This window comes from Salicibibacter cibi, from assembly GCF_016495865.1.
In the GTDB taxonomy this organism is placed as follows: Bacteria; Bacillota; Bacilli; order Bacillales; family Marinococcaceae; genus Salicibibacter; species Salicibibacter cibi.
In genome coordinates this window covers 1035099-1150441 of record NZ_CP054706.1, presented here as the reverse complement: position 1 = coordinate 1150441, position 115343 = coordinate 1035099, and the positions used below count along the sequence as shown (strand labels likewise).

The window sequence follows — 115343 nt, the reverse complement described above, 5'->3', positions numbered from 1 at the left end:
ACGTTGCAGAAAGAAGCTTTGACTTTTGACAAACCGACTGTAGAAGACGGAAGCAAAATGTGGGAACTTGCCAAAAAACTTGGTCTGGATCTTAATTCTTCGTATAAGTATTTAATGATGAGCGAATACTTTTCCGAAACTTGTGTAGTCGTCAAGGAAGAAGGAGAACTAGTTGGCTTTATTACTGCGTTCATCCTACCTGAAAAAGACAACACCGTATTTGTGTGGCAAGTGGGTGTAGACGGCTCACAACGCGGAAAAGGATTGGCTTCGCGCATGCTTGATGAATTGCTTGAGCGCAATGCGTGCCAAGAAATCAAATACCTTGAAGCAACAGTCACCCCGTCGAACGACGCTTCGCAAAAACTGTTCCGGCGACTCGCCCGTACGAACGAAACCGCCTGTCATGTGTCGGAATGTTTCTCCGAAGATTTGTTCCCGGGGGATAACCACGAAGCAGAGCTCTCGTTTAAAATCGGCCCAATCTTTCGGTAGGCACGAAACACCGCAAGACCATGCGAGCGCATTTAATGACGAAGGGAGACGTTACGTCCATGACTTCAAACGCAATGCAAGCTTTTGAAGAAAAAGAATCAGTGGTGCGAAGCTACAGCCGTAGCTTCCCCACTGTTTTTCACAAAGCAAAAGGCTATCAATTATGGGACGAAGCCAACAACGAATTTATTGATTTTTTCTCCGGGGCAGGCGCCCTGAATTATGGTCATAATGATGATCGCATGAAGGAAAAACTGATCGAGTATATCCAAGAAGATGGCATTACCCATTCTTTGGATATGGCTTCCAAGGCAAGGCGGGAATTCCTGGAGACGTTCCATTCCATCATTTTGGAACCTCGCAATATGGACTATAAAGTAATGTTCCCCGGGCCGACCGGAACAAACAGTGTTGAAAGCGCCCTTAAACTTGCCCGGAAAGCAAAGGGCCGCACGAATATTGTCAGCTTTACAAATGGATTCCACGGAATGACACTCGGTTCTCTCGCCGTCACTTCCAATGAATTTAAAAGGGCAGGCGCCGGTGTTCCGCTCGGAAATGCGCTTACCATGCCATATGACAAGTTCGTTCACGAATCAGTCGAAACACAAATGAAGCATATCCGTAGCTTTCTTGACCGAGCTGGGAGCGGCGTAGACAAACCTGCCGCCATCATATTGGAAACCGTGCAAGGGGAAGGCGGCTTAAACGCCGCCAGCAATGAATGGTTGCAGGAAATTGAACGTTTGTGCCGTGACATTGACGCCCTCCTGATCGTCGATGACATTCAGGCAGGCGTTGGACGTGCGGGATCATTCTTTAGCTTCGAGCCTTCCGGGATTAATCCGGATATTATCTGCCAGTCCAAATCGATTGGCGGTTATGGAATGCCTATGGCGATCACGCTTATCCGCCCTGAACTGGATCTTTGGGCACCGGGCGAACACAATGGAACATTCCGCGGGAACAATCCGGCGTTTGTGACTGCCACAGCCGCGTTAGAATACTGGAAAGACCCTTCTTTCGAAAAAGAAATTGCTAGGAAATCAGATAAAATTACTGCATTTCTGCAAAAGATGATCGAAAAATACCCTGAAATGAAAGGGACTTTGCGCGGTCGCGGATTCATACAGGGCATTCGTTCGGAAGTGCCGGACCTTGCAAACAAAGTATCCTGGCACTCCTATAAAAATGGTTTAATCATGGAAACCGCAGGGCCAAATGATGAAGTCTTTAAACTATTCCCGCCACTCATTATCGACGACGAAGGCTTGGAAGAAGGTTTGCGCCGTCTGGAGCTTGGCATTAGCGATGCGCTTAAACAATAAGAACATTTGATACAGCGAGGGTCAAAAGTCGTTTGGCCCTCATTCCCACAACCAGTGACAACACGGAGGAAATCAATCATGAAAATCGTTAAACTTGAAGATATTAAAGGATCCGATCAAGAAGTAGACGCCGGCAACTGGACAAGCCGCCGCCTGCTTATGAAGGATGACAAAATGGGATACTCGGTAAATGACACGATCATTCGCGCCGGCACGGAAACTCATATTTGGTATCAAAACCACCTTGAAGCGGTCTACTGTATTGAAGGAGAAGCGGAAGTAGAAACGTTAAAGGATAATAAAACGTATAAAATTACCCCCGGCACCTTGTATGCCCTCGATGAACATGACGAACATCTATTGCGCGGAATTACGGATGCACGCATGGTTTGTGTGTTTAACCCTCCATTAAGCGGCCGTGAGATCCATGATGAAAACGGCGTATATCCCGCTGATTTAGATTAAAATAAGCCCCTTGGAATTTCTCATCCAAGGGGCTTTGCTTATTCATCCTCCGGCTCAAGCGCCGGTTTCTCCCAATAATCTACGGCTAGTTCGTCTAATTCTTCACTGTCCATGCGGTTCCCCTCAATGTTTTGCAGATTTTCTTGGTTAACCGTCATGTCCAAGATCGTATCGAATTCACCGGGACCCGTCTCGGGCTCAACATAAATATCCCAAACTAAATGAATCTGCTCCACCTCATCTATTTGGGACAAACGTTGCAAAATTTGAGCGGAAAGATTTATGGTTGATGTACGGATAAGATCCGTTGTAATGTTATCCTCTGTGATCAGTTCAGCTTCCAACACTGCACGTTGATCGGTATCGCCCTCATTAAAGCTAACACTTTGGATAACATCATGATTGTCAGATGTTACTTGACCAAGCTCGGATGTAATGTGCCAACCTGCCTCTTCCTCCACTGTCTCCACATCATCCGGAACGGCATAAGACTCATCAGCTTCAATCTTATTTGTTGATGAATCCGTAAAAAGTAAAAAAATTCCCAGCGTAACGATGGCCGCTGAAAATGAACCGGTGAACAATTTTATTTGTTTATATTCGTTTTGTTTACGCCGCGGCCAAGTAACGAACATGAGAAAAGCAGCGAAAACTGTACTAACACCGGCAATGATAAAAACAGTAAGTGCTACAAGCGCCAAAGTTTTTGCCCCCTGTGTGAATCGAATCATTTCTTTCAGTATACAGGACAGAAAAGCATTAACAAACCTTAAATTATGAACGTTTCATGTCACTTTTCTGCAAGCCGGGTTTTTAAGGCTATACACATCCATCCTTTGGCGATGTTTGCAGATGCGTCCTTGTTTTTCCATTCCGAGAGCACGGGCAATTTTTATAGATGGAATGTTTTGCGGATGAATGATGGATGTCAATTCATCAATGGCCAATTGTTCAAAAGCGAAATTTCTGCACGCGTAAGCAGCTTCTTTCCCGTATCCATTTCCCCACGCCGTCCTTGCTAACAGATATCCGAAGCCCATATGGATTTGCCCTTTGATTTTTTGTGGTCGAAAACCGCACTGCCCCACAAATTCACCGTTTCCCCGTTTTTCCGCAACCCAAAATCCAACGCCGAAACTTCTATAGTCACGGTACGATTGTTCCATCCATTCTCCCGTTTCCCTATTCGTTTTCGTAACGTCTGCAAACCGCATCACGTCGGGATCGGAAAACAGTTCTTCCAAAGATTCCCGATCCTTTTCCGTTATTTCCCGAAAATGCAAACGGTCACTGCTAAACATGCCAGTTCACCTCTACGTTAATGTTATACACCATTTTAACACTCTGTAGACAGCAAGGATACATATCCCGAAACATTAAGCTTACCCAAAGAAGAACCGAAAAATTGGTCGTGGCTACAAAAGAAACGGTCGCATTTGATGACGTTTATTGATCAAGAAGTGGGAAACGCCTGCCGGTTAAATGGTCCAAAGATTGAAATTGATAGCCTTCTGCTTTCAGCTCGTCGATAACATCACCAAGCGCAGCCGCGTTATCTTTCGATACCGAATGAAGCAACAAAACCGCCCCCGGATGAACACGATCCATAATCCTATCATAAGCATAAGTTTTGCCTTTTTGGGCGTCCGGATCCCAATCGACATAAGCGAATGACCAAAAAATATGCTGATACCCTTCTTCTTTTGCAATTTTCATCGTTCTTTCATTAAATGTACCGCGAGGAGGGCGCAAATAATTCATCTTCTTCCCCGTCAACGTTTTAAAAGCTTTCTCCACCTTTGCTAGTTCGGAGATTACTTCTTCATCATTTAAATCAGGAAAACTCGGGTGATTCCAGGAATGATTGCCGACAATATGCCCTTCATCATCCATTCTTTTGATTAAATCCACTTCGCGTTCGAAGTAATAACCTGTGACAAAAAATGCAGCCGGTACGCCCTTTTCTTTTAATACATCCAAAATAACGTCTGTGCAACCATTTTCATATCCACTGTCAAACGTAAGATAAATATTTTTTGTATCCGTATCGCCAATAAAATAACCATCATAGCGATCGAGCAGCTCGATGTAATGAGGTTCTGTCGTGGGCGGTTGATTGTTTTTCGCCGGTTTGAAATTCCAATCGTAAACGTTTTCGCCAAATCCTGTATCGCTTGCGGCCATAAATAAAAGCATCGCCATCGCAAGGATCACCCAGCGATTTTTGCTCACTCCTCTTCCCATTTTCATTCGCCTCCCTTTTCTTCTACCGCCTTTTTTTGTATGATCAAAATTAGTATCCATCAAAAAGGAGTTTATTATGACCAGCAAAGCAAAAGAGACGATTTCACCAACCAATGATCCATGGGAAGCGTATGAAGATTACGCCAGGTTTGGAACACATACGCTCACAAACGTTGAATTCACAACAACCACCCTTTGCAATATGAGATGTGAACATTGTGCCGTCGGTTCCATGCTAAGCCGCCGGGATCCTACAGATGGCCTGCCTGTCGACTTGCTTATGAAACGTTTGGATGAGATTGAGCACCTCCGTACATTGAGCATCACGGGCGGAGAACCGATGCTTTCAAAAAAATCCGTGGAACAGTACGTCGTGCCGCTGCTTCGATATGCTTATGCGCGCGGGGTGAGCACACAAATCAACTCGAATTTAACATTACCGTTAAGCCAATATGAAGCTATTCTCCCATACATCGACGTTCTACATATCACGCATAATTATGGAAACTTTGAGGATTTTGCTGCCATCGGCTTCGCTCATATGGAAAAACCCCCAACCATGGAAAAAAGGCAGCTTTTTTTTGATCGCATGATTGAAAATGCCAAAGTACTAACGGCGCAAGGCATTATGGTATCGGCAGAAACGATGCTAAATAAACGAACCTTGCCCCATCTTGAAGCAATCCACGATCAAATTACTGCGATGGGATGCCAACGACATGAAGTGCATCCCATGTACCCAACTGATTTTGCCGGCGACATGGAAATCGCAACGCTGCCGGAAATCAGAAGCGGCATTCATCGTTTGCTTGACCATCGGAACAACGGGACCTGGATGCTTTTCGGTACGCTTCCCTTTTATGCCTGTAACGGAGATGAAAACGATCTGCAGCTATTAAAGCGACTGTACGGAAGTGAAAATGTCACCGTAAGAAATGACCCAGACGGGCGTAACCGTTTAAATGTAAATGTGTTCAACGGCAACATTAGTGTCACCGATTTTGGTGATGAACCGGCGCTGGGCAACATCCAAAACGCTCCATTGCCTGCCGCCTTTTCCAAGTGGAAGGCGTCTTCACTGGCACAATCTCTGCATTGCCATTGCCCTTCTGTTCAATGTCTCGGTCCGAATGCGCTCGTTAAAAACGCTTATTATAAAGACACTGACTTTCAAGCAAGATCGAGCAACCTATAAACCTTGCGAAAGTTTTAGCCGTTGCGATACGTTAGCGTGACGTGATTTTTCACGGGAATCCAGCCATCAACGGCTTGTTTTTCGATATTTTGTACCTCTAGGAACCGTTTATTGCCTTTCATTTTCACGTATACTTCTCCGTAGGTCACCGTCCCCTTTTCATGGGCAGCCGGCACGTATCCGTGCAATACACCAAGTTTTTTCCCTTCCACTTGGTAATTCGGCCCGACCTCTGTACCTTGGCCGATCGTGGAGCTAAAAGATAGAGGCAAAGACGTTTTTTCTGCGGCTTTCATTCTCATTAAATTTTTTACCCCTTCAAGTTGGGGCACATCGCTGTTCAACTCGCCTTTGGCTTCCTTGTTTTGCGTTTGTTTGTATTGAAGAGTGACGACTGTGTCACCGCCACGATTATCTTGTTCATTGGTATTAATGTTTTCGTATTCCCAGTTCATTTCCGTATCGTCGGAATCATAATTCAGCGCCCATTTCCCTAAATAAATGGAAGCATTGACGCCAAAGGGTATTTTTGAGTCCTTGATGGCCGATTCATTTAACATAGCTACAAGCTCGGGATTATCGATGTTTTCTTCTGATGTTTCCTGCAAGTCTTTCGTTAAATCCGAAGGTTCAAGCTCGGGCAACTCACGGCTCGTGTTGCTGTATGTGTTTTCTCTGGCAATGTCATACACATGGTCCGGTTTCGAGAATGAATCGTTTTCTTCCTCATCGGCTTGAACGGTTTCCGGCATGATGATCGATGTGCTTAAAAGCAACATCGACGCTATGAATACAAAACTTCTCATGCATAAGCCTCCCTGATTATTTTCGTTTATCCCGGTGGCAAGCGCCCCGATTGGTTCAACTAACCATCAGAGGGGAAAAACGCTCCCTCTGATGGAAGTTTCACTTTATTATGATCTGCGGAAGGCGGGATTATCCATTTCGAGACGAAAAGAAAAAACAGTGCCTCTGAATGAAGCACTGTCTCTCGCTAAGGATTCAATGTTAATGACTCCGTGACGGTGATCGCCGGTTCTACCGATTGAACGATGGTGCAATTCTTTTTTGCGATGTCCAAAAGCTTTTCCATGAGTTCTTCTTTTACGCCTTCTGCTTCTATCGTGTAATGAAGATGCACCGTCTTTACTTCATGCGGTTCTTCATCATTTCTCGTTACATCGGCGTGAATGCGAATGTCCCCGATCTCCAGGCGTCGCTTTCGCATTATTTTACGGAGCACACTTCCGCTGCAACCGGCGATCGCTGATACGAGGAGTTGATATGGGCGAAACCCGTGTTCATCTTCCCCGGAAATCAGCAACTCGCCAAACGGGGCTTGTGTACGAAACGCTTCTTCATTTTCAATTTGGAATTCCATAACTTGCTCCCTCCCTTTTGCATATCTATTGTAACGAAGGAAACAAAAATTTGCAGTGATACGCACTTGGAGCCGAACCAGGTTTATGGCGTATGATCTTCCCGCATTTCCCGATAATGTTCAAACGTATCCTCATCATCCGTGACAATAAGCTCTTTATCCCCTATTTCGTTTTGTAGTCGTGCTTCAATATCCGCGATCGTTTGATCGACGTCGTCCCCCTTGGTTTGGATACCGACGATCACACGTGTATCATCAACGACGACATAACTTTCCTCGATGTCATCCATCGCGTTAACTTCTTGTTCCATGCTCTCCAAACGGTTTTCGCTCTCCTGGTCCGGATTTTCCCTTTCATATCGCTGGGCTCGTTCTTCTTCAGCTTCCCGCTCTTCCTCCGTAAACGTGTCCTTATCCGTTACATCTTGCGGATTGTTAAAGTAAAATGATCCGCGACCATCGGTCTTATTACGCGACCCCTGACGTTCATCCCTCGTGACTCGATCTTCAACGGTAAAATCATCAGGATCGTGGGATTGATCGTTCAATTGACCTATATTTGTCGGTTCATTTTGCTCTCCTCCGGGGTTAGTGGTGTTTTCAGCATTATCATCTGTGTTACCACAGCCAACTAAAGCGGACAAAATGATGGCGGAGCAAAGTGCCAGTGTTATTTTTTTCATGTGTAGATCCCCCCTTTTATTAGGCTTGTACTTTTCATGCCAATGGTCCCGGATTTTCATAATACTGTTTTATGCCTTCAGCTGCTCGATAGGAAAGTGCGCCTACTGTCGGCGTCGGATTATTCCCGCTGTTATGGGCAAACGCGGAAGCGCCCACGACGAAGAGATTTTCACAATCCCACATTTGTAAATAATTGTTAACCGCAGAAGTCTCAGGGTCCGCACCCATGATCACGCCTCCGGTATTATGGGTCGATTGATAAGGCCTGATGTTATAATCACCAATATCCGGGTTAGCGATAATGTCGCCCGCGCCCATTTCCTGCATAATCTCTTGCATACGCTCTGTTTGATGAGCGGCAAGGTTTCGGTCTTGTTCCGTAAAATTGTAAGTCATCCGTAATAGCGGGTCCCCAAGACTATCTGTATACGTTGGATCCAGATCGAGATAGTTATTAATGTGAGGCATACTAGCGCCTTCCGCTCCAATGGATAGCGTCCGGAACAAATAATGGGCATTGGCCTCTTTAAATTCACTGCCCCATTGTTTCGTTCCCGGCGGGACCGGATTCGTATTAATCGGACGAAGCCCCGATTGCACAAGCCGAATCGCGCCTCCGTGAAGAAAATCAAGATCGCTATGATCAAAATTGTCCCCGTTATAATCATCCACATGCCCCGTTAAAGCGCCCGCGCCTGCATACATATTAAACTGCTTATCAAAGAATCCTTGTACGGATGTCTGAATTTGATAGCAATAGTTTTTACCAATCACGCCAGTACGGGTATCCGGGTCATAAGGAGTTCCAATATCCGATTGTAATAAAAGCCGGCTATTATTCATCACATAAGTCGTGAGAATAACCATATCTGCAGGCTGGAAAAATTCTTCACCGGTTCGTGTGTCAATGAAATAAACACCATCGGTCCGTTCCCCGTCATAAGAGACACTCCGTACGTTGGCATGGGTGCGAAGTTCAAAATTCCCGGTTTCTTTTGCCGTCGGAATCACTGTGATAATGGGATCTGATTTCGCTTGATAGTCGCACCCGAAACGTTCACAAAAAGAACAGTATTGGCACTGTTGAATCGTTTGCCCATCCGGATTCGTGTAGGCTTCGGTCAAATTGGCAGAAGGTCCTTGATAAGGATGCAAACCTAATTCACTTGACGCATCTTTAAACAATCGAATCGCCGGTGTTTCAACCATCGGCGGTGTCGGATATTCTGTGGAACGAGGCGCTGACATTTCATTATCCTCGCCTGACGTGCCGATCGTTTCATCAAACTGTGCAAAGTGTTCTTCCATTTCTTCATAACTAATTCCCCAATCTTGAAGGGACATATCTTCAGGAATTTTATCTTCGCCGTAACGATCAATGGTTTGTGAACGAATCTCGAAATCATAAGGAAAAAAGCGTGGACACATCCCATTCCAATGCACGCCGGCACCACCAAGTCCTGTCCCTAACAAAAATGATCCAAGTTGTCTCATCGGCAAGGCCCGCATATCACGATCATTTCGGAATGTTAACGTTTCTTTCGATAAATCTTGCATCAGGTCATAACGAACCGCATACTTTAGTTCATCCTTTTGCATGATGAAATCATCAATCGTACGTTCAGCGCCTCGTTCCAAGCCAATAACCTCGATGCCGGCTTTCGTTAATTCAGACGCAATGATGCCGCCCGCCCAGCCAACGCCGATTACTGCTGCTTCTTTTCTAGGTAACTCTGTTGCCATAATCGCCCTCCTCATTATTGTCCGCAAATCAATCGTGATGATCATATAAACTGATCGGATCTATTTCCTCAAATTCTCCGTCAATGGCATCTGTGTAGGCCATCTGGGGGCCCGGGTATTGAATCTGGCGCCATCCTTCCATATTAAGATTCCCGCCATAAACAGGATCGGAATAGGCACCTTCAATGGTGGCTGTCCGTAACATGGCAAAAAACTCATCGGATGCAATGCCGGTCATATCAATATCGCCATCCTCAAATGCTTCTAAAATGTCATCTTGGTCGTCCGCTTCCAGATCAAAGAAGGACTCATTGAATTGATTTTCAGCTATGTCCTGGATCGAACGAACCCCATGAAGAAAAGCGTCTCTGCGCAATAAAGCCGATTGCGGCCCTTGGGTAGGAGCGCCTTCAAAAAAAGGACCCTGCATATATTCACGTGAATTGAATCCATATTCTCCTGCTAGCTGTTTGTCTATATAATAGGGGACACCCAAACTGATAGCGCCCGGGCCTGTATCATCATCGGGAAAAATTCTCTCGACTGCCGCGCTCAACACATCAAAGTCCTCTTGTCGTTTGAAAAACATCCGTGCTTGTGTACGCTGCTCTGGCGATTCGTTTTCTGTGCCTTCATCCGTATTCGTTTGATCACTGGTTGTACCGACAAAATTTTGCGTGAAAACTCCGCCAAGGAGCCCCCCACCGACAGCACCGCCTACAACATAACCGCTATTTTTAAGAAACTGTCGCCGAGATAAGCCTTTTGTTTGTTGTTCTTCGTTTTCATCTGCCATTTGTTCCCCTCCTTTATTTATGATTGTTTGAAAAGGAATTCTTTCTTCTTTTTCCCAAAAGGGGGGATTGATATACGATTGAATCCGACTTCCTTTAATATTTTCCGTTATACACTTGAAATAAGAAAATCCGCCGGCTTCTTTGTAGCCGACGGTCACGCCCGTTGTGTGCTTGGGCAAACGTATACAGAGATCGAACCAATAAAAGTGTCCAATCCGAGGGAGACACGTCTCCTTTCCATGGATCCATGTCATTAAGACGATTTTTTTGACGTTGTCGTTTTCTTTTTTCCTGTTGTCGTTTTCTTTTTCGTGCGGTCGACTGATGCTTGCAACGCATCCATTAGATCTGTCACATTATCCGGCTTTCCTTCTTTCTCGGGAGTGACGACACTTTCGCCATTTTGTTTTGATTCAAGAAGGGCGAGTAGATTTTTCCGATATTCATCTTCATATTTTTCAGGTTCAAAGCTGGCGGTTAATTGATCGATTAACAAAACTGCCGTATCGAGTTCCTTTTTATCAATATTTTCACTCGAGGGCACATTTGGCACATCGGCGCTTGCGCGAATTTCATCGGGATAATGCAATGTCTCCATAAGCAACGCCTCGTCGCGGATTCGCAAAACAGCCAACTGCTCTTTGGAACGAATCATAATCTTGGCAATCCCTACTTTGCGAGTATCGGAAAGGGCCTTTCGTAAAAGGGCGTACGCCTTCGACCCTCCCTCATCGGGCCCCAAATAATAGCTGCTATTAAAATACACGGGATCGATTTCATCGATATGGATGAAATCGAGAATTTCCACTGCTTTTTCTGTATTTGCTTCTTTTAACTCTTTCAATTCTTTCTCTTCGACAATGACGAATCGGCCGTCATTCATTTCATGCCCTTTGACGATATCCTCCTTTTCCACCGTTTCCTCACAAACCGGGCAAACCTTTTCGTATTTGATCGGCGTATGACATTTCTGATGAAGATTCCGGAACGAAACCGCTTTATTTTCGGTCGCCGCATGTAATTTGACAGGGATAGAGACAAGCCCGAATTGAATGCTTCCTTTCCAAATGGTGTGCAACAGCCTTCCCTCCCTTTTTCGTTTAGTTTAGGGATGTGAAACGGCTGCCATACGTTGTAAAATATGGTTTTTTACATAAAGAAAACAATGTGTAGAAAACTACTGGCGGAGGTGTTCGTGTGTCATTCATGTTAGCAGTCAGTCGGAAGCAACTTCCCGAAGGAGAACAATGGCATTATGAATTAAAATACGACGGCTATCGCGCGCAGCTAATTTGGGACGGGTCGACATGCATCTTGTTCAGCCGTAATCATAATCGTTTGGAAAAACAATTTCCCGAAATCATAGACACTTGCCATCGGTATTTTCCGAAAAAAACCGTGCATCTCGACGGTGAAATCGTACTTTTTCAAAACCCGGGACTTGCCGATTTTCATGCCCTGAAACGTCGGCATCGCCTTCGTTCACAAACTTCCATTCATGCCGCAAGCCGCAAACGTCCGGCGTGCTTTCTCGCCTTTGATGTCCTCGTAGCCGAGGATCGGGAATTGAAAAATGAATCCTACATAAAGAGAAAAAAAGAACTGGAAAGCACGTTCGTGGATTTTGGCCTGCCTACTAATCCAACGCCGCATGATACACGCCGCATACAATCTATCCCTATGTATGAGCATGCTGAAATTATTCAATATCAAGCCAATCTATATCGTAGCGAGGGGATTGTTGCCAAAACAAACCAGCATATTTACACCGGGGAACGCTCGGAATCCTGGTTAAAAATAAAAACCCCTTATGTGCTTTCTTGTTTCATTCTTTCTTACACACCCGCTAATGGATATTTTGAAGTTGGGGTTTATAAAAATGGAGAGGCTGTCACCCTTGGTCAGTGTGCCCATGGACTTTCAAAAATGGAAAAAGAAACGCTTGTCACCATCATAAAACATAACGGCAGATGGAATGCAGAAGCACGCAAGCATGAAATCGATCCGTCCATCGTTGTGACACTCGCGTTTACGACCTACAGCAATGATTTTCGGGAAGCCCAGTTCCAGTCATTTGAACTCAACACCCCTGCAAGCAGATGTACATGGGAAACGTGGGAAAATGCCGGGCTGAAATGGCCAAAGCGGGTAGCGCTCACCCACCCTGATAAAGCCTTGTGGGAAGCACCCAAGATTTTCAAGCGCGATTTTCTTGCCTATACACGAACGGTCGCACCTTTTTGCCTACCCCATCTCGCCAAACGGTTACTAACTGTCGTTCGTTACCCGCATGGTAGGTTTGGCGAAGCTTTTTTCCAAAAACAATGCCCGGATTACGCCCCTTCCTATGTAGATACCGAAACCTTTGAAGATACCGATTATATTGTTGCCAATCATGTCGATACCTTGCTGTGGCTTGCCAATCAACTGGCCATCGAATGGCACATTCCATTTTCACTGTCTTCGAACCGTTATGTCGAGGAGATCGTCCTTGATCTTGACCCGCCGGATGCGGGAGCTTTTTCATTGGCGATCGATGGTGCAAATGTTTTGAAAGAACTCTTCGACCGGCTAGGATTAACTAGCTTTGTAAAATTCTCCGGTAATAAAGGATTACAAGTGTATATCCCCCTTATCAAAAACCGATACACATACGAAGAAACGCATCCGTTTACGGAAGCGATCGGTGCCTATTGCCTGCAACAAAGACCTGATTTATTTACTCGGGAACGTTTCAAAAAAAACCGTGGGAGAAAATTGTATATTGATATTCCCCAATACGCATTTGGCAAAACCATTATTGCGCCTTATTCCCTCAGGGGAAACGGGGAAGCGCTCGTTGCCTGTCCTCTTTTCTGGGAAGAAGTGTCTTCTAACCTTGACCGTACAGTATTCACCCTCCACGGTGTGCAACAACGGCTAGAGGATCAAGGTTGCCCTTTCCTCCCCTATATGAAGACGCAAAATCAGCTCCCTGATTTCGATCGCCGTTGATTTTATGGTAGGATATGGAGTATACTTGTTTATTCCACCAGGAGCTGTTCACCATGTATGAGACAGAAGTTCAAGATACAAAAAGTGTGAGTAAATGGGGCGTGCTTATCGCTGCATTACTCGGCGGTTTTATGGTCATTTTAAACAATAGCCTTATGAATGTTGCCCTTCCGTATTTTATGGATCTTTTTCAAATTACTGCTGTGGAAGGGCAGTGGATTGTTACCGCGTTTGCGTTGGGAATGGCAATCGTAATGCCTCTTACCAGTTACTTAAGTAAACGCTTCGGACCTAAAAAAATCTTTTTACTCGGTACGCTTATTTTTTTCGCCGGTTCTTTAGCCGGCCCTTTTTCTTGGAATTTTACGAGCATTATTGCCTTTCGATTGCTTCAAGGGTTCGGAGGCGGGTTGATTATGCCGCTTACGATGATGCTCATCTTCAAGCACTTTCCGAAAAATGAACGCGGCTTTGCGTTGGGCATTTGGGGGATAGCCGCCATGGTCGCTCCGACCATCGGCCCAACCCTTGGCGGTGTACTTTTAGAGTTTTTTTCCTGGGAAATGCTGTTTTATATTAATGTTCCCACCGCGTTTATCGCTGCAGGCGCTGCCTTGTACTTTCTTCAAAAGGATGCAGAGCCAACGATGCTTAGGTTTGATTGGCGCGGATTTCTATTCATTAGTTTCGGCCTCGTCACCACCATGATCGGCATCGACCTCTTGCAGTCCTATTCTGGGGAGCTGTGGGTGTATGGTCTTATTATTGCCGGCGTGACTGGGCTCGTACTATTTATTTGGCAAGAACTTACAAGCGATGAACCACTTTTGAATATACGCATTTTAAAAAATGCAGTCTTTAGCGGAAGCTTACTTGTCATTAATTTCAGCGTAATGGCTATGTTTTCCGTTTTGTTGTTTGTCCCTATCCTTATTCAGGACATTTATGGCTATTCGCCTCTGTACGCCGGCTTCGTTCTCTTTCCGCAAGCGATATCCATGGGTATTGCCATGACGATCGGAGGACGGGTACTCGATAAAAAAGGACCTTACATCGTCATTATGACCGGTGTTGTAGTGACAACAATTGCCACATTTGCCATCGGGTTCTCCATCGGGCAAGTTGGAATCGTTATGCTGATCGTTTTCTTGGTTATCCAGGGGATCGGAAACGGATTGATTAATACGCCCGCGTCCACCGCAGGGTTGAATGCTCTAAAAGAAGCGCATGTTCCTGCCGGATCGGCATTCAACAACGTTTCTCGGCAATTAATGAAAGTCATCTGCATCGTCTTTTTATCAATCTTTTTTGAATATCGGAGGGGGATGCATGTAACCCAAAACGAATGGATAGTTGCCGGCGAGCAAGCCGTCCGGGATTCCTATTTGCTTGTCGCCTCCCTACTGGTGGCTTCCATTATTCTCGTCTTTTACCTAAGAAAACGGTGGTGAATCAACCCACATGTCGCTTTCATGGCGACCCTGGCCCGTGATTACATGAAAAAAAAAACTGAAGGCGTAGTCGGCATTGGCTACGCCTAAACAGTTCTTCTATCATTTACGCTCGCAAGCCGTCCGCTACATGTTCGCCGAGCTCACGGGAAGCAAGGGAAAGATACTCAATCACCTTGACCTGTAAGTCCCGATGTACTCCTGTCAGCGCGGTGACAAGATTTGAGATAAGTTGAGATTTTCCGGTTTGTGATAACGATTGATAGAATTCTCCTGCTTGTGAAAAATCATCTTGCTTTGCGATATCCGAACGCACGAGTTCCCCTTCTACATATCTGCCTTCCCCACTTGTCTGTAAATCGGCTGGGCGCCAATGCTTTTGCGCATTCACCGGCACCTTGCGGAATCGTGGACCGATACGATAACGCTGAGAATCCCAATATATATTCGCCCGCCCTTGCAATATCTTATCATCGGACAATTCCGCTCCGTCTAATAAATTCGATGGTGAGAAAGCAATCTTTTCCACTTGCTCCATATAATTGTCAGGATTGCGATTGAGCACCATCTTCCCGACAGGATGGAAGGGAAACATTTCTTCATCCCACACTTTGGTGTCATCAAGGGGATCAAAAGGAAGTTGTTCTTCATCCCTTGGATCCATTATTTGCACGTACAGCCCGTATTCTACCGGTTCCCCGCTCGCGATCGTCCGGAAGAGATCTTCGCCGGCGTAATCGGGATTGATCGCTGCAAGTTTCTCTGCCTCCTGGCTTGTAATATATTCTACACCATCAAAAGGAATCCAGGTGTATTTAATGTAATGGCGCTTTCCTTCCGAATTCCGCCACACGTACGTACTGACGCTGTGACCGGGGATTCGCCGAAAGCTTTTGACCGTGCCGTGGTCTGAAAAGAGACGGACGATAAAATGAGTGGATTCCGGCGTGCTGGCGACAAACCTCCAAAGCAAGTTCGGGTCCATTAGGTTATTCCGGGGTGATGGCGATAACGCTGCGATACTTTCTGGAAAACGCATAGGATCGCGCAACAAAAAGACGGGGATATGGTTGCAAATAAGGTCGAAAATCCCATCGTCGGTATAGAACTTCGTGGAAAATCCACGAATGTTTCGTGATGTATCCGGTGTGCCTTTATTGCTCGCCCCGAGCGAAAAACGGACCGCGACAGGAACTGTTTGACCAGCCTGCTGAAGAAAGGGGAGTTTTGTGTATTCGCTCATGCTATTTAACGTTTCGAAATACCCGAAGGCACCAAATCCTTTCACATGTAAAGGTCGCTCCACTATCTTCTCGTGAATGAATGTTTCCAGTTTTTCGTGCAAAATGTTATCTTGCTCCAGTATTGGACCGTTCTTGCCAACCGTTTGTGAATAAGATGGAGCAGGATGATGCGATTGCTTATGTTGACGAACGGAATGGTTGTTTCCTGTTGCTGCCGCTGTTTTGCGAACAGGAATGCGCCTTTCTTGTTGAGGATCTTGCTTGTTATCGCCCATTATTTCCTCCTTGTGAAAAATTGGTCACGTCATATTGTTATGAATGCTGCTTGTCTCAATATGCAGCATTGGCAAAGATAATGGGGCGGATTGAAAAAATAGGTGCTAAAGGTTGAAAATGCAGTCAAGATCATGCATGAGCGTCGAAAAAAGGGAGAGGAAAAAACGGAACAACTGGATTGTACAAATCGCTCAAGAATCTAACGATGGCCGTTTTTACAAGCCTCCACAAAGAAAACAGAACAAACAGTCCCGTCATTTGCCTTAATATCCTAAAAAATGCCATAATATGAAGCATTAACCTTGCTGACAGGAGATGCACTATGGGTAAAAAGATCGTAAAGCGTATGATTCAATCGACGTGGGAATACAGGCTATTTGATATCGCCGCGCAGATGGCCTACTATTTCCTATTGGCATTGTTCCCACTGCTCATCGTTCTTCTTAGCATCTTGCACATTTTGCCGGTTGGCGTCCATGATGTTCTTGTGCTCATTCACCCTTATGTACCGGAAAACTTATTATCGTTCATCGCCGTAAATTTAAGCGATGTATTGGATGTTCAACGAACAGAGACGCTTTCCATTAGCTCGTTTGTCACCGTTTGGATGACGCTAATGGGCTCCTTTGCCGTTATTCGCGCGGTTAACAGCGCTTACCAATTCCCCGACCCATCCTTGTCGCGAATGATCATCGTCGGGTTCGTGCTCGTCTTTACGTTACTGACAGCAGTCATTGTTTCGTTGTTGTTTCCTGTCTTTGGAGAACCCATTGGCCGGTTTATTTTTACCGTTCTCGGACTGGAAGAAGCGATGCATATCTTCTGGTCGTTTATCCGTTGGGGGATTAGTTTTTTTGTTGTCGGAATCGTGTTACTCATCCTTTATATTATCGTACCGAGCCAACGTATGAGCTGGCGTGACACGTGGCCGGGGGCATTATTTGCTACTGTTGGATGGCAGGCAGCTTCGTTTGGTTTCTCCCATTTTAATCAATGGAATGATTACACCCTTATCTACGGGGGATTGGGTACGATCATCGGTCTAATGATCTGGTTTTTTCTAACCGCCTTTATGATTCTGCTCGGCGCACAGCTAAATGCCGTTATAATGGAGATGCACCGTAATGGCGACTGTTAAGTCCAAGATTAAAAAAGCCCCCAATGCACCGATCACGGATTGTTGAGGACTGCTTTGTTTTAGCGAATATCTACGCCATACACTGCGTTGACGATTTCATGGGCAGGTTTAGATCCCAAGTTTTTCGCAACTTTTCCTTTTATATACGAATCACTTATGTGTTGCGTGAGCTCAGACACTGATTCTTTGCTCCCGACAAAATAAGCGCCATTCACCCCTCTGTTTTTCAGCTCTTTTGTTAACACAGGTGCGAGGTTTTTATACCAGCGATGTTTGTTTTCTTCAAAACGGCGTTGAAAATCATCGATGTTTGTATCTGCCGCTGATGGTGGCGATGATTGGTCATCATAATCCACCCAATCTTCTTTTTCCAAATCCCAACTGAACTTTTTCTCATCGCGAACTTCCCCAAGCGAGGTATCAATAAGCGTAACATCCCGTTGTTGCGTGACGATGATCCCTGTGGCCGGATACTTTTCTTGCAATTCTTCCAACTGGGCCGTGTCTGCTTCCGTGTCCCAATGGAATGAGCTTTCAACGGGAACTTGTAGTGTTTTTGCCGTCCAAATATCCCCATCTGCGGAAGCGATGAGAACGAGACTTTTTTGCATGTTTTTTTGCTGGTCATAAATATAAGCATTCGCTTCACGCAAAAGATTTTTTAAAGCTTTTTTGCCTTTCTTTTCCCCGCTTTTTTCTGCGTACTCTTCCAGACGTTTGATTCCGTTCTTAAGCCGAATCTTCCATTCATCGTGTTCACTTAAATCAGTATTTAAGTAAATCGTCAAAATACCAAGCTCGTCTTTTTTCCTTTTGATCTTATTCAATTCTTGGTCTAAAGCCACTGTTTCGTCCTCCCCTATTCGTCTTACTGTTTGTATTTCCACTGTGAAGGGGAGTTAAACCTGGCATTTCCAGGATTTTAATTTTCGTTCTGCGGAAGCTGTGTCGGACCGGGTTGTGCGGTCTGATTTTTATCCCGATGGTTTTGAAGCTCTCTGCCTGCCTCTTTAGCAATACCAAGGACATCTGTTACGGTATTTTTTAAATGCGACGAATGCTTGGTAATTTGTTCAACGTCCTCGCCCGCTACTTGTAAGCGTTCGTTGACTTTTTCCGTCGTTCCCTTCACCAAATCGCTGATCTCTTCACGATTGTCTTTGACAAATGCACCCGCATCCGTTACAAATTGCTTGCCTTCCTTCACACAGGAGACCGTTTTATTTCTGGCATTTTTATTGAATAACAAAAACCCCACCAGCGCGGAGACACTTCCCACGGTAATATAAGTAGCCCATCTTGTTTCTTTTCTAGCCAATATCATCCCTCCAAAACACATTAGATGCTCTTAAGTATAGTTTACCACAAATCCTGCTATATTATCTTTCCACGAACATCCAAAATGAAGCAAAATAGTATGAATTCTTCTTTAAATTGTAACATTTTATCAATGCATTCATGGCTCACATACGTTACAATGAATATAAAGAAAATGTGCATTCTTCGACAAATAAACAGAATTTTTGAATGGCATTTTCTTTAATATAAAAAAGGAGAGAGAGAAAAAGCATATGCGCAGACCATTTCGTACGTCATTTTCAGAGTTAGTTGATCAAAATAAACAAGATCTTGAGCAGGATTCGGACATGCTCGAATCTATTGAAAGACGCGTGGAAGACAAGCAACTTCGCCGTCTTAAGAAAAGAAGCAATCAGAAAAAGGCGCTTTCCTAAAGCGCCTTTTTTTAATATAGGGACTGCTGAATAACGGAAAAAGACTGGCAAATAAGCATTTTCCGTTGGTTTTGTCAAAGCTGAATGCAAGGAAATCCATCCTATAAAATTTCAAAGAACTACTAACCGCCAATGCTTCGATGAATCAAATGATAGACCATGGGACGGATCGGTTCTCCTTCATTAAGCAATTGATGCTTCCCCTCTTCAATTAAAGCAATCGTGGCATTCGGAAATTTTTCTTCAAAAAAACGCAAATTATGTTCCCAAGCTACTGTTTGGTCATCTGTCCCTGTATAATATCAACGTCCATCGAATGAGGCGCAAGTTTACGAAAGCGCTTTTCCCATTCAAACATTGCGCGTACCCAGGCGAGTGGAATATGCCCGGATTGCAGAGGGTCTGAACGTTGTTTCTCCACATAGGTCGGATCCGAGGAGTTGTGGTGGTAGCGCCTCGGAATTTCTTCTACAAACATATTGGCGGCGTAATACCCGAGTTTCGCAGGTTGCCACCCACGGGAGCGTGCCAACGGGGCAACGAGGATTAATTTGCGCCATTGCAAGTTACGCTCTGATAAGATGTAATGGGCAGCCACCCCTGCGCCCGTGCTATGGCCGATGATGACGCGTGGGTGGATGTCCGCTTCTCTCAGCTTTTCCAGTGCTTTTCCCAAGGTTTCCCCGTATTCCCGAAAATTATCTACACGATGCCGTTCTCCGCCGGATAGGCCATGCCCCTGAAAATCAACCGCCGATACGCTGTTTCCCTGCTCGGTTAATGAACGGATAAATGGGGCGAGCATCCCGACGTGTTCCATAAACCCATGCAAGAGTAAAATTTCTTCCTTAGGCTGGGGAGGCGTGAAGCGTTGCATAAAAACAAAATCACCATCAACGCTCATCGGAAAACGGCTATAATGGATGGTAGTGGGTAACCCATAATAACGAAAATAATGATGCAAACACTTCACCTCCCAGGAGGGCAGAAAACCCGCCCTTCTCTCTACATTTACTCAAAGTGTTTTTTATATTCCTCGTACCCTTCTTTTTCCAAATCACGCACCGGAATAAACTTTAACGCTGCCGAATTAATGCAATAACGAAGGCCATTTTCCCCGGGACCATCAGGGAACACATGCCCCAAATGGGAGTCAGCCCCTTGGCTGCGCACCTCTGTCCTTCGCATACCTAAACTCGTATCCGATTTTTCCTTCACACCCTTGTCATCCAACGGATTCATAAAACTAGGCCAGCCGCAGTTCGATTCAAATTTTTCTTTGGACGTAAACAAAGGTTCACCGGAAACAATATCCACATACAGGCCTTCCTCAAAATGATTCCAATATTCATTTTCAAACGGGCGTTCCGTAGCGTCATTTTGCGTCACTTCATATTGCAGAGGTGTCAATCGTTCTTTTATATCTTTTTTATCGCTCATTTAATCTTCCCTCCAATACGTTTTTATAAATGATTCCCTTCCGGAACCTTTTTTATAGAGCTGGTAATGAAACGGATTTTTTAAATGGTAATCCTGATGGTATTGTTCTGCATCATAAAAAGGGGCAGCCGGTCGGATCGGGGTAACGATCGGAGCACTGAAAGGACCGTTTTCATCGAACTCTCGGCGTGATTCCTCCGCTAACTGTTTTTGGTCCTCATCATGATAAAAGATAGCTGTTTCATATGACTCACCGCGATCATTAAATTGCCCACCGGCATCTGTGGGATCGATGTTCTGCCAAAAGATCTTCAACAGCCGCTGATAGCTTATCTTCTCTGGCTGGTACGTTAATTGAATAGCCTCCACGTGGCCGGTTTGATTCGAACAGACTTCTTCATAAGTGGGATTTTCGGTGCGGCCGCCCGTGTACCCCGATTTCACCTGCAGCACGCCGTCTTCAGCTTGAAAAGGCCCGACCATACACCAGAAACATCCCCCGGCAAAGGTCGCCAACTTTTGTGAATCATCCATATAATATCATCCCCTGTCTCTTTATTGAGAAAAAATCCGCCTCATGGTAAGGCGGAACAGCATATTAATTAGTGACATTCGGTTTAGGTTTACATCACATCATTTACTATACCACGTCTTTTTAATGAATAAACATTGATCAGCGACAAACATCCATCCTTTATTTTCTTTCGTAATCTGCTTTGATCTCTCCCCATGCTTTCGTCTCCCATTTCATTATGGGGACGCGAATCGCATGCGTGTGCAACCATTTTTCTGCCCAATCGATAGCGTCCCATATTTCCTCAGTCGTTTCATCCCGCGGGAGCGTCGGTTTTGCTTTCTTTTTTTCCACCCACGTAATTGCCGTCTGTGAATCGGAATAAATCGGCCGTTCTATCTTCTGTTTTTCTTGCCAAGCCAATGCATGTACGATTGCGAGAAATTCTCCCATGTTATTCGTACCCTTGGAAAAAGGTTTTCGTTCAAACAAGATACTTCCATCTTTTGTACACACTCCCCGGTACTCCACTGGTCCCGGATTCCCATGCGTGCCGACATCGACGGAAATGCTCTCTTTTATGTACGTTTCCTGTTTTCCCGAATATTCACTCGAGTTGTTTGTTCCTGTATGATAGGCACGTTCTGCCTCTTCTTTACTTGTAAAAGATTTAAAGCGGGCGCCTTTATAACCGTTCACTTGCTCCTGGCATTCGGCCCATGACTGATAAATGCCGGGGTTCCGCCCCTTCCAGACGACATAATATTTCTTTTTTGCCATCTTGCCCCCCCTATGGATTTGGCTTTTCAGTCGTCAGTATATAAGAAAACTTTGCTTTTGCCAAGCCGGCAAAAACCTTAGTTGCACTAAAAAAAGAGCCCGTGTAAAAATCACAGGCTCTCGTTTATGGATGGGTTACATCTCTTCATCGTCACCCATGTCGTCCATTTCTTCACCGCCGTCGTCCATGTCATCATCCATGCCGTCGTCGCCTTCACCATTGCATGCTGCTAACATTCCAACCGCGAAAATACTGGATAATGCTCCATACAACAATTTCTTACTCATTTGTTGGTCCTCCTTTTATGTTTAATCGCCAGTTTCTCTATGTCTGGCTTCTAGTTAAGGATATTCCACATGGATAAGCAATTAAAACACGAAATATGTTTTTTACAAATTATCACACATTTATACGACAGTATGAAATAAAAAGAGAGCCCTTTACATAAAGGCTCTCCATAATTGAACTCTCCTCAGGTCCGGTTAGGCACCTTCTTCCATGTCATCTTCCATATCCATATCCATATCATCATCCATGTCATCGTCCATATCATCCATGTCCCCATTGTCATCGTCTGGTCCGCCATCTTCCATTTCTCCGCCATTGTCTTCGCCGCCATTTCCGCCGTCATCCGGTTGGTCTCCGCCATTACAAGCAGCCAACATTCCAACGGTAAAAATTCCGGATAATACGCCATACAATAATTTCTTATTCATTATCATTTCCTCCTTGGATAAAGTGAAACAATTGATTTGCTTGGTTAAAATTCTTCCACTCATTTTTGCGTCTTATTCGGAGTCGATCATTTTCACATACTTTTTCATGATCCTTGTCACACAAAAAGAAGCCCGAGCAGTTCTCGCGGCTTCCCAATCACGTTTCTTCGTTTTGTTTTTTTGAGGAAAAAATTCGGTCCAACCCTATATAAATGGAGAAAAGCAACAATGAAACAAACGTAAATCCCAAATAAAACCGAACCACCCAATTTCGCCCAACTTCAAGCATCTCATTCGCAAATATTCCTGCGCCAACGGCCATAAGAATAAGGATAAATGCAATCGAGCATTCTAATTTACGGCTTTGAATCAAGGTGATGATTTCTTTCATGACAACTCTCCTCCTTCATCTCGACTTTTTTTTAGTATATCACAGAAATTCACTTTACAAACCGTTAACGTGCAATCTTATTATGGATTTTATGAAGGATCAGCAGATCACTCGCGACTTCAGTCATGAGATGAATATTGATCGATCTTATCATGCATAAGTGCAAGTGCAACTAAGGCTTTTGCTATCTGGGCAAAAACCAAGTTTTCTAAAATTTAGGTTTCCGAACACACCTTCGAAGTGGTATGATAGTATTAAGAATACGATCATCGAGGAGGTGCAAAATCCTTATCAAAGAGCGATAAAGCTTGATATCCCAAGGGTGAGACCCTTGTTAATCAACTATATTTATTTTAGTACGAGGAGGGAACGCGAATGATCTTTGTAGATAATGGGAACATAACAGATCCGAGTATAAATCTTGCCATCGAGGAGTATATTCTCACGAATTTTAAAGAGGCCAATATGTATCTGCTTTTTTATGTGAATAAACCTTCGATTATCATTGGCAAAAACCAAAACACCATCGAAGAAATCAATACAGACTACGTGGAAGAAAACAATTTGCACGTTGTTCGGCGCCTATCGGGCGGCGGCGCTGTCTATCATGATATGGGCAATTTGAATTTTAGTTTCATCAGTGAAGATGACGGGAACAGCTTCAGTGACTTTCGAACATTTACGGCGCCTGTCGTCACTGCTTTGCAACAAATGGGCGTCCCGGCTGAACTTAGCGGAAGAAACGATCTACAGGCGAACGGATATAAAATTTCAGGCAATGCACAATTTGCTTCCCGAGGGCGCATGTTTAGCCACGGGACACTGATGTTAGATTCAGAACTGGAAAATGTTGTATCAGCGTTAAACGTCAGTGATGAAAAAATTCGCTCGAAAGGGATTAAATCCATTCGCAGCCGAGTAGCAAACATCAACGACTTCCTCGAAAACAAAATTTCGATGGATACGTTTAAAGAAACGCTCTTGCATCATCTTTTTGAAGGAGACAACGCCTTTGAGCGTTACACCTTGACCGACGAAGACTGGAAACATATTATGGAGATTTCGGAAAACCGATATCGGAACTGGAATTGGAACTACGGAAAGTCCCCCAACTATGACGTGAAAAAATCGAAAAAATTTGCTGCCGGTATGGTGGATGTTCGCTTTAAGGTGCAAAAAGGCATGATCACCGATACATCCATTTATGGAGATTTCTTTGGTACAGGCGATGTCAAAGACATTGAAGCGCGCTTGAACGGAACGAAATATGAGCCACAGGCCATCGCCGATACGCTTGAAGATGTTGACACGCAAACATACTTTGGACCAATTGCAAAAGAAGACATTCTTGCTTTATTGTATTAATCACCGACAAAACCAGGAGGTTGTATGATGAGAGACTATGTATACGGAAATACACCTTGCTTTTTAGACGCTACTTGGGCGGTTGATAAAAATAACCGCGGTGCCGATGTCCTTGTTTACGGTGTCCCTTGGGAAGGAGGGGTCACGTGGGGAGACTATACAGGTGTAGAACTTGGCCCAAAATCAATGCGACTCGCCTCCGCCCGTTACAGCGGCTACCTTCCCGAGCTTGATCATATCAATGTTTTTGAGCATTTACAATTGGCCGATATGGGTGATGTGGATGTCGTGCCGGCCGAAATTGACAAAACGATGCAACGGATCATCGCTTTTTCCGGAGATATATGGGAAAGCAAAAAATTTCCGGTCGCCCTCGGCGGAGATCACAGTATCACGTACCCGATCATTCAGGCATGGAGGGATACAAATCCGGATAAAAAAATAGGCATCATCCATATGGATGCCCACTACGACAACATGCCGCATTTTAACGGCGACAAATATGCCCGTAACACGCCATTTGCCCGTCTGTATGAATTAGATGGCGTACGCAATGAAAGCCTTTTACACGTTGGCATCCACGGTCCGCGCAACAAACCGGAAAGCGGACGCTACGCACGCGATGCCGGCGCTAAGACGCTCACGATTAATGATATCCGTGCAGGCGGAGATTTGCGTGCCCTCGCGAATGATATTTATAAACAGGCAAGCGCAGGAACGGACGCCGTTTACTTATCGATATGCAGCGATGTGCTCGATCACGCATTTAACCCGGGAGGACCGGTGGATGCCAACGGTTTAAGCTCCTATGAATTATTGACGATGATCCATGAATTTGCGAAATTAGGATTATGCGGAATGGATTTTGTAGAAGTGTATCCGCAACAAGATGCAACCGATTTTTCTTCCCACCTGGCTTCGACCGTGATCCTTTATGTGCTTGCCGGTCATGCACACAGACAGTCATAATAACACCGCTCGAGAGGGAGCCTCTCATCCCTCCCGGCTCGGGGTTATCATACATACGAAGCATCATTTTCACCAGCTGCAATGAATTAAGATACTTTTGTTCCTACCTTGTTTTGGAAAGGGCGAACAGGAATGACAAAAAAACAGGCCTGGATTATAGGGCGAGCGGTTATCATGACCGGCAGTATTATCCTACTCTTTTGGCTAGCAGCCTATTTATTTACACTTACGTATCCGTTCATTATTGCCGCGATCATCGCTTGGATGCTCTCGCCACTGCTTAAATATTTAAAAATAAAACTTAATTTCCCCTCCAGTCTTGCGTCCTTCGTATCATTACTCGTCGGCATATCCTTATTGGGGGGATCATCACCGGGATTACGTTTCTTCTTATTTACAGTTTCCGCCAATTCGCTGAACAATTGCCGACATGGATTGAACAGGGTGCCGAGCAGTTACAGCAAATATTTAACGAAACCATTTTACCTGCCTGGACAGAAATGAGCGGTTTTTTTGATAATTTAGATGCGACTCAACAAGAAACAATGCAGCAGGGGATCACTCAACTTGGCAATCAGCTCGGCAACATATTGGGCAATGTCGGTCAGGGTATTGTCGATGGCCTGGGCAATGTTTTCACAGCGATTCCTACTTTTTTGCTTGTCATCCTTTTTGTCCTGCTGGCTATCTATTTCATGGGCAAAGATGCCGGCGCAATTAAACTGGGAATACAACGGAGAATCCCGGCATTCATACAAGCAAAGTTCGTGTTGTTCATGCAACAAATACGTGTGCGTGTGTTTGGGTTTATACGGGCACAACTGATTTTAATGTTTATCACGTCCATTATTGTTTTGATAGGCTTAGTAATATTAGGGACGGAAAACCCGTTAACGCTTGCCATTATTATCGGGGTTGCCGAGATCCTTCCTTACTTGGGGACCGGAACAATTTTAATTCCGTGGGCAGTTTACAGTTTTATTACGGGAGAAATTTTTATGGGCATCGCTTTGTCGATTCTTTACATTGTCGTTGTCATTGTCCGACAAAGCATTGAACCGAAAGTGCTGTCCGTCAGCATGAATTTAAATGCGCTCAGTGTGTTGTTTTCCCTGTTTATCGGGTTACAGCTTTTCGGCCTCATCGGTCTGTTTATCGGTCCCGCGTTGCTTGTCGTTATTACCATACTAAATGATATAGGGGTTGTCGCGGACATCGAAGGTTTTATTTACAACGGATTTAAAGAAGAATGACTTTCGGGATTCTTCAGCAAATATCCGTAAAATGTGTGTTTATTACAAAGCCTGTAGCAGTGACAACCCCTATTACAGGCGGTTTGCAGTTTGTTTAAATCCCCTGTAATTCCCTTGCCTCCTCTTTCAAAGCTTGCTAGGATGCTGCTAGTGGTTGGCCACGGCACAACCAGAAATTCTACCAAGAGGAGGAGTTTGCTACATGTGGAAAACGCAAACCCCTAAATGGGTAAAAAATTACGGTTTGTCTACGATGGTTGCCGGATTTGTTTTCCTGGCTTTGCCGATTGCCACCGATGCCAGTGATTTTGGGGACGAAATGTTAACAGAAGGAATAGAAGATACCCACGTCGAAGAGCTTCAAAACTTACTTATAGAGGAAGACCAATTAGAAGAATCTTCAGCAGACGGTGTTTACAATAATGCAACTACCGAAGCGGTCAAATCTTTTCAAGAAGAAAATGACTTGCTTGCCGATGGTCTTGCCGGCCCACAAACCCTCGGTGCATTGAAAGTGCTTGAAGAGGGCGATGAAAGTGCACTCGTAGAGAATCTGCAAGAAACATTGGAAGAATCCGGCCATTATAACGGAAATACAGACGGTGATTTTGATGAAGAAACACACGAAGCCGTTAAAAACTTCCAGGAATCTGCCGGCATTTCTGTAGACGGCCTTGCAGGTCCAAAAACATTCGGAGCTCTTTATTATGAAACAGAAGCTATAGAGGAAGAACTTGAGCCTGAGTCTGAACTTGAAACAGGAACAGAAGAAGAAATAGAAGAACCGCAGGAAGAAAGTAGCGAAGAAGGAACGGCGGAAGAAACAACAGAGGAAACGACGGAAGCGGAAAACGAAGAAACAAGTACTGAAACAACGGAAGAAACAACATCCACCGACAACGAATCTTCTTCCGAAAACCCTGAAGGAACAACGTATCAAATGGAAGCAACAGCCTACACTGCAGAATGTAACGGTTGCTCCGGCATCACGGCAACCGGCAAGGATCTTCGTAACGATCGAAACGCAAACGTCGTAGCTGTTGACCCTAATGTTATACCTCTCGGCTCCACCGTCCATGTCGAAGGCTATGGCGAAGCCATTGCGGCGGATACCGGCGGTGCGATCAATGGGGAAAAAATTGACCTCCATGTTCCTACTCAAGAAGAAGCTACGAGCTTCGGCCGACAGAACGTGGAAGTAACGGTTCTGGATTAAATACGCTGATTCCCCCTACAAATAAGCAGGGGGTGCTATATAGGGACTGCTGAATAATGGAAAAAGACTTGCACATAAGCATTTTCCATTGTTTTTGTCAAAGCTAGTGCAGAGTGGTTGAATTAACCACTCACACCAGTTATGCCATTCTAAACACGTCATAGCGCGGTTTAACTATTTTCCAGAAATCCCGCCTTCGTTGATTCATCTTTTTAAAGATGGACCCATCCCTGCGTCCCCCAAATTGAAGTTTTTTCTCTTTTCAAGGACGATGGACCTTCACTGCGTCCCCCAAATTGAAGTTTTTTCTCTTTTCAGGGACGATGGACCTTCACTGCGTCCCCCAAATTGAGAATTTTTCTCTTTTCAAGGACGATGGACCTTCACTGCGTCCCCCAAATTGAGAATTTTTCTCTTTTCAAGGACGATGGACCTTCACTGCGTCCCCCAAATTGAGAATTTTTCTCTTTTCAGGGACGATGGACCTTCACTGCGTCCCCCAAATTGAGAATTTTTCTCTTTTCAAGGACGATGGACCTTCACTGCGTCCCCCAAATTGAGAATTTTTCTCTTTTCAAGGACGATGGACCTTCACTGCGTCCCCCAAATTGAGAATTTTTCTCTTTTCAAGGACGATGGACCTTCACTGCGTCCCCCAAATTGAGAATTTTTCTCTTTTCAAGGACGATGGGCTTCCCTTCGCACATTATTAGAGAATCATTCCAATAGGGTGCGGTAGCACTTCTATTGTTTTCATTGGAAAAATATTCCTTTTATTTGTCCATCTAAAGCGTCCTTGACGAGGGTGATTCCTTCGTTCAGCCGTTCTGCACTAGATCAAGGAAATCAACTCCTATAAATAGGGACTGTTGAATAACGGAAAAAGACTGGCACATAAGTATTTTCCGTTGGTGTTGGCAAAACTGGATGCAAGGAAATCCATCCTATAAGCAAAAAACCCTTGTACTTCTGGCAACGTACGAAGGGATGGTGCTGCAATGGCGAGACTCCAGCGGAAAAACGGACGCGTCAAGACCCCGCAGCGCCGGTTTTGCGCGAGGAGGCTTGACCGTTCGTCCGCGGAAAGCGAAGCCATGGAAGCGGCATCCCGGCTTCAGCTGATAACTGCAAGTTGTTCAGCAATCCCTAAATAAAAAAAACTTGCACTTCTGGCAACGTACGGAGGGATGACGCCGCAATGGCGAAGATATCAAAAACGGAGGAAAAACACGGAGACTCCTGTGGGAAAGCGCAGAGGGAAGACCCCGCAGAAAAAAGCAATTTTTCTTTTTTCGAGGAGACTGAACTTGGTGCCTACGGAAAGCGTCGTGTTTTTCTGTAGCGCTGATCAAGCGTCATCCATACCATGGCTTGTCAACCATAGATTTTAGTGTTGATCCTTTCAGGAAGCTTGGCTTTTCCGTCCAACTTTTATGGCAAAAAGCCTTTCCCGCAAATATTTTCTGACAATTTTCGCACCTGTTATGCTCACAGTTATTAATTCGACAAATAATGTCGATATAGTGATATTATCATAGATTTTTGTCATCTGATGGCTGCTCTTGTCCAATTGCCTCCTTTGTATCCTTTGTTATACGATACTGCCAAGGAGGTGCAAACAATGAAAAAAACAATCTTTGCATCGGCACTAATCGGAATGGTCGTGATCGGGAGCTTGAGTCTCGGCTCTTTGACAGGGTTTGAAAGTTATGGCATGCCTTTCTTACATTTTCCTTTTTTGCATTAAACACGCTAGAGCAAAGGGGCGAACCCTTTGCTCATTTCAATTTTTCAATGATTACTTTGCCTAATCTCTTTTTCGGCTATTTCTGCAAGATGTTCTTTTTTTGCCACTTCAAATATACTGATGGCTTGTTCAAAATGACGTTTCCAGACCTTAATATTTAATTTCCGTTCGCAATAGCCTTTTTGGAAAAGTAATTCTCCCAAAGAATACATCATTTCTTCACGCACGCAGATTTGTATCCCTCGATCACTTGCCTTTATCGATTCTTTGTATCGTTCTTCTTTTGCAAGGATATTAGAAAGGTTAAATAACATTCTTACTTTGATATAAGGCTTTAACTTTGGAATAAACACACTTGCATCCAAGGCTTTTAATAGGGTCTCATGTGCTTCTTTCCGCCCTCCTTCCGAATACTGAATAATCGCTAAACTATTCATTATTTCAATTTCTCGTTCAGTATAAATTTTACTTCCGCGATAAGTGAGCGCTAAACTTTCATTTATATACTCGAGCGCTTTGTCGTAATTCCCATGTAAATGATAAACACAAATGCCTAAATGCCATAATCGAAACTGCTGCAAATAGACATCTTTAAAAAATATCTCATTCTCATGGCTTTGCAATGTTTCCAATACATCCGAGTATTCACGATCGCGTATTTTCTGCCGAATCTCATTTTTAAGCTCTTCTATGTAGTCAACACGCTCGTGTTCTCCCATCTGAAAAAAATAATTGACGTCGATATCCAGTTTTTTGGCAATTTCATACAAAGTAGAGGATAGCGGAATAATGTCTCCTTTTTCGATTTTGCTGATTTGAGCTTGTGTACAAATATCTTCCGCAAGTTGCTTTTGCGTTAAACCCTTCATCTCCCGATAATAGCGAACATTAAAACCTATCGTATCGTACTGCATAGTCTCCTCCTTTTCTCTTATCCTTTAAATACCCGAGAAACGCTTGATTTTAATCCTGAGAGGTTCAAAGTACTGCGTTTTTTCATATCTAAAAATCCCGCACCACTTCCGTTCATGGTACGGGATCCGCATATTTGCTTTTCACCGTTTGATGCGAATTTCCCCTATGAAACTTCAATCGCTTTTTCGGAACGATAGGCGTCAATCAAAAGCAAAATCGCGGTGATTGTGTGCATCATCCATCCCAAGAACGGAATAAACCCCACTGCGGATGTGACAATCCCGAGAATGCTGCCATGTTTGTTTCTTCCTTCATTAATACTGATGATTAATGTAATGATGTGCAAAATCAGCATTACAACTAGCGGAGACCAATTCATGGAAAAGATGAGGGGACCGCCTATGACCGGTAGCGCCCAAAATGCTTCAAGCCCTCCTGTGATCCATTTCATAAATGAAGATCGATTCATAATTGCTAACACCTCTATATATTGGCATTCGTTTACTAACAGATCATTAATACTAAATATACACGATATAACTAAAAATTTCATTAATGAGGAACTGAAAACGAAAATAGTTGCTTCATCTTTCATCCTGCCCCCTTTTCTCAATTTTTATCAAAGAGCATCAGTATCCCTCTACTCACATATTATTTCAAAAATGTTGAATTTTCATGTTTTGTTGGTAACGAAACGTGGAATACAAAAGTAAAACCAAATTCGGTAAAAGAAAGAGGGATTTCATGGCACTTGATCTTATTGCAATTATTGGAACCGCTGCAATAATGGTAGGCGCTAGTTTTGTCATGACAGTGGTCTTCTACCGCCTTTCTTCCAACAAAGACACCTAATCACACTGCAAAGCCGTATCATTTGAAGATACGGCTTTCCTGTGCGTGTATTTTCTCCTCGAGTATAAGTTTAAAATGTTGCACTACACTTCTTGCACGTTGGTTTTTCCATAGCTATGATCATCATTGAGCAATCCGAGAGCATCCAAAAAATGTTGTTGGAAGGTGCCAATCCCGTATGTCTTCGAGCATGCGAATGCGTCTTCAGCGGCGAGGCCATATTGGGCAAGCGCATCGGTTGCAGTTCGTACAGTATCTTCGTTGTTTTCCTTTGAGACGATATAGGCCGATACAATAGCTCCCAGCAAACATCCCGTACCAACGACACGCGAAAGCCAAGCGTGTCCGTTTTTTATGAGAAAGGTACGTTCCCCGTCACTTACAGCATCTACTTCACCGGTAACACAAACCACTGTCTCCAACACGTTAGCTGCCTCTTTTGCCAAGGTTTCCGGGAGCATGTCGCTTTTTCCTTCCACGCCATGCATATCCGCCTGCATGCCAATGAGCGCAGCAATTTCCCCGCCGTTTCCGCGAATGGCATCGACCTTTACTTCATCAAAAATTTCCCTGACAACGCGGGTGCGGTAAGATGTTGCTCCGACCGCCACAGGATCTAAAACAACCGGCGTTTGATGCTCATTCGCGGCCCGTCCGGCGATCCGCATGGCCTCATGTTGATATGGGGTCAATGTTCCCGTATTTAACAATAGTCCATCAGCCGTTTGCGCCATCTCCGCTACTTCTTCATGGTTTGCCGTCATAACAGGCGCAGCTCCAACCGCCAACAAGCCGTTTGCCGTGAAATTCGTCACGACGTCATTCGTGATGCAATGAATAAGGGGATTTTTTCTTCTTACACGATCGATCACAAGTCTTCACCCTTTCTATGCGCCGGCTTTCCACCAAGTTTTTATGGCGAAAGCCTTCGCCGATCTTATCTACCGAAAAAAATCGATTCAGCACTCCCTGTGCTGAATCGATTCCCGATTAACTGCCCTCATTAAACCTTCCCAAAAATGATTGCAAGCGTTCACTCTGAGGATTTTCAAGGACATCCCCGGGAGGACCTGCTTCGGCTATTTTTCCATTATCCAGAAAGAGAACGCGATCGGCCACATCCCGGGCAAATTCCATTTCATGTGTAATGATCATCATCGTTGTATCCCCTTCGGCAGCAATGTTTTTGAGTACCTCGAGGACCTCTCCCACAAGCTCGGGGTCAAGTGCGGCAGTAACTTCGTCGAATAGCATCACTTTTGGTTGCATGACGAGAGAACGGGCGATCGCTACACGTTGTTGCTGACCTCCCGACAATTGCGAAGGGTAATTATCAACTTTATCGCCAAGCCCAACTTTATCCAGCATTTCTTTGGCTCTTTTTTTCGCTTCGTCTTTGCTGATTCCAAGCACATGGACAGGCGCTTCCATACAATTGCGCATAATTGACATATGCGGAAACAGATTATATTGTTGAAAGACCATCCCGATCTTTCCCCTGACTTTCCGCAAATGTTTTTCATCCGCGGGGACAAGTTCGCCGTTTACTTCTTTATGCCAAAGCATTTCCCCATCGACTTCGATCGTTCCCTCCGTCGGCTCTTCCAAAGTCATCAACATGCGAATAATCGTTGTTTTTCCCGAGCCGGAAGGACCGATCAAAGCAACTTTTTCCCCTTGTTGGACATCGAGATTCAAATCGTTCAATACGACGGTATCTCCAAACGCTTTTTTGACATCTTTATAGCGGACAATCGTTTGGTCATTCCCTTCTCCCGATGCCTGTTTCGTTTCTTCCGCCATTTTTTCTGTCATGTTTTCACACCCTTTTCAGAACTTCCGGGCAGCTGACCCGATCGTTTTTCCAAATATCGAATGAATAACGCGGATGGATAACTAAGCACAAGGAATAGGACTCCGACAATCGTGACCGGTTCCAGAAAACGGTACGTTTCCGAGCCAATCATCTGTGCCACCGCCAACATTTCCAATACATAAATACCGGACAGCAACGGCGTTTCTTTAAACAGTACAATCAAGTAATTTCCCAACATGGGAATGACCGGCGGTATCGCTTGCGGCAAGATGACTTTTTGCCACGTATGCGCCGTTGAAAAATTCAATGCCTTACTGGCCTCCCATTGACTGGCAGGAACAGACTCGATACCGGAACGATACACTTCCGACACATACGTAGCGTAATGCACGCCAAGCACAATTGCCCCTGTCAAAAACGGACTCATATCAAAGGCAAAATAAACGAAGAATAACTGTACAAGTGGCGGAGTCATACGGATAAATTCGATCACACCCGCCACAAAGAGAGCTAACGGCTTGAAGCTTGATCTTCTAAGCAACGTGAGCACAAGACCAAGTGTCAGGGAAATAAAATAAGCGGCAACAGTAGCCCCGATCGTAACGCCAATGGCGCTCAAGATATCCGGGAATATTTCAAATGCAAACTCCCAATCCCATGTCATGCCGTGCTCACCCCTTTAGACGCCTGTTTTTCCAACCATCTCGTCAATAAGACAAGGGGAAGCGCGATTACAAAATAAGTCAACAATAAATACGTATAAATCTCAACTTGGCTGCTAAGCGCCGTATTCGCTCCTCGAAGAATGTCCGCCCGATATGTCATATCGGCAAGCGAAATAAAGTACACGAGCGAGGTCCCTTTTAATAATTCAATGGAATTATTCCCGATCCCCGGCAACATGATGCGAAACGCCTGCGGTAAAATAACAAGACGCATTCGTTGAAACTTTGACATGTTGAGGGAAATTGCAGCCTCTGTTTGCCCTTTCGGAACGGATAAAACGGCACCGCGAACGACTTCGGACGCATATGCGCCGTAGTTAAATCCGAGCGCGAGTCCGCCGGCCAAAAATGTGGATATCGTAAATGGGGCCAACGACGGAAATACGAACGCAAAGAAAAACATCTGCACAAGCAAGGATGTCCCGCGAAATAACTCGACAAAGATGGTAGCGACCACTCGTACAATCGCAAGTTTGGACGTCCTTGCAAGGCCGGCCACAATCGCGATGGAATAAGCCAATGCAGCACCGAACAAAAATGCTTGTACGGTCGTGGACAATCCTTCTAATATGAAAGGTAAAAATTCTCCAATATTCGTAAACACAAGCACCTCTCCCAAGAGCTGACGTTCTCTTTAATGGAAAAAAGCACGGTGGGCGATTGTTGACACCGTGCTTCTTTTATCCTTGTTTCTATCCTTCACACCGTTCTTCGGTTGTCATTTCATCCGTGACAACATCTTCCTCAGTGAAGCCGAACTCTTCAATAATTTCAGCGATTTCACCGGAATCTTTTAACTCTTGAAGGCTTTCGTTATAGGCTGCACGCAGTTCTTCATCATCGTCACGGAAAACAGCGGCACCATATGCAACCTGCTCTTCTCCATCAATAACCGGTTCCGTAAAATCTTCCGGTTGTTCGATCGCATCTGTATCCGCATTTTCCATCGCTGAATTCATCGTCGCACCCGTCATCACCGTCGCATCAACATCGCCGGTTTCAAGAGCAGCAATGTTCCCGGGAATGTCATCGGCATACTGAATATTATCTTCATCAATGCCAAGGTCTTCAAACATTTCAACCTGGTTCGCCCCCGACATGATCGATACGGTCGCATCTTCCTCTACGATATCTTCATAGCTGTGCAAATCCAGTGGGTTTCCGGCTTCAACAGCCATTCCCTCGCCATAGCTGTATTCTATATCTCCAAAGCTTGCATTTTCGCAACGATCCGGTTGTATATCCATTCCTGCGGTAACAACGTCATAGTTTCCGGCATTCAAACTCGGAATAAGGTTCCCGAATTCCGTAACCGTCGCTTCTACATCATCGATGCCCATATTTTGAAAAACGGCTCTTGCGATTTCCGTGCTTGCACCGGTGGCCGTTTCACCATCCAAATAACCGTAGGGCTCTTCATTGGCAACCCCTACCTGCACAACACCATCTTCCTCAAGATCTTCTACCGTCGTTTCGCCACCGCCGCATGCTGCTATGAGCGCTCCAACCCCTGTCAATGCAAAAATAAGACCCCTTTTTTTCATTTGTCAATTCTCCCCCTCTTAGTAATTTTGGTAATAATGAATGTTTGTCTGATATGTACTACAGATTTTATCTATACTCTGTAGCTTTTTACCATCATACCATATATAACATTTGGTTCAAATTTCCCGTTAAATTAAAATTTTTCTTATAAAAGCTTCATATGCGCTACAATCTCGTTATAATAGATTACATGACTATATCTTATTCTACGGCGATTTTCTTAATCTATGCTTATGATTTTGGGAATATTTCATTGTCAATCGTTTTTATGGTCCTCTGGTTTTATCTTCATCACCCGCTTCCATTCTTTTATGGCGCGTATATACATTCACGTTCACAACGATTAACGCGATCGGAAATAAAGCTGTGAATGGGAATGAGTCCGGTTCAGCATCAATGATAGCAAAATGCTCGAAGACCCCTGTCAAGATAAGGATTCCCCCGACGACCCGCAAACTGATTCGAAAGCTCAAACGATAGGATGCAAACGTTTTTGGAGCCAGGCTTCGCTCGACGTCCAATAAGCCTCGGAAAAAGGGAAAAAACCGTTCAACCACAGCCCTTTCCCCACGCCCTTCGATCATCGCCCAAAAGATAAAGAGCACGCCGAGTGCCGGAACTACGATTGTAAAAGGGAGATAGATAAACAAATACATATACACAAAAAAAACGAGACTAAAAAGGACGCTGACAAGAACATGATCGATCTTTTTTTTACGTCGGTACGATTGTATTAATTCCATGCACTCACCTCTTGCTGTAGCACTTCTCACATCCCGCCCCTCACCTTCTCACCTCTCATATACCGTATCCATTCTTCCCGCAATAAACTGTATTGTACGAGGTCATGATAGTGGTCATAGAGCCATTCCCCATCACGAACGACTCCTTCAAAACGGAAGCCGAGCCTTTTTGGGACCGCCTGGCTTTCATAATTCGTCACTCCACATTGGATTTGCACACGGTTTAATTGATAATCGTTAAATACGATCGCCAATACCGCTTGTGCAGCTTTTGTCATAATGCCTTGTCCTGTATACGCCTCGGAAAGCCAATAACCCAGTGATGTCTTTCGGTTCATCCAATCGATATCATGTAAACCGATAACGCCGACAAGCACGCCGTCTTTCTTAATCCCCGCCTGAAACCCCCTGCCATCCGCATATTGTTGGAGCCACGCATGAATAACAGGTTGATAATCCGACACAGTCTTCATGGCATCGACCCACGGCAACCATCGCCTAAGATGGCCACGTGACGCGTGAACCGTAGAATATAATTCCTGTGTATGTTGAACCTCAATAAGATGTAAGTACAGGTTTTCGCCCAAAGTTACTTTAAACATGATAACTCCTCTCCCAAAACCAAAGCGGGAATGGAAACAACGATTTTTAGAAAACTTGGCCTTTCGCCAAGCTTTTATGGTGAAAGCCTTCGTCCAACTTATGCAGGTAGAAAGCTGATTTATACGTTCTTACCTGCTAAAAAAAGCGATCCCGTGATTGATGTATGCACGGAATCGCTATTCCTATGATTCTCTATTGACGTACAACGTTAGCCGCTTGCGGGCCACGATCGCCTTCAACAATTTCAAATTCTACCGTTTCACCGTCATCCAACGTTTTGAACCCTTCAGCCTGGATCGCGGAAAAATGAACGAATACGTCATCTCCATCCTCCCGTTCGATAAACCCAAACCCTTTTTCTGCGTTAAACCATTTTACTGTGCCTTTCATCTCGTACAAAGGCCTCCTTAAACTAAAATTCTGAAGTGATTATACGATAAACCCTGTTGGATCTTTTGATCGAGCAGAGGCCTGTGGTTCACAGGTCGTTTATCACTTTCACATTAATACGGTAACACGTTTAAGTACCTATTGCAACAGCTCATACAAGTAATCACCGAATTTTTTTAACCTTATAACATTATAAAAATAATGTTTTATCAAAACAAGGAGCTATGGGGGCAGCAACAAAACGTTACAGCCTTTGCAAAGCGAGTTGACCACCAATCTGTTCGTTTACTATCTTTTACCAATGTTCCCCTACAACACTCTTTTTTATTTTCTGGTATTTTTCTAATCGACCGTCCATATCATGAAATATGGAAAACGATTTCATAAATAGGGACTGCTGAATAACGGAAAAAGACTGGCACATAAGCATTTTCCGTTGGTGTTGTCAAAGCTGGATGCAAGGAAATCCATCCTATAAGCAAAAAAACCCTTGCACTTCTGGCAACGTACGGAGGGATGGTGCTGCAATGGCGAGACTCCAGCGGAAAAACGGACGCGTCAAGCCCCCGCAGCGCCGGTTTTGCGCGAGGAGGCTTGACCGTTCGTCCGCGGAAAGCGAAGCCATGGAAGCGGCATCCCGGCTGCAGCTGATAGCTGCAAGTTGTTCAGCATTCCCTAAATATTCATAAAGGATGTGAAAGATGTATGTCGGGAATAGGAGTAGCTGCCATTGGACTCATCATATTTGCACTGGGATACTTCTACTACTCCAAGTTTGTTGCCAAAAAAATTTATCGTCTCGATCCCGATTTTGTCACTCCTGCTCACCAGTTCAACGATGGCGTCGATTTTGTTCCGACGAAAAAAAGCGTTGTCTGGGCGCATCATTTCACCTCGATTGCCGGAGCCGCACCAATCATGGGGCCGGCCATAGCGGTTTATTGGGGGTGGCTGCCCGCTTTCATCTGGGTCGTGCTTGGAACCGTCTTCGCTGCCGGCGTTCATGATTTTGGCGCCCTCGTGATGTCTGTGAGGAATAAAGGACGGTCGATCGGCACACTTGCCGAGCGTTTAATCGGCAGGCGTGCGAAATTGCTGTTTTTGTTTATTATTCTCATTCTCGTGTTGATGGTTAATGCCGTGTTCGCCTGGGTAATTGCCAACTTGTTCATCACATTTCCGGCCAGTGTATTATCGATCTTCATTCAAATTCCGCTAGCCGTTATGATTGGCATATACTTTCTTCGGCGAGGAAAGGGATTGCTGCTCCCATCCATCATCGCCTTAATTATCATGTATGGAACAGCCATGATTTCAAGCGGTATTCCTGCCTTGCAAATCGATCTTGTCGGTTACTTCGGCGGTGAAGATGCAACGGTTGCCTTTGGTCTCGATGCCGTCTCGGTGGCGTTTTTCATTTGGATCTCCATCCTGATGGTTTACGTTTACTTCGCTTCTACGTTGCCCGTATGGAAATTATTGCAGCCGCGTGATTATATTAACGCGCACCAACTCATTCTGGGGCTTGCCGTTTTATACCTGGGACTGTTGATTACCAACCCGGATGTGGCAGCACCGGCCACTCGTTCCGTCGATGATGTTTCCTGGTTCCCGCTACTCTTTATAACCATAGCTTGCGGAGCTATATCCGGCTTTCACTCGCTCGTCTCATCCGGCACGACATCGAAACAGCTAGACAGGGAAACCGATGCCCGTCCGGTTGGTTATGGGGGCACAATTGGCGAAGGAGTGCTCGCTCTCCTTTCGATCGTCGCCGTTGTCACATTGTTTTCGACGCAAGAAGAGTTTCTGTCCACGTTTTCAAGTTTCAATGTGGCCAATGAAATTGGATTGAACATGTTCATTGAAGGTGCCGCCAATCTCGCTGCTGGCCTCTTCATTCCGGAAGCAATGGCTCAAACGATCGTCGCGGTCATCGTCATTAGTTTTGCGGCCACAACACTGGACACCGCCGTTCGCTTAATGCGCTACATTATTGCTGAGATCGGCCGTGAATACAAAGCTTTCGCACTAACGAAGAAACATGTCGCAACAGCCATCGCCGTCAGCTCAAGCATGGCACTCGTGCTCCTGCCGGGAGACGAAAGAGGGTTTGGCGCCGGAGGTTATCTTCTCTGGCCATTGTTTGGAACATCCAATCAACTACTTGCCGGCATCGCACTATTGCTCATTACCATTTGGCTTCGCAGGCAAGGCCGGAACTATCTGGTTACGTTCATTCCTATGGTTTTCTTGCTCTTCATGACCCTATGGGCGATGATCTCTCAAGTCTTCACCGAATGGGCATGGTATGCGGCTGATGCGAATATACTTCTTTTCGCTTTGGGAGCCATCATCCTCATCTTTGCCATCTGGATTTGTTTGGAAGCCTACCTGCTTTTTAAAAATGATAAAACGCAAGGGCTTGAAGATGATGAGCAGTGAATTGCTCTTTCATCGCTTCAACATTATTTGCCGTTTCGGGGTACATTGAACCCCTTACGGTATGATGCATTGATAGGTTCTTCTTTTTAATGGTACCTTCAATCCCCCCCCAATCCTCGTGTCACCTGATTATTTCGTCATTGTGGCTTCATCTGCTACAATGTGAAAAAGACAGTGAAATGGAGGGTCATCATTGGGTTTGAAGGATCAGTTATCACGTGCGCTGGCGTTTTATGATGAAGTGCTTCGGTTGCCGCATCGCGCCGAGATTAAACGGGAGCTTCGGGACGAAAATGATATTTTTTACTTGCTCTCTTTTTCCGAAATGCTCGGTCTTCCGAATCCTGTTTCCTATTATACACTGGAATTATATCCGGAAATGATTGAAGAATTTCATGATTGGCATTTGCGAATGGGCATGGAGAAGTCCCCATTGGACGGTATTCGTTGTTGCTAAGAAGCAAGTTTTACGCTTGCTTCTTTTTTAATGTAGGGACTGCTGAATAACAGAAAAAGACTGGCACTTAAGTATTTTCCGTTGCTGTTGTCAAAGTTAGATGCAAGGAAATCCATCCTATAAGCAAAATACCCTTGCACTTCTGGCAACGTACGGAGGGACGGTGCTGCAATGGCGAGACTCCAGCGGAAAAACGGACGCGTCAAGCCCCCGCAGCGCCGGTGTTGCGCGAGGAGGCTTGACCGTTCGTCCGCGGAAAGCGAAGCCATGGAAGCGGCATCCCGGCTTCAGCTGATAGCTGCAAGTTGTTCAGCATTCCCTAATGTAGTTTTTGTCATTTGCAAAAAAAATGTCTGCCTCCTAAAATAGACGATGAAACGCTTTCAATATTTTTGGTAGAGTAGGATGTGGTCATCAATGTCGGGAATCTTGCTTGCGATCCTCGGTGTGATCGTTCTTGCCCTTGGGTATCGTTTTTATTCCAAATATATCGCGAGACGTATTTACCGTTTGGATCCAAATTTTCAAACACCCGCTCATCAATATAATGACGGTGTTGACTTTGTCCCTACGAAAAAAAGCGTCCTTTGGGCGCATCATTTTACGTCCATTGCAGGAGCTGCGCCAATTATGGGACCAGCCATAGCAGTTTATTGGGGATGGCTGCCCGCCTTTCTATGGGTCATTCTCGGAACCGTTTTCGCCGCCGGCGTCCATGATTTTGGCGCACTTGTCATTTCGGCACGAAATAAAGGCCGATCCATCGGCACATTAGCCAACCGCTTAATCGGGCGACGGGCAAAGTTGCTCTTTTTATTTATCATACTGCTGCTTTTGGTTATGGTCGTCGCCGTCTTTGGGTGGGTGATTGCCAATTTGTTCATCACTTATCCGACCAGTGTTCTTTCTGTGTTAATTCAAATTCCTCTTGCTGTGATTATCGGGATTTACTTTCTGCGCCGGGGAAAAGGAATGCTTCTTCCATCCATCATTGCCTTGGTTGTTATGTATGGAACAGCTGTCCTCTCCACTTACATACCGGCTCTGCAAATCGACCTCGTGCAGTATCTCGGCGGAGAAGGTGCCACCGTCGCTTTCGGTTTGGATGCAGTGACCATGTCCTTTTTGATCTGGCTGCTCATTTTGTTCGCGTATGTCTACGTGGCTTCTACACTTCCCGTGTGGAAATTGCTGCAGCCTCGAGATTACATTAACGCGCATCAAACGTTTGTCGGTTTGACCATCTTTTTAATCGGTCTGCTGTTTTTAAACCCGGAAGTAACGGCTCCGACTACACGTTCCGTGGATGATGTTTCCTGGCTCCCGCTTCTCTTTATTACGATTGCCTGCGGTGCCGTATCCGGTTTCCACTCGCTTGTGGCTTCGGGTACCTCATCCAAGCAATTGAATAAGGAAACGGACGCCCGTCTTGTCGGTTATGGGGGCGCTGTAGGGGAAGGCATAGTCGCGCTTATATCGATCATTGCCGTTGGAACCTTGTTTGCCACGACAGATGACTTTTTAGCGGCTTACCCTAGTTTTAACGTTGCGAACGAGGAAGGGCTCGGCAATTTTATCGAAGGCGCCGCCCAACTTGCCACCGGCTTGTTCGTCCCCGAGGCAATCGCCCAGACGATAGCAGCCGTTATTGTCGTAAGCTTCGCGGCGACAACCATGGACACCGGCACGCGCTTAATGCGCTACATTATCTCTGAGCTTGGCCGTGAGTACAAGGCTGTCACGCTGACGAAAAAACACGTGGCAACATCCATCGCCGTTGGTGCAAGTTTCATACTTGTCCTCCTTCCTGAAGAGGAAAGAGGGCTGGGAGGTGGCGGTTATATTTTATGGCCGCTTTTCGGCACGACCAACCAGTTACTCGCCGGCATCGTCCTGATGCTCATTTCGATATGGTTGATCCGACAAGGAAGAAACTATCTCATCTCGTTTATACCAATGGTCTTTCTCATTGTAATGACGGTTTTTGCTTTAATCACTCAAATTAGTACGGAATGGTGGGGCGATTGGCTGCTCGTCGTTCTTGGATCCATCGTGCTCGTATTTGCCATGTGGATTATCTTGGAAGCCTATGTCCTATTTAAAAATGAAAGAGGCGAAAAGCTAGAGGATGACCAATAAGGAGGCCGTATATGCAAAACCATTCGGTTGTCTTTTTCGGCGGAAAAGGCGGGGTGGGCAAATCAACCTGCTCCGCTGCCTTTGCCCTTTCCGCCGCCCAAAACGGCAAAAAAGTACTGCTCGTTTCCACCGATCCCGCCCATAACCTTGAAGATTTGTTTGCCGTAAGCATTGGAAACACCATTTCGCGGTTGCAAACCAATTTATATGGATTGGAAATTGACGCAGAGGAAGAATCGAAACGATACATCGAAGGAGTCAAGGAAAATTTACAGGGGCTCGTCCATGCCCATCGCGTAAGTGAAGTGCACAGGCAAATCGATATGGCCGCCAATACACCGGGGGCTGATGAGTCCGCACTTTTCGACGCACTTGTGAACATCATCCTCGAACAAACCGGCCAATTTGACCTAATTGTTTTTGACACAGCGCCCACCGGGCATACACTGCGGCTGCTTTCTTTGCCGGAGATGATGGAAGCCTGGATCGATGGCATGTTAAAACGAAGACGTACGGTGAATGAAAATTACAGCCAACTATTGAATGATGGCGATCCTGTGGAAGACCCTATTTATCAAACGTTGATGCAGCGGAAGCAAAAATTTGTGGAAGCAAGAAAATGGCTGTTAGACAAAAAGACCACGGGTTTCGTGTACGTCCTAACGCCTGAACGGCTCCCGATTGAAGAGACGTTGCGGGCGGTCGGACAGCTTGCTCAAGCGAAAATGAACGTGAATACGTTAATCGTCAATAAATGCCTGCCCGACGAGGCCGATGCCTCCGTTTTTTTTCAAAAACGAAAACAACAAGAGCAGCAATATATTCAAATGATTCATGAGCAATTTAAAAAACAAAGGAAAATATTTCTTCCGTTACTATCTGAAGATATCTCTACCCAAGCAAACCTTCGGGACATTTCCGATTATCTATAACGTTAGAAAACTTGCCTTTTCGCCAAGCTTTTATGGCGAAAGCCTTCGTTGCACTTATCAATCCAAAAAGACGGCAGCGCATCCGTCGCCGTCTTTTTTTATCCCGGTGGTCAGCGTCAGCTTTTTTCAGGGTCTTCTGATTTCCGGCTTCCGATGTCTGACTCCCGAAAAAGCGGGCAACTAACACCCCGATTCGCGATGCAGGATGTGCTAGTGTCTCGGCGTTGCAAAACAAACAAGGGTTTTATCAAGTTCCCCAGTTACAGCAAACGATTATAATTTTTTTAATCTATCCAAAAATCCGCCGCAATATTCGCTATAAAAAATCAGGCAATTATCAGTATCTTTGCGTTTTAGGATCTGCCCTCCACTCACTATTCGACAAAAAAGCACTAAAATTTCCTATTATTTATTACAAATTTTAATTTTTTTCTACGGATGTGTTTTATAGAATGAATAAAAAGAGTTGAAAGGAGCTATTTTCATGGAAGACAAGCTAACCAAATTTGAAAGAATTGCAAAACGGCGTACGGAGGAAACCGTAAAAAAAATCCGACTCATCGGGAATTTATCCAATAAGAACAATTATGAGTATACAGATGAGCATTTGGACAAAATATTTGCCGCGCTCGAGGCAGAATTAAAGGCAGCACGGCGCAAATTCCATGGCCATCATAGTTCACCTGAATTTCACTTGAGCTTTGATCCGATCCGCAAACGAAAAAAAACAAGTTAACGTTAGAAAAACGTGGCTTCTCGCCACGTCTTAATGGCGGAAGCCTTAGTTTTTCTTATACTATCATCCATAAATCTATATTTTCTGATAGTGCAAATACCGGAGCTTAGCCAAATGGCCAAGCTCCTTTCTCACTTAGTGCTTGTACGTCCATTTTCGCCACAGCGCTTCCATCGGTCCTTGTTTGAACGTTTGCAAATAAAGGTTGCTGACAATAAGCTGTGCCGTAAAGATGATAACAGCCATTGCCATTCCAATGCCGCTCGATATTTGCCCAAACATCCCTAACCCAAATCCATAAAAAATAAAGATTGCCATGAGGCTTTGCAATAAATAGTTGGTCAATGCCATTCTTCCTACCGCCGCAAACGGCATCAACAGCTTTCTCCATCCCTTAGAGCGTAATATAAGCACGAGGGCCGAAACGTAGAAAAGCATGAGCAGCGGACCGGCGGCATAATTCACTCCTTCGGACATTCCGAATGTAAAATAGGAAGGAAGCGGAGGCAAATCATAATGCAAGGCGGCCATGAGCGCCGTTAATAAAGTCCCGCTCCAAAAACTGTGCACACAAAGTTTTTTCCATTTTTTAAGATTATTTTCAAGATCGTGAAACATTCTTTTTTTCCCCATATAAAGTCCAATGAGGAAGAGGGGCAACACAGCGATTACGTTAACTATCGCTTGCATAAGAACGGGAATGACTTCATTTAGAAATCGGTACTGCAAAATGTCGCCGTACGTTCCGTTAGCCATCACAGCCTCGCCCGAATCTACGCTGCTTTCGAATGCAGCAAAGGACCCCATTCCACTCTCCACTTTGAATTGTAAACCTACACCGCTCAAGCTCGTCAAAAGCAACATAAAAATAGAAGTTGCCCCAAGCAATACAACAATCCAAACCATGATTGTTTTTGACTGGCGATGGATAAAAAGCAAAAGTAAAAAGCCGGCAAGGGCGTAGGTATGTAAAATATCTCCTGACCATAGAAACACCAGATGAAACAAACCGATGATCAACAAAAAAACGAGCCTACGGACAAACATTCGATCAGCGTTGTAATCCTTCTCAATCAAACGGGTATAAAAAATGTAAAAGCCAAGTCCAAATAGCAATGAAAACATCGGGTAAAATTTACCCTCAATAAAGATTGTATTAAAGATGTCAGCAAATGGACTTAGTGTCCCCTCCGGTATCGCCCCTCCCTCAATGTACGGACGCAAATCGATAAAAGCCAGCGTTTTAAACGCGTATATGTTTGCAATCAAAATGCCAAAAACCGCAATTCCCCGAATAATATCAAGTGTATGAATTCGTTCATTCGCAGGTATTTGTGTTGCTTTCATTCCAAGCCTCCACCTAGATATTTAGGCGACTATAACAGCCCGTTAGGCTCTCCCGGGCTTTACAAACGCCTCATTTCAGTACCATTTTACACCTATATGCGCGAAGTTGGAAATCATTAATCATAAATCCCCCTTTTTTTAATCGCCGCTTCGATATGGAAAGTGAAGGGAGGTGAGCACATGAATCCGGAAACAACGAGTTTACAACTAGTTTTTGAGGATGGGGTGGATGAATTCGGAGAGCCTGTCATTTACAGCCGACGCTTTAACAACATCAATGTTGACGCAAGCGACGAGGATATTCAAATGATTGCCTCCGCCATCGCTTCATTGTCCGCCGCTGAATTAAGCGGAGCCACACGCAGAAACGACTACAGCCTGTTACCAGTGGAAGACAATTAATGAAAGAGAAAGGAGTGTAGAGCATGACCGTAGAATTGCAAATGCGATTTCGTAATGAAGAAGGACGAATGGCGACAATATCTGTGAACAACCCTGCGGAGGAGCTTGAATCATCTCAACTGGAGGAAGTGATGGATCAAATCCTTGATCACAGTGTATTTTTCACCTCCGGCGGTCTTCTGGTTGAAAAAGTCGACGCAAGGTTAGTCTCGCGTTCAGTAGAGCAAATGTACGAGGCTTAAGGAGATCGGTAGCTGATTGTCCAGTCGATTTAGAAAACTTGGCTTTTCGCCAAGCTTTTATGGTGAAAGCCTGCGCCCAACTTATGTAGGTAAGAAAGTTGATTTATACTTTCTTGCCTACTTAAAAAGGAGTTTCACATTCATGGAAGAATGGATGTCACTGCTTTTTAACCATGGATTTGCAGCTGTCGTTGCTTTCTACTTGCTGCATCGAATGGAAAAAAAGCTCGACCTATTAATCAACGCTGTTTGTGAACGACCGACACAGGAATAAAGAGAAGCCACTCTTTTTCAGAGTGGCTTCTCTTTAAATGGACAAACCGCTCGGCGGGTCTTGGACAACAGCAATTCTCGATAAGTTTTTTCTCATACCGAGAAAACTGCCCCATTCAATCAAACAATATGGTAAAATTCATAAGGCTAGACTATTTCACGGTAGATCAGCAGGTGACCAATTCATGACACATTGATGATGCCTAGCTGCAAAATCAGTGCTCATGTTAAACTGACATAAATAGATAAAAACGGCTTCGACGAAAATAATAGCATCTTTTGAAGTCTGGTATGACTAAACAAAACAGAAGTGTACGGGCTATATATTTTTAAACGGGGGAGCATACCGGATGGGAACAACGAAAAAGAAAAAAAGAAGCATATCCCGCAAATATTTTGTCAGCATCGGATCGATTTGTGCCCTCTTTTTTCTCGCGGTCGGTATTTTTATGATTGCCCAGACATTCAACGAACAACAAATCGATCGGTTTTTAGACGGAGGAATTTCCGGTTACAGCAATGATGAAATACCTGAACAATATCTTCCTATTTATCAGGCTGCCGCCGAAGAGTACGAAATTCCTTGGCAGGTGTTGCCGGCTATTCATCGTATCGAAACAAAATTTTCAACAATGGATCCAATGGTTTCCCCCGTCGGAGCAGAAGGACATATGCAATTCATGCCTTGTACTTGGCACGGGTGGGGCCATCACTCTTGTGATGATGTAGGAGCTGGAGAGATACCCAGTGCAGAGCTCACAAATCCTGACACGATTGAGATGAATGGTGGATATGGAGTAGATGCAACAGGGAACGGTACCGCCGATCCATGGGATGAAAGAGATGCCATCTTTTCCACCGCTAATTTTTTAGCTGCCAATGGCGTCGATGATGGGAGCGACCTGGAAAATGCCTTATATATGTATAACCGCTCGGAAATATACGTAGAAGAAGTCATGACCTATTACGACATCTATACAAGCGATGGCTACGAGATCGTGGATGGAAATGAGTAAAAAGCAGGATCAACGGAATCCTGCTTTTTACTGGTTTAAATCTCTTAAATACGGCAAAGCATGCCTTTGTTCGGCTACTTCATTGAAATCGATGGTTGTGACAATCGCTTCATCTTGGTCAGAGCTGGCTTCTTTTATCAATTTGCCTTGCGGGGATACGATCCGTGACCGCCCTGCAAATGTATGGGCATCTGTGCCAGTCCGATTTGCCGCAACCACGAACATGCCATTCTCCAACGCTCTTGATCTTGTCGTTATATCCCACACGTGCGCTCGTTGTTCGCTAAACGCGGAAGGCACCAATAATAATTCTGCGCCTTTATTTACCCAAGCTCTTGTCAATTCGGGGAAACCTACTTCGTAGCAAATTTGTATTCCGCAATACGAATTTTTTACGGAAAGCAGGCCTTCGGTTCCTTTTCCTTTCCCAAAACGCAGCTGTTCCTCTTGCCAAAGATAACGTTTTTGGTAGTTGCTCTTGATTTTACCATTCTCGATCACGATGGCTGTATTGTATATCAAACCACTTAGATCTCCGGATTCAATCATTCCGCCGATAAGAGCGACGTTGTGCCGAGCGGAAATATCCGCTAACCGCTTTGTCGCTTCCCCGGGAACAGTCTCCGCCAAAGCTAAATCTTTCTTTTCCACATGATAGCCGGTCGTGAATAATTCCGGTAGAACGATCAGTTCCGCGCCGGCATCAACCGCATCTTGAATGAGCCCTTCAGCAATTGTGAGATTATGCGTTTTATCTCCGGGAATGCAATCCATCTGAACAGCGGCAACGGTTAAGCTCCGCATGGTCCCCCTCCTTCTTCAAGTTACCTCCGGATTTATTTTTCAGGTATCTTTATAGGCCTCGGCATAGATTTTCTTCACTCGATGGATATGTCCTTCCTGTAAAACTGTAGCGTAATAGCCCATGTTTTGCAGTGCTGAGTAAGATAGATCTTGATTATTGTTTTTGTTCAACAGGGCAAGCAATGGTCCATTCGTATATTGAGAAGTGTATAAATATTCTCCCTCTGTGTACAACCCCTGAAACAAGATAAAATCTGCGCCCGCGTGCAGTAATTTGTTTGCTTTGGTTACCGCTGCTTCGATGCCGGTGATCGACGCATTTGCACGAATAGCCATAACAATTTTCACTTCCGGAAAATAATGGTTCACCTGAACGATGATTTGGGTCAATTCTTGAGATGAAGGGTTTTTTTCATCATCGATTTGAATCATCCGGATACCTAACTGACGCAATTCATACACTTGCCTAATAATCTGCTGGCAGGAGCGAGCGTCTAGAGGCAATTGCACGAGCAATGCCAAAGCGCTTACTTGCGTAATGCTCCGCACACTGGCAATCATCTCCGTCGCGTTTAATATATAAGAAGAGGCGTATCCATATAATTTTGATACATCGTCGGCTGAGAGATATGCCATTGGAAATTCTTTATCTTCCACCGCCTGTGCGCTTAACGGATCGTGCGCAGATGGAATTAAAGGGATTTTCCCAGATAAAAAATCTTCGTTCGCTTGTTTTCTCTTTTGTTCTATTTCTTCCCAATGCATGTTTATCGATCACTTCCTTCTATTCGTTCGCAACAGTTCTCCAAAACGTTCTTTCCCATCGTACAATAATTTTCCCACAATATAAATGTTCCTTCAAGGATCAATAATTTTTATTTGATCCTTTTAGGAACTTTTTTTCTTCTGAGTAAATGCTGCCCGTTATAATAGATGGCATGTGATCACCACGTTGAACAAATCGGAGTGTTAGTCGTCCGCTACTTCAGAAGTCTGATTTTAAAGACCAGAGGTCGGAAAAGGCTTTTTCAGGGGCTTCCGATTCCCGGCTTCCGATGTCTGACTTCCGGAAAAGCGGGCGCTTACCACGGGATAAATGGGGAATGATGCATGGACGATTTTTGCGAGCGTCTTAAATATACGCGCGAGTCAAAAAAAGAAAAAGAGGAAAATTGGACACAACAATACGTCGCTGAGCAGATCGGAGTAGCACGAACAACCTATACGGCTTATGAAAGGGGTACGAAACAACCGTCACTCGATACCGTTAATGCACTTGCCGATTTGCTTGACGTGTCTGCCGATTATTTGCTCGGGCGTACAAAAAAGACGAGATACCCTTATAACCAAAGTGCCCCCGGACAATCATTAGAAGCTTTTTATGAAGACCGCAACATAAGTGTTGACGAAAGAGCATATTTGGAAGAAGAATTAGAAAAATACCGCCGTTTAAAGCAAAAATGGAGACCTTCCCCTGACGATGACGAAACATCGAAAAACAACTAAATGAGAGATCCTCTTGCCGATTTGCGCACATATGTTCTTTCTATGTATTCAGTGTACTTGACCGAACATTTTTATGCAAGAAAAAAGCCAGTTGACTAAATTCATTGCTCGAGCCCTTGGGTGCATCTCCGCTTCTTGCGGACGTTCCATTGCTCGAGCACTTTTTTGGTCGCATAGACGCTTTTCTATTCTGTTTTCCACTTTGAAGTTGACCTGAAACCCTTTACTGGCAATCTTACAAAACGGCTGTTATGATGTTTTATGAAGGATTTGATTTTCACAATACACTGCTCAGGTGTACATTTCATATTTTATTATAAGGTTTCTCCATAGAGGCATGGTCTAAACCTGCCTTTTTTTAGCAGCCAGAACGGAGGAGTGACGACATTCATGGATGATTTACAATTTCGGCAGGCAATGGGGAAGTTTTCGACGGGCGTTACCATTCTTTCAACGGAGCATGATGGCAAGCCACATGGAATGACGGCCAATGCGTTTATGTCCGTCTCCATGAACCCAAAACTGGTAGCTGTCTCTGTCGATCATAAAACGGATATGTACGAAAAAATCTTAAACGCAAAAAAATATGCAGTGAGCATTTTAGATACAGCTCAAGCGGAGATATCGAAAACGTTTGCAAAACAATTGCCGGGAAAAGAGCAATTTGCTTTCACTACCTTCCATTCCTTGCCCATCGTTCCCGACGCACTCTGCCACCTTGCCTGTGACGTCGTTCAAGAAGTAAAAGCAGGAGATCATACGATCTTTATCGGTGAGGTCAAGGATATACAAACGAAAAATGAAGTGAATGAAGAACCGCTCGTATATTATCGTAGCAAATATCATACGTTGCATTAATCCAAACGTTCCCCTTGGTAGCTCAAGGGGAACGTTTTATATTATGGCTTTTTTTTATCTCGATCGTGACAATTGCCGAGACTATTGAAATTTCGCTCCCCGAGGGAAGAATATAATGTTGGGACAGTGAGACAATAACGTTTATGCAAAGTTTCGCTGGAAAAGAGTGAAAATCATGCTAAAGCTCCTTAAAAAGCGTTTCCAAAAACGAAACAACGGATGGCCACCTACACCGACAATCACAAGCTATGAACAATTTTTCCCTCTATCAAACGATATGAAAGAAAATGCAACATACATTAACGAACAATTCGGAGAAAGCTCTGATGTGAATATCCATCCCTTTCAGTTTCCCCTCAACGAAAATGAATACATAGAAGCACTACTCGTCTACATCGACGCTTTCATCGATGATCATTCCGTCAGTCGGTATATTCTTGAACCGATCAAAGCATCTAATGCGTTCACGTTAAACGATGAATCATCCATGACAACGATTAAAAATCGCATCAATGTCAGCGAGAGCAAAGAAGAAACCGACCTTAACCGTTGCATTGATGAGGTATTACACCACCAAGCACTTTTAATGATTGACGGGGCTTCGACGGGACTGTTAATGAATGTATCCGGTTTTGAAAAACGCAGCCTCGAAGAGCCGTACACGGAAACATCTGTTAAGGGGCCTCATATCGGGTTTATCGAATCAATTGAAGACAACCTTGCCTTGCTCCGGCGTCACATTCAACATCCCGCCTTAAGGGTGCATATGTTGCAGCTTGGAACGCTGTCGCAGACAAAAGTGGCTATCACTTATATAAATGGGATCGTCAAACCGGGAATCATTGCTGAGGTCAACAAACGTTTACAAAACATTGATGTAGACAGCGTGAACAATGCCGGACATCTGGAGCAGATGATTGAAGATCATCCTTATACGATATTTCCGACCATCGCCAACTCGGAACGGCCGGACAGAACAGCGATGCAATTACTGGACGGCCATTTTGCTATCTTTGTTGACGGTGATCCGATAACGCTGGTCGCTCCAAATCTTTTTATGGAAGCTTTTCACGGCGTCGAAGACTACAGCTCACGGCCTTATTATGCATCGTTTGTACGGCTTTTGCGGATCGGTGGTTTTCTCATTAGCATCACTTTGCCGGCAAGCTTCATCGCGGCTGTTAATTTTCATAAAGAGATCATTCCCTCCGAAATGATTAGCGGAATGAGCGCTTCGAGAGAAGTCGTTCCTTTCCCTGTCGGGATGGAAATATTTATTATGATCATTTTATTTGAAATCGTACGGGAAGCAGGCATTCGTATGCCTCAACCGATCGGACAAGCCGTCAGCATTGTGGGCGCACTAATTGTGGGGGAAGTTTCGGTCACAGCTGGATTAGTGGGAGCCCCTACCATTATCGTTGTTGCGGTTTCCGTGCTCGCTTCCTTTGCCATCACCCGCGTGGCCGACGTTATGGGCATATTGAGATTGGCCTTGTTGCTCCCGGCAGGTTTATTCGGTGCGTACGGGCTCCTCCTTAGCTTACTGGGGCTACTCACCCACATGTTTACGCTTCAGTCTTTCGGAGTCGGCTATATGTCCCCGTTGGCACCTTTTCATTTTCGTGATTGGGGAGATACCTTCATCCGTTTACCGATCCAATGGCGAAGAAAACGACCGCAAAGCATTCCCCATGAAAAGAAGGAAAAAATCAAACGACTGCCGATCGATGATAAGGGGGATCGTCCTTGAAGAAAATCGCAATGATTTGCCTTTGTCTATCATTGTTAATGGCCGCTGCCGGCTGTTGGAGCGGGAGTGATTTGGATGAAGTGGCAATGGTGTTCGGAAGTGGACTTGACAAAACGGACGATGGGTATGAATTGAGTGTTGAAATCTTGCAATCCTCCGGTGAAGTCACAGCTGAAGAATCCGTTCATGAGGGAATCGTGCTTTCCATGGAACGGGAAACCCTTTTCGATGCGGTTCGCAGTATGATTCGTCAAGAGAAGCGACGTCTTATTTTCACTCATACCAACATGATCGTGCTCGGTGAATCATTGGCCGTTGATAACCTCACCACGCCGATCGATATATTGAAAAGAGATCAAATGCCACGTTTGAATAGTCTGCTTTTGATCACAACCGACGATCCGAAAGACATTTTGGAGACGTCCACGATAAGCGGCGACCTGACTTCGATTGAAATGGCCGACAGTATGGAGGGAACCGAGTTTACGGGTGAGTTTAAACCGATGGACTTGAAAACGGTATTTGAAATGTTAAACGCTCCTGTTCCGGCCACTTTTGCTCCTATGGTTCAAATAAATAGCGAAAATGAAGAAACGATTGCCGAGCTGTCCGGTACAGCAGTGATTAACGAGGAGAAAATGGTGGGGACCTTGAATGTGGCGGAAACGAAAGGGTTGCTTTATTTACGCGACGAAGCAGAGAAAGGAAGCATCACAGCAGAATTAACATCCGGAGATAAAGTATCGATGGAAGTGCAGGATGAAAAAGTCTCGATCGAACCTTCCTTAAACGGTGAACAATTAACCGTCGATATAGACATGGAAATAGCAGGAACGTTGGCTGAGGTGCCAAATGACATGATCGTAAACGAACAAACTATCCAGGAGATGGAAGAAGCACTAACGGAAAATATTCGGACATACATGCAAATGGGATTAAAAAAATTACAAAAGGAATTAAAAACAGACATTCTTGATTTCGGCGTCCTCGTTCACCAAAAATACCCGCAAGAGTGGCATGCAATCAAAGATGATTGGGAGGACGTCTTTTCAAACGCCGACGTCAATCTAATGATCGAAACCTCCATTGATCACGAGGGGTTAATCGATCAGGATGATGGCGAGAAGAAACCAGAATTGATTCCATTCTTCTTTTGGGATCACAAAGATTAGTTGAGGAGCAGAGGCCATGTTGAATCGTTGGGAAACGTTGTTTCTAATACTTACAACCGTACCGATCATGGGCCATGTACAAATTTTGCCTTTGATCTATGACATCGCCGGTCGTGACAGTTGGATCGCAACTCTCTTTTCCTTTCCTGTTGGTCTAGGGTTGATTATAGCCATCTACCGGCTGCGTCATAAGTATCCTGATCGTGATGTTCATGGCATCATCCACCATCTTCTGGGCCGCTTTTTTGGAAAAACACTCCTCATTGTGATCGCTTTTTATTTTCTGTTTTTAAGTGCTTTTTCAGCAGCAGCGATCACAGACATGGTTAACATTTCTTTTTTTCCGGAAACCCCGGTATGGGCGTTGGCTATTTTTTTTCTTTTGTTCTGTCTTTATGCAGCTAGTAAAGGAGTCAAAGTGATTGCTTATACAGCCTTGTTTATCGGTGTGTTCGCCCTTTTCACCGGACATTCCATCTCATTTATCGACGTATCTGAAAAAGAATTTAACCATATCTTGCCGCTATTGGAATTCGGGTTTGCTCCCGTCATTTGGGGAGCAGTCGCATTGATTAGCGTGTGGGCAGAGCTCATCTTTTTGCTTTTTCTTCCATTGCAAACGATTCATCGGGAACATTTTTTAAGATTTTGGATCATCGGAGGCTTTGGTATTTTTTTTACGATGCTCTCCACCATGACAGGAACAGTCATGGTTTTTGGCATGGGACAAACGGACAGCTTCAACTACCCTGCTCTGGAAACCGTGCGCATCCTCACATTGGGATTTATTGACCGCTTTGACATCTACGGTTTAATTCTGATGTCCTTTGGTTGTTACATCAGAAGTTCGCTCTTTTTTCTCCTCGGTTACGATCAATTCATTGCTTTTTATCAAGGGCAGAATCGTTGGGTCAGGCGAGGAGTATTTTGGGCATTAGGGTTGCTCGCCGGTGGATTGACCCTCTACATCGCGAATAACCATCTTCGCATCGAGTATTTCACGATGCTGTATACAAACGCGCTCATTTTTGCACCTATCCCTTTCTTGCTTTTGGTTTTTTCATGGTTTAAAAAGAAAAACAGCAAGGAGCTGAGCGTTTAGAGCTTGAATGCCCCGCTTCAGCCACCCTTGCTTGTGTCCCCGTTTCATTTTTTTTCATCAGGATTCATTGCTTTAGGTTCATTAATCGTATCCGGAGGCGCCCCTTTGCCTTTCGGAACAAAGAAAGAAAGGATAAAGCCGATAAACGTGAGAACCGTCGCCAACCAAAACGCCATATTCACTCCGTGCACCATTGCTTCATTCATATTGGGCGCTTGTTCCGGTGCCAATGCCATCGACGACATGACCGTCACGAGTGCAGCTGTTCCGATTGATCCCGCTACCTGGCGCACGGTATTGTTCATCGCTGTTCCATGCGGGATCAATACATTTGGCAACGAATTAATCGCCGCCGTTGTGACCGGCATCATGACGAAAGCCATGCCGAACATCCGAAACGTATTGACAATGGCCAAATAAACAAAGGATGTATCAGCGGTTAATTGGGTAAACATAAATGTCGTCACGGAAACGGTGAACAAACCCAAGATCGCTAACTTTCGCGCGCCAAACTTATCAAAAATCCTACCGGTAATCGGCGACATTAAGCCCATCACCACAGCCCCCGGCAAAAGCATCAACCCGGTTTCAAGGGCTGTAAAATCATTCATATCCTGCATATAAATCGGCAAAATCGTTTGCGAGCCAATCATAGACATAAAGACAATCATGCCAATTACCGTTGCAATCGTGAAAACCCCGTATTTGAAAACACGTACCTCGAGAATTGGTTGCGGAAGAATCAGTTGGCGCCATACAAAAAGACCCAGCGTGATAAGGCCAATAATCATGGGAAGGATCACATGCACATCGGTCCAACCATAGGTTCCCGCAAAACTGAACCCGTAGAGCAATCCGCCAAAGCCTAGAGTCGATAGCAACACTGACAAAATGTCCAACTTTGGATCACGGGAAAATGACACATTTTTCAGCGCCCAATAAGCAACAATCATGTCAAGTAAAGCTAACGGAAAGATGATCCAAAATAAAATCGACCAATGAAAGTCTTCTATAAGGTATCCGGATAACGTCGGTCCAATTGCCGGGGCAAATGCAATAACCAAACCGACCATCCCCATGGCAAAACCTCTGCGTTCAATCGGAAACACCAAGAGAAGAACTGTCTGCATGAGTGGCATCATAATTCCGGCACCTGCGGCTTGGATGATCCGCCCGCCAATAAGAAAAGCATACGTAGGCGAAAGTGCGCATAGTAACGTTCCTAACGCAAACAAACCCATTGCGATAAAAAACAGGCGACGAGTCGTAAACTTTTCTATGAGAAAAGCAGTGATGGGGATCATCACCCCGTTCACGAGCATAAAAACAGAATTAACCCATTGGCCTAAATCAGCGGATATGCCGAAGTCGCTCATAATATGCGGCAAGGCAGTGGCAAGCAACGTTTGGTTTAGGATTGCCATGAATGCACCTGTTAACAATATGGCTGCGATTATTTTTACATTTTTCGTTTCTGATGCATTTGAGTTAGTCGTCATTCTATATACCTTCTTTTATCGTTCGTTGATATTCACTTGGTTTCTCGATTTCGCAACTCCAGTAAGTCATAAAGTTTTTTTCGCTCGTTTTCAATCGGTGCCCATTGCTGCAAGTAAAGCGTCAGTGCATCCAACAAATAGGTGCGCGGATGCCCGGTCTCCGTTTCTTGATACAGTGCCTCCAATGCACGGTCCACATCGGACTGTTGATCGGTATCTGCTTTATTTTTTACTTTTTCCCGAATAATATAGCAAACTTCATCAATCTCTACTTGGACACTCGCCGGTTTCATATCTTTTTGATACATTTCGTAATCGTGCATCACGTCTGATGTTAAAACCGGATTTACAGTGGGCTTTGACTCAATCAACACATCAAGATGTGAAATGATTAAAGCTGCCACATCACGAATAGGCAATGCCTTATGCTCATCCCCCATGAGTACAACATACTCTCTCATTGTTCCCTGAAAGAGCGCGACCCAATCCCAAAGAAAAGGACGCAATTTCTTCTCTCCATACGCGTTTATAAGGCTGTCACGATGCCAATTCATTAACGCGACTCTCGTTCGTTTTAACATCTGCATCATTTCTGCATTTTTTGTGATGGGGACAGCGCGCATGAGGGAATGGACGAGAGAGCGATTATTTTTCATCGCTTCCAGTTCAAGAACAATTTTTTCCTGCAGTTCATCTTTCGGAGCTAACGTTTGCGTAAGATTGATATTTGTCGTTTTCGTCAACCATTGGTCAAGGTTATACTCCAAAGATTTCAGCAATAGCGCTTCTTTTGAAGAAAAATATTTGTACAATGAGGCTTTGGAAATACCGCAACTTTCAGCAATCTGCTGCATAGATGTGGAATAATAACCATCAATCGCAAAGCTTTGCAATGCGTTTTCCATAATCTGCTCTTTCAATCCGATCACTACTTTATATATTATAACTTACGAGTATATTATAAAACCAAACAGTTTTTAATTATATAATTTTATCGCCGGAAAGTCAAACTCCCGGTTTAAAAAACTCCATAACGGAAACATGGTACTAGAAAAGTTATTCAAAAGGAGGTTCTTTCATGCTGATCCGTACTCACGACTTTCAATCGTTTTCCTTATCAGCAGCGGACGAAACGTTTGGATCAGTAACGGATGTTTATTTTGATTCAGCCGGTGAATGGAAAGTCCGTTTTCTTGTGGCCGATACACGACCTTGGTTCATCGGCGGAAAAGTTTTGCTGAGCCCCGAGCTTGTTAATCGTTTGGATATTGAAGCTCAAGAAGTGTATTTCGAAGCGACGAAAGATCAAGTCAAGGATAGTCCGCAACCGAAGGAACATGAACCGATTTCCCGGGCGTATGAAGCCTCGATCCTCGATCACTACGGATTAGGCTATTACTGGGCAGCGCCCAATTACGGCCCGGGGCCGGCACCGATGCTCCCTGGGGGCGGCCCTGTCTCCCCGTTCACGCCCGGCGCGACTTTGGGCGAAAATACGGAAGCAGGCGTCAGTTCGGATATGGTAAAAAAGGCAATTAAACGCGAACAACAGAAAAAGGTGAATGAGGAAGACTTTTACTTGCAAAGCACGAAGGATTTGCGAGGGTATTCGGTCTACGCGACCGAGGACAAAATAGGAACCGTCTCTGATGTCGTTTTTGATACGAACAACTGGCAAGTATGTTTTATGGAGGTGGATACTGCCGGTTTGCTCGCTAAAAATAAATATCTCGTTCCCGTGGAATGGTTCCGGGAATTCGTTCCGGTGGAGGAGCATGCCTACACTCGGTTTGCCGATCGCGATATTGTAGAGAGTGCTCCCGACTATGATGAATCCACGCCTTTGGCAGATGATTACGTCACTCAAATCCACCGTCATTACAGGGGATAGGATAAAAATAACCGTTGCACTCATGCAACGGCGCTATCCCATATCTTCGTTTATCCATGTCGTTTTTTCCTCAATGTCTTGGCGTTGCTGTTCTTTCTTTTTGGTCGAAGCCGGCCAGCCAAGATAAATAAAACCTACGACGCCCCCTCGTTCGGATACGTTGTACAAGCGGCGCATCTCCGGATGATAGGCAGGTGCTCCGCTGCGCCAAATAGCTCCTAGACCAAGGGAATGGGCGGCGAGCAACATGTTTTGTGCGGCGGCATGGGTTGCTGCATATTCTTCGATATCAATAACCTTATCTTTTGTTGCCGGTTCTACGACGACGGTGATGACAACGGGGGCGCGAAAAGGTTTTGCCTCTTTTTTTGCCAACTTCTGTGCTTCCTTATCGCCTAACGGCTCTTCTTGTCCGCCCATTTCTTCCATCGCTATTTTTCGCAATGTTTTCCCGAGCGGGCGGCGTCCTTCCCCTTGCTGGACAAAAAATTTCCATGGTTCCGTATGATGATGATTTGGTGCCCACGTTCCCGCTTCCAATATGGTTTCGATCAGTGCCTTGTCCACCGGTTGATCGGGATAAACTTTTCCGTTGCTTCTTCTCGTTCGTATCGCTTCCAACGTTTCCATCGATCCCTCTCCTTATTATTCAGCTGATGCGGCATACGTTGTCTTTATTTCCGGCCAGCGGTTACGCGGGTGAACACGACATTCTTCGCAACAAGCGGCTTGGTGTTTTTCCTCACAGTCGGTGCAACAGACATATTGGAGATTGCATTCAGGGTTGGAACAATTGATATAGCGATCCTCTGTTTCACCACAATGATGGCAGTTGGCAATGACGACATCTTCATCGGTATAATTGGCTTTAACGGAGATACGCTCATCAAATACATAGCATTTGCCATCAAATAAATGACCTTTCACTTCCTCGTCCCGGCTGTAATTGACGATTCCTCCATGCAGTTGATAGACGTCGTTAATGCCCTTTTGCTTGAGAATCCCCGTCAGTTTTTCACAGCGAATGCCACCGGTGCAATAGGTGAGCACTTTTTTCCCCTTCAATTGATCAATATTTTCATCAATCCACTCCGGGAATTCACGGGACGTGTTTACTTCCGGCTTGATAGCATTGCGAAAATGGCCGATTTCGTATTCGTAATCATTGCGTCCGTCAAGAACGACTGTTTCTTCTTCTTGAAGCGCGTCGTGGAACTCCTGCGGTGTTAAATATTCCCCGCCGATGTCATTCGGGTTCACATCCTCGTCAAGACGCCACGTAACAATTTCTTGCTTCGAACGGACGAACATTTTTTTGAAAGCATGTTCATCAGCCTCATCGATTTTAAAGCCCATATCGCTAAATCTCGGATCGGATTTGACATATTCCATATAGGCGTCGGTTTGTTCGACCGTTCCGGAAACCGTTCCGTTCAACCCTTCGGGGGCGACGATGATTCGTCCGCGCAACCCCATGTCCTTACAATATTGCAGATGCGCTTCTGCGTATTCTTCGTAATCCGGCATCGATACATATTTATAGTATAGCAAAACGCGATAATTTTTTTGACCATCCATAACGGGTCCCTCCGAAACATGATTCTTTTTCCGAAGACTATCGTAACAGATTTTCGCTTGTTTTTCACGGAAAATGAAGAAGGCATTGTTCACTAAAAACCAGAGCTTTCATCACCTGCTTGCGACAGATTTCCTTTTCATTTTATTCGTTTGTTGGCACCAGCAGCCAAATATCTAGATCAACGGTTATCCCGGTAGAACCTTGATTCGATTTGTTCTCTATTCCAAACAAGGAAGGGGGCATTTGATATTCGTTTAATTCACCAAACTTTCGATCAACAAATAAATGGCTGTAAACAGTAAAAGGATATAGATAAATGTTTGAAAAAGACGCGGATGGATCCACTTAAATAACAGTTGTCCCAAGTACAATCCCAGCAAAACCAGTGGTACAGCAATACTACTCGAAAACCAGATGTCCACATTTGTCCCCACGGCAATCATCTGCGTGATTAAGCTCATTGTATAAATAAACAAATAAAAAGCTAGCGTCGTCCCCCTTAACGTTTCCTTTTTCATATTTGCACCTGAGAAATAAAGCATGATAGGAGGACCCGGCATTCCAATGCTGCTTGTCAAAGAACCTGATAATCCACCAACAAATAAATCTCTTCCTTGCGTTTGTTTAAAACGGAACTTCAATATCAACATCACCGTTAATAGCAGAATCATGAAGCTAATTCCCAACTGCAACGCATTGATATCTAAAACCATAATCGTCATAATCCCTATAGGTAAACCAAACAAACTTCCTATCACAAATCGCTTTAAAATTTTAATGTCTATATCTTTTTTTATTTGATTTAATAAAGCCAAAGATATCATTATGGATAAAATGAGATTGATTTGAATGGCTTCAATCGGGTCAAATATGATGAGAAGAAATGGAGTAGCCAAAATGGAAAAACCAAACCCTGTGCTAGTTTGAAGGATAGAAGCGATCAAAATAATAACGACAAATAGGAATGTATCCAAGTGAGCACCTACTTTGCAGCATCAATCATTTTCGGTTCCTTAAGCTTTTTCAATTGAACAGGCTGTTGAGAAATTAACTTACCCAACAGCCTGAGAAAGACTTCAATATCTATTCATTATTAACGTCGTTCTTTTCCTTCCTCGGGAAGAATCGTTTTCGCGACTTGCTCATCGAGCGATTCATAGTCATAGTACGAAATCGTTTCATATAGTTCCGCCCGCGATTGCATGTGGTCCAATTGGTCTTTTTGTGTTCCTTTTTCCAGGATTTCCTGAAAAACTTGCGAATACGCTTTTGCGGCGACACGCATAGATGTCACCGGGTAAATCACCATTTGGAAACCAAAAGAAGAAAATTCCTCCGCCGTAAAATACGGTGTTTTTCCAAATTCGGTCATATTCGCGAGCAATGGGGCGTCAATGCGGTCAGCGAAGTAACGAAAATCTTCCTCGTTCGTTAACGCTTCCGGAAAGATGGCATCCGCGCCGGCCGCGACATATGCGCGGGCGCGATCAACAGCGGCTTCTGCCCCTTCCACCGCCTTCGCATCCGTCCGCGCAACGACAGCAAGCGTCGGCGCGACTTTCTTGATCGTTTGCACCTTGGCGGCCATCTCTTCTGTGCTTACGAGCTGTTTTCCGTTTAAATGCCCGCATTTTTTCGGCAGCGATTGATCTTCGATTTGCACGGCGGCTACACCTGCTTCAACCATTTCTTTTGCCGTTCGCGCCACATTAAGCACGCCGCCAAATCCTGTATCAATATCGACGAGCACCGGCAGGTCGGACGCGCGAATTATGTCCTGCGCCCTTTCGGCGATCTCGTTGGAGTAGATGAGACCCACATCCGGCAACCCGCGGCTTGCCGTATAAGCCCCGCCCGATAAATACAGAGCTTGAAAGCCTGTTTCTTTTGCCACGAGGGCCGACATGCCGTCATGAGCACCGGGCATTTGCAATATTTGCTTTCGATCGTTAATCAAATCCAAAAACGCTTGATAACGTTCTTTTTGACTGGATTTTTCCGTTACAATCCAACTCATTCTCGTTCCTCCTAAATAATGAAGCTTGCCATAAAATCATTGACGGTCGTTTTTCTCAACCGTTCGGCATTGACGCCTAAATCTAACAGGTCGTCTGCTTTGCCGGCGGGAAATCTCGTTTTTAGGTTTTCGTGATATTTTTCTTCAAGCAATGGAATGCTTTCTTCCCGACGTCGACGGTGTCCGAGCGGGTACTCAACCGCTATATTTTCCGTTTTGGAACCATCTTTAAAAATCACCTGTACAGCATTCGCAATCGAACGCTTATTCGGATCAAGATAGTCCTCGGTATACTGCTTGTTTTCTTCGGTATACATTTTCTGGCGCAGTTCGTCAATCTCCGGGTTATGCGCTACCTCATCTTCATAATGATCGGCTGTCAATTCACCGTAAATCAAGCCGATCGCCGTGATATATTGCAAGGAATGGTCGCGGTCAGCCGGGTTATGGAGCGGTCCCGTTTTATCGATGATGCGGATGGCAGATTCATGGGTCGTGATCTTGACTTCCGCGATCTCATCCAATCGCCACGCGACTTCGTCGTGCAATTTGATCGCCGCTTCCGCTGCCGTTTGCGCGTGGAATTCCGCCGGATAAGAAACTTTGAAAAGCACGTTTTCCATCACGTAGGAACCGAGAGGGCGAGCTAGATTGATCGTCTCTCCGCCAAACAGCACGTCCTGAAATCCCCAGTTCGGTGCTGTAAGCGCGCTTGCGTAACCCATTTCGCCTTTCATCGTCATGAGAGCCAGGCGAACCGCACGACTTGTCGCGTCTCCGGCTGCCCACGATTTCCGCGACCCTGCATTCGGGGCGTGACGATACGTACGGAGGCTGGAGTTGTCCACCCATGCTTGGGATACCGCATCGGCTACCTGTTCCTTAGTGCCGCCCAACATAGCAGTTACGACGGCGGTCGATGCAACTTTTACAAACAGGACATGGTCCAATCCTTGGCGGTTCATGCTATTTTCAAGGGCAAGCACTCCTTGAATTTCATGTGCTTTCACCGTCGCGACCAATACATCGTCCATCGTGAGCGGCTTTTCTCCATTTGCCAACCGTTGCCGGCTTACATAGTCAGCGGTTGCCAAAATACCGCCAAGATTGTCAGACGGGTGTCCCCATTCGGCCGCCAACCACGTGTCATTGTAATCGAGCCAGCGAATGATCGTCCCGATATTAAACGCGCCTTGTACGGGGTCAAGCTCGAATTGGGTTCCCGGAACCCGCACGCCGTTGGGCACCGTAGTACCGGGAACGATCGGACCAAGGTGTTTCGTGCATTCCGGATACCGAAGAGCAAGTAAACCGCAACCGATCGTATCAAGCAAAACATACCTGGCTGTCTTCAACGCTTCCTCGCTTTGGATTTCCCCGTTTACCGCATAGTCTGCAATGTCTAATAGCACTTCATCAGTGGTTGGTTTTTCATTTGCTTTTGTACTCATTGGCAAGATGCCTCGCTTTCATTTTTCATTTGCTTTGTTTATATTATGGGTGCAATCCACGCGGACCTGTGTAATGGACACGCGGGCGGTAAAGACGGTTGTTGTCATGTTGTTCGATCACGTGTGCACCGAGTCCGACTACGCGGGCTGCAAAGAAAATGGGTGTGTATAGCGGGATCGGGATATTCAATAAATAATAGACAGGTGCCGCATAATAATCAAGGTTTGGATACAAGCCCTTTTCTTCACGGATGATATCTTCGCCACGCTGACACATATCATAAAGGTCTTCTCGGCCTTTTTCCACCGCCAATTTATAAAGGGCTTTTTTCATGAGCAACGCCCGCGGGTCCATTTTCTTCATGTAAACGCGATGGCCAAAGCCCATGACCCGTTCTTTATTACGTAATTTTTCATGCAACAACTTTGACATGCCATCGACGGTTTCCGCTTCAAGAAGCATATGCATGACCGCTTCGTTCGCGCCGCCGTGCAACGGACCTTTTAATGATGAGATCGCTCCGGTCATGGCACCGTAAATGTCGGCATTTGTGGAAGCAATCACCCGTGCCGTAAACGTTGAGTTCGGCATCTCATGCTCACTATATACCATTAGCGATTGGTCAAATGTTTCCGCTTCCAAATTGGTCGGTTCTTTTCCCGTAATCATATAAAGAAAGTTCGTGCTGTACGGCAAGCCCGGATTGGCTGGAACAGGATCTTCCTCTTGCAATGTGTGGTAGCTGTTGGCAACAATATTTGGTATTTTTGCCAATACTTTTAGCGCTTTGTTCCGATTCGCTGCCGTAGACCGGTCATCGATCTGCGGGTCATAACCCGCCAATGCTGATATCCCTGTCCGCATCGCATCCATCGCATGTGTTTCTTTCGGGAGCATGGAAAACAAATTAAAGAAATTTTCCGGAAGTGCATATTCTTTTTTTAACGCGTTTTCGATAGACAGTCGCCCTTGTTGATCCGGCAAAGACCCTTCAAACAAAAGATGCACGAGATCGAGATAGTTTTTCTTTTCGGCAAGCTCGATAAGATCGTATCCTTTAAGGACAATTTCCTCATTCTCCACATCTAAATATGAGATTTCCGTGTCTGTGGCAATGACGCCGTCAAGACCGGCTTTCACTTGCTGCTCTCCCATTAAAAGCACCTCATTTCTTCTTTTTATGCTGCTTATTTGTCCATTTCGTTTACGTACGGCTCGATCGTTTCTTCGATGGTCACGAGACTGCGTCTGATATGTGCGCGCATCGCCTCCTCAATCTCTTTTCCCGTTTTTTTTGCTTTTAAAAGCTGTAAAATTCTTTCATGCTCGTCAAGCGGCGTTTGCAACGAGTAGCTCGGATTTTTATACCCCCCGATCCGGCGGTATCGGTCAATTTTGTTCTGCAATTGTTGCAAAAAACGTTTGTTTGTTTCGTTCGTGCTTAACGCATGTAAAATTCGATGAAAATGTTCGCCGTGCTTCACAATCTCATCGCTTCGGTTTGTTTTCACCGCTCGATACATAAGTGCGATGACGTCCTCAAGTCGATAGAGATGTTCTTCCGTCATATTTTCCGCCGCTTCGCGCGCGACAAGGCTCTCTAGCATTTCCCTTACTTGAAAAACGTCCCTCGCTTCCTGCAACGTGATCGGCGCGACCATCATGCGGCCATTCGACTGCTTGACGACAAACCCTTCCAGCTCCAATCGATACAGCGCCTGGCGCAACGGAGTTCGGCTAATCTGCAAATCTTTAGAAAGATGCTCTTCCCGCAAAGGGGCAGTCGGCGCATATACCCACTCGATAATGTTTGTTTTCAATTGTTCATAGGCCAAATCAGCAGCCGACATTCGCTTTTCATACACGGAAAAATTCTCCTTTTCTTAAAATGAAGCGTATCACCACACTTCCAAGATTCATATAACCTTATCTAATTATAATTGTATACAAATTTATTTTTCTGTCAATATTTTTTCCAACTTGTTTTATTTTCTTAACGGGCGAAAAGACCTGAAATATGCTATCATTTTAGTAATTGCATTTTTCTACATGTTAATAAGGAAGGATGAAGAAAATGTCAGATGAAGAAAAAGACTTGCGCATTCGCTCGAAGGTTATTAGCGAAAGCCCCAATCGTGCGCCGAACCGGGCAATGTTACGCGCCATCGGTTTTGAAGATGACGATTTTAAAAAGCCGATGGTCGGCATCGCGAGCGCCTGGAGTGAAGTGACACCTTGCAACATGCATTTGGACAAACTGGCGGTCAGCGCCAAAGACGGCGCTGCGAATAACCATAGCGCTCCCTTGATTTTCAACACAATCACTGTCTCCGACGGCATTGGGATGGGACACGAAGGGATGTTCTATTCGCTTCCGAGCCGGGAAGTGATCGCCGACTCCATAGAAACCGTTTCACAGGCGGAACGTTTTGATGGCCTCGTTTCCATCGGCAGTTGTGACAAAAATACGCCGGGCTGTTTAATCGCGATGGCCCGCATTAATGTGCCATCGGTCTACGTTTATGGGGGAACGATTCAACCCGGAAAACTAGACGGCAAAGACATCGACCTCGTCTCCGCTTTTGAAGCGGTTGGCAAACACCAAGTGGGGCAAATCGATGACAAACAATTGCATAGGGTCGAATGCAACGCTTGCCCCGGCGCGGGTGCGTGCGGCGGCATGTACACGGCGAACACGATGGCGGCAGCCGTGGAAGCAATGGGCATGAGTTTGCCAGGTTCGTCCTCAACACCTGCGATTGCAGGAGCAAAAGAAGAGGAATGTGAACGTGCCGGCGCATTGGTCCATGAAATGTTGCAAAAAGGCATCTACCCGCGCGACATCATGACAAAAGAAGCGTTCGAAAACGCGATCACCGTCGTGATGGCATTGGGCGGTTCTACCAATGCATTCTTGCATTTGACGGCGATGGCAAACGCCGCAGATGTGGAGCTGACGCTAGATGATTTTGAAGCCATTCGTGAACGTGTCCCACACCTTGCCGATTTGAAACCGAGCGGCAAATACGTTATGCAAGATTTGAACAACGTTGGCGGTGTCCCCGCGGTAATGAAGCTGCTTCTTGAAGAAGGATTGCTTCACGGCGATGCATTAACCGTCACCGGCAAAACGTTAAGGGAGAACTTGCAAGAAGCGGAAGATCTCCATGAAGGACAAGAAGTGATCTTACCATTCTCTAATCCGAAAAAGGAAAACGGTCCGCTCGTCGTTTTGCGGGGGAATCTTGCTCCCGAAGGTGCTGTAGCGAAAATGTCCGGCCAAGATATCAGTCGTTTCAGCGGTCCGGCACGGGTTTTCGATAGTGAAGAGAGCGCCACACAAGCGATCATGAATGATAAGATTAAAAAAGGTGACGTTCTCGTCATCCGCTACATCGGGCCTAAAGGCGGGCCAGGCATGCCGGAAATGCTCTCGGTCACGGCTATGCTTGTCGGCAAAGGTCTCGGCGGAGATGTGGCCTTGCTTACTGATGGCCGCTTTTCCGGCGGTTCCCACGGGTTTGTGATCGGACATGTTGCACCGGAAGCGCAAGTCGGCGGACCGCTCGCCTATTTGCAAGAAGGCGACACGGTTACGATCGATAGCGACGAGCAGCTTTTGGCCGTCGATATCGATGAAGCGGAGATGAAAGCCCGCGCCAACGATTGGACGGCACCGGAACTTCGCTTTACATCCGGCGTTCTTGCCAAATATGCCCGCCTCGTGTCATCTGCATCGAAAGGTGCGATTACGGACGGACCGATTGAATAGCAATAGGTTTTAAAACGAATCCCCTTGGCTCTAACGGTGCCAAGGGGATTTTCTTAAACGTGCAATGACTGCTTCATATATTCTACAATAATATAGCCCCTTCATGGCGATCGAAACGTGTCAGTTTACCCCCATTCACGATCCGAGTGCTTCATAATGACCGAAAAACCAAAGAGCCTATTTTTTGTTTTAAAAATAATCTCCGAATCCATAAAGTACTTGGTTGATGCCATCATAATCAAGCGTTGAACCATTTATGGTATCATTGTTGCCAATAGACGCCATTAAATGTATAAATTGAGTTGTTTTATGGCGTCATCATTACCCGATGACGCCATAATATGCGAGATTTTGTAGATTCATGGCTCCCAAACAATTGCAAGCAGAGGTCCATAAAAAAAACAGCCCCTTCGGGCTGCTTTCCTTATTTCGTTGTCACATTCAGTTTTTCATCTCGTACGTTTACCGCAATATTTTTCACTTCTTCATTTACCAACAGGACATCGGCGATTCCGTCTTCGACGTATTCCTCGATGACACGGCGGAGCGGTCGTGCACCGAAGGTCGGATCGTAACCGAGTTCTGCCATTTTTTGTTTGGCATCTCTCGTTACTTCAATGGTAAGTCCTTGTTCGGCCGCAGCGTCTTTTAGATCCTCGAGCATAAGATCGACGATCGTTACAAGGTGCTCGCGAGACAATTCATTGAAACGGACGATCCCGTCGAAACGGTTGAGAAATTCTGGTTTGAAGTAATCGGTCAACCCTTCCATAACGTTGGACTCTTCCTCATCGGCGCCAAAGCCTACCGTCACTTTTTTCAACGCGCTTCCAGCGTTGGACGTCATGATGAGAACCGTGTCTTTAAAGCTTACCGTACGGCCTTGGCTATCCGTGAGTCGGCCATCTTCCATGATCTGCAAGAACATGTGCTGCACATCCGGATGAGCCTTTTCAATTTCATCCAGCAAAATAATACTGTATGGCTTGCGGCGCACTTGTTCTGTCAATTGACCGGCATCATCGTGTCCGACATATCCGGGTGGGGAACCAATGAGTTTGGATATGGAGTGTTTTTCCATATACTCACTCATGTCCAAACGGATCATCGCTTCACGGTCACCGAACATTTCTTCAGCCAATGTTTTGGAGAGTTCGGTTTTCCCGACTCCTGTTGGTCCGATGAACAAGAATGAACCAATCGGTCGTGTTCCTCGGCGAAGGCCGGCGCGATTACGGCGAATGGATTTCGCTACTTTTTCAACGGCTGTTTCTTGCCCGATCACTTGACTGTTCAAGCGCTCCGGCAAATCGCGCATTTTTTTCTGTTCGTCTTCTTGAAGACGGCGAACCGGAATGCCTGTCTTGACTTCTACGAGCGCTTGAATGCGGGCAACATCTACGACGGACTCATGTTTGTATTCCGACTTTGCTTCCTGCTGTTTCTCTTGTAATTGCAATTCTTCGGTGCGAAGCTTAGCCGCTCGTTCATAATCTTCCTGGCTCGTCGCCTCTTCTTTTTCAATCTTAATCTCTTCCAAACGTTTAGCGATTTCGCCATCATCCAAGTCGCTGATGAGCAAGTTCACTTTCGAACCGGCTTCGTCCATAAGGTCAATCGCTTTATCCGGCAAAAATCGGTCTTGAATATAGCGATCGGCTAAGGTAACCGATGCTTCAATAGCATCTTGCGTGTAGGTGACTTCGTGAAACTTCTCATAGTTCGGCTGGATGCCCGCGAGAATCTTCTTCGCATCTTCCAGCGACGGTTCATCAACCATGACCGGTTGAAAACGACGTTCAAGAGCAGCATCTTTTTCGATTTTTCGATACTCTGCTAGCGTTGTGGCACCAATCAATTGCACTTCTCCGCGGGCAAGTGCGGGCTTCATGATGTTACCGGCATCTGCTGACCCTTCTGCGGAGCCGGCACCGACAATTTGGTGCACCTCATCGACGAATACAATGACATCGTCACGCTCTTTCAGTTCCGCAAGCAATTGTTTCATTCGTTCTTCAAATTGGCCGCGGACACCTGTGTTGGCGACGAGCGAAGAAACGTCAAGCAAATAGATCTGTTTATTTTTCAACTTATTCGGAACCTGGTTTTGCAAGATACGCAGGGCCAAGCCTTCTGCGATCGCAGTCTTCCCGACACCTGCTTCACCGATCAACACCGGGTTGTTTTTGTTTCGGCGGTTTAGCGTTTCAATGACGCGTTCCACTTCTTGATCCCGGCCGATAATCGGATCTATTTCACCATTGTTGGCACTGTGGGAAAGGTTTCTCCCCAGTTCGTCGAGTAAGCCGCCACCTTGACCGGCGCCTTGCTGCGTTTGGGCATTCGTATATTGTTGCCCCTGTTGGTTGCCGCCCATCGCGTTCATCATTTGATCAAATTGCGATTGGCCGCTCATGCCGGTAGGCTGGCGCATGTGATTGCGAATGTCGCGGTAGCACTGCTTGCATAGATTCATCTGCTGTTGATTTCCGTTTACATTGATTCTCATCTGAATTCGCGCTTCGTTTTGTTGGCAATGATCACATCTCATCGATCTGCTTCCTCCTTGTTCTGTTTTCTTTTTGGTTGTTTGTATACGTTTGTCTTTGAATTGACTTTGACTATATTTGACCTTTGCATACTTCTATTATAGTTTGACTTTCTTTGACTTTCAAGTGTTTTGTTTAATTTTTTTTTGGTCTTTCACCAAAATCTATAGTTGTTTTCAGTAAATGATGATAATAACACTAGTGCAGAAAGGCTGAAATAAGTGATCACACCGACTACCGGAAGGCCTGATTGGGACTTCACACCAGGGCTATCGACCGGATAAACTGTCACTGCCCGAGTCAAGGTATCAAATACTCTCGTCAATGACCGAATATCTTCCTTCGAAGCAGGACTCCCGGTTTTCATGAAATGGTCATGGCGACCGAAAACAAAAGCCAATCGCTCGTTCGGACGCCATGAGACAGCCACTTGCACTAGCCAGCGGAGGAAAAACACGAAGACTCCTGTGGGAAAGCGCAGTGAGAAGACCCCGCAGAAAAAAGCGAATTTCTTTCTTCCACTTTAAAAATGTTTAACTTTGTTAAGGGAGTACCACTAGAACTTGGTGGAAGCCAAGTTTTTCTATGAGGAGGCTGAGCTTGGGGCACACGGAAAGCGTCGTGTTTTTCCGTAGCTGTTACTATCGATCATGATTACACCTATTTCTTTTTTGGGTTAAAAACAATAAAAACGCCCGCTTGCACACACGTGCAAACGAGCGTATAGATTTATTTCAATCCTGCTTTTTCTTTAAACGTCGATCGCGGCTGAATCGGTTTAATCTGATCGCGATTAGCGAGAAACTCAGGTCTCGGTTTTGCATTTCCAAACGGTTCCTCTAGTTGATTTTCAAGCGAATTGTAGACAAAAAAAGCGTTGCTTCTCGGCAAAGGTGAAATATTGCCGCTGGAACCATGCATCGTATTGCTTTCGAAGAACAGTACCATACCGGCTTTTCCGGTCGCACGATCGATTTGTTTTCCTGCTTTTTCAAATAATTTGTTTAAACTTTCCGGATCAGGAACACCGAGCTCTTGTTTTTGAAGGGACTGTTCGTAATTTGCGTCCGGCGTCTCTCCCGGACATGACACATACCATTGATGGGATCCCGGAATCAGCATGAGCGGACCGTTGTATTCGTAATTGTCGGTCAAAATGATCGAACAACTGACCGCGCGCGGGTTAGGCATGCCGTCTTCTACGTGCCACGTTTCAAAATCAGAGTGCCAATAAAATTCCTTGCCGCTAAAGCCGGGTTTAAAGTTAATGCGGGACTGCGTGATGTAGACGTCACTTCCGAGCAATTGCTGCGCTGCTTTGACGAGGTGTTCATTTGCAGCAAGCCGGCTGAAAAAATCGTTATGTTTGTGGACTTCAAATATCGAACGCACTTCATCCCCTTCAGGTTCAAGGACGACAGTCTCCGATTTTTGCCCTCTTTGTGCCGCTAATGTGTCATTAAGGTGTTCAGACATGATGCTAACTTCTTCGTCGCTAAACACGTCATCGAGCATCAGGTAGCCATTGTCCTCGTAAGAATCAAGCTGCTTCGACGTTAACGGACCATCCATTTTTCCCCGATTATGAATCACTGGATCTGTTCGCTTCATTATTTCTGCATTCTTCCCTACCCGTGAAGGATACAAATCAGTACGCAACGTTGAACACTCCTTGACTTATTAATTATTTGTCTTTCACTATCTACTTTATATGCTCAATCATTCACAAGCAAACAGCTTTAGGGTGCTTTTATGGCCATAACAATCCCTGCTGATTGCTCTTCGATTGTTTGATAAATATTTTTCCATTTTATCTGCGACTATCTTTTCCTAACATTCTAATTCTTTTCTTTTTGAATTAGTGTAAAATCGTCAAGTATTTGTTACAATAAATGTGATGAGAATGTGAATACAAGGAGATGGGGATATGGGGATCTTCTTTTTATATTTGTTTATTGCCAGCGCTACCCCGCTGTTTTTATGGAAAGAAAAACGCTGGTTGGCAATCGCCGGCTTACCGCTTTTAATTGTGATGTGGATCATGTCCGGTTTTTATGTGGCTGATTTATTAACACCTGAAACGCACACGTTTTTCATGGTTTTGTTTTCGTTCAACGTGCTTCTTGCCCACGTGGCCGCAATTATTCTGTATGTAAAGCCGGAATGGTGGAAACGTTTCGCAACCGATTAAGGAATCCCAGTCCGCGCAGACTGGGATTTTTTTATCGTTCCGCAGAATAATTGGCGATTACATATGGTGATCCAGGTGTATGCCAAACTCCATTACCCAATAAGAACCGACGGCAACAACAATAGCGACAAAGGCAGAAAAGAGAATATGTCCCACTTGAATCCTGCCATTGCTGCTTTCGGCCATATGCATGAACATCAGCAGTTGCAAGGTAGCTTGGATAAAGGCAAGCGCAAAGATCAATACGACGATCGTCCGGACACTGAACGCTGAATAAAAAGCAATCCACAAAGCGACCAACGTTAATACGATGGAACTGATAAAGCCGACGACGTGTTTCCACGGGAAATGCCCTTTTTTTGTGGAAGTTGTTCCGTTACTCATGCGATCACCAACCTTAACAAGTATACGCCTGTAAAGATGAAAATCCAGATAACATCGAGAAAGTGCCAATAGAGGCTGGCAATAAACGTTTTATTGGCAGTCACCGGGGTTAATCCCCGCCTTTTAACTTGAATCAGAATAATGATGAACCAAGCCACACCCATGGCAACGTGCAGGCCGTGAGTCCCGAGAAGAAGGAAAAAGGAGGACCAATAAGCGCTCGTAGCCAAGGTTGCTCCTTCACTGGCATACTCCACAAACTCATAAATTTCCATTCCCAAAAAGCCAAGTCCCAAAAGTAGCGTGATCCCTATCCAAATCATCATGCGTGTCACATTTCCAAGCCGCATTTCATGAATCGCGAGCCCGCTTGTAAAACTGCTCGTCAGCAGGGTGAAGGTCATCGCGAGCACCAATCCAATACTGAAAACTTCAGCAGGGGGAATGCTTGATGCTGTGCGGTAAATGAGCACGAAATACGTCCCGAAAAGAGTGGAGAAGAGAACGATTTCCGCCCCCAGGAACATCCAGAAACCGAAAATGTTATACTCTCCGGTTTCCGTTTGATATTCCAATGGGGTTTCTTCTCCAGGGAAGTCTTCACGTTCGATGGGATCAATTTTATTATCCATTTTCATGTGCTTGTCCCTCCCTGATCCCTTCTTCTTCTTTTCTCACTTCTTCTGCCGAAACGATGTGGCCGTCATCGCGTGAAAACGATCGTTGAATCATACACGCAAAAATACCGATAGCTCCAACGATCGCGATTGGCCACCAATGAAACACGAGGCCGAATCCGCCAATAAACATGAACACACACATGACAAATGGGGTTCCTGTATTATTCGGCATATGGATGTCTTGGTACTCCTCTATATCATTCGGATCGATGCCTTCTTGTTTCATTTGCCAAAACGCATCTTGGCCTTTGACTTCCGGGATTTTTGCAAAGTTATAATGCGGCGGAACTGCAGAGGACGTCGCCCATTCAAGCGTGCGGCCATCCCAAGCATCACCGCTCATTTCTCTCGGTTGATAACGATAGCTATAATAAATGTTATATACGAAGATCACAAAAGCAATGCCCATCATGAAAGCACCGACGGTAGATATAAAGTTTAAGCTAAACCAGCCGTCTTCCGGGAAGTATGTGTAAATCCGCCGCGGCATACCGTCCAACCCAAGAAAATATTGCGGAAAAAAACAGATGTTAAAGCCGATCATAAAAAGCCAAAACATCCAATAGCCGAGCCGCGCATTCAACTTCACACCAAACATCTTCGGCCACCAGTAAATCGTCCCCGCAAAACAGGCAAAAATCGTGCCTGCAATTAGCACATAGTGAAAATGGGAGACGAGAAAATACGTATTGTGATACTGATAATCGGCTGCTGCCATGGCAAGCATGACCCCGGTGACACCGCCAACGGTAAAGTTTGGAATGAAGCCGAGTGCCCAGACCATCGGTACGGAAAAACGTATTCGCCCACGATGCAGCGTTGCCAACCAGTTGAATATTTTCACCCCGGTCGGAACCGCGATCGCCATCGTTGAAATGGAAAAGAAGGAGTTAACCATCGGTCCTGCGCCCATTGTGAAAAAGTGATGGACCCAGACAAGGAAACTTAGGCCTGAAATCGCGGCAATCGCGAAAACCATGGATGTGTAACCAAATAAGCGTTTGCGGGCAAAGGTCGTAATAATCTCTGAAAATATACCAAATGCCGGCAAAATAACAATATAGACTTCCGGATGTCCCCAAAGCCAAAAAAGGTTGACCCACATCATCGGCATGCCGCCGTCTTGCAATGTAAAAAACGCCGTATCCCACAACCGGTCAAAGGTTTGCATCGCCAAAGCAACGGTTAAAATCGGAAATGCACCGATGATAATCAGCGAAGTGATCAGCGTCGTCCATGTGAACATCGGCATTCGCATAAGTGTCATGCCTTTTGCCCGCATTTTTAAAATGGTAACGACAAAGTTAATCCCAGTCGCTAGCGTTCCTATCCCGGTAATTTGTAAGCCGAGCAAATAAAAATTTTGTCCCGGCCCCGGACTGAGGTCGTTGGAAGCTAAGGGCATATAAGCGGACCAACCCGCGTCAGGAGCGCCTCCGATCACAAATGAAATATTAAATAGCATCGCGCCCCAAAAAAACGTCCAAAAGCTTAAGTTATTCAGAAAAGGGAACGCAACGTCACGTGCGCCTATTTGCAGCGGCGTCGCCACGTTCATCAATCCGATGAGAAACGGCGTGGCCACGAAAATGATCATAATCGTGCCGTGCGTCGTGAATATCTCATTATAATGTTGAGCTTCCCCTAGAAAAGGCATCTCCGGAACCGCCAATTGCGTTCGCATCATCAATGCGTCAACTCCTGCGCGAATCAACATTAACATCGACGCGATGATGTACATGATCCCGATTTTACGATGATCCACACTCGTGATCCATTCGTTCCAGAGCCACTTCCATTTTTTAAAATAAGTCAGGACGAAAATAATCCCAAGGCTTGTCAGCAATATGGATATTTGTCCGGCATGTATAAAGGGCTCTCCCGTGACGATAAATTCATCCCAATCGAGGTTCAAGTAGATTCTCCCCTTTCCTTTCCAACCCGTCTAATGGTGATGGTGGGAATCATGTTCTTGCGGTGTTTCTTCATTTTGCGTGTCTTCCGTTTCTACAGACCCGGCTTCCACATCAATATTAAGCTGTGGAACCCCATCAGGGGCGTCAGAAGCATGAGGGTTCGTCGGCTCGTACCCTTCTCTTTCCCAGGCTTCCATAGCATACTCCGCATCCATCGCGTGATCCACCCATTCTAAATGAGTGCCTGAAAAAGTGTACTCACCCACATGCCCGGGTACCATAAATTGATCATAAATCCCTTGAGTGAGTTCCGGTGCATCTTCTTGGACGTCCGCCACCCATTCGTTGAATGCAGATTCTTCGATGGCGTTGACATCGAAACGCATCTCCGCAAATCCTTCTCCTGTATAATTCGCATTTCTTCCATAATACGTTCCTTCTGTGCCCGCCTGTAAGTATAGTTCCGTCTCCATGCCGGCCATATTGTAACGTTGCCCTCCCAATTGGGGCACCCAAAAAGAGGCCATGGAATCGGCTGACGTGAGTTTAAACAACACCGGGCGATCCACCGGTATATTAAGATAATTAATCGTTTCGATATCTTCCTCCGGATAACTAAAAATCCACATCCAATTCGAAGATGTCGCATGAACAACAAGTGGTTCTTCATTTTCCGTGCTCGCCTCCGGTACCTCCTCAATATTGAAAATGGTATAAACCGTCGGTATGGAGAGAACGGTAACGATGGCAATCGGAATAGCCGTCCATATCACTTCCAGTTTGACACTTCCGTCAATATTCGGGTCGTATCCTCGATGCCCGTCCCTTTCCCGATACTTTACGAGAAAATACGTCAACAAAATTAATACAACGAGGACGATAATAAGCATAAAAGTAATGGAAAGGATAATTAAATCCCGTTGCTGTTCTCCAACGGTCCCTTCCGGATCAAGAACCGTCATCCCGCACCCACTCGTTATGATCATCATAAATAGAGCAAAAGATATGTACAAAAACCGATTCAAACGATCACCTCCGATGTACATATTATTTTGTTCAACTATACCAAATATGAATCCGTTATAAATCGTCTATTTCTCTCATTTAGTGAAATATTGATATCTTGAACAGGGTCCTATGGTTGAAAAATAGATGTAATCATGAACGATGGAAACCGCTACGGAAAAACCACGACGCGTTCCGTAGGCTTGCGCTCAACCTCCTCGTTAGCAAACGTGGCTTTTCGCCAAGCTTTTATGGCGAAAAGCCTGCATCCAACTGATGCTGGTAAGCACGTTGGTTGATCCTTTTCCCCCTCTGCGCTTTTCCACGGAAGTCTCCGTGTTTTTTCTTTCGCTAGCTAGTGGTCTATATCAGAAGTTCTTTTCCTCGCTCAAATCGCCTCGTTTGCAGCAAACATAAACATCGGAGGGCGAACAGAAACAAGACCGAGACCAGCCGTGAGCTGGGAATCTAATGGAGTTATTGTCTCCGATTGCCAGTTGGCCGATTCAGACCATTCATATATACGATGCGTAAGGAGATAACGATCACATTCTGCTCGGACGTATAAAGTAATCCCTCTAACGGAGGCCGAATTACTCTGAGAGGAACAAGCGAAACGAAGTAATCCCTCTGACGAAGGGTGAGCTGCCCCGGAGGGAAAAAATTCATCTTATACGAATGATGTTCCATTTTTCAATGGGGAAAGGACTTTTAAAACACACCACTAGTGTAGCCTGTCGAAAATAAGCAATCACACCGACGATCGGAAGACCGGATTAGGGCTTCAAACTGGGGTATTGATCGATTGGATTAAACTGCCACAGCCCGAGTTAAGGTATCAAAGGCGATCGTCAATGACCAAATGTCTTTTTGCGAAGCAGTACCTCCCCGACCTCCATGAAACGGTTCATGGTGACCGAAAACGAAAGCCAAATGCTCGTTCGGCCGCCATGAGGCAGCCATGCCGACCGAATGCTTTCGATACAAGCCTTTTCGGTCTCCATGAAGCGGCTATGACGCCCGAACGCTTTCGATTCAGGCCATTACGGTCGCCATAAAACGATTATGGCGACTGAACACGAGAACCGACCGCTTTTTCGGTCGCCATGATGCGGTAAATTGTTCGCTAGGGAGCCAGAAGTGTTGCCGACCGAACTTCTTCCAACTGTCCCTATGATCGGGTAATTCAGAAAATTTATACAGGTAATAAAGTTTATTTATACTTCTTACCTGCTAAAATAAAAAACGAGCAACCAGGCCATTTTCCTGTCACTCGTTTCTTTGCCAGTCTCAACCTGAACGCTGCCTTTGGTTTCCCCTGTTGCGTCCCTGGTTTTTTTGACGCCCTCCGCCACCGCGACGTTGCTGAAATCGGCCTTGTTTGCCGGCCGGTTTTCGTTTTTGTTTGCTAACAATTGGGCGTTCGCCGGTTAGTTTTTTGGCCGGCTCTTTTTTATCTTTTTGCAACATGGACAACGCGGCAGCCACTACGGTTACCGGCTCGTGCTCCTGTAGCAATTTTTCCGCCATTGGCTCCAGACCGGTGTGTTCCCCTTTTTCGATGATTTGCGTAAGTTCCTGTGCCGCTCGTTCTTGTCTGGCGATCTCCGCTTCATGGTCACTCGGAACATCAATGTGCTTAATGCTTCCTTTGGTTGCCTTTTCAATCATCGCCATATGGTCCATTTCAACGGGAGCGGCGAATGTAAAAGCTTTTCCGGAATGCCCTGCCCGTCCGGTTCGGCCGATCCGGTGAACGTAGCTATCCGACTCTTGCGGAATATCGAAGTTAAACACGTGGGTCACGCCCGAAACGTCAATCCCCCGCGCCGCCACATCCGTAGCAACCAAATACTTTACGGCTCCTTGTTTGAAACGGCGTAACACATTGGTCCGTTGTGCCTGTTTCATGTCCCCGTGAATACCGGCAGCTTCATACCCTTGCTGTTCGAGCGCTTCAGATAGCTCATCCACCCTCCGCTTCGTGCGACCGAAAATGATCGCAAGATCCGGATCTTCAAAATCAAGCACACGGCTAAGCGCAGACAGTTTTTGCTTTTCGGGTACTTTGAGTGCAAATTGTTCAATATTGGACACCGTCATCGCTTTTGTTTTGACGGAAACGGTTTCCGGTTCTGTCATAAAACGATCGGCAACTTTTTTCAAACGATTCGGCATCGTTGCCGAGAATAAAAGCGTCTGTCGTTCTTCAGGAATTTTTTCCAATATCTCTTCAATATCTTCAATAAAACCCATGCTTAGCATTTCATCCGCTTCGTCAAGTACAACGGTACGAATCGATTGCGGACGAATTGTCCTTCTTCTTGTATGGTCCATATAACGCCCCGGTGTCGCGACAATAATGGACGGGCGGGCTTTTAATTCCCGTATTTGTCGCCCCATATCGGCACCCCCGTACACAGCAACAGCTTTCACTTTCTTGGTGCGCCCAAGACTGTTCACTTCTTCGCAAACTTGAACGGCCAATTCACGAGTAGGGGTGAGAATAAGCGCTTGTACGTTTGGATCCTCCGGATCCACTTTTTCGATGATAGGAAGCGCGAAAGCCGCGGTTTTTCCCGTTCCGGTTTGCGCCTGACCGATGACATCACTGCCACCACGAGCAACGGGCAATATTTTTTCCTGAATCGATGTGGCCTCTGTGAAACCCATCTGTTGTACACTTTTTAATAAATAAGGCGGTAAATCCAATTCTTCAAATGTCATGCATCTGCTCCTTTATACATCTTTTTCCTCAGGATCCTTAGGTTTAAAGATGCAAAAGCGCATGCGTTCCCGCCTAACGAAATGCCATGGCGATACGAATTACGAATCATACTTCTTCATCCACTTTTGCATAAAAAAAGGGTATATTCCCTTTGACGCTGGAATATACCCCTCTATTCCTGAGTATCACGCGTTTTACAGACCGACGACGTTTGCTGCTTGCGGTCCGCGGTCGCCTTCAACGATTTCGAATTCTACGTCTTGGCCGTCTTCAAGCGTTTTGAATCCTTCTGCTTGAATGGCGGAGAAGTGTACGAAAACATCGTCTCCTTCTTCACGCTCGATGAAACCAAATCCTTTTTCGGCGTTGAACCATTTTACTTTACCAGTCATGCTGATGGCCTCCTTTGAATAGGCAGTCCAAAAAGATTCATCCTTCTTGAACAAGAAATTCTAAAAATAATTGAAACCGGGTGAACCTTTTTGCGTCCTAAACTTAAAAGCAGAGGCCGAAAAACAATTACACCGTACATTCAATCACTTTCGACATATTGACTATACCATAGCTTACACCAATTAGCAAATATTATGCGGAAAAAAATTTCTGGTCAATGTGGCGCTCCATTTTGTTACACTGGATCCAACGATTCTAACATAAAAGGGGGAGCAAAATGAAACGCGTGTACGGCAAGAAAATCGATCGACAAACGCGATGCATTCACTATTCCTCAGATAAAGATATCATCGCGATCAAGTTTCATTGTTGCGGAAAATACTATCCGTGCTATCAATGCCATCAGGAATCCGAGGCACACGCCATTTCCGTATGGCCTTCAGATCAATTTGGCGAACGTGCCATTTTATGCGGCGTTTGCGGTTACGAGCATACCATCCGCGCGTACCTGGCAACCGACCGTTGTCTCAAATGCCATTCCATCTTTAATGAAGGATGCAAATTCCACTATCATCTTTATTTTGAACGAAATGAGGCAAACGATTAAGATTCATCTTCAACCTCTGTTTCGCTATCATCAAAGAACTCTGCTTCAACTTCCAGCTCGCTGTAATCTTCATCAAGGGTAAATGCATCAATCGCGGCATCCAATATGTCATCCTCACCGGAGTTCTCATCGATATCCATTTCCGGGAGAATTCCGGAAAGTTCCTCTAATGCCTCTTCGCCTTCCATTTCTATATCTTCGCCGTTCCGGGTATCTTCAATTTCCGCTTCGGGATTTCCACCTTCATAGTCATATTCTGCCTCGTATTCCCCGTGGCTGTATTCAGCTTCCAATTCGAACTCGTCATAGGGGAGATCTTCGTACCATGCTTCGTCTGCATCCGCATCCCCGCCATCCTCATCGGCACCATCATCCATGTCATCGTCGACACTCACTTCATCTTCTTGTTGCACTTCCGCATTATCATCGCCCTCATCAGGAGCGTCTCCATTTGTTTCATCTTCGAATTCTCCCCCGTCATTTCCACAAGCAGCAAGGCTTGTAGCAACTACAGCGGATAATGTAAGCATTCCATACTTCTTCATGCGTTAGCCTCCTTTTTTCTCCATCCCCCACTTTCCCATTAAGATTGTCTTCCAAACTGAACATTACAGTTGTTATCCTTCGCTAATAACCGTAATCGTCCCGTCATCACTATTAAGGTTTGCGCTAGCCCCGATCGGGACAGCCGCTTTATAAGTCCCGTGCCCGCTTGCAAGCCCTGTAATCAACGGTTTTCCCATCGGCACAATGAAATTTTCGATCAAATCTTCATAATCCTCCCCATATGCAACTTGGCAATTATTGCATTCGCCGAGAATAATTCCTACGCAATCATCAAATTTTCCCGCTTGCTCAAGATGTTTCATATACCGATACACAGTATTGATAGGTGCATTCACTTCTTCCAAAAATAAAATACAACCCGTTGTATCAATTTCAAATGGCGTTCCCAACGTTCCAATAAAAGAAGTAAGGTTCCCGCCTACGATCGGACCTGTCACATTCCCCGGAACACGACCTGTTAACGGCGCAACCTCCGGCGGATTAACAATTGCATGGTCAATGGATGTTGATGAAACAACACTGAAAAACTGTTCGAAATTATATGGAGGAGTCGTTTCTTGAAAATCAATCAGCATCAAGCTGTGCACAGCAATGATATTCGCATATTGATAAAGTGTATTTAAGAGAACCGTAATATCGCTGTATCCACTGATCCATTTCGGGTTATTTTCAATCACCTCGAAATTTAAATACGGAAGAATCCCGGCTACACCAACACCGCCGCGTGTCGGCAAAATCATGCTCACATCCTCCCGTTCGAACATTGCCATTACATCCGCTGCCCGCTCCTGATCCGTTCCGGCCAAAAAACCATCCCAATCGTATACATGTGCGCCGAGCACGACGTTCAAGCCCATCGCTTCCAACGTTTGCACCCGTTCATCAATGATCTCGGCTTCGAGTGGACTACCCAACGTCACGATACCTACTGTATCTCCGGCTTGCAGTGTCGGGGCTTGAATGGCCACTAGCACATCCCCCTTTTCCTTCGTGCATTTCTTCCTTTTACTATATGTCCGCTTTTAAACGATCATTCTCACGAGCATTTCTGTTTAAAACAAATACGTAAAAAGGTAAAATAAAACTATGCTATAAACCTACTACCCAGCAAACGAGGAATGATTGTTTTGGAAATGATTCACGTAGACATTGTTCAGCCATTATTGGATTTTTTTAATGAGAAACACGTATATATCCATTTTGAATTGACGAACGGCGCTTACGCTGCCTACCGCCACGGCAAACACCATGCTGCCGGCGGGTATGTGCGAAACGCGCGTATGGATGTTCAGCACGGAAAGATTAAGGGTGAAGACCCGTATCGCGTAGGCTTAAAAACCGATGATGGTTGGATCTTTGCCGAAGGCTTATCGATGTTTGACTATAAAAACAATGAGTCGCTGTACTTGTATGGGTTCGATGAACAAGGAAAACTCGCCGTTGCTTTGCAACTTAGTACAATCCCGTTTCGAGGAGGGATAACATGAATAAAGAAGGGCACATCTTATTGCTTTTTCCACACCCGGATGATGAAACATTTTCAGCCGCGGGAACGATCATGATGCACAAAAGGGAGCACGGGACAAAAGTGACCGTCGCTTCCTTAACATCCGGTGAAATGGGAAGAAACTGGGGTAACCCGCCGGTGGCAAACCGGGAGACGCTGCCGTTCATTCGTCAAAAGGAACTCCAAAACGCCTGTGACATCATGGGCGTGGACGAGCTTCTTCACCTTGGCTATCGGGATAAAACGCTGGAATTTGAGGATGAGCAAACACTCGCTTCACATTTACGGAAAGTGATTCTCGATGTCGATCCATCACTTGTCATTACGTTTCATCCGGGACTTAGCATCCATCCGGATCATGATGCCACCGGTGCCGCCGTGGTTGAAGCGATGAAAAAGATTCCGGAAAGCAAGCGACCGAAACTGCACACGAAAGCCATTACGGCCAATGCGGTGGAAGAAATCGGAGAAGCTGACATCGTTTATGACATCGACGATTTAATGGAACGAAAGTTACAAGCGATTGATGCCCACGAGAGCCAAATGCAAGAAGTATCGGCGATCACGAAACAGAAAATTGCCGAAGGCGATGAGGATACGGAAGCCTGGATTCGCTACGAGGAATTTTGGACGTATGAATTGTGACATCCTCTTGGCATTGAAATATCGAACATCCGGGATGAAGAAGGAAGGGGGCCGTTGTTCCCTTGCGACCCTCCTTTCTACTCTCCTTTACATGGTTTCTCGATCCGCATCAATTTCAATATAAAATGGGACGATATCGGCATAGCTTCCATCTTTTTGTTTAAATCCATTCGGGATGACACCTAATGAGGTAAAACCTAGCTTTTTGTATAAGTGAATCGCTCCCTTGTTTGTAACGACGACCGCGTTATATTGCATGATTCGAAACCCCAGTGATCCTGCTCTCTCCAAAGAATCAATGACCATTTTTTCTCCAATCCGTTTACCTCTTTGGCCGGCTTTAACACCATAAGATGCATTGGCAATATGGCCACAGCGCCCTTCACTATTCGGGTGTACAATATAAAGGCCAAGTATCTCTCCGTTTTCTTCAGCCACACCTGTATAGGATTGTTCCGCAAAAAAGCACTGGGCTGCCTCCAATGTCAACGGTTCTTCCTGTGGAAAGCTCATGCCCTCCACCACAATATCATTCCATATCGTTAACAAGTGTGATACGTCCGCTTCTGTATATGGTCTAATAATGATACTCACTTCCAACTCCCCTTTTTTTAAATTCACCGGAAATAAATTGAAATTTTCGACAAAAAAAGAACCATGAAAACCATTCATCTGCCCACGATAGTTACGACAATATATCTTAAGGAGTGATTTTCATGCCTATCGCCAATCCAGTTCTCCCGACGTCGTATGGACACTCGACCACAGAGATGAAGACAAGTACACGTATGTCTACAATGGAGGTGCCGTGGAGCGTCATGTTTGTTTGATGGCGTCATAACGATCCGATGACGCCATAATATACCAGATTCAGTAGATTCATGGCGCTAAAACACACATTTCAGTGACGTTCCCTCTTAAGGCTTAATGTTAATTTTGGCAGAGGCTTCTTAAATTGAAAAATCAACATTACGCCAACTCAAACAACTGCTTGAAAAGCGGATGCATAACCCGCCCAGACAATTTTATTTCACCAACGTTTTCATGATGCTTTCATACACTTCACCCCATACGTTTTCATCCTCGCGAAACATCTGTGTGAGTGACGAAAGCGTCTCTTTCCATTTATCTTCATAGTCTGGTGCATCTTTTGCCGGCAGTTTGGAAAAAAGAGCTTCGACTTTCGCCTGTACTTCCGGCGCCCGAGGCCCCCATTTCGCCACTTCATTTCCGTTTTCATCGATAAAAATAAAGATCGGAATCGAGCGCGACTTCCCATTCGTCAAGTATTGGTCCATAAGCTCCAAATTGCTGTCCCTTAACAACATCGATACGTCCATATTCATTTTCTCCGCGATGTGAAGCAAAATCGGCACGTTTATCATCGCGTCGCCGCACCAATCTTCGGTGAGAACAATGACACGAGGAGAGGTGCCTGCCCCTTCCAACCTGGCATCGTCCGGGAGGTTGAATTGTTCATAAACATGTTGAAGATTGTCTTTATGTTGACTCATATTTTCAATATAAACTTCAGCGGTCGTTCCCTTTGCAAACCAATCGTTTAACGTCATTTTATCGATCCCTTCTGATTGTTTAGTTGCACAGGTAATTCCTGGCCCAATTTCACGCCTTCCAAACGGACGTCCGTTGTTACAGCCAGCGTTGCTACGCCAGTATCCGCTGCTTCTTGCAAAGCGGACGAGAATGCCGGATCGATATGGGTGGCGAGACGAACACTCGTAACATCGCCCCTTTGCACCACAAACAATACGGCCGTGTCATAATTGCCTTCGATTTGAATGTCCGTTAAAGTCTCCACATGCTTTCTGCCACGGGCGGTAACGGCATCGGGAAAATAAGCAATGCCATCCTCCGCAAGTGTCACGCTTTTCACTTCCAAAAGCAATGACTGACCTTTATTTTCCAATAAAAAATCCCAGCGTGCGCCTGCGAATGGATATTCAGCCCTTACATAGTTGTATTTTTTTAGCGCCTCAATGCGTTTTTCCTTCAAGGCTTGGGCAATCAAACGGTTGGGGAACGTGGTGTCCAGGGAAACGTATACACATGCATCTTCGCTCTCGCAAAGAACCGCCGACCATTGCGTCTTGCGTTTCGGGTTGTCGACATAACGCACCCATATCTCTCGTCCGGGGATGAGCAATTCGATTAATCGACCCGGGTCCGGCAAATGAGCGATAACTGTTTTACCGTCTTCTTTTTTCGCCCGAATGATAAAACGGTTCGGCCGATCTATGAATGTTGCTTTATATAGCTGGTCGCGATACGGCATGAACATGTCTGTCGTCCCCCAAAAGCTATTATAACCCATTATCCAAAGCGATTGAAACGTTTCAACCTCTACTCTCCGCGGACGAGCCGACTAATTTCCGCGAGCACCGGCATTTCTTCTTTTTCCTCTTCGGTTACTTGACTCCAGTCAATGCCTGTCGGTTTCGAATAAGGCGTGTTTGTTGAAAAGATTTCGTTTTCCGTCGCTATCCAGTCAGCGGTTAGATCATATCGTTCGATGGGGATGTCGGCGTCAACGAGTTGGGCGGAATGAACGGTGGTCACAACGGGGACTCTCGGGTTTCCGAGCTCTGTCAGTATTGCATACTCTCGATCGGCATACCCCTCTCCTTTTCCCAAGCGGCGCCCATCTTTATGTACCGCAACGGAGCCGACCACGATAAGATCAATCCGCGGAATATCGGAAAGGGGGATTTCCTTCCCAAAGTGTTTCATATGCGTTAAGCTCGTGGCTTTCTTCTCTTCTCCTTGCGGCACCCATTCCGGTTTCACTTGGATAAAGCCTGCCTTTAAGCGGGGTGTGGGGACTAACAACATTTTGCCGTCGATGAGCACTTGCGCCCGCAATGGGAGCTGCGGCGCGTCGGGATTAACCTTCACAGCTTTTGCATTTTGATAAGCGGAGAGTGTCGCGACATGATCAGCCGCTTTCTCGGCACCTTTAAAGTTTGGGATGCGGTTTTGGAGCGGAAACGGGAAACGGCCAATTTTTTTCTCTTCCATTTGTTCCCACACGTGTTGTCGGATGTGATTTTTATTGGTCGTCACGTTGATCGCCTCCGTTACCCGCGGGAAATATCAAAATACCCACGGGAAATAATAATTTATCCACGGGAAATGTCAAATTACCAACGGGAAATAACGAAATACCCGCGGGAAACCTAATTGTGTCGATCGTCCCCCATCAATCCATTATAACTCATTTTTACGCGAAATCTGCCACCAGAATTTTGTCTGGAATACGTGAACTTATCCCCTACTTTGAAGCAAATGCCTTTTTAAATGACAAAAACCCCCCACCAGGTTTGCCAACCTGATGAGTGGGCTTTTTTGTTCCAAATTCACTTTATCCCTTGCTCTCTCGCCATTTTCTTCGCCACTCGCGGTGCCAGCCATAACGTTGGCAACAATATGAGTGAAACGGGGACAGCGGTCACCACAATAAAGGATTGTAAGGCGTCAACGCTCCCTTCTCCGAGTACGATTAGAATTGAACCTACGGCACCCATCATGACCGCCCAAAACACACGCATCGCTTTCGGCGGGTCATCTGTTGCCGAAATGGAGATCGATATCGTGTAAGATAACGTATCCGCTGTTGTTGCCACGAAAACTACCGTTACAAGTAGAAATCCTATTGCAATCCAAAATCCGAACGGAAGTTGGGTAACAATCGCGTTAATGGCTGCTGCTTGCCCTCCTTCTTCAAGAGGTACACCAACGGAGCCCGGGTTTTGAAGTTCATTGAAAATACCGGTTCCGCCAACCACCGTGAACCAAAAATTCATGACCAACGGTGCAATAATGATGACTGCTATAAACAATTCGCGAAGCGTTCTACCATGAGAAACGCGGCTAATGAACATTGCCATCATAGGCGCATAGCCGATAAACCATCCCCAAAAGAATAACGTCCATTGCGATAGCCAGCCTTCATCCCCTCTGTAAAAAGCAAGTTGCAAAAAGTCTTGGACGTAAATGCCAAACGAGCCAATAAATTGGTCAATAATAAAACGGCCAGGGCCAACTAATAAAATAACCACACTTAATACTAAGGCAAAAATAACATTAAAACGGCTAAGAAATTGGATTCCCTTATGAATACCGGTCATTGCAGAAATTGCTGCAATCAGCACAAGACCTAAAACCACGGCTAATTGCGTAATCAATGTATTAGGTATGCCGAACAAATCTTCCACCATGTATGCAGCCTGTAAACCGAGAAAACCAATGGGCCCAATCGTTCCGGCAGCCACGGCAAGGATGGAACAAGCGTCGACCAACGTCCCGAATGCATTTTTTGTCATAATTTTTTCCCCGAAAATAGGGTAAAGCAAGATCCTTGGCTTCATAGGCAACCCTTTTGATTGCCCATACATGATAACAACTGCCGTTAGGGTTCCGTTTACAGCCCAAGCCAGAAATCCCCAATCCAGAAACGATTGTGCTAACGCCGGTGCGATCGTTGCTCCCTCTCCGGGTGGCACATCTCCATACATCGGCGGGGTCTCCAGAAAATGAGAGACCGGTTCAGCAGCGGCCCAAAATACGCCACCGCCCGCCATTAATGTCGTAACAATCATCGCAATCCACTTGAAATTGTTTATGTCAGGTCGATCACGGGTACCTAAACGAATATTCCCATATCGCGAGACCATTAGTCCGATCGCAACTACAAGTACAAGCACCATGAACACTTGCCAAAAAGCCCCGAAATAGGAAGTCGCCCACGCAAATGACAGGTCAACCAAGTCAGCGACAAAGTCAACTTGAATCAACGAGGCGATCACAAAAAGTAACAGGAATCCACCGCTAATAATAAATACCGGCCAGTCTGTTTTTCTTACCAAAACATAACCCCCTAAAATTTTAAAAACATGAACAACCCAATTAGACTAACAAATTTTATTGCCGGAAAGCAATCATTCATTTATCATTTTGCTCCATGAAAGGACGGGAAAATCATATGTCCTATTATTTTTATGTTAGATAGTGTAACCAACCCGGCTCTTGTTAGTATTTCTTCACTTTAAAAAAAGCGCAGATCCTTGTTAAAAGATCACACACTTTTTCATATTGATCAAACGATGGTAGCTGATTCATAACATTCAATCGCACCTGATCCTCGCGAACCATTATACATTTGAAGATCTTATGAAGAGGTCCCAAAATTTTCGAGATTCTAAATCCGTGAAAATGGGTAAAATAATTAAGAAAGGAGTGATTCTCGTGAAGGCGGTTGGGATTGAGCAATTCGGTGATCGGGAGCAATTGCAATTGCTCGAGATCACCGAACCTGAACTGGGGAAACGCGATGTTCTTATTGACATGTACGCGACATCCGTTAATCCGATTGATTTTAAAATAAGGGAAGGAAAAAAACAAAGCCTGGACTTTCCCGTTATCCCGGGAAACGATATTGCAGGCATCGTGATCGGCAAAGGGTCGGATGTTGCACAATTTTCGATCGGCGATCGTGTTTTTGCCACGCCTAAACAGATACCTGGAGCAACTTACGCGGAAAAAGTTGCAATTGATGAAACGTTGCTCACTCGCCTTCCTTTACAGGCTAATTTTCAAGAAGCTGCCGCCACCCCTTTGGCCGCACTAACGGCTTGGCAGAACCTGAAAGAACGAATACGTGTCAAAAAAGGCAATCACGTTCTTATCATTGGCGGCGGTGGGGGCGTCGGTACGTTTGCCATACAATTGGCGAAACAGCTAGGGGCAACCGTTACCGCCATCGGCGGCTCGGACAGCCAATCACTCATGAAAAAACTCGGAGCCGATCATGTGTTGAATCACAAGAAAAAGTCCATTCTAAAACGTATCGAACCTGTCGATGCTGTCTTTGATTGTGTTGGCGGGGAGCAGCAACAGTCTTTTTTCGATATTATAAAAAAGGATGGTTGCCTCGTGTCCATCGCACGACAACCGGATCAACAAGCCGCCGAAAAAGCGGGAATTACTGCAGTGTTCACGTCCATCTCCCCATCCGGGCGATTAATGAAAGAAATTCGGGAACTTATGGAGGCCAATGCTATCCGACCCATGATCACAAAAGTCTATCCTTTCACTGCAAAGGGCGTTCGGGAGGCGCACGAACAAATTGAAAGCGGGCATACGAAAGGAAAACTTGTGATCGAAATCAAAGCTGAAGCTTAAACCCGGCGTGTACGTTCACCGGGTTTTTATTTTACAATCCACCGTCACGATTGTTCATATATGAAACGAGCTTCACTCATCTCTTGCGATACTGTAGCCATGCTTTCTGCCGAGACAGCGACCTCGCTAAATGCCTCACCTAATTGATCAATGGCACTATTGAAAGAGATTAACTCGCTTTCGATATTGCTATTCTGTGTTTTTGTTTCTTCCATTTTTTGCACGATTTCTTTAAAATGGTTTTCGGTTTTCTCCATCCCACTTTTTCCTTTACCAACCGCACGCCGGATCTTCTCAAGCGAATGCGTTAGCGTATTGATTTGACTATTGCTATTCGAAATAAGGCCTGATACGTTCGAGACAGAGGATTTTGTTTGATCAGATAATTTACGGACTTCTTCGGCGACAACAGAAAACCCTCGCCCATGTTCCCCGGCCCTTGCTGCTTCAATGGTGGCATTTAAAGACAAAAGGTTCGTTTGATCGGCAATCGATGTAACAATATCCACAATCTCCTGCATTTGTTTCGATAGCTCGAGCAGCGCTTCCACGTCTTTCGTTATATTATTTACCGTCCCTTCAATGTTTGACATGTTCTCGTTTTGATGATTTAGTTGCTCTTTCCCTGTTTGAGCACGCTCTTCGGTTAGCGTAGATAACTCCGCACCTGTTTTAGCCAAAGATGTTATTTCAGCGGATTGGGCATTCAATTGTTGCAGGGAGGCATTTGTTTCTTCGGAGATAGCGGCAAGATTTTGAGAGGCACTTGCTACTTGGTCCCTAACAGCAACCTTTTGTTCTTCGGCTCCTGATCTTAGCTTTTCTTCTTCAGCGGCATATGTTTCGATCACTAATTGCTGTTCCAAGTTCATGATTTTTGATACAGCCCTAATTGAAAGAAGGCATTCCTCTTTTCGTATTACATTTTTCTCGATCACATCCATAAGAGATAAAAGCAATTCTTGGAAGGCGCACATGTACCATTTCGTTTGTAGCCCGATACGGACGTGTATGTGTGCAATCTTTCTTCTTTTTTCCAAATAAGACTCATCCACTGTCCCGCTAAACATTTCGACGATATGGTTTTTTAATGTCTTTTTCAGCTTTTCAATGGAACTTTTATCTTGAATGATGGTTAACAACGATGGTTCATGTTCCAGATTCTCGTAAAATCGAGCGACGATAGTATCAATTTCTTCAACGACAAAAGGTTGCAGGGCATGGATGACCTGCAAATCGTACGTTGTAAGCCTGATCATTTTTATTTGCTTCTCGACGTCACTTCCGCTATTCACATTAATACTGCCTTGGCTGCTGCTTATATCCAACTTCATGTGTTCCTTGTTCTTTTGCTTGAATAACACGATCATGTCTCCTCTGCATCAAATTTCAAGTCATTGTCGTCGCGCAAAAATCCCACTGATATAATGATCAGCGGGGATAAATTGATCTATGCTATGTATCGGACGAAATTGTAAAATATTAAGCGTTCATCTTCATCCGATAATCATCATAATAACGACGGTCAGGAGCAAAACGAGATACACTTTGGAAAACAGAGGATCGGGCAACTTTTGAGCGATCCTTCTGCCGATGGGGACACCGATAAATCCCCCGAGCACAAATCCGACAACCGCCGGCAGGTAAATAAAACCCATGGTGGAAGCAGGCATGTTCGGGACTTGCAGCCCCAACCCCAAATACATGAATGTGCCTACGATGGCAATCGGGAGGCCAAGGGGCGTTGCGAGCGCGACGGAATGAAGCATGCTGAGTCCCCGGTTTCTAAGATAGGGAATCGTCATCACACTGCCGCCAATACCCAAAAGAGTGGAAACCGCGCCAATGCCAATCCCAGTCGTAACTGCCTTTTGCCGACTCGGAAATTGGAAACGGTCCCCCGACTGTCCGATAAATGTTTTTTTAATGACACTTGATAGAATGACATACATTAAAAATGCGATAAATGCAAAACGAAGGAGGTCACTCGTAAAAAAATAAGCGAGAAAACCGCCCAGCAATGAACCGAGTGCAATATAAATGAAGAAAAATTTAAAAATAGACCACTGCACATTCCCTTTTTTCGCATGATTAAGCGTTGAATTGAAGGAATTAATGATCATTACCGCGAGCGATGTGCCAATCGCCGTATGCATCACAAAAGCTGCCGGAATCGTCTCGGGCAGGAAGGCGTATAAAATCGGCACGACGATTAAACCACCGCCGAACCCGAACAAACTGGATGTAATGCCGATAAGAACACCGATGAGTAAGAAAACAACGATCATCATGACCACACCTCCCTATGTTAATTTAAAACGACATTAGTTGCACTTATGTAGGTAAGAAAGTTGATTTATACTTTCTTACCTACTAAACAAAAAAAGAGAGCTTTTTTACGCAGCTCCCTCATTCAATAGCCGCTTGCCGCTCTTGTTCGATTTCCTTCACAATGATCCTTCCGATTTTTGTCACGCCAAGCCGCCTCATCATCATGACAGCGAAATCATCGCTAAAAAATTTATCCTTCGCGGTCATGATACCTGCAATGACTTGGATTTGTTTTCGCTCATCTTTTATAAGTTTAGCTTTAGCAAACTGACAGAATCTCGTATAACATGCCTTTTTATTTTATCACTGATTTGCTCAAAGATCACGTCGCCATTGTGCCTTACTAAGCAAAATCGCCTTCGACTGGATGCTGACATCTCCAGCGTTCAAACCTCCTTCAGCGTTTACCACATCACTCGTATAAACGACTACGACATGAATGAACCTTACGCCATTCCTTTTCTGTTATTCTAGTCAAAAAACCCTAACGGTAATGAAATAGCATTATTATGATTATCGTTCCATTATAAATAGGGATTGCTGAACAACGTGCAGCTATCAGCTGAAGCCGGGATGCCGCTTCCATGGCTTCGCTTTCCGCGGACGAACGGTCAAGCCTCCTCGCGTAAAACCGGCGTGCGGGGGCTTGATGCGTCCGTTATTCAGCAGTCCCTAAGTTAGCGTATCCCGTCTAAAGACGGGGGATTTAGATCACGCTCCTGTAACTTAATAACGTCCCTAACGCCCTTCGTGTTATTCTTTCACCCGTAACAACCGTAGTCCATTCGCTGTCACAAGGAGAGTCGCCCCTAAATCCGCTAAGATAGCAATCCAAAGGGTTAACCACCCCGGTACCACTAATAAAAGTGCCAAAAGCTTAATACCCAGGGAAAAACTGATGTTTTGTTTAATAATACGCAGCGCTCGGCGGCTTAGTTTCATGGTGTAGGGCAATTTTTGTAAATCATCCCCCATCAAGGCAACGTCGGCGGTTTCCAATGCCGTATCAGTGCCTACTCCCCCCATGGCAATGCCTACATTGGACGCAGCCAGGGCAGGGGCATCATTAACCCCGTCTCCAACCATAGCTACTTTCCGATACTTCTCTCTAAAAGCTTTAACATAAGATAATTTATCTTCCGGTAAAAGATTGGCTTGAACATCGGTCACACCTACTTGCCTGCCAATGGCAGACGCCGTGTCTTGATGATCGCCCGTAAGCATAATTGTTTGGTCAATGCCAATGTCATAGAGTTTCGAGATCATTTCTTGGCTTGTGTCACGAACTTCATCAGCAACGGCAATTAGAGCTAATACGGACTGTTCAGTGCCAATAAACATCCCTGTCTTCCCTTGTTTTTGGAGATCATCAAGGGGAGTTCGAATTTCCGGATCCAAAACATATCCCAGGACATCTTCCCATAAACTTAGATTCCCAACGTAGTATGTTGTCCCATCGATTGTACCTTTGACTCCTTTTCCTGTGATCGAAGTAAAATCCCGTACTTTATGATGGTGATAAGAAATGTTCGCTTGCTTTGCTTTATCGACGATGGCCGAAGCTAAAGGGTGCTGAGATCGTGACTCTAACGCAGTGACCTTGGCTAAAAGCTCATCTTCGTCTCCCGGGTGAAATAGGGAAAAATCCGTAACTACCGGAACTCCCTTGGTTAAAGTCCCTGTTTTATCAAAGGCAATTGCTTTCAATGACCCGGCTTCTTCTAAATAAGCGCCGCCTTTAATTAAAACACCGTTCTTAGCCGCATTGCCAATGGCTGTAACAATGGAAACCGGGGTTGAAACCACAAGCGCACACGGACAAGCCACAACTAATACAGCAAGTCCTTGATAAATCCATGCTTCCCAGGCCGCTCCCATCACTAATGGCGGCATAACAGCCACAAGCATAGCCAACACCATAACAGCGGGTGTATAATACTTCGCAAAACGATCCACAAAAGCTTGGGCCGGAGCACGTTCTGCTTGTGCTTCTTCCACGAGATGGATCACTTTTGAAATGGTCGTGTCTTCAACATGCTTGGTGACACGAACTTCAAGGAACCCTTCTTCATTCAATGTTCCCGCAAATACCTCATCATCGATATTTTTTTCAACAGGAATAGACTCTCCGGTAACAGCTGCCTGATTTATCGAGGACTGACCGGTCACAACAACGCCATCCATGGCCGTTTTTTGCCCAGGTTTGACGATCATGATGTCTCCAATCGCAACGTCTTCGACAGGAACGGTCATCTCTTGGCCATTTCGTTTAATGAGCGCTTCCTTAGGGGCTATATCCATGAGCGAACGAATGGATTGTCTCGCCCGATCCATGGAGAATCCCTCGAGTTCTTCACTAATGGCAAAAAGAATGACCACAAGAGCTCCTTCCGCCCATTCTCCGATAATGGCCGCCCCGATGACAGCGACAGTCATGAGCGTCTTCATATCAAATCGCAGGCGCATTAAATTCATAAGGCCAGCCTTAAAAAGCGTATAGCCCCCAACGACCATCGAAGTGGCATAAGCAAGCCAAGTGAGCAGGTTCTCTTGGCCATTGATGATTTGGGAAGCCACTCCAAAACCAAAAAAGAGAATGGCCAATATTACGGTTTGATATTTTTGGAAAAAGGATGGCTGATGGGTTGGTTCCGATTCACTAGGTGCGTGTTCTGAATGGACTTTCAAATTTTCAAAGGAACCTGCCTTCTCCAATTCCTCCTTCGTTGTTGATCCATAAACGGTGATCTTTGAAGCCGGGAAATTCACCTTTGCATCGGTTATCCCGTCTAATCGTTGCACATTCTTTTCAAACGTATCGGCACAACTCGCACACGAAAAGCCTTGAACGCGATAATCAGTTTTTTCTATATGGTGATCAGCCACTATGGATCTCCTCCCGGCCATGTACCATCGTCGTTTCAATGAGTTCAGTAATATGATGATTATCTAAGGAATAAAACACCAATTTGCCTTCCTTCCGGCTTTTCGCAATGCGTAAATTTCTCAGGTGACGGAGGTGATGGGAAGCCGTTGCCGTCGTTGTCCCAATAATATGGGCAACGTCACAGACGCATAATTCAGTCTCTAGGGTCAAAGCATAAGCAATTTTTAATCGCGTTTCACCAGATAACGCTTTAAAAATATCACCTGTGAACGTAAAGTTTTCGGACTCGATGAGTGGAGATAACCGTTGAACCTTTTCTTCGTCATAACAAAAAATTTCACATTGATCCTGATATTCGTTCATTTTCATACCCCTCACCTACATTCAAATAATCATTTGATTATCATATTATGATTGATGTGGCTTATTGTCAATCAATCATTATTAAACATGGATTAACGCTAAAAAGAAACGACTGCCTCAAGATAAAGCAGTCAGATCATGGTTTCGGCTTCATCCTTATTTGCAGCTAAAATAACCGTATACGGTAACAAACCCACGCTCGATCATCGGTGGGCTTTTAATGAGAGCGGAGCCTATATTAGAGCAATTATCGGGGCAAAACGGTGATCATGGTGCGCTGATATACCTCGTAGAATTTTTTTCATATACTTTCTTTTATACGTCATCACCTATGGTTTTCCATTATTGATGTTGAATTTGATCATCATCTATTTTTTTAATAAAACATTTAGCCGCCACCCAAGCAGTTTTCAGAAAGTATTGAGCGATTATACAAATGTATGGACACAAAGCTATGTAGGGATTGCTGAACAACTTGCAGCTATCAGCTGAAGCCGGGATGTCGCTTCCATGGCTTCGCTTTCCGCGGACGAACGGTCAAGCCTCCTCGCGCAAAACCGGCGCTGCGGGGGCTTGACGCGTCCGTTTTTCCGCTGGAGTCTCGCCATTGCAGCACCATCCCTCCGTACGTTGTCAGAAGTGCAAGGGTTTTTTGCTTATAGGATGGATTTCCTTGCATCCAGTTTTGACAACACCAACGGAAAATGCTTATGTGCCAGTCTTTTTCCATTATTCAGCAGTCCCTAGGTATGGTTTTACTTAGGGTCCATCAGTATTTTGGCAGGCACCCATCTCAATAGCCCTTTCCTGCATGTAGTCGCGTTATTATTATATGTGCTTTGTGTCGTAACGTTTATGCTAGGCAGTATAGGTATGATGCAATTCTATTTCAGACATGCGCATAAGCCGAAATTTTCACTGATTTACGTTGTGTGCTTTATCATCGTTGCCATGGTGTACGTTTTAGCCGTACTACTATTTCTGTCCTAGTCTCCATTTGATTAGCGTCATCGTAACCCACGCTTTTTCGCCGAATACTGTTCTTCTGTTGACGGATACAGATGTTATCAAATGGTAGGAAAAGGAATTAGCAACGGGCGCATCATGCGTCAATCCTTTGGAAGTCTCCACTTGGATGGGGAGCAATGTGTCCACACGGAAATAGGGGTGCATTTTAACGCCGCTACGTTTCCCGTGGTAAGGCGCCCAGGGAAGCCGGTTTTCGCCTACGGCCATCGTCGTTGAATCAAGTGCTACCAACGAAACCGGCAAGTCCAAGGACAGTCGGGTCTCCAGATTGAAGTCGGGAACCTGCATACCCAAAATTACACCATATCGGTTTCCATTGTTTTCTAATGATTGTTCCATGAATATTTGCTTTGTATATAGCGATTAAGAGCATTATAAAATTTGTGTTTTCATCAAATGGTCCTTCCAGTGTGACTTATCACGGGATCAGATAACAGAGACAAATAAGATTTTCCTCCTTTAGCATTGGATAAGTATATAAATAATGTACATAATATAATCGTCAAAATATTTTCAAGGTGTTCCATATATTTATAGTTCAACCAAACAAAACGAAAGATCATCTTACTCTTGAAATTAGAACAGGGAATTTTTTCCTATAATGAGTAGCTTGTTCAAATGCAAAAGCCGCTTGCAAGATCTCGAAATCTGCTTGATGAGGACCGACGATTTGCAAGCCAAGTGGAAGGCCGTCTTTAGTAAAACCAGCGGGGACAGAAATCGCGGGATGGCCGGTGGCAGTGATGAGCGAACATGAACGCATCCAGCTAATATAAGAATCCATCTTCACACCGCTGATGGTTGTTGGATATTCCAATTCGGCATCAAATGGAGGAACCTGACTGACAGGAAGGACGAGGTAATCATAATTCCCGAAAAAAGTATGCATACGGGAGAACAACTCGGTTTGTAACCGCATTGCTTTTCCGACATCCGGTCCGGAAAGTTGACGGCCAAGTTCCACGTTTTTGACATACGTATCTTTGATCTTTTCCTGGTGTTCTTCGACCATTTCACCCGCGGCCGTTTCCATATCGTGCGCTCTCAAGACATTAAACACCTCATCAGCGCCACACATATCCGGGAAGTTTTCTTCCGCGACAAAACCAAGCTTTTCGAGGATAGGTATTTGCTCTAAAAATCCCTCACGCACCATCGGATCAATAGGGATTTGACCTCCTAAATCGGAAGAATAAGCCACACGTACCCCTTTAAAGTCTCTTTGAAGCGATTTATTGAAAATTTCCCCACTCTCTTTAATAGAAATGGGATCCCGCTTGTCATATCCGGCAATCACCGTCATCATATAAGCTGCGTCTTTAACCGTACGAGCCAGCGGTCCCTGGACGCTCAATCTTGAAAAAGCATTTGGTTTTGTATGGGTAGGAACGCGACCAGGCGAAGGTCGCATCCCAACGACATTATTAAAGGCGGCCGGGTTACGGCAAGAACCCCCCATGTCACTCCCGTCTGCGAGCGGAATCATATTCGTTGCAAGTGCCGCAGCCGCTCCCCCGCTACTTCCACCTGATGTTCGCTCCAAATTATACGGATTACGAGTCATCCCAAACACTTCATTAAAGGTATGAGAACCTGCCGCGAATTCAGGGACATTTGTTTTACCGAGGGTTATGGCGCCAGCCTTTCGCAAACGTTCAACGATCAATTCATCTTTTTCCGGTACATTATCTCGTAAAACAGGCGATCCCTTCGTCGTCGGAAGACCAGCTACATCGTGCGTATCTTTAAACGACATCGGAATGCCATGTAAGAGACCATCCACCTCCCCATTAGCCAAACGATGATCGGCAGCTCGAGCCTCAGACCGAGCTCGTTCAGGTGAAAAGGAAACGATAGCGTTCACGATGGGATTATACTTTTCAATTTGAGCAATAAATTCCTCTGTTACTTCGATCGCTGAAACTTCTTTTGTTTGGATTTTTTCTGCGAGTGCTACCAGTGAATGTTCTTTTAATTCTGAACTCATAAAAAACCTTCCTTCTTGTAATATAAACCACCGGAGTTCACCGAGGCTGGTGTGACAAGATTATTCCTGTCTCCCCTAATAAGCATTGCTCTCTATCTGAACTGGTAATTTAAACTTTGTATTTCGTCAAATTTTAAGTCTATAAACCGTTAACTTTGGCAATACCCTCATAATTGGTAACGTTGACGTCTTGAATAAACATGACTTCTCCACCGGTCTGCTCATTTAACAGATACCGAGAAAAAAATGCTTTCTTTTCTTCTAATTTTTCGTTTCTGCACTTTTATTTTTTTGTTTTTCCATAAAGAGAACAGCTGTAATAGTTAGCGCGACACATGCTGCAATTTGAATTGCCTCAAAAACAGGAGAAAATAATACTACCATTGCAATGACTATGGCAAGAACACCATATTGTGGTGTTTTATACGCAAATTGCCCTAATACTGCGCCGAATATAGCAGGAAGTATAAAGTCAAAGACACCTTCCACGGCTGCAGGCAACATAGACAAAATGTAGGTTCCGCCTAAGATAGTTAAAAGAATGATTACCGTATTCACTAGCGATGCCATGGCAATTCCAAATGTTCCAGCAACTTCTGCCTTACGAGTGCCTACTTCTGCTCCAACTGCTTTCTGTGCTGATGCTGAACTAGGAAGGCATAGATTTGCGATATTGCCTGTTAAAAAGGCTAAATAAGTTCCGGCAATCCCAAGGGTAGGGTAATACGTAACTGGCTCTAACACCCACATTATACCGATAAACGAAGCGTAACCAATTAACCCCACGCCAATTAAATCCCAGCCTGGATGCGCATCTAAAACAAAGGACACATATAATGGTGGCACTAAACACATTACTATTAATACCCAAAGTGTAGTACGACCCCAAAAATGTGCTCGATTATGAAAAACATCCATTGCACTATCAACTGATGCATTTGTGTTTACATTTTCCGTCTCAACTTTTTCTGGATTTGCGCTCATTTCTTTCTCCCCCTTTATAATTAATTATGCTCCCTATGCTTCGTGTTATTATTTTAGATTAGAACATTGTGGTTAAGTGAGCAACGGTCATGCCAATAACCATTGAAAAACCCAATGACCATTCCTTTATCCATGCAATATCCAATTTATCAGCAATAATCATAAACCCGATCATTGACCCTACAGCAACAATTCCAGCAATTGTGTGATTTATACTAATGATCATTTCATCACTTACTAGAAAACCAAATGCTCCTAACATAGCTGCTAAGGTAACACTAGACATTATTTTGGGATTATTTTTTTCAATTTTTTTCTGTGTTTTCCCTAATTGTTTGGTGAATAACGCTACAACAATCAGCCAACCCATCCCTCCTAAAAACATCGTCCATACTACAGTTGCTAGAGCTTCTATAGGAAAATCATCCCCTCCTAGCTCTGTTCCAAATGCATTTGCCCCTACTTGAGCAGCTCCTGATTCTGTTGCTGCTGAACCAATAATTCCAATACGCATTAATGTAATTGGAGAACCTAGAATCGTAATTAAAGAAATTATTACAATCGCAACGGCAACAGACGGACCAATCGCAGTAATGAGCCCAGTCCTCATAGCAATTCTTTCGTCTCTTTGTGTCATCCCAACATCTGGAGCTGATTTTTTTGCGATGCGCAAAAAGATGATTGCCTGGAATATAACAATCCCAATGATGATAAAGGCAAAAATCCAAAACGGAGCACTATTGGCAACTTCTATTACATCTCCCAAAGTAAGACTCCTCCCTAAATAAAATAAATTTTCAAAGACTCTTTTTTTTACAGAATTTCATAGGTATCAGTAATCTATTATAATCTATTAGTTTTACTCCTTTTTTGGCGGAACGTTTTTTTCCTTTTCTAAATAATTTAACACTATTCCAATAAATAATTTGCCTATATAAAGCATCGATTCTTCTAGTACATTAAATTTTGGATGGTGGTGTGGATAAACATCTCCATAATCCTCCATTGCCCCTCCAACCCAGAAGAATGTGCCTGGCGCCTCTTTCACATAATAAGCAAAGTCTTCCATTCCCATTTTAGGTGGATTGCGTTTGACGTTTTCCTTTCCATATAGTTCTGTTGCAGTTTGTTCTATACGATCTGTTTCTTCTGGATTGTTGACTACAGCCGGATACCCTCTAACATAATTGCAGGTTGCTGTGGCTCCAAATGTGTCGCTAGTAGAAACTGCAATTTTTTTAATTGATTCTTCCACCCAATCTCTTATGTTTGGATCAAAGGTTCGGACTGTTCCTTTAATAGTTGCTTTGTCCGGAATGACATTAAAACTATCTCCACCTTGAAAAGAAGTTACTGATACGACAGCTGATTGTAATGGATCTATTTGCCGGCTAACAATTTGTTGTAAGTTAAGCATCATTTGGCTTCCGACAATCAGTGGGTCCACAGTTAAATGTGGGGTGGCAGCATGTCCGCCTTTTCCAGATATCTCAATTTCAAATGTATCCCCATTTGCCATCATATTTCCATCTCTTACATCGACAACACCAAGCGGATCTGATGAGCTTACATGTGCACCATATACAACATCAACACCATCCATTGCACCATCTTCAATCATGAATTTGGCGCCACCTGGAATGACTTCCTCAGCGAATTGATGAATAAATACAATTGTTCCTGCCAGGGAGTCACGGTTTTCACTCAATACTTTTGCTACCCCAAGAAGACCTGCAGTATGGATATCATGGCCACATGCATGCATAACACCTGGGATTTGTGATTTATATTCCACGTCTTTTTCATCCTGAATCGGCAACGCATCAAAGTCTGCACGTAAAGCAATGGTTTTCCCAAGTTTAGTACCTTTTAAAATGCCAACTACACCGCGTCCGCCAACACCAGTTCTAACTTCCAATCCTAAATTTGTTAGAAAGTCTGCAACCTTTTTCGGTGTGTGTACTTCTGTATGGGATAGTTCAGGGAACTTGTGTAAGTCCCTTCTAAATGCGACTAAGTCTGGATAGATTTCTTCCAATCTCGTAAATAATTCTTCCTTCACAAAAATCCTTCCTTTCAAAAATGAGAGTTAACTATAATATATAACGTAAACCTATTCAACCTGAAGTGGAGGGATAGGTTCTGCTGTGAGAAATGCGTCCATGACACTTATTGACTTTGTATGCTTCAACAGAAACGATTACTCATTCTGAGCTAATGGGATAATCATAAAAATCAATATGTTATAGACATATTCTGAAAATTGGATTGTATTACTTCAGCGTCGCATCCTTTTCGCGTGATCAGTCCTCATTAGATAAAGCCGATTCACTACCGATCATACTAGCTTCTTGTCCGGCTACAGAAGCTCATAACCCCAATCTTCCTTACCGGTTTAATTTTATTGCTCGTCCATCTCAAATCCGAGTAAATACCATTTTAAATACCATTTTTTTTATTAGATCTTTTAATTGTTTATTATTTAATTGTGGGAAAAGATGATAATTTACTTTTTTCCATTTTTATTTAATATAGAAATAACCTCGGAGTGCTAGGAAGTTTCAGACATAAGTGCCATGCATTTATCCCTCCATTAATAATATCTGGACAATGAAGAGTTCTAGCAGAAAAAATAACCCTTTCTGGCGAAGGTGTGCTGATATCCTAACCTGTCAGAAAGGAGATCAAATCGCTGAAAGGGTTATAGTGGAAGTGTACCCTATTTTCACGCGATTGACCATACACATGCTAAAATATATGAATGCTATCCTTTGTGAATGTCGTGAGTGCTTTTCCCAGGAAAAAACCTGTCATTGGTTCGTCACCATACATCATAGGTTTCATACTACGTTCGGATCATTTGGGCGTTACCTCTGTCATGCGCGATCTCTTGCTACCTGCTCATCGTTACGATACGCTGATTCATTTCTTTCGCTCCTCCGCATGGTCGTTGGAATCTCTGCGACGGAAGTGGCTTGAGGTGGTCAAACGTTTCGCTCCCCTCTTCACCTCAATGGACGAGTCGTCCTTGTAGGCGATGGGATGAAACAGGGCAAGGAAGCCCGTCACATACCCGCCGTTAAGAAACTCCATCAGGAGTCCGAGAACTCCTCCAAAGCCGCGTACATTTTTGGTCATTTATTTGAGGGGGCGTCGGCGTTCTCATGGGGACCCAGAAAAATGGTTCTGTTTACCGTTGTTCATGAACCTCCAAGATGGCGTGAAGACTATTTTCGGCTGGAATAACGCCTCATCAGAGCGGCAAGATACACATGTCGTGCAAATGATTGAACAAGGGTTTCGCGGCTACCCAAATGTTCAATAAGGCTCTGCTATTTTTGGATCGCTATTTTCTGAGTATCCCTGCGCTGAAACGGTTGAACCAGTTGAATCCGTTGAATCAGCCCAGTAACACCCATATGCATATCGTGACAAAAGCAAAAACGAATGCGGTTGCCTATGAACATCCGCCCGCCCGAAAAGGAGGGCGGGGGCGTCCGCGGAAGAAGGACTCTGTCGTCAAGTTGAAAGAGCTATTCCAAACTCACGCATCCGAGTTTGAAACCGCGACCGTAACCCTGTACGGCAAGGAAGAAATGGTTCACTATCTATGACTGAATTTGCTGGGGGGGCAAAGGACTCTATCAAGAACTAAGCTTTGTCTTGGTGACCTATCACAGGCAGTGCTATTCTGGGCAGCACCGACCGGACGATTGCGCCAACAGATATATTCACCTTTAGGACATCGCTTCAAAATCGAATGTAAGTTCCGTGAGTTGAAGCAGGACATTGGTGGATTTGGTTACCAGTTCTGGAGCAAAGCCATCCCAAACTACAGCGGTATCTGAAAAAGGATGACCCTCTCCTTTTCAAGAGAATCTTAAAATTTTAAATGAAATCAGCATGCGCACCATTTTTCATCAAAAACAATAATGAATTTTTTGGAATGATGTGGTCATATCAAGGACTTTTAATTTTACATTTTCAGGTGTTTCTCTGTTATTAAGGAGCTGATCGATGTAATCAGCAATCATTTCCATTTCTGGTTCTTTCATGCCTTTTCTTGTAATTTCCGTTGTTCCGATTCTGAGACCGTTTGGATAATCCCAGTCTTCGGGGCGGTCGCCAGGTATGAGATTTTTATTTGTTATAATATTGGCTTCCGCCAGCTTATTGGCTACTTCGTAGCCACCCCCGAACCTTTTTACATCGAGAATAACTTGATGGGTTTCCGTGAAGTCTTTATCGGAACCGAGTACGGAAATTCCTCTTTGGTGAAGCGCATTTCCGAGAGCCTTGGCGTTTGTAACAATTTGTTCCATATAATCTTTTCCAAATGCCAGGAATTCGGCGCAAGACACCGCTAAAGCGGCAACGCGATTGACTTGATGCGTAGCTGCAAGGGTAGGGAAAATCGTATCGGTAAATGGTTTCGTAAGATTAACATCATCCCAGACCATAATCCCGCTTTGTGGACCGCTAAACGTTTTCCCTGCAGATCCGGTCATCACATCTGCGCCTTCATTTAAAGGATCTTGAAACTTCCCTCCGGCAATAAGCCCTAATTGGTGGGCACCGTCAAAGAAAATTTTTCCTTCCCATTCGCTAACAATCTCTTTCATTTGTTTGAGAGGGAAAGGAAATAAGGTCATGGAAGCCCCTAGCGATACAACTTTTGGTTTTTTTTCTCGTGCTTTTGCCGCAAATTTATCGAGATCAACTTCGAGTTCAACTGGGTCCATCGGAACGTCTGTAACTTTCAATCCTCGAACACCCGCAGGTCCATCGTTGCGGTTGCTCGAATGCCCACCGAACGGTTGAGACAATGTCATAATGTCGTCACCCGGTTCTGTTAATGCTGTGTAAACGGCCATATTGCCAATCATGCTTGCCACTAGCCGGTGGTCGGCATAATTTGAGTCAAATACTTTTTTTAACAGTTCAATGCACAAGGATTCAATTTCATCAATGTATTTTGTCCCGGCAAACCACCGTTGTTGGCTCCCGATATGCCCCTCTGCTGCTCGTGTTCCCACTTCGGCTGATAACAATCTGCGAACAGCCGGGCTTGTAGGGGCTTCCGGAGCGAGGAGATTCAAACACTCTTGTCCTCTCCAGATGGCATTTCGCTCCACAGCATTAATAACTTCCTGCTGAACTAACTGTTCAGATGGACTTCCTTCAATTATTTCTTTCGCCCAGTTTAAAACTTTTGTATCGTGCACTTCATAATTTGTTTCTACCATACTCATAATCTTTTCCCTCCCGCTTTTTTAGTAAGTACTTGACCAAGACTGAGCCAATTTCCTTTTATTAACTCGGATCAATCCTTTTCATTTCCTCTAAAGACCGCTCCAATAATCTCATTATGCTGGTTAACCGATTCCAAACCCTTCAGAGAACCAAACTTAGCAAATTCAAGACGCCTTATTTTGAAGGATACACTCTAAAGCCACACAAATTTCTTTTTTTCTCGACTCTTTTAAAAATACATCGTGAAAACCATCATCGGCTTGAACCGCTTCAGCAACATTTTTATCCTTTATTGCTTGATCCAACGTAGTATTGTAATCTTCAAGCAATTTAATATCTTTTTCTTGCATATAAGGTATAGCTAGTCGTGTAGCCAGTGCATGCAGTTCGGCAACTACAATAAACGCTTGTTTCACCTCCTCAATGTTTAATGGAGTTGCTCGGGTAAAAGATCCTGGCATCGACTGAACAAGCCCCTCGTCCTCTAATTTCTTTAAAGCTTCTCGAACCGGAGTCCGACTTGTTCCAAAACTCGAGGCAAGCTCTTGATCTCGTATGCGAACCTCCGGACTGAGATCCAAGGTAACAATGGCTTCTTTAAGAGCGTGATATACCTGCATTCTCACAGGAACACGATGGAGATGTGTAATGTTTTTCATAAAACCAGTATATGGTTTGCCCCCAAAAAGATAGGTCTTTTTAAAATACGTCCTTAAAAACACAGTATATTGAATTGTTTTGGATTTGCCGTATTGAACACTACATGTTGTGCCATAAATGACTGGCTGACCTTTTTGGGTGAGAACCAGTATATTGGTTTATGCATTAATTATCAAATGTTATGAATTATTTTTTTATAAATAACCTTGAACATATTTTCTGGTGACAAAATATAGATATCATGTGTTACATGGAGATTGCCCAACAGCGACACGAATAAAGAAGGCGTCAGTCACACAAAAAAACGACATCAGAATTTCTGAACTTATGATCTTTTTAAGATTAGTTTTCATTTCTACTTTTGAGGCTTTTTTTGAACTGACTATTGTCCCTTTATGTCTTCACTTGAACCCTCCGCTGCCTTCTATTTCCTAGAATTAAAGTTCTTGCAAATCTATTGAATCACAGGCAAAAACGACGTGAAAAAAACAATTTAGAGTTCATGAAATGAGAGTGTTCGAAGATTTCTTCGTGTAGTTTCCAAGATAATTTATTACATGACATGTACAATGTATACCATTAAAGAAGTTTTCAACATTCATATTCTCATTTGGTGAATGGTTAGCTTCGTCAAAATTAGCATAAGGCACTATTACAGATGGCAAACCAAGAATTTTTGTCCAAACGTAATCAGGTAAGCTTCCTCCCAAACTTGGTTGTAAAACAGGTTCTTGATTATACGAATCATGAACAGCTTTCGTAACAACCTCTACTAACTTATTTTCGGTCGATGTTCGAGAAGGTATCATATCGCCCAAGTACTTCACCTCAACATCCGGAGCATATTTTTGCACATGGGAGCAAACCTTCTCGTAAATATCTTTTGGATCTTGGTCCACTACGACACGCATATCCATTTTTACTGTTGCCTCCGATGGTATAATCGTTTTCATTCCTTTTCCACTGTAACCGCTTGTGAAACCCGCTATGTTAAATGTTGGTTTCATGGTCAGTTTATTATAGTAAGTTTCACCGTCCATGTCCAAATCCTTATAACCGATACCTTCCGCAACTTGATTCAAATCAAAAGGCAAATTTTTCATTATTCGTTTTTCTCGTTCACTCGGCTGACGAATATGATCATAAAACCCTTCGATAAGAATATGCCCGTGTTTATCATACATAGTATTTAATAGATTAACCAACCTCCATGCAGGGTTCGGTACAATATTTCCTTTGTTTCCAGCATGATTGTCCCAATTGGCTCCTTTAGTTGTCATTTCAATATAAAGCATGCCACGTACACCAAGCAGAACATAAGGTGCTCCGCTATCATGCATAGGACCATCTGAAGTGTACACAAGATCTGCTTTTAACATATCCTTATTTTTTTCTATAAATGATGCTAAATTTTTACTCCCGTTTTCTTCTTCACCTTCAAAAAGAAATTTTATATTTATTGGCAGGGATCCATAATGATCAAGATAAGTTTTAATAGCCAGTACTTGCGCTAAAAGTTGTCCTTTATTATCCCCTACGCCGCGACAAAATATTTTCCCATCTCGTATTGTTGGCTCAAACGGAGGTGTGAGCCATTCTTCAACAGGGTCGGGCGGTTGAACATCATAATGCCCATATATAAGAAGGGTTAACGCTTCTGGGTCTTGAATCATTTCCCCATAAACAACTGGATACCCGTCGGTTTCCATAAGACTAGTATTTTTAATTCCTGCTTCCTTCATTAACTCTTTTACCAAAAGTGCACATTCTTCAATCCCAATATTTTGAGCACTTATACTCTTTTGTCTTAGTAATGTGAAAAGTTGCTCCAAATACTCCTCGCGGCGACTTGTGATCAGATCACTAATTCCTTTAAAACCCATAATTCCCCTACCTCCCATAAAAATAGTAAACTGCTATAAGCATGTACTGAAAATCTCATGTGAGTAGTGGCTGGCCACTACGCAAAATCCACTCTTTACGCCAGATGATTTATTATGCTTTAGTATGGTCCTAAATTTATTAAATTTGCTATTACAACAAAAATAGCACCCATAATAATCCAAATTATCGTTATTGGTAAAACAAATTTAAGCCATTTAACATATGAAACTTTCGCAATAGCTAGGCATGCCATTAATGTACCGCTTAACGGTGTTATAATATTTGAAACTGCATCCCCCAATTTAAATGTTACAAATGTTGTTTGTCTTGTAGCTTCTAGCATATCGCCTATGGGTACCATGATTGGCATAACAATTGCAGCCTGTCCTGAACCGGAGGTGATAAGTCCATTAAATATAAAATTAAATATATACAGTATCACCATCGATATTACTGCAGGAAAATCACCTAACAAATAAGTAACACTGTTAACAATCGTATCAATAACTTGACCATCTTCCAATAATATAACAACTGCACGTGCCATCCCAACAACTAGAGCTCCGTACATAACCAAATGAGCTCCACTCATAAATTGTCTAACGTACTCATTTGGATTAATTTTTCCAATAAGGGCAATAACGATACCAAGACCAATAAATATAGCCGAAAGTTCATTAATCCCCCAATCAAAATTTAAAGCACCAAATACATAAAAGCCTATAGTCAATAGAAATATAATTAGTATTATCATATGCTTAAGTGTAAACGTTTCTTTTTGATCAATTTTGTCTTCCTCCAAGGAAAGGTGAGAAAAAGGGTTTGCACCCATTAAACTTTTTCCAGGATTATTCCTTACTTTTTTAGCGTATCGTAAAATGTAAAGAATAGTAACAGTGACAAAGGCTACAAAGATAGCAATACGGAACATATAACCTGAAAATAAGGGAAGTTCAGCGATCTGTTGCCCTAGTATTGTAACTGTAGGGTCAAATACACCTCCACTCCACCCTGCATATGCACCGAGAAATGTCATCGCTACTGCTACAACAGGATCTAATTTTAAAGAACGCGCAATCAAAATTCCTATAGGAACAAACGCAATAATTGCATTAACCGTAATTCCTATTGAAGAAATGGTGGCAAATATTAAACAGAATGTTATAATTATCGCGCTAATGTTTCCTTTTGTTTTTTTTATAAGACTATTAATCCCCGCATTTATCGCCCCTGTCGATTCAATTATAGCAACAACTCCACCAACTGTTAAAATTAAAAATATTATATCTGCTGAATCAACAACTCCTCTTGGAATAGCTGAAAATGCATCTAACAAAGTAACTGCATCCGGTTCAGTAAATTGATAACTATTTGGCACTATTTGTGTAATCCCATCTTCCTCTACTCTTTCATAAGCACCTGAGGGTAGAATGTAGGCTGCTATAAACGCTAGCACCAAAAAGCTAAATATAATGACATAAACGTCTGGCACAGCAATTTTTCTTCTTTGTTTTCTTTGTGCATTTTCCTCCTGAGGTTTTTCCTTTCTTATACCCATAATTGATGCACCTGCCCATAAAATTAATTTACTACCCATGATGTGTTTATACAGTGATAGTCATAATAAAGGCATATAAACAAAGACTTCTTCTCCCCAGATAGGATGTGGTTGTAATCCGGTGGTTACAGCGATTCATGGATAATTTCAATTCAGATAACGAGCACCGTAACTAATTGGTTTAATATTAACACCTTTGGTTATTGGATAATTCATCCATAAACTACGGGTTTTGATTAGCTTCTTAAATACAGGTATTTCAGTCCCTGTCTCCTCCACCATCTCTTTTTAATTTAATTTACAATATTTTGCAAATTTATGCTCGTATGTATCCCTATGTTCATTTAATATAAAAGCGTTTACATAATGATGCATACAGTCGACCAAATCGCTGTAAGAGGTTGTTCAATAAGTAGCCTTGCAAACAAAAATAGCTGTAGCGGAGTTCCGTTCATATAGCCAAAAATGGAAATGAAAGGGAAAATCCGGCAATCCATTCTTTTTGCTCGGGTGCGTTTTTATTTTTTCATGAATATTTAGGGGCTTTTTGAACACGCTCTGTAATGAATTATATCATCAGAAATATTCAATATCAACTATAATTTCGAATAAACAGAACTTACGCTTTAAATCCTTAAGGTTTAAATTTCCAGTTAATTAACACTCAAAAACTAAAGTTTTAATCTCACTCAAAGTCTTTTCTTACAAAAATAAACTGCATTTTAGAGTTTGAAGGATGATTTTTTGCAGAAAAAATTCATCCTACCCCTTTTAAACAGTGGCTGGGTTCATCTATTCATGAGTTTCTTGCACCTTTTGAAGTTTTGGGCGATGATTGAGGCATATAACCATTGGACGTACGCGTCCCCCCTGACAGGCAAATCCTCCAATTGATATGCCCGTTTTAAGGCCGAAGGTACGTCAACCTTCAACACCTGCCCGAAAGTTGGAAAGCTCACGATGTATGGTGAGAATGTTCTTACGGAAAAGAACTGACTAACTTTCGAATGTAAGGGTCTAGATTTAGGCTATAGGTGAACCTATAGTCCATCCAACGATGGTGTGTGGTGTGGAGGGAAAATGCGCCATCTGAAACACGCCATACCGGCCAAATGGTGGTATCCAGTTCACAGGCTTTAAGGGGAGCAACTACGTCCAGTACGGAGAGCTAACGTTGTAAGGGACTTGGAAAGTATGGAGCGTTGGCACAAGATCTGTCACTCGAAACGTTTGCTATAAGGCCGAAAAGCATTTATCCTTGTGAGGGTAGAGGTATGATCGAAAAATATTCTGTAATGGAAGTGGAGGAACAGCTCCAAGTCTGTCGAATGGAACGATGGTTTTCCAAGGGGTCATCGCATCGATCGAATAGGAACGTGGGATTTGCCACAGTGCGAGCTTTCAGATAAGAGACTTTCTCAGTGTCGGTCTTATTGTTTGAAGGTAACTCGATCTAATTGGTGAAAAATTTTATCTTTTTGGATGTAAGCCAAAATATTTTTTTGAAATAAATCATTGAATTTTCCCTTTTTTATAAGTATACTTATCACCAAATATTAAGTCGACTGTATACAATTTATTTGGAAACGCTTACTTTAGAGAGGTGATTCCTGTGGTTATTTACGGTGTTGCTTTGCTGTCTATTTGCATGATGATTGGCATTATATTGGGTGATGTTTTAGGGAATGCGATCGGTATAGATGCAAATGTGGGTGGTATAGGGATCGCGATGCTCCTTCTTGTTCTCATCGTCGATGCATTTCGAAAAAGAGAACGTTTAAGCCAACCTACACAAGAGGGACTGTCTTTTTGGAGTGCTATGTATATTCCGATTGTGGTTGCAATGGCTGCTAATCAAAACGTTGCAGGAGCAATAGAGGGGGGCCAGTTGCACTTATCGCTGGAGCAACTGCTGTACTTGCCGGCTATTTAGCTGTCCCAATCCTTAGCAAAATCGGAAAAGGGCAATCACAAACTCATGAACATGGAGAGGACGAAAAGCTATGAGTGATATTCTAATTGATGCATTAATCGATAATGGTTTGATTATGTCATTTGCACTCGTAGGTATAATTATGTTTGTCTCCCATTCCATGGCTCGCTATTTAACACTGGGGTATGTAAATGGTTCATCGATTGCAATTATTCTGGGACTTGTACTGGCTTACATTGGAGGTGTTCAAACCGGTGGTGATAGTGGTTTAGCGGATGTATCTTTATTTTCTGGTATTGGTCTAATGGGCGGGGCTATGATGCGTGACTTTGCTATTGTTGCTACTGCTTTTGGTGCAAGTATGAATGAACTAAAAAAGGCTGGAACAATTGGACTCCTCTCCCTTTTCCTGGGGGTTGCATTATCGTTTGTCATTGGTGTAGTCATTGCACTAATGTTTGGATATACCGATGCAATAAGTTTAACAACAATTGGCGCTGGCACAGTTACTTATATTGTTGGTCCTGTAACGGGTACTGCGATAGGTGCCAGTCCTGAAGTAATTGCTATAAGTTTTGGAGCTGGAATTGTAAAAGCTGTGGTTGCTATGTCTGTGACACCTTTTATAGCTAACTATATTGGTTTAAATAACCCCCGCTCTGCAATGGTTTTCGGAGGGATGATTGGGACAACGAGTGGTGTAGCCGCTGGTTTAGCAGCAGTAGATCCCAGACTTGTCCCTTACGGTGCACTAACAGCAACTTTCTACACAGGTCTTGGTGTGTTATTAGCACCGTCCATCCTATTCTTAATCATGCGAACTATCTTCGGTGCGTAACCCCTAGATTCCTACCCTGTTGACGGTCGACTAAAATATATTAACAAGGGGTGATGCATAGTGGTTGTGTTTTTATTCCCAGGCCAAGGTTCGCAATTTCCTGCTATGTTCGATTTCCTTCCCGATCACCCAAAAATGCAGGAAACCATCGCCCGAGCGAATGCTTTCCTAGGAGAAAATCCCTATAATTGGAGTACGCAAGAGGCTCTTCAGTCCACTCGAAATGTCCAACTCTCCTTGCTTACGATTGGTGTTGGCTGTGCTTACGCCCTTATGGCAGAAGGTCTCCGTCCTAAATATGTAGCTGGCCACTCCGTTGGGGCATTCTCAGCTGCAGTAGCTGCAAACGTTCTTTCTTTCGAAGATGCCCTTAAGATAGTGAAGTATCGGGGAGAAAAAATGGAAGCCTCCTATCCTCATGGATATGGAATGGGGGTCATTCAAGGATTGAGCTTTTATGCAGTTGAGCAATTATTAAGAAAAGAACGTGAAGCCGGGCAAATCATCTATATCGCAAACGAAAATTCGGATAGTCAAATTGCAGTTTCCGGAAAACAGGAAAGTATTGAACACGCATTTATCATTGCTGGTGCGAATGGAGCAAGAAAAGTGCAATGGTTAAATGTCAGTGTCCCTTCTCATACGCCGTTATTTTCAGACCTAGCTAAAGAACTTGACCATGAGTTACGAAAAGTTAACATTACAAGGCCTAGTATCCCTTATGTGGCGAACCACTCAGCGAGGTTGCTCCAGGATGAAGAATTGATACGAGAAGACCTAGCCTTCAACATTGAGGCACCCGTTCGATGGCATAACGGGATGACGATGTTGTATGAACGTGGCATTCGTCAATTTTTACAACTGCCACCGGGGCGTGTGTATACTGAGCTTGTGAATCAAACGTTTGCAGATATACGTGCCCTTTCACTTGCAAACGATGTAACATCCATTACTAACTTTTTTAAAAGGTGTGTATAAAGATGGTTCAAAAATCGAAACGTTCATGGACAACAAGACGCGATGCAAAACGCGAACGCATAAAACAGGCGGAAGCGCTATTGGACGGGAAATATGTCAAAACGAATGACATTACCTATGCTCTAGAGACGTTGATCCATCCAAATGACAAAGTTGTCTTAGAGGGTAACAATCAGAAACAGGCCTCTTTTTTATCTGAAGCACTCTCAGAAGTCAATTCAAACATAATTCATGATTTACACATGATTATGTCCAGTGTATCAAGACCAGAACATCTCGATATTTTTGAAAAAGGCATTGCCAATCGTGTTGATTTTTCATTTGCTGGACCGCAGAGCTTACGTATCTCACAGATGATTGAGGATGGACAAATGCAAATGGGAAATATTCATACGTACTTAGAGTTATACGGTAGGCTTTTCATCGATTTGATCCCTTCGGTCGCACTGATCGCTGCCGATCAGGCTGATGCAGAAGGTAATCTTTATACAGGAGCAAACACTGAAGAAACACCGACGATTGTCGAAGCTACTGCCTTTCGTGAAGGCATAGTTATCGCACAAGTGAATGAGAAAGTCGATGAGTTACCGAGAGTAGACATTCCGTCATCTTGGGTCGATGTTGTCGTTGTTGCCGATCAACCTTATCAACTCGAGGCGCTCTTCACCCGTAATCCCCGTCATATTACAGAGATTCAAATTTTAATGGCAATGATGACGTTGCGTGGCGTTTACGAAAAACACCAAGTACAATCATTAAATCACGGTATAGGCTTTAACACTGCCGCAATTGAATTGCTTCTTCCGACATATGGAGAATCGCTTGGTTTAAGAGGACAAATTTGTAAACATTGGGCCGCTAACCCACACCCCACATTAATCCCTGCCATAGAGAGTGGATGGATTGACAGCATCCACTGCTTCGGCGGTGAACGGGGGATGGAGGGCTATATTGCAGAGCGTCCAGATGTGTTCTTTGTGGGAAAAGATGGATCACTTCGGTCTAACCGCGCATTATGTCAGATGGCAGGGCAATACGCAGTCGATCTTTTTATCGGTTCAACATTGCAAATGGACTATGGAGGAAACTCTTCGACTGTGACTCACGGACGCTTAGCAGGTTTTGGAGGTGCTCCGAATATGGGCCATGATCCAAAAGGAAGACGGCACTCAACGCCTGCGTGGTTGGATATGATGAATCCGGACGATGCGTTAGTTCGAGGAAAAAAACTTGTTGTACAAATGATGGAAACGTATCAACAAGGAAATACGCCTGTATTCACTGAACGTCTCGACGCTGTTGATGTATCCAAAGAGGCTGGATTAGATATACCCCCAGTCATGATCTACGGCGAAGACGTCACTCATCTCGTTACTGAAGAAGGTATTGCTTACCTTTACAAAACGGACAGCATTGCTGAAAGAAAAGAAGCGATTGCAGCTGTTGCAGGAGTGACTCCGATTGGTATGGAACAGACCCTTAAGCAGAAGGAACATCTACGTTCAAAAGGTATTGTCGCTTATCCCCAGGATTTAGAGATTCGTCGATCCGATGCCAAGCGATCTCTACTAGCAGCACAAAATGTCGAAGATCTAATGACTTGGTCTGATGGATTATACGAGCCTCCCGAACAATTCAGGAGCTACTGGCCATGATCTCCATACATTCGATGACATCATTAACCGAAAACTCCGAGAACCAGTTAGCCAAGATACGATCGAAGCAAGCAGTAGACGCTTTACTCATAGAGGCTCAATTAACGCCAAAGCCCGGTCTGGTTGATAGTCTAGATACCGGGACACATAGTGACATGAATCTGGCAATTATAGAGCGTTCTGCTCGATCATTAGAACCAGCATTTTCACAAATGGTAAATGTAGCTCATGATCAAATTCCCTCTCAGAATCTACGCGAAGAAGTTGCAAGGATTGGGCGTGAAGGTGAGAAAAAAATGTTTCGCGCTACTAACGGAGTGAATACTCATACAGGTGCAATATGGGCGATTGGGCTACTAACATCAGCTTCTGTTTTTTTCACTCCTTATAAAAAGAAACCTGGTGATATTTGTCGTCTGGCGGGAAAACTTGCAAGTTACCCGGATGAGCGCTATACCTCTAATGGAGAGACTCATGGAGATCGCGTCAAAAAACATTTTCAAGTCAGTGGCGCTCGCGGGGAAGCAATGAATGGGTTCCCTCATGTTATAAACATCGGGCTACCAACCCTAACAACTGCTCGGGAAAAAGGGTATAGTGAAAACGAAGCACAACTTCATGTCCTCATCGCCATAATGGCTGCTCTTGATGACACATGTATTCTTTACCGAGGAGGGAAAGAAGCATTACAAACGATACAAGTAAACGCCAGTAAAATGATGAAACAAAAAATGGTCAATCACGATGAAATTCAACGTCTCAATGTCAAAATGATTGAACTCGGGGTGTCACCGGGCGGAAGTGCTGATTTATTAGCAGCAACGGTTTTTTTAGATATTATTAAAAATCAAGGAGGGTGACAATGGAACAATTAACATTTTCTTATCAATGTAAAACACCATTACAGGCACGAACACATATCGGAGTTGTTGGTTCAGGGGATTTGGAAATTTTGATGGAGCCAAAGAACGAAGATAAGACCGATGTGATGATCCGCACAGGCACAGAGGGGTTCAAAGAAACCTGGGCAGCTGTATTGGATCGTTTTTTTGCGTACCACGACCTTGCCGCTGCGATTGAAATTAATGACTTCGGAGCAACACCCGGTGTCGTCCAACTCCGTTTAGAACAAGCGTGGGAGGCGAGTAAACAAAATGGATAATCTACAAACAAAAATCAGTTTCGTAGAAGCTGACGCGAGAGAAAGAGCAAAGCAATTGCTCGATTCAGATTCATTTCACGAATTTCTCGGGCCGTTTGATCGTTTTACTTCTCCTCATTTAGAAAAACAAGGGATTGTTCCTCAAAGTGACGACGGTGTCATTGTCGCAAAAGGAACAATCGATAGAGAACCGTCTGTTGTGATATCGATCGAAAGTGCCTTTCAGGGCGGTGGCATTGGGGAAATCTCAGGTGCGAAAATTGCAGCTGCTTTAGAGCTGACTTTAAAAGATAATAAGAATAACATTAAGACACATCCTGTTATTATTCTTGACACTGGTGGTGTTCGCCTTCAGGAAGCGAATTACGGGTTGTTAGCCATTGCTGAAATACAAACTGCTGTTATTGAGCTAAGGTCTTATGTCCCGGTTATAGGCGTAATCCCTGGTAAGATTGGCAGTTTTGGCGGGATGTCTATCACCGCCGGTTTATTTAGTACACTGATTATGACGGCTGAAGGACGACTTGGTTTAAACGGACCCGAAGTCATTGAACAAGAAGCAGGAATTACTGAGTTGGATAGTAGGAATCGACCATTGATTTGGGGGAGCATTGGCGGTTATCAGCGTGTGGCTACTTCACTGGCGGATGTGCTCGTTGAAGATGACTGCGCACAAATTACGGCTGCCGTCCAAAAGGCTCTTACAGAAGTGCCATCAAAACCGAAAGCTGAACAAATCGAACGTTTTCGAATCATACTCAATTATTTAAACCCTAATGAATATATTTCACCGTCTTATTTTAGAGAACTCACTTCTTCATCACACTCATTGCTCGAAACAAAGGGGCAAAAACCTAACCCAAAGATCAGAAATCGGGCGCAGCAATGGTTTTATGCTCTGACTTCACTGAAACCTAAAACTAAAGTTACACCTACAGTTTGGAGCGGGGACACCAAACTTGGGAGCGACATGGCTCGCTTTATTTCAATTGGTCCTGATCCTGAGCATCGATTCCCCCGGGTTCGAGAAGGAGAGGTTGGCTTGGAAGAAGGATGGGCCGTCGCCCATTCGGTCAGTGAAGTCGTGAAAGCTGATGAAGAGAATGAAGTGCGTCGTCCCATCATCGCACTCGTTGATGTTCCTAGTCAGGCCTATGGATATGTGGAAGAACTATCGGGATTGCACCAAGCATGCGCTGCAGCTGTCAATGCGTATGCGAAAGCACGTTTAGCAGGACACCCCGTCATTTCACTCTTGGTGGGAAAAGCAATATCTGGCGCGTTTCTCACCCACGGTCTGCAAGCCAATCGTTTAATCGCGCTGAACGATGAAAAAGTCAATGTCCATGTAATGTCAAAAGGTTCAGCCGCGAGAATAACTCGACGATCTATCGAGGAATTGGAGCAAATCACAGAAAATATTCCTGCCATGGCTTATGACATTCAATCTTTTCAAACCCTCGGAGCTTTACACGAAGTCATTGGAAAGGTAGACGCTGATAACCCTACTGAAGAAAATATAAAACTCATTCGTCAAAAACTGAAAGATACAATTGCCAATATACGTACCAAAGGGGACACTGACTTAAGAATTAGGCTTGATTCATCGCTAGCCCGCCGCGGACGTGCCGCTTCCCATCAAGTAAGAGACATGATGCAAAAACAATGGTATGTATAAAGGAAAAGACTCTTAATAGAGTCTTTTTTTCATCACTGTGATAAAATTAATATAGAATGGAGTCATGACTGGGGGCAACAATGTGGAACATTCGATCAATAAGGACGCACTTTCTCATCAAATCGTGGATAATATAACCGAACAAATTATCTCCGGTGAGCTCAAACCCGGAGATAAGCTTGTGGAAAAAAACTATGCAGATGCCTACGGAATAAGTCGTGCGCCTATTCGAGACGCTCTCTATATTTTG

At 44.4% G+C, this 115343-nt stretch carries 119 protein-coding genes and 2 pseudogenes (2 of these 121 cut by a window edge); 48 read left to right on the top strand and 73 right to left on the bottom strand.

Features of this window, described 5'->3' with window-relative positions; translation table 11 throughout:
* The 3 genes from ectA to HUG20_RS05775 all read left to right on the top strand — a co-directional run.
* Positions 1 to 495, top strand: partial view of a diaminobutyrate acetyltransferase gene (gene ectA, locus HUG20_RS05785; RefSeq protein WP_200089103.1) — the 3' portion only. Its footprint begins 15 nt before the window's first position; the window shows 495 of its 510 coding nt (coding positions 16-510); the start codon falls outside the window, past its left edge; its stop codon occupies positions 493 to 495.
* Positions 496 to 554: 59 nt separating this feature from the next.
* Positions 555 to 1823, top strand: coding sequence for a diaminobutyrate--2-oxoglutarate transaminase (gene ectB, locus HUG20_RS05780; RefSeq protein ID WP_200089101.1), 1269 nt, complete (start codon positions 555 to 557; stop codon positions 1821 to 1823).
* Positions 1824 to 1901: 78 nt separating this feature from the next.
* Positions 1902 to 2288: an ectoine synthase gene (locus HUG20_RS05775; protein WP_200089099.1), complete on the top strand. Its 387-nt coding sequence runs from the start codon at positions 1902 to 1904 to the stop codon at positions 2286 to 2288.
* A gap of 38 nt (positions 2289 to 2326) precedes the next feature.
* Here HUG20_RS05775 and HUG20_RS05770 read toward each other — a convergent pair whose 3' ends face one another.
* The 3 genes from HUG20_RS05770 to pdaA all read right to left on the bottom strand — a co-directional run bounded on the left by HUG20_RS05770 (position 2327) and on the right by pdaA (position 4532).
* Positions 2327 to 2989, bottom strand: a complete 663-nt coding sequence (locus HUG20_RS05770; protein ID WP_200089097.1) for a hypothetical protein — start codon at positions 2987 to 2989, stop codon at positions 2327 to 2329.
* 84 nt (positions 2990 to 3073) lie between these two features.
* Positions 3074 to 3589: a GNAT family N-acetyltransferase gene (locus HUG20_RS05765; protein WP_200089095.1), complete on the bottom strand. Its 516-nt coding sequence runs from the start codon at positions 3587 to 3589 to the stop codon at positions 3074 to 3076.
* A gap of 145 nt (positions 3590 to 3734) precedes the next feature.
* Positions 3735 to 4532 (bottom strand): delta-lactam-biosynthetic de-N-acetylase, encoded by a 798-nt coding sequence (pdaA, locus tag HUG20_RS05760; protein ID WP_200089093.1) that lies wholly within the window; start codon positions 4530 to 4532, stop codon positions 3735 to 3737.
* Between the two features lie 76 nt (positions 4533 to 4608).
* Here pdaA and yfkAB point away from each other — a divergent pair, with 76 nt between their 5' ends.
* Complete coding sequence (gene yfkAB / locus HUG20_RS05755) at positions 4609 to 5727, top strand: radical SAM/CxCxxxxC motif protein YfkAB (RefSeq protein WP_200089086.1); 1119 nt, start codon at positions 4609 to 4611, stop codon at positions 5725 to 5727.
* A gap of 14 nt (positions 5728 to 5741) precedes the next feature.
* Here the strand turns inward: yfkAB and HUG20_RS05750 are convergent, their stop codons facing one another.
* The 6 genes from HUG20_RS05750 to ku all read right to left on the bottom strand — a co-directional run bounded on the left by HUG20_RS05750 (position 5742) and on the right by ku (position 11410).
* Complete coding sequence (locus HUG20_RS05750; protein ID WP_200089084.1) at positions 5742 to 6533, bottom strand: YfkD family protein; 792 nt, start codon at positions 6531 to 6533, stop codon at positions 5742 to 5744.
* Between the two features lie 188 nt (positions 6534 to 6721).
* Positions 6722 to 7108, bottom strand: coding sequence for an OsmC family protein (locus HUG20_RS05745; protein ID WP_200089082.1), 387 nt, complete (start codon positions 7106 to 7108; stop codon positions 6722 to 6724).
* A gap of 83 nt (positions 7109 to 7191) precedes the next feature.
* Positions 7192 to 7791: a YhcN/YlaJ family sporulation lipoprotein gene (locus HUG20_RS05740; RefSeq protein ID WP_200089080.1), complete on the bottom strand. Its 600-nt coding sequence runs from the start codon at positions 7789 to 7791 to the stop codon at positions 7192 to 7194.
* A 34-nt stretch (positions 7792 to 7825) separates the two neighbouring features.
* Complete coding sequence (locus tag HUG20_RS05735) at positions 7826 to 9535, bottom strand: GMC family oxidoreductase (protein WP_200089073.1); 1710 nt, start codon at positions 9533 to 9535, stop codon at positions 7826 to 7828.
* A 28-nt stretch (positions 9536 to 9563) separates the two neighbouring features.
* Positions 9564 to 10331 (bottom strand): gluconate 2-dehydrogenase subunit 3 family protein, encoded by a 768-nt coding sequence (locus HUG20_RS05730; protein ID WP_200089071.1) that lies wholly within the window; start codon positions 10329 to 10331, stop codon positions 9564 to 9566.
* Between the two features lie 254 nt (positions 10332 to 10585).
* A complete protein-coding gene (ku, locus tag HUG20_RS05725) occupies positions 10586 to 11410 on the bottom strand; it encodes a non-homologous end joining protein Ku (protein ID WP_200089069.1) in 825 nt (274 codons plus the stop codon).
* Positions 11411 to 11538: 128 nt separating this feature from the next.
* Between ku and ligD the strand changes: the two genes are divergently transcribed.
* Positions 11539 to 13326 carry a DNA ligase D gene (gene ligD / locus HUG20_RS05720; protein ID WP_246476664.1) on the top strand — a complete coding sequence of 596 codons (1788 nt, stop codon included), beginning with the start codon at positions 11539 to 11541 and terminating at the stop codon, positions 13324 to 13326.
* A 53-nt stretch (positions 13327 to 13379) separates the two neighbouring features.
* Positions 13380 to 14777, top strand: coding sequence for an MDR family MFS transporter (locus tag HUG20_RS05715; protein WP_200089065.1), 1398 nt, complete (start codon positions 13380 to 13382; stop codon positions 14775 to 14777).
* A 106-nt stretch (positions 14778 to 14883) separates the two neighbouring features.
* On the opposite strand, the gene HUG20_RS05710 is transcribed toward HUG20_RS05715, so the two are convergent.
* A complete protein-coding gene (locus tag HUG20_RS05710; protein ID WP_200089063.1) occupies positions 14884 to 16296 on the bottom strand; it encodes a catalase in 1413 nt (470 codons plus the stop codon).
* A gap of 323 nt (positions 16297 to 16619) precedes the next feature.
* Between HUG20_RS05710 and HUG20_RS05705 the strand changes: the two genes are divergently transcribed.
* Positions 16620 to 17435: a YihY/virulence factor BrkB family protein gene (locus HUG20_RS05705; RefSeq protein ID WP_200089061.1), complete on the top strand. Its 816-nt coding sequence runs from the start codon at positions 16620 to 16622 to the stop codon at positions 17433 to 17435.
* 59 nt (positions 17436 to 17494) lie between these two features.
* Here the strand turns inward: HUG20_RS05705 and HUG20_RS05700 are convergent, their stop codons facing one another.
* Together HUG20_RS05700 and HUG20_RS05695 are read right to left on the bottom strand one after the other, a co-directional pair.
* Positions 17495 to 18280, bottom strand: a complete 786-nt coding sequence (locus HUG20_RS05700; protein WP_200089059.1) for a VLRF1 family aeRF1-type release factor — start codon at positions 18278 to 18280, stop codon at positions 17495 to 17497.
* A gap of 77 nt (positions 18281 to 18357) precedes the next feature.
* Complete coding sequence (locus HUG20_RS05695; protein ID WP_200089057.1) at positions 18358 to 18753, bottom strand: hypothetical protein; 396 nt, start codon at positions 18751 to 18753, stop codon at positions 18358 to 18360.
* 253 nt (positions 18754 to 19006) lie between these two features.
* Here HUG20_RS05695 and HUG20_RS05690 point away from each other — a divergent pair, with 253 nt between their 5' ends.
* Positions 19007 to 19168 carry an FbpB family small basic protein gene (locus HUG20_RS05690; protein ID WP_200089055.1) on the top strand — a complete coding sequence of 54 codons (162 nt, stop codon included), beginning with the start codon at positions 19007 to 19009 and terminating at the stop codon, positions 19166 to 19168.
* 122 nt (positions 19169 to 19290) lie between these two features.
* On the opposite strand, the gene HUG20_RS19400 is transcribed toward HUG20_RS05690, so the two are convergent.
* The 7 genes and pseudogenes from HUG20_RS19400 to HUG20_RS05655 form a co-directional block, all read right to left on the bottom strand.
* Positions 19291 to 19425 (bottom strand): hypothetical protein, encoded by a 135-nt coding sequence (locus HUG20_RS19400; protein WP_281392518.1) that lies wholly within the window; start codon positions 19423 to 19425, stop codon positions 19291 to 19293.
* Positions 19426 to 19439: 14 nt separating this feature from the next.
* The gene (locus HUG20_RS05685; RefSeq protein ID WP_200089046.1) at positions 19440 to 20132 is read right to left on the bottom strand and encodes an alpha/beta fold hydrolase; all 693 of its coding nucleotides are present in this window, start codon (positions 20130 to 20132) and stop codon (positions 19440 to 19442) included.
* A 47-nt stretch (positions 20133 to 20179) separates the two neighbouring features.
* A pseudogene (gene msrA / locus HUG20_RS19100) lies at positions 20180 to 21142 on the bottom strand (peptide-methionine (S)-S-oxide reductase MsrA).
* A 160-nt stretch (positions 21143 to 21302) separates the two neighbouring features.
* Complete coding sequence (locus tag HUG20_RS05670; protein ID WP_200089032.1) at positions 21303 to 21902, bottom strand: ribonuclease H1 domain-containing protein; 600 nt, start codon at positions 21900 to 21902, stop codon at positions 21303 to 21305.
* A 135-nt stretch (positions 21903 to 22037) separates the two neighbouring features.
* Positions 22038 to 22190 (bottom strand): hypothetical protein, encoded by a 153-nt coding sequence (locus HUG20_RS05665; protein ID WP_200089030.1) that lies wholly within the window; start codon positions 22188 to 22190, stop codon positions 22038 to 22040.
* Positions 22191 to 22385: 195 nt separating this feature from the next.
* Positions 22386 to 22619 carry a DNA primase gene (locus tag HUG20_RS05660; RefSeq protein WP_200089028.1) on the bottom strand — a complete coding sequence of 78 codons (234 nt, stop codon included), beginning with the start codon at positions 22617 to 22619 and terminating at the stop codon, positions 22386 to 22388.
* A 157-nt stretch (positions 22620 to 22776) separates the two neighbouring features.
* Entirely contained in the window at positions 22777 to 23010 is a 234-nt protein-coding gene (locus tag HUG20_RS05655) for a hypothetical protein (protein ID WP_200089026.1), read from the bottom strand.
* Positions 23011 to 23385: 375 nt separating this feature from the next.
* On the opposite strand from HUG20_RS05655, the gene lplA reads away from it, so the two are divergent.
* The 8 genes from lplA (at position 23386) to HUG20_RS19395 (ending at position 29560) form a co-directional block, all read left to right on the top strand.
* The gene (gene lplA / locus HUG20_RS05650; RefSeq protein WP_200089024.1) at positions 23386 to 24375 is read left to right on the top strand and encodes a lipoate--protein ligase; all 990 of its coding nucleotides are present in this window, start codon (positions 23386 to 23388) and stop codon (positions 24373 to 24375) included.
* A gap of 27 nt (positions 24376 to 24402) precedes the next feature.
* Positions 24403 to 25344: an agmatinase family protein gene (locus HUG20_RS05645; RefSeq protein ID WP_200089016.1), complete on the top strand. Its 942-nt coding sequence runs from the start codon at positions 24403 to 24405 to the stop codon at positions 25342 to 25344.
* Between the two features lie 132 nt (positions 25345 to 25476).
* Entirely contained in the window at positions 25477 to 25848 is a 372-nt protein-coding gene (locus HUG20_RS19095; RefSeq protein WP_246476552.1) for an AI-2E family transporter, read from the top strand.
* Positions 25737 to 26597 (top strand): sporulation integral membrane protein YtvI, encoded by an 861-nt coding sequence (ytvI, locus tag HUG20_RS05640; RefSeq protein ID WP_246476662.1) that lies wholly within the window; start codon positions 25737 to 25739, stop codon positions 26595 to 26597. Before HUG20_RS19095 ends, ytvI begins: the two co-directional genes overlap by 112 nt.
* A gap of 202 nt (positions 26598 to 26799) precedes the next feature.
* Positions 26800 to 27813 (top strand): peptidoglycan-binding protein, encoded by a 1014-nt coding sequence (locus HUG20_RS05635; RefSeq protein ID WP_200089014.1) that lies wholly within the window; start codon positions 26800 to 26802, stop codon positions 27811 to 27813.
* Between the two features lie 927 nt (positions 27814 to 28740).
* Positions 28741 to 28935, top strand: coding sequence for a hypothetical protein (locus HUG20_RS05630; RefSeq protein WP_200085668.1), 195 nt, complete (start codon positions 28741 to 28743; stop codon positions 28933 to 28935).
* Positions 28936 to 29011: 76 nt separating this feature from the next.
* Entirely contained in the window at positions 29012 to 29155 is a 144-nt protein-coding gene (locus tag HUG20_RS05625; RefSeq protein WP_200089005.1) for a hypothetical protein, read from the top strand.
* Between the two features lie 279 nt (positions 29156 to 29434).
* On the top strand, positions 29435 to 29560 hold the full coding sequence (locus tag HUG20_RS19395) for a hypothetical protein (protein ID WP_281392517.1): 126 nt from the start codon (positions 29435 to 29437) through the stop codon (positions 29558 to 29560).
* A 44-nt stretch (positions 29561 to 29604) separates the two neighbouring features.
* On the opposite strand, the gene HUG20_RS05620 is transcribed toward HUG20_RS19395, so the two are convergent.
* From HUG20_RS05620 to HUG20_RS05575, 10 genes are all read right to left on the bottom strand, one after another.
* A complete protein-coding gene (locus HUG20_RS05620) occupies positions 29605 to 30474 on the bottom strand; it encodes a helix-turn-helix domain-containing protein (RefSeq protein ID WP_200089003.1) in 870 nt (289 codons plus the stop codon).
* 164 nt (positions 30475 to 30638) lie between these two features.
* Complete coding sequence (locus HUG20_RS05615) at positions 30639 to 30944, bottom strand: hypothetical protein (protein ID WP_200089001.1); 306 nt, start codon at positions 30942 to 30944, stop codon at positions 30639 to 30641.
* 466 nt (positions 30945 to 31410) lie between these two features.
* On the bottom strand, positions 31411 to 32199 hold the full coding sequence (thiM, locus tag HUG20_RS05610; protein WP_246476551.1) for a hydroxyethylthiazole kinase: 789 nt from the start codon (positions 32197 to 32199) through the stop codon (positions 31411 to 31413).
* Between the two features lie 118 nt (positions 32200 to 32317).
* Positions 32318 to 33142 carry an ectoine/hydroxyectoine ABC transporter ATP-binding protein EhuA gene (gene ehuA / locus HUG20_RS05605; protein ID WP_281392516.1) on the bottom strand — a complete coding sequence of 275 codons (825 nt, stop codon included), beginning with the start codon at positions 33140 to 33142 and terminating at the stop codon, positions 32318 to 32320.
* Complete coding sequence (gene ehuD, locus HUG20_RS05600) at positions 33139 to 33807, bottom strand: ectoine/hydroxyectoine ABC transporter permease subunit EhuD (protein WP_200088999.1); 669 nt, start codon at positions 33805 to 33807, stop codon at positions 33139 to 33141. Before ehuD ends, ehuA begins: the two co-directional genes overlap by 4 nt.
* Complete coding sequence (ehuC, locus tag HUG20_RS05595) at positions 33804 to 34472, bottom strand: ectoine/hydroxyectoine ABC transporter permease subunit EhuC (RefSeq protein ID WP_200088997.1); 669 nt, start codon at positions 34470 to 34472, stop codon at positions 33804 to 33806. Before ehuC ends, ehuD begins: the two co-directional genes overlap by 4 nt.
* A gap of 88 nt (positions 34473 to 34560) precedes the next feature.
* Entirely contained in the window at positions 34561 to 35412 is an 852-nt protein-coding gene (ehuB, locus tag HUG20_RS05590) for an ectoine/hydroxyectoine ABC transporter substrate-binding protein EhuB (RefSeq protein WP_200088995.1), read from the bottom strand.
* A 267-nt stretch (positions 35413 to 35679) separates the two neighbouring features.
* Entirely contained in the window at positions 35680 to 36156 is a 477-nt protein-coding gene (locus HUG20_RS05585; RefSeq protein WP_200088993.1) for a hypothetical protein, read from the bottom strand.
* Between the two features lie 26 nt (positions 36157 to 36182).
* Positions 36183 to 36758 (bottom strand): GNAT family N-acetyltransferase, encoded by a 576-nt coding sequence (locus HUG20_RS05580; RefSeq protein WP_200088991.1) that lies wholly within the window; start codon positions 36756 to 36758, stop codon positions 36183 to 36185.
* A gap of 193 nt (positions 36759 to 36951) precedes the next feature.
* A complete protein-coding gene (locus tag HUG20_RS05575) occupies positions 36952 to 37149 on the bottom strand; it encodes a cold shock domain-containing protein (RefSeq protein WP_200088989.1) in 198 nt (65 codons plus the stop codon).
* Positions 37150 to 37668: 519 nt separating this feature from the next.
* On the opposite strand from HUG20_RS05575, the gene HUG20_RS19390 reads away from it, so the two are divergent.
* From HUG20_RS19390 to HUG20_RS05545, 7 genes are all read left to right on the top strand, one after another.
* Positions 37669 to 37800 carry a hypothetical protein gene (locus tag HUG20_RS19390; RefSeq protein ID WP_281392515.1) on the top strand — a complete coding sequence of 44 codons (132 nt, stop codon included), beginning with the start codon at positions 37669 to 37671 and terminating at the stop codon, positions 37798 to 37800.
* Between the two features lie 54 nt (positions 37801 to 37854).
* The gene (locus HUG20_RS05570) at positions 37855 to 39594 is read left to right on the top strand and encodes a carbon starvation CstA family protein (protein WP_200088987.1); all 1740 of its coding nucleotides are present in this window, start codon (positions 37855 to 37857) and stop codon (positions 39592 to 39594) included.
* 193 nt (positions 39595 to 39787) lie between these two features.
* Positions 39788 to 40051 carry a cory-CC-star protein gene (locus tag HUG20_RS05565; RefSeq protein ID WP_200088985.1) on the top strand — a complete coding sequence of 88 codons (264 nt, stop codon included), beginning with the start codon at positions 39788 to 39790 and terminating at the stop codon, positions 40049 to 40051.
* Between the two features lie 100 nt (positions 40052 to 40151).
* A complete protein-coding gene (locus tag HUG20_RS05560) occupies positions 40152 to 40346 on the top strand; it encodes a hypothetical protein (RefSeq protein ID WP_200088983.1) in 195 nt (64 codons plus the stop codon).
* Between the two features lie 122 nt (positions 40347 to 40468).
* Positions 40469 to 42190: a carbon starvation CstA family protein gene (locus HUG20_RS05555; RefSeq protein ID WP_200088981.1), complete on the top strand. Its 1722-nt coding sequence runs from the start codon at positions 40469 to 40471 to the stop codon at positions 42188 to 42190.
* Positions 42191 to 42201: 11 nt separating this feature from the next.
* On the top strand, positions 42202 to 43122 hold the full coding sequence (locus HUG20_RS05550) for an ArsA family ATPase (RefSeq protein ID WP_200088979.1): 921 nt from the start codon (positions 42202 to 42204) through the stop codon (positions 43120 to 43122).
* A 484-nt stretch (positions 43123 to 43606) separates the two neighbouring features.
* On the top strand, positions 43607 to 43858 hold the full coding sequence (locus HUG20_RS05545) for a hypothetical protein (protein WP_200088977.1): 252 nt from the start codon (positions 43607 to 43609) through the stop codon (positions 43856 to 43858).
* Between the two features lie 135 nt (positions 43859 to 43993).
* Here the strand turns inward: HUG20_RS05545 and HUG20_RS05540 are convergent, their stop codons facing one another.
* Positions 43994 to 45205: a DUF418 domain-containing protein gene (locus HUG20_RS05540; RefSeq protein ID WP_200088975.1), complete on the bottom strand. Its 1212-nt coding sequence runs from the start codon at positions 45203 to 45205 to the stop codon at positions 43994 to 43996.
* Between the two features lie 180 nt (positions 45206 to 45385).
* Between HUG20_RS05540 and HUG20_RS05535 the strand changes: the two genes are divergently transcribed.
* The 4 genes from HUG20_RS05535 to HUG20_RS05520 all read left to right on the top strand — a co-directional run bounded on the left by HUG20_RS05535 (position 45386) and on the right by HUG20_RS05520 (position 47138).
* On the top strand, positions 45386 to 45607 hold the full coding sequence (locus tag HUG20_RS05535) for a DUF1659 domain-containing protein (RefSeq protein ID WP_200088973.1): 222 nt from the start codon (positions 45386 to 45388) through the stop codon (positions 45605 to 45607).
* 23 nt (positions 45608 to 45630) lie between these two features.
* Entirely contained in the window at positions 45631 to 45849 is a 219-nt protein-coding gene (locus HUG20_RS05530) for a DUF2922 domain-containing protein (protein WP_200088971.1), read from the top strand.
* 142 nt (positions 45850 to 45991) lie between these two features.
* Positions 45992 to 46123 (top strand): YvrJ family protein, encoded by a 132-nt coding sequence (locus HUG20_RS05525; RefSeq protein ID WP_200088969.1) that lies wholly within the window; start codon positions 45992 to 45994, stop codon positions 46121 to 46123.
* Positions 46124 to 46472: 349 nt separating this feature from the next.
* Positions 46473 to 47138 (top strand): lytic transglycosylase domain-containing protein, encoded by a 666-nt coding sequence (locus HUG20_RS05520; protein ID WP_200088967.1) that lies wholly within the window; start codon positions 46473 to 46475, stop codon positions 47136 to 47138.
* A 27-nt stretch (positions 47139 to 47165) separates the two neighbouring features.
* On the opposite strand, the gene HUG20_RS05515 is transcribed toward HUG20_RS05520, so the two are convergent.
* Both HUG20_RS05515 and HUG20_RS05510 read right to left on the bottom strand, forming a co-directional pair.
* Positions 47166 to 47942 (bottom strand): carbon-nitrogen hydrolase family protein, encoded by a 777-nt coding sequence (locus HUG20_RS05515; protein ID WP_200088965.1) that lies wholly within the window; start codon positions 47940 to 47942, stop codon positions 47166 to 47168.
* 39 nt (positions 47943 to 47981) lie between these two features.
* The gene (locus HUG20_RS05510) at positions 47982 to 48707 is read right to left on the bottom strand and encodes an isocitrate lyase/phosphoenolpyruvate mutase family protein (RefSeq protein ID WP_200088963.1); all 726 of its coding nucleotides are present in this window, start codon (positions 48705 to 48707) and stop codon (positions 47982 to 47984) included.
* A gap of 345 nt (positions 48708 to 49052) precedes the next feature.
* Here HUG20_RS05510 and HUG20_RS05505 point away from each other — a divergent pair, with 345 nt between their 5' ends.
* The 5 genes from HUG20_RS05505 to HUG20_RS05485 all read left to right on the top strand — a co-directional run bounded on the left by HUG20_RS05505 (position 49053) and on the right by HUG20_RS05485 (position 54333).
* Entirely contained in the window at positions 49053 to 49448 is a 396-nt protein-coding gene (locus tag HUG20_RS05505) for a helix-turn-helix domain-containing protein (protein WP_200088961.1), read from the top strand.
* A 390-nt stretch (positions 49449 to 49838) separates the two neighbouring features.
* A complete protein-coding gene (locus tag HUG20_RS05500; RefSeq protein ID WP_200088959.1) occupies positions 49839 to 50306 on the top strand; it encodes a flavin reductase family protein in 468 nt (155 codons plus the stop codon).
* A 175-nt stretch (positions 50307 to 50481) separates the two neighbouring features.
* The gene (locus HUG20_RS05495) at positions 50482 to 52059 is read left to right on the top strand and encodes a spore germination protein (RefSeq protein WP_200088957.1); all 1578 of its coding nucleotides are present in this window, start codon (positions 50482 to 50484) and stop codon (positions 52057 to 52059) included.
* Positions 52056 to 53231: a Ger(x)C family spore germination protein gene (locus HUG20_RS05490; RefSeq protein WP_200088955.1), complete on the top strand. Its 1176-nt coding sequence runs from the start codon at positions 52056 to 52058 to the stop codon at positions 53229 to 53231. Before HUG20_RS05495 ends, HUG20_RS05490 begins: the two co-directional genes overlap by 4 nt.
* A gap of 16 nt (positions 53232 to 53247) precedes the next feature.
* Positions 53248 to 54333, top strand: a complete 1086-nt coding sequence (locus HUG20_RS05485) for a GerAB/ArcD/ProY family transporter (protein WP_200088953.1) — start codon at positions 53248 to 53250, stop codon at positions 54331 to 54333.
* 44 nt (positions 54334 to 54377) lie between these two features.
* On the opposite strand, the gene HUG20_RS05480 is transcribed toward HUG20_RS05485, so the two are convergent.
* Both HUG20_RS05480 and HUG20_RS05475 read right to left on the bottom strand, forming a co-directional pair.
* Positions 54378 to 55832, bottom strand: a complete 1455-nt coding sequence (locus HUG20_RS05480; protein WP_200088951.1) for an MDR family MFS transporter — start codon at positions 55830 to 55832, stop codon at positions 54378 to 54380.
* A gap of 32 nt (positions 55833 to 55864) precedes the next feature.
* Positions 55865 to 56752: a TetR/AcrR family transcriptional regulator gene (locus tag HUG20_RS05475; protein ID WP_200088949.1), complete on the bottom strand. Its 888-nt coding sequence runs from the start codon at positions 56750 to 56752 to the stop codon at positions 55865 to 55867.
* Positions 56753 to 56910: 158 nt separating this feature from the next.
* Between HUG20_RS05475 and HUG20_RS05470 the strand changes: the two genes are divergently transcribed.
* Positions 56911 to 57723 (top strand): PRC-barrel domain-containing protein, encoded by an 813-nt coding sequence (locus HUG20_RS05470; RefSeq protein ID WP_200088947.1) that lies wholly within the window; start codon positions 56911 to 56913, stop codon positions 57721 to 57723.
* Between the two features lie 33 nt (positions 57724 to 57756).
* On the opposite strand, the gene HUG20_RS05465 is transcribed toward HUG20_RS05470, so the two are convergent.
* From HUG20_RS05465 to HUG20_RS05435, 7 genes are all read right to left on the bottom strand, one after another.
* On the bottom strand, positions 57757 to 58353 hold the full coding sequence (locus tag HUG20_RS05465; protein WP_200088945.1) for a nitroreductase family protein: 597 nt from the start codon (positions 58351 to 58353) through the stop codon (positions 57757 to 57759).
* A 15-nt stretch (positions 58354 to 58368) separates the two neighbouring features.
* Positions 58369 to 59301 (bottom strand): oxygen-dependent tRNA uridine(34) hydroxylase TrhO, encoded by a 933-nt coding sequence (gene trhO / locus HUG20_RS05460; protein ID WP_200088943.1) that lies wholly within the window; start codon positions 59299 to 59301, stop codon positions 58369 to 58371.
* A gap of 255 nt (positions 59302 to 59556) precedes the next feature.
* Positions 59557 to 60276: a sulfite exporter TauE/SafE family protein gene (locus HUG20_RS05455; RefSeq protein ID WP_200088941.1), complete on the bottom strand. Its 720-nt coding sequence runs from the start codon at positions 60274 to 60276 to the stop codon at positions 59557 to 59559.
* Between the two features lie 119 nt (positions 60277 to 60395).
* Positions 60396 to 61319, bottom strand: coding sequence for a methylisocitrate lyase (gene prpB / locus HUG20_RS05450; protein WP_200088939.1), 924 nt, complete (start codon positions 61317 to 61319; stop codon positions 60396 to 60398).
* Positions 61320 to 61330: 11 nt separating this feature from the next.
* The gene (locus HUG20_RS05445) at positions 61331 to 62770 is read right to left on the bottom strand and encodes a bifunctional 2-methylcitrate dehydratase/aconitate hydratase (protein WP_200088937.1); all 1440 of its coding nucleotides are present in this window, start codon (positions 62768 to 62770) and stop codon (positions 61331 to 61333) included.
* 43 nt (positions 62771 to 62813) lie between these two features.
* Positions 62814 to 63926 carry a citrate synthase gene (mmgD, locus tag HUG20_RS05440; RefSeq protein WP_200088927.1) on the bottom strand — a complete coding sequence of 371 codons (1113 nt, stop codon included), beginning with the start codon at positions 63924 to 63926 and terminating at the stop codon, positions 62814 to 62816.
* A 32-nt stretch (positions 63927 to 63958) separates the two neighbouring features.
* On the bottom strand, positions 63959 to 64636 hold the full coding sequence (locus tag HUG20_RS05435; RefSeq protein ID WP_246476550.1) for a GntR family transcriptional regulator: 678 nt from the start codon (positions 64634 to 64636) through the stop codon (positions 63959 to 63961).
* Positions 64637 to 64845: 209 nt separating this feature from the next.
* On the opposite strand from HUG20_RS05435, the gene ilvD reads away from it, so the two are divergent.
* On the top strand, positions 64846 to 66543 hold the full coding sequence (gene ilvD / locus HUG20_RS05430; protein WP_200088925.1) for a dihydroxy-acid dehydratase: 1698 nt from the start codon (positions 64846 to 64848) through the stop codon (positions 66541 to 66543).
* 424 nt (positions 66544 to 66967) lie between these two features.
* On the opposite strand, the gene HUG20_RS05425 is transcribed toward ilvD, so the two are convergent.
* The 3 genes from HUG20_RS05425 to thpD form a co-directional block, all read right to left on the bottom strand.
* Positions 66968 to 69094 (bottom strand): ATP-dependent Clp protease ATP-binding subunit, encoded by a 2127-nt coding sequence (locus tag HUG20_RS05425; RefSeq protein WP_200088923.1) that lies wholly within the window; start codon positions 69092 to 69094, stop codon positions 66968 to 66970.
* Positions 69095 to 69246: 152 nt separating this feature from the next.
* Entirely contained in the window at positions 69247 to 69549 is a 303-nt protein-coding gene (locus HUG20_RS05420) for a hypothetical protein (RefSeq protein ID WP_200088921.1), read from the bottom strand.
* A gap of 272 nt (positions 69550 to 69821) precedes the next feature.
* Complete coding sequence (thpD, locus tag HUG20_RS05415; RefSeq protein WP_281392514.1) at positions 69822 to 70751, bottom strand: ectoine hydroxylase; 930 nt, start codon at positions 70749 to 70751, stop codon at positions 69822 to 69824.
* Positions 70752 to 71019: 268 nt separating this feature from the next.
* On the opposite strand from thpD, the gene HUG20_RS05410 reads away from it, so the two are divergent.
* Positions 71020 to 71283: a spore morphogenesis/germination protein YwcE gene (locus HUG20_RS05410; protein WP_200088920.1), complete on the top strand. Its 264-nt coding sequence runs from the start codon at positions 71020 to 71022 to the stop codon at positions 71281 to 71283.
* A gap of 57 nt (positions 71284 to 71340) precedes the next feature.
* Here HUG20_RS05410 and qoxD read toward each other — a convergent pair whose 3' ends face one another.
* The 7 genes from qoxD to HUG20_RS05380 all read right to left on the bottom strand — a co-directional run bounded on the left by qoxD (position 71341) and on the right by HUG20_RS05380 (position 78388).
* Positions 71341 to 71667: a cytochrome aa3 quinol oxidase subunit IV gene (qoxD, locus tag HUG20_RS05405; RefSeq protein ID WP_200088918.1), complete on the bottom strand. Its 327-nt coding sequence runs from the start codon at positions 71665 to 71667 to the stop codon at positions 71341 to 71343.
* Positions 71664 to 72278: a cytochrome aa3 quinol oxidase subunit III gene (gene qoxC, locus HUG20_RS05400; RefSeq protein ID WP_425504109.1), complete on the bottom strand. Its 615-nt coding sequence runs from the start codon at positions 72276 to 72278 to the stop codon at positions 71664 to 71666. The genes qoxD and qoxC overlap by 4 nt, the downstream gene beginning before the upstream one ends.
* 13 nt (positions 72279 to 72291) lie before the next feature.
* Positions 72292 to 74262: a cytochrome aa3 quinol oxidase subunit I gene (gene qoxB, locus HUG20_RS05395; RefSeq protein WP_200088916.1), complete on the bottom strand. Its 1971-nt coding sequence runs from the start codon at positions 74260 to 74262 to the stop codon at positions 72292 to 72294.
* Positions 74263 to 74292: 30 nt separating this feature from the next.
* Entirely contained in the window at positions 74293 to 75252 is a 960-nt protein-coding gene (qoxA, locus tag HUG20_RS05390) for a cytochrome aa3 quinol oxidase subunit II (RefSeq protein WP_246476659.1), read from the bottom strand.
* Positions 75253 to 76078: 826 nt separating this feature from the next.
* Positions 76079 to 76255, bottom strand: a complete 177-nt coding sequence (locus HUG20_RS19005) for a hypothetical protein (RefSeq protein ID WP_211200009.1) — start codon at positions 76253 to 76255, stop codon at positions 76079 to 76081.
* Positions 76256 to 76558: 303 nt separating this feature from the next.
* Positions 76559 to 77995, bottom strand: a complete 1437-nt coding sequence (locus HUG20_RS05385) for a DEAD/DEAH box helicase (protein ID WP_200088911.1) — start codon at positions 77993 to 77995, stop codon at positions 76559 to 76561.
* Between the two features lie 195 nt (positions 77996 to 78190).
* Positions 78191 to 78388 carry a cold shock domain-containing protein gene (locus HUG20_RS05380; RefSeq protein ID WP_200088909.1) on the bottom strand — a complete coding sequence of 66 codons (198 nt, stop codon included), beginning with the start codon at positions 78386 to 78388 and terminating at the stop codon, positions 78191 to 78193.
* 278 nt (positions 78389 to 78666) lie between these two features.
* Between HUG20_RS05380 and HUG20_RS05375 the strand changes: the two genes are divergently transcribed.
* Positions 78667 to 78996 (top strand): CHY zinc finger protein, encoded by a 330-nt coding sequence (locus HUG20_RS05375; protein ID WP_200088906.1) that lies wholly within the window; start codon positions 78667 to 78669, stop codon positions 78994 to 78996.
* On the opposite strand, the gene HUG20_RS05370 is transcribed toward HUG20_RS05375, so the two are convergent.
* Complete coding sequence (locus tag HUG20_RS05370) at positions 78993 to 79541, bottom strand: YusW family protein (protein WP_200088904.1); 549 nt, start codon at positions 79539 to 79541, stop codon at positions 78993 to 78995. The two genes, HUG20_RS05375 and HUG20_RS05370, sit on opposite strands and share 4 nt — an antisense overlap.
* 72 nt (positions 79542 to 79613) lie before the next feature.
* A complete protein-coding gene (locus HUG20_RS05365) occupies positions 79614 to 80531 on the bottom strand; it encodes a S66 peptidase family protein (protein ID WP_200088902.1) in 918 nt (305 codons plus the stop codon).
* Positions 80532 to 80696: 165 nt separating this feature from the next.
* Here HUG20_RS05365 and HUG20_RS05360 point away from each other — a divergent pair, with 165 nt between their 5' ends.
* Complete coding sequence (locus HUG20_RS05360) at positions 80697 to 81050, top strand: DUF1806 family protein (protein ID WP_343073213.1); 354 nt, start codon at positions 80697 to 80699, stop codon at positions 81048 to 81050.
* Entirely contained in the window at positions 81047 to 81715 is a 669-nt protein-coding gene (gene bshB2 / locus HUG20_RS05355; protein ID WP_200088898.1) for a bacillithiol biosynthesis deacetylase BshB2, read from the top strand. Before HUG20_RS05360 ends, bshB2 begins: the two co-directional genes overlap by 4 nt.
* Positions 81716 to 81802: 87 nt before the next feature.
* Here bshB2 and HUG20_RS05350 read toward each other — a convergent pair whose 3' ends face one another.
* The 5 genes from HUG20_RS05350 to HUG20_RS05330 all read right to left on the bottom strand — a co-directional run bounded on the left by HUG20_RS05350 (position 81803) and on the right by HUG20_RS05330 (position 86598).
* Positions 81803 to 82309, bottom strand: a complete 507-nt coding sequence (locus HUG20_RS05350; protein WP_246476549.1) for a GNAT family N-acetyltransferase — start codon at positions 82307 to 82309, stop codon at positions 81803 to 81805.
* A 431-nt stretch (positions 82310 to 82740) separates the two neighbouring features.
* Positions 82741 to 83286, bottom strand: coding sequence for a thioredoxin family protein (locus HUG20_RS05345; RefSeq protein WP_200088896.1), 546 nt, complete (start codon positions 83284 to 83286; stop codon positions 82741 to 82743).
* A complete protein-coding gene (gene sfsA / locus HUG20_RS05340) occupies positions 83283 to 84014 on the bottom strand; it encodes a DNA/RNA nuclease SfsA (protein ID WP_200088894.1) in 732 nt (243 codons plus the stop codon). The genes HUG20_RS05345 and sfsA overlap by 4 nt, the downstream gene beginning before the upstream one ends.
* Positions 84015 to 84076: 62 nt before the next feature.
* Positions 84077 to 84796 carry a 5-formyltetrahydrofolate cyclo-ligase gene (locus tag HUG20_RS05335; RefSeq protein ID WP_200088887.1) on the bottom strand — a complete coding sequence of 240 codons (720 nt, stop codon included), beginning with the start codon at positions 84794 to 84796 and terminating at the stop codon, positions 84077 to 84079.
* Between the two features lie 293 nt (positions 84797 to 85089).
* Positions 85090 to 86598, bottom strand: a complete 1509-nt coding sequence (locus HUG20_RS05330) for a BCCT family transporter (RefSeq protein ID WP_200088885.1) — start codon at positions 86596 to 86598, stop codon at positions 85090 to 85092.
* 379 nt (positions 86599 to 86977) lie between these two features.
* On the opposite strand from HUG20_RS05330, the gene HUG20_RS05325 reads away from it, so the two are divergent.
* Positions 86978 to 87913 carry an NADP-dependent oxidoreductase gene (locus tag HUG20_RS05325; protein ID WP_200088883.1) on the top strand — a complete coding sequence of 312 codons (936 nt, stop codon included), beginning with the start codon at positions 86978 to 86980 and terminating at the stop codon, positions 87911 to 87913.
* A 44-nt stretch (positions 87914 to 87957) separates the two neighbouring features.
* Here HUG20_RS05325 and HUG20_RS05320 read toward each other — a convergent pair whose 3' ends face one another.
* The 11 genes from HUG20_RS05320 to HUG20_RS05275 form a co-directional block, all read right to left on the bottom strand.
* Positions 87958 to 89283, bottom strand: a complete 1326-nt coding sequence (locus HUG20_RS05320; RefSeq protein WP_246476548.1) for a globin-coupled sensor protein — start codon at positions 89281 to 89283, stop codon at positions 87958 to 87960.
* Between the two features lie 126 nt (positions 89284 to 89409).
* Positions 89410 to 90204 carry a sulfite exporter TauE/SafE family protein gene (locus HUG20_RS05315; protein WP_200088878.1) on the bottom strand — a complete coding sequence of 265 codons (795 nt, stop codon included), beginning with the start codon at positions 90202 to 90204 and terminating at the stop codon, positions 89410 to 89412.
* Between the two features lie 118 nt (positions 90205 to 90322).
* Positions 90323 to 90451: a hypothetical protein gene (locus tag HUG20_RS19385; RefSeq protein ID WP_281392513.1), complete on the bottom strand. Its 129-nt coding sequence runs from the start codon at positions 90449 to 90451 to the stop codon at positions 90323 to 90325.
* 546 nt (positions 90452 to 90997) lie between these two features.
* Positions 90998 to 93151 carry a heavy metal translocating P-type ATPase gene (locus HUG20_RS05310; protein ID WP_200088876.1) on the bottom strand — a complete coding sequence of 718 codons (2154 nt, stop codon included), beginning with the start codon at positions 93149 to 93151 and terminating at the stop codon, positions 90998 to 91000.
* Positions 93123 to 93494, bottom strand: coding sequence for an ArsR/SmtB family transcription factor (locus HUG20_RS05305; protein WP_200088874.1), 372 nt, complete (start codon positions 93492 to 93494; stop codon positions 93123 to 93125). Before HUG20_RS05305 ends, HUG20_RS05310 begins: the two co-directional genes overlap by 29 nt.
* Before the next feature lie 484 nt (positions 93495 to 93978).
* On the bottom strand, positions 93979 to 94173 hold the full coding sequence (locus HUG20_RS05300) for a hypothetical protein (RefSeq protein WP_211200007.1): 195 nt from the start codon (positions 94171 to 94173) through the stop codon (positions 93979 to 93981).
* A 296-nt stretch (positions 94174 to 94469) separates the two neighbouring features.
* Positions 94470 to 94862, bottom strand: coding sequence for a hypothetical protein (locus tag HUG20_RS19930; RefSeq protein WP_200088870.1), 393 nt, complete (start codon positions 94860 to 94862; stop codon positions 94470 to 94472).
* Between the two features lie 220 nt (positions 94863 to 95082).
* Positions 95083 to 96510: an amidase gene (locus tag HUG20_RS05290; protein ID WP_200088868.1), complete on the bottom strand. Its 1428-nt coding sequence runs from the start codon at positions 96508 to 96510 to the stop codon at positions 95083 to 95085.
* Between the two features lie 261 nt (positions 96511 to 96771).
* On the bottom strand, positions 96772 to 97494 hold the full coding sequence (locus HUG20_RS05285; protein WP_200088866.1) for a small-conductance mechanosensitive channel: 723 nt from the start codon (positions 97492 to 97494) through the stop codon (positions 96772 to 96774).
* A gap of 58 nt (positions 97495 to 97552) precedes the next feature.
* Entirely contained in the window at positions 97553 to 98260 is a 708-nt protein-coding gene (locus tag HUG20_RS05280; RefSeq protein WP_200088864.1) for a DUF5058 family protein, read from the bottom strand.
* A 93-nt stretch (positions 98261 to 98353) separates the two neighbouring features.
* Positions 98354 to 99556 (bottom strand): M20 metallopeptidase family protein, encoded by a 1203-nt coding sequence (locus HUG20_RS05275; RefSeq protein ID WP_200088862.1) that lies wholly within the window; start codon positions 99554 to 99556, stop codon positions 98354 to 98356.
* A gap of 1252 nt (positions 99557 to 100808) precedes the next feature.
* Here HUG20_RS05275 and HUG20_RS05270 point away from each other — a divergent pair.
* Entirely contained in the window at positions 100809 to 101108 is a 300-nt protein-coding gene (locus HUG20_RS05270; protein ID WP_200088860.1) for a hypothetical protein, read from the top strand.
* Between the two features lie 306 nt (positions 101109 to 101414).
* Here HUG20_RS05270 and HUG20_RS05265 read toward each other — a convergent pair whose 3' ends face one another.
* The 4 genes and pseudogenes from HUG20_RS05265 to HUG20_RS05250 form a co-directional block, all read right to left on the bottom strand.
* Positions 101415 to 102746 (bottom strand): serine hydroxymethyltransferase, encoded by a 1332-nt coding sequence (locus HUG20_RS05265; protein WP_200088858.1) that lies wholly within the window; start codon positions 102744 to 102746, stop codon positions 101415 to 101417.
* Positions 102743 to 103406 (bottom strand): annotated as a pseudogene (locus HUG20_RS05260) (GntR family transcriptional regulator). Before HUG20_RS05260 ends, HUG20_RS05265 begins: the two are co-directional and overlap by 4 nt.
* A gap of 501 nt (positions 103407 to 103907) precedes the next feature.
* Positions 103908 to 105290: a M20/M25/M40 family metallo-hydrolase gene (locus HUG20_RS05255; protein WP_200088857.1), complete on the bottom strand. Its 1383-nt coding sequence runs from the start codon at positions 105288 to 105290 to the stop codon at positions 103908 to 103910.
* Between the two features lie 119 nt (positions 105291 to 105409).
* Positions 105410 to 106888, bottom strand: a complete 1479-nt coding sequence (locus HUG20_RS05250; protein ID WP_246476547.1) for a YfcC family protein — start codon at positions 106886 to 106888, stop codon at positions 105410 to 105412.
* Positions 106889 to 108461: 1573 nt separating this feature from the next.
* On the opposite strand from HUG20_RS05250, the gene madL reads away from it, so the two are divergent.
* The 8 genes from madL to HUG20_RS05210 all read left to right on the top strand — a co-directional run.
* Positions 108462 to 108782, top strand: coding sequence for a malonate transporter subunit MadL (gene madL, locus HUG20_RS05245; RefSeq protein WP_343073200.1), 321 nt, complete (start codon positions 108462 to 108464; stop codon positions 108780 to 108782).
* 70 nt (positions 108783 to 108852) lie between these two features.
* A complete protein-coding gene (gene madM / locus HUG20_RS05240; RefSeq protein WP_200088854.1) occupies positions 108853 to 109620 on the top strand; it encodes a malonate transporter subunit MadM in 768 nt (255 codons plus the stop codon).
* Between the two features lie 60 nt (positions 109621 to 109680).
* A complete protein-coding gene (locus tag HUG20_RS05235; RefSeq protein WP_200088852.1) occupies positions 109681 to 110598 on the top strand; it encodes an ACP S-malonyltransferase in 918 nt (305 codons plus the stop codon).
* Positions 110599 to 110600: 2 nt separating this feature from the next.
* Entirely contained in the window at positions 110601 to 112253 is a 1653-nt protein-coding gene (mdcA, locus tag HUG20_RS05230) for a malonate decarboxylase subunit alpha (protein WP_200088850.1), read from the top strand.
* Positions 112250 to 113113 (top strand): triphosphoribosyl-dephospho-CoA synthase, encoded by an 864-nt coding sequence (locus HUG20_RS05225; protein WP_246476546.1) that lies wholly within the window; start codon positions 112250 to 112252, stop codon positions 113111 to 113113. The genes mdcA and HUG20_RS05225 overlap by 4 nt, the downstream gene beginning before the upstream one ends.
* 2 nt (positions 113114 to 113115) lie before the next feature.
* Positions 113116 to 113415 (top strand): malonate decarboxylase subunit delta, encoded by a 300-nt coding sequence (locus tag HUG20_RS05220; protein WP_200088841.1) that lies wholly within the window; start codon positions 113116 to 113118, stop codon positions 113413 to 113415.
* Positions 113408 to 115093 carry a biotin-independent malonate decarboxylase subunit beta gene (mdcD, locus tag HUG20_RS05215; RefSeq protein WP_200088834.1) on the top strand — a complete coding sequence of 562 codons (1686 nt, stop codon included), beginning with the start codon at positions 113408 to 113410 and terminating at the stop codon, positions 115091 to 115093. The genes HUG20_RS05220 and mdcD overlap by 8 nt, the downstream gene beginning before the upstream one ends.
* A gap of 82 nt (positions 115094 to 115175) precedes the next feature.
* Positions 115176 to 115343, top strand: partial view of a GntR family transcriptional regulator gene (locus tag HUG20_RS05210; protein WP_246476545.1) — the 5' end (the start) only. 465 nt of this gene lie beyond the right edge of the window; the window shows 168 of its 633 coding nt (coding positions 1-168); it begins with the start codon at positions 115176 to 115178; its stop codon lies beyond the right edge, outside the window.

What these genes read in the sequence shown, in the direction of transcription:
- ectB (WP_200089101.1), top strand. Translation starts at nt 555, where the DNA reads ATGACTTCAAACGCAATGCAAGCTTTTGAAGAAAAAGAATCAGTGGTG.
- HUG20_RS05620 (WP_200089003.1), bottom strand. Translation starts at nt 30,474, where the DNA reads ATGCAGTACGATACGATAGGTTTTAATGTTCGCTATTATCGGGAGATG.
- HUG20_RS05745 (WP_200089082.1), bottom strand. Translation starts at nt 7,108, where the DNA reads ATGGAATTCCAAATTGAAAATGAAGAAGCGTTTCGTACACAAGCCCCG.
- HUG20_RS05345 (WP_200088896.1), bottom strand. Translation starts at nt 83,286, where the DNA reads ATGACGTTAAACGATTGGTTTGCAAAGGGAACGACCGCTGAAGTTTAT.
- HUG20_RS05580 (WP_200088991.1), bottom strand. Translation starts at nt 36,758, where the DNA reads ATGTTTAAAGTAACTTTGGGCGAAAACCTGTACTTACATCTTATTGAG.
- HUG20_RS05505 (WP_200088961.1), top strand. Translation starts at nt 49,053, where the DNA reads ATGGACGATTTTTGCGAGCGTCTTAAATATACGCGCGAGTCAAAAAAA.
- HUG20_RS05445 (WP_200088937.1), bottom strand. Translation starts at nt 62,770, where the DNA reads ATGAGTACAAAAGCAAATGAAAAACCAACCACTGATGAAGTGCTATTA.
- HUG20_RS05575 (WP_200088989.1), bottom strand. Translation starts at nt 37,149, where the DNA reads ATGAAAGGCACAGTAAAATGGTTTAACGCAGAAAAAGGGTTTGGGTTT.
- HUG20_RS05255 (WP_200088857.1), bottom strand. Translation starts at nt 105,290, where the DNA reads ATGGGTTTTAAAGGAATTAGTGATCTGATCACAAGTCGCCGCGAGGAG.
- pdaA (WP_200089093.1), bottom strand. Translation starts at nt 4,532, where the DNA reads ATGGGAAGAGGAGTGAGCAAAAATCGCTGGGTGATCCTTGCGATGGCG.
- HUG20_RS05625 (WP_200089005.1), top strand. Translation starts at nt 29,012, where the DNA reads ATGGCGAAGATATCAAAAACGGAGGAAAAACACGGAGACTCCTGTGGG.
- ligD (WP_246476664.1), top strand. Translation starts at nt 11,539, where the DNA reads ATGTTAGCAGTCAGTCGGAAGCAACTTCCCGAAGGAGAACAATGGCAT.
- trhO (WP_200088943.1), bottom strand. Translation starts at nt 59,301, where the DNA reads ATGGATGGTCAAAAAAATTATCGCGTTTTGCTATACTATAAATATGTA.
- HUG20_RS05360 (WP_343073213.1), top strand. Translation starts at nt 80,697, where the DNA reads ATGATTCACGTAGACATTGTTCAGCCATTATTGGATTTTTTTAATGAG.
- mmgD (WP_200088927.1), bottom strand. Translation starts at nt 63,926, where the DNA reads ATGGGAGAGCAGCAAGTGAAAGCCGGTCTTGACGGCGTCATTGCCACA.
- HUG20_RS05315 (WP_200088878.1), bottom strand. Translation starts at nt 90,204, where the DNA reads ATGATGATCGTTGTTTTCTTACTCATCGGTGTTCTTATCGGCATTACA.
- HUG20_RS05225 (WP_246476546.1), top strand. Translation starts at nt 112,250, where the DNA reads ATGATCTCCATACATTCGATGACATCATTAACCGAAAACTCCGAGAAC.
- HUG20_RS05765 (WP_200089095.1), bottom strand. Translation starts at nt 3,589, where the DNA reads ATGTTTAGCAGTGACCGTTTGCATTTTCGGGAAATAACGGAAAAGGAT.
- HUG20_RS05730 (WP_200089071.1), bottom strand. Translation starts at nt 10,331, where the DNA reads ATGGCAGATGAAAACGAAGAACAACAAACAAAAGGCTTATCTCGGCGA.
- HUG20_RS05485 (WP_200088953.1), top strand. Translation starts at nt 53,248, where the DNA reads ATGTTGAATCGTTGGGAAACGTTGTTTCTAATACTTACAACCGTACCG.
- HUG20_RS19395 (WP_281392517.1), top strand. Translation starts at nt 29,435, where the DNA reads ATGAAAAAAACAATCTTTGCATCGGCACTAATCGGAATGGTCGTGATC.
- HUG20_RS05425 (WP_200088923.1), bottom strand. Translation starts at nt 69,094, where the DNA reads ATGAGATGTGATCATTGCCAACAAAACGAAGCGCGAATTCAGATGAGA.
- HUG20_RS05550 (WP_200088979.1), top strand. Translation starts at nt 42,202, where the DNA reads ATGCAAAACCATTCGGTTGTCTTTTTCGGCGGAAAAGGCGGGGTGGGC.
- HUG20_RS05465 (WP_200088945.1), bottom strand. Translation starts at nt 58,353, where the DNA reads ATGGAAACGTTGGAAGCGATACGAACGAGAAGAAGCAACGGAAAAGTT.
- HUG20_RS05220 (WP_200088841.1), top strand. Translation starts at nt 113,116, where the DNA reads ATGGAACAATTAACATTTTCTTATCAATGTAAAACACCATTACAGGCA.
- HUG20_RS05250 (WP_246476547.1), bottom strand. Translation starts at nt 106,888, where the DNA reads ATGGGTAGTAAATTAATTTTATGGGCAGGTGCATCAATTATGGGTATA.
- HUG20_RS05635 (WP_200089014.1), top strand. Translation starts at nt 26,800, where the DNA reads ATGTGGAAAACGCAAACCCCTAAATGGGTAAAAAATTACGGTTTGTCT.
- HUG20_RS05585 (WP_200088993.1), bottom strand. Translation starts at nt 36,156, where the DNA reads ATGGAATTAATACAATCGTACCGACGTAAAAAAAAGATCGATCATGTT.
- HUG20_RS19385 (WP_281392513.1), bottom strand. Translation starts at nt 90,451, where the DNA reads ATGACCGCGAAGGATAAATTTTTTAGCGATGATTTCGCTGTCATGATG.
- HUG20_RS05525 (WP_200088969.1), top strand. Translation starts at nt 45,992, where the DNA reads ATGGAAGAATGGATGTCACTGCTTTTTAACCATGGATTTGCAGCTGTC.
- HUG20_RS05660 (WP_200089028.1), bottom strand. Translation starts at nt 22,619, where the DNA reads ATGAATAAGAAATTATTGTATGGCGTATTATCCGGAATTTTTACCGTT.
- HUG20_RS05555 (WP_200088981.1), top strand. Translation starts at nt 40,469, where the DNA reads ATGTCGGGAATCTTGCTTGCGATCCTCGGTGTGATCGTTCTTGCCCTT.
- sfsA (WP_200088894.1), bottom strand. Translation starts at nt 84,014, where the DNA reads ATGTTCATGCCGTATCGCGACCAGCTATATAAAGCAACATTCATAGAT.
- HUG20_RS05470 (WP_200088947.1), top strand. Translation starts at nt 56,911, where the DNA reads ATGCTGATCCGTACTCACGACTTTCAATCGTTTTCCTTATCAGCAGCG.
- HUG20_RS05300 (WP_211200007.1), bottom strand. Translation starts at nt 94,173, where the DNA reads ATGCAAGGAAATCCATCCTATAAGCAAAAAACCCTTGCACTTCTGACA.
- HUG20_RS05615 (WP_200089001.1), bottom strand. Translation starts at nt 30,944, where the DNA reads ATGAATCGATCTTCATTTATGAAATGGATCACAGGAGGGCTTGAAGCA.
- HUG20_RS05320 (WP_246476548.1), bottom strand. Translation starts at nt 89,283, where the DNA reads ATGATCGTGTTATTCAAGCAAAAGAACAAGGAACACATGAAGTTGGAT.
- HUG20_RS05710 (WP_200089063.1), bottom strand. Translation starts at nt 16,296, where the DNA reads ATGGGCGATAACAAGCAAGATCCTCAACAAGAAAGGCGCATTCCTGTT.
- HUG20_RS05560 (WP_200088983.1), top strand. Translation starts at nt 40,152, where the DNA reads ATGCAAGGAAATCCATCCTATAAGCAAAATACCCTTGCACTTCTGGCA.
- HUG20_RS05495 (WP_200088957.1), top strand. Translation starts at nt 50,482, where the DNA reads ATGCTAAAGCTCCTTAAAAAGCGTTTCCAAAAACGAAACAACGGATGG.
- HUG20_RS05545 (WP_200088977.1), top strand. Translation starts at nt 43,607, where the DNA reads ATGGAAGACAAGCTAACCAAATTTGAAAGAATTGCAAAACGGCGTACG.
- HUG20_RS05385 (WP_200088911.1), bottom strand. Translation starts at nt 77,995, where the DNA reads ATGACATTTGAAGAATTGGATTTACCGCCTTATTTATTAAAAAGTGTA.
- HUG20_RS05645 (WP_200089016.1), top strand. Translation starts at nt 24,403, where the DNA reads ATGAGAGACTATGTATACGGAAATACACCTTGCTTTTTAGACGCTACT.
- HUG20_RS05265 (WP_200088858.1), bottom strand. Translation starts at nt 102,746, where the DNA reads ATGAGTATGGTAGAAACAAATTATGAAGTGCACGATACAAAAGTTTTA.
- qoxA (WP_246476659.1), bottom strand. Translation starts at nt 75,252, where the DNA reads ATGATGATCATAACGAGTGGGTGCGGGATGACGGTTCTTGATCCGGAA.
- HUG20_RS05775 (WP_200089099.1), top strand. Translation starts at nt 1,902, where the DNA reads ATGAAAATCGTTAAACTTGAAGATATTAAAGGATCCGATCAAGAAGTA.
- HUG20_RS05665 (WP_200089030.1), bottom strand. Translation starts at nt 22,190, where the DNA reads ATGAGTAAGAAATTGTTGTATGGAGCATTATCCAGTATTTTCGCGGTT.
- HUG20_RS05410 (WP_200088920.1), top strand. Translation starts at nt 71,020, where the DNA reads ATGGGGATCTTCTTTTTATATTTGTTTATTGCCAGCGCTACCCCGCTG.
- HUG20_RS05735 (WP_200089073.1), bottom strand. Translation starts at nt 9,535, where the DNA reads ATGGCAACAGAGTTACCTAGAAAAGAAGCAGCAGTAATCGGCGTTGGC.
- HUG20_RS05750 (WP_200089084.1), bottom strand. Translation starts at nt 6,533, where the DNA reads ATGAGAAGTTTTGTATTCATAGCGTCGATGTTGCTTTTAAGCACATCG.
- madM (WP_200088854.1), top strand. Translation starts at nt 108,853, where the DNA reads ATGAGTGATATTCTAATTGATGCATTAATCGATAATGGTTTGATTATG.
- HUG20_RS05310 (WP_200088876.1), bottom strand. Translation starts at nt 93,151, where the DNA reads ATGGCCGGGAGGAGATCCATAGTGGCTGATCACCATATAGAAAAAACT.
- ilvD (WP_200088925.1), top strand. Translation starts at nt 64,846, where the DNA reads ATGTCAGATGAAGAAAAAGACTTGCGCATTCGCTCGAAGGTTATTAGC.
- HUG20_RS05375 (WP_200088906.1), top strand. Translation starts at nt 78,667, where the DNA reads ATGAAACGCGTGTACGGCAAGAAAATCGATCGACAAACGCGATGCATT.
- HUG20_RS05630 (WP_200085668.1), top strand. Translation starts at nt 28,741, where the DNA reads ATGCAAGGAAATCCATCCTATAAGCAAAAAACCCTTGTACTTCTGGCA.
- HUG20_RS05690 (WP_200089055.1), top strand. Translation starts at nt 19,007, where the DNA reads ATGCGCAGACCATTTCGTACGTCATTTTCAGAGTTAGTTGATCAAAAT.
- HUG20_RS05540 (WP_200088975.1), bottom strand. Translation starts at nt 45,205, where the DNA reads ATGAAAGCAACACAAATACCTGCGAATGAACGAATTCATACACTTGAT.
- HUG20_RS05705 (WP_200089061.1), top strand. Translation starts at nt 16,620, where the DNA reads ATGGGTAAAAAGATCGTAAAGCGTATGATTCAATCGACGTGGGAATAC.
- HUG20_RS05510 (WP_200088963.1), bottom strand. Translation starts at nt 48,707, where the DNA reads ATGCATTGGGAAGAAATAGAACAAAAGAGAAAACAAGCGAACGAAGAT.
- mdcD (WP_200088834.1), top strand. Translation starts at nt 113,408, where the DNA reads ATGGATAATCTACAAACAAAAATCAGTTTCGTAGAAGCTGACGCGAGA.
- mdcA (WP_200088850.1), top strand. Translation starts at nt 110,601, where the DNA reads ATGGTTCAAAAATCGAAACGTTCATGGACAACAAGACGCGATGCAAAA.
- bshB2 (WP_200088898.1), top strand. Translation starts at nt 81,047, where the DNA reads ATGAATAAAGAAGGGCACATCTTATTGCTTTTTCCACACCCGGATGAT.
- HUG20_RS05530 (WP_200088971.1), top strand. Translation starts at nt 45,631, where the DNA reads ATGACCGTAGAATTGCAAATGCGATTTCGTAATGAAGAAGGACGAATG.
- HUG20_RS05480 (WP_200088951.1), bottom strand. Translation starts at nt 55,832, where the DNA reads ATGACGACTAACTCAAATGCATCAGAAACGAAAAATGTAAAAATAATC.
- HUG20_RS19095 (WP_246476552.1), top strand. Translation starts at nt 25,477, where the DNA reads ATGACAAAAAAACAGGCCTGGATTATAGGGCGAGCGGTTATCATGACC.
- HUG20_RS05380 (WP_200088909.1), bottom strand. Translation starts at nt 78,388, where the DNA reads ATGACTGGTAAAGTAAAATGGTTCAACGCCGAAAAAGGATTTGGTTTC.
- HUG20_RS05290 (WP_200088868.1), bottom strand. Translation starts at nt 96,510, where the DNA reads ATGAGTTCAGAATTAAAAGAACATTCACTGGTAGCACTCGCAGAAAAA.
- prpB (WP_200088939.1), bottom strand. Translation starts at nt 61,319, where the DNA reads ATGAGTTGGATTGTAACGGAAAAATCCAGTCAAAAAGAACGTTATCAA.
- HUG20_RS05670 (WP_200089032.1), bottom strand. Translation starts at nt 21,902, where the DNA reads ATGGCAAAAAAGAAATATTATGTCGTCTGGAAGGGGCGGAACCCCGGC.
- qoxD (WP_200088918.1), bottom strand. Translation starts at nt 71,667, where the DNA reads ATGAGTAACGGAACAACTTCCACAAAAAAAGGGCATTTCCCGTGGAAA.
- HUG20_RS05715 (WP_200089065.1), top strand. Translation starts at nt 13,380, where the DNA reads ATGTATGAGACAGAAGTTCAAGATACAAAAAGTGTGAGTAAATGGGGC.
- HUG20_RS05655 (WP_200089026.1), bottom strand. Translation starts at nt 23,010, where the DNA reads ATGAAAGAAATCATCACCTTGATTCAAAGCCGTAAATTAGAATGCTCG.
- ehuB (WP_200088995.1), bottom strand. Translation starts at nt 35,412, where the DNA reads ATGAAAAAAAGGGGTCTTATTTTTGCATTGACAGGGGTTGGAGCGCTC.
- HUG20_RS05285 (WP_200088866.1), bottom strand. Translation starts at nt 97,494, where the DNA reads ATGAGCGCAAATCCAGAAAAAGTTGAGACGGAAAATGTAAACACAAAT.
- ehuA (WP_281392516.1), bottom strand. Translation starts at nt 33,142, where the DNA reads ATGACAGAAAAAATGGCGGAAGAAACGAAACAGGCATCGGGAGAAGGG.
- HUG20_RS05515 (WP_200088965.1), bottom strand. Translation starts at nt 47,942, where the DNA reads ATGCGGAGCTTAACCGTTGCCGCTGTTCAGATGGATTGCATTCCCGGA.
- lplA (WP_200089024.1), top strand. Translation starts at nt 23,386, where the DNA reads ATGATCTTTGTAGATAATGGGAACATAACAGATCCGAGTATAAATCTT.
- HUG20_RS05535 (WP_200088973.1), top strand. Translation starts at nt 45,386, where the DNA reads ATGAATCCGGAAACAACGAGTTTACAACTAGTTTTTGAGGATGGGGTG.
- HUG20_RS05305 (WP_200088874.1), bottom strand. Translation starts at nt 93,494, where the DNA reads ATGAACGAATATCAGGATCAATGTGAAATTTTTTGTTATGACGAAGAA.
- HUG20_RS05570 (WP_200088987.1), top strand. Translation starts at nt 37,855, where the DNA reads ATGTCGGGAATAGGAGTAGCTGCCATTGGACTCATCATATTTGCACTG.
- HUG20_RS05370 (WP_200088904.1), bottom strand. Translation starts at nt 79,541, where the DNA reads ATGAAGAAGTATGGAATGCTTACATTATCCGCTGTAGTTGCTACAAGC.
- HUG20_RS05740 (WP_200089080.1), bottom strand. Translation starts at nt 7,791, where the DNA reads ATGAAAAAAATAACACTGGCACTTTGCTCCGCCATCATTTTGTCCGCT.
- HUG20_RS05520 (WP_200088967.1), top strand. Translation starts at nt 46,473, where the DNA reads ATGGGAACAACGAAAAAGAAAAAAAGAAGCATATCCCGCAAATATTTT.
- HUG20_RS05270 (WP_200088860.1), top strand. Translation starts at nt 100,809, where the DNA reads ATGTTCAATAAGGCTCTGCTATTTTTGGATCGCTATTTTCTGAGTATC.
- yfkAB (WP_200089086.1), top strand. Translation starts at nt 4,609, where the DNA reads ATGACCAGCAAAGCAAAAGAGACGATTTCACCAACCAATGATCCATGG.
- ehuD (WP_200088999.1), bottom strand. Translation starts at nt 33,807, where the DNA reads ATGACATGGGATTGGGAGTTTGCATTTGAAATATTCCCGGATATCTTG.
- HUG20_RS19930 (WP_200088870.1), bottom strand. Translation starts at nt 94,862, where the DNA reads ATGGAACAATCATTAGAAAACAATGGAAACCGATATGGTGTAATTTTG.
- HUG20_RS05500 (WP_200088959.1), top strand. Translation starts at nt 49,839, where the DNA reads ATGGATGATTTACAATTTCGGCAGGCAATGGGGAAGTTTTCGACGGGC.